At 55.6% G+C, this 113676-nt stretch carries 104 protein-coding genes, 4 tRNA genes, 1 pseudogene and 1 other annotated feature (2 of these 110 cut by a window edge); of the genes and pseudogenes, 61 read left to right on the forward strand and 48 right to left on the reverse strand.

Features of this window, described 5'->3' with window-relative positions; all coding sequences use genetic code 11:
* Nucleotides 1–423, forward strand: the final stretch of a protein-coding gene (gene lptG / locus D7S44_RS13030) for an LPS export ABC transporter permease LptG (RefSeq protein WP_120455467.1). Its footprint begins 654 nt before the window's first position; 423 of the gene's 1077 nt are visible here — the last part of the coding sequence; the start codon falls outside the window, past its left edge; the stop codon is at nucleotides 421–423.
* Between the two features lie 126 nt (nucleotides 424–549).
* Here lptG and D7S44_RS13035 read toward each other — a convergent pair whose 3' ends face one another.
* From D7S44_RS13035 to D7S44_RS13045, 3 genes are all read right to left on the reverse strand, one after another.
* Nucleotides 550–1830 carry a DUF445 domain-containing protein gene (locus tag D7S44_RS13035; RefSeq protein WP_120455469.1) on the reverse strand — a complete coding sequence of 427 codons (1281 nt, stop codon included), beginning with the start codon at nucleotides 1828–1830 and terminating at the stop codon, nucleotides 550–552.
* A gap of 41 nt (nucleotides 1831–1871) precedes the next feature.
* Nucleotides 1872–3374 (reverse strand): helicase HerA-like C-terminal domain-containing protein, encoded by a 1503-nt coding sequence (locus D7S44_RS13040; protein ID WP_120455471.1) that lies wholly within the window; start codon nucleotides 3372–3374, stop codon nucleotides 1872–1874.
* A 137-nt stretch (nucleotides 3375–3511) separates the two neighbouring features.
* Nucleotides 3512–5083, reverse strand: coding sequence for an ABC transporter substrate-binding protein (locus tag D7S44_RS13045; protein ID WP_120455473.1), 1572 nt, complete (start codon nucleotides 5081–5083; stop codon nucleotides 3512–3514).
* A 583-nt stretch (nucleotides 5084–5666) separates the two neighbouring features.
* On the opposite strand from D7S44_RS13045, the gene D7S44_RS13050 reads away from it, so the two are divergent.
* Genes D7S44_RS13050 through D7S44_RS13060 form a run of 3 tightly spaced genes read left to right on the forward strand, consistent with a single transcriptional unit; the run spans nucleotide 5667 to nucleotide 9460 of the window.
* Nucleotides 5667–6395 carry a gluconate 2-dehydrogenase subunit 3 family protein gene (locus tag D7S44_RS13050; RefSeq protein ID WP_120455475.1) on the forward strand — a complete coding sequence of 243 codons (729 nt, stop codon included), beginning with the start codon at nucleotides 5667–5669 and terminating at the stop codon, nucleotides 6393–6395.
* 34 nt (nucleotides 6396–6429) lie between these two features.
* Nucleotides 6430–8199 carry a GMC family oxidoreductase gene (locus D7S44_RS13055; RefSeq protein ID WP_120455477.1) on the forward strand — a complete coding sequence of 590 codons (1770 nt, stop codon included), beginning with the start codon at nucleotides 6430–6432 and terminating at the stop codon, nucleotides 8197–8199.
* Nucleotides 8200–8203: 4 nt separating this feature from the next.
* The gene (locus D7S44_RS13060) at nucleotides 8204–9460 is read left to right on the forward strand and encodes a c-type cytochrome (protein WP_120455479.1); all 1257 of its coding nucleotides are present in this window, start codon (nucleotides 8204–8206) and stop codon (nucleotides 9458–9460) included.
* Between the two features lie 103 nt (nucleotides 9461–9563).
* Here D7S44_RS13060 and D7S44_RS13065 read toward each other — a convergent pair whose 3' ends face one another.
* From D7S44_RS13065 to D7S44_RS13085, 5 genes are all read right to left on the reverse strand, one after another.
* Nucleotides 9564–10241, reverse strand: a complete 678-nt coding sequence (locus D7S44_RS13065) for a MarC family NAAT transporter (protein WP_120455481.1) — start codon at nucleotides 10239–10241, stop codon at nucleotides 9564–9566.
* 33 nt (nucleotides 10242–10274) lie between these two features.
* Nucleotides 10275–10910 carry a hypothetical protein gene (locus D7S44_RS13070; RefSeq protein WP_120455483.1) on the reverse strand — a complete coding sequence of 212 codons (636 nt, stop codon included), beginning with the start codon at nucleotides 10908–10910 and terminating at the stop codon, nucleotides 10275–10277.
* 95 nt (nucleotides 10911–11005) lie between these two features.
* On the reverse strand, nucleotides 11006–11485 hold the full coding sequence (locus D7S44_RS13075; protein WP_120455485.1) for a carboxymuconolactone decarboxylase family protein: 480 nt from the start codon (nucleotides 11483–11485) through the stop codon (nucleotides 11006–11008).
* A gap of 14 nt (nucleotides 11486–11499) precedes the next feature.
* A complete protein-coding gene (locus D7S44_RS13080) occupies nucleotides 11500–12105 on the reverse strand; it encodes an FMN-dependent NADH-azoreductase (RefSeq protein ID WP_120455487.1) in 606 nt (201 codons plus the stop codon).
* Nucleotides 12106–12116: 11 nt separating this feature from the next.
* A complete protein-coding gene (locus tag D7S44_RS13085) occupies nucleotides 12117–12542 on the reverse strand; it encodes a GNAT family N-acetyltransferase (RefSeq protein ID WP_120455489.1) in 426 nt (141 codons plus the stop codon).
* A gap of 95 nt (nucleotides 12543–12637) precedes the next feature.
* Here D7S44_RS13085 and pdxR (D7S44_RS13090) point away from each other — a divergent pair, with 95 nt between their 5' ends.
* Nucleotides 12638–14038: a MocR-like pyridoxine biosynthesis transcription factor PdxR gene (gene pdxR / locus D7S44_RS13090; protein ID WP_179256421.1), complete on the forward strand. Its 1401-nt coding sequence runs from the start codon at nucleotides 12638–12640 to the stop codon at nucleotides 14036–14038.
* Nucleotides 14039–14101: 63 nt separating this feature from the next.
* Here pdxR (D7S44_RS13090) and D7S44_RS13095 read toward each other — a convergent pair whose 3' ends face one another.
* The 3 genes from D7S44_RS13095 to D7S44_RS13115 all read right to left on the reverse strand — a co-directional run bounded on the left by D7S44_RS13095 (nucleotide 14102) and on the right by D7S44_RS13115 (nucleotide 16783).
* A complete protein-coding gene (locus D7S44_RS13095) occupies nucleotides 14102–14623 on the reverse strand; it encodes a YjjA family protein (protein ID WP_120455493.1) in 522 nt (173 codons plus the stop codon).
* Between the two features lie 660 nt (nucleotides 14624–15283).
* Complete coding sequence (locus D7S44_RS13105; RefSeq protein WP_120455497.1) at nucleotides 15284–15763, reverse strand: Hcp family type VI secretion system effector; 480 nt, start codon at nucleotides 15761–15763, stop codon at nucleotides 15284–15286.
* Nucleotides 15764–16081: 318 nt separating this feature from the next.
* A complete protein-coding gene (locus D7S44_RS13115; protein WP_120455501.1) occupies nucleotides 16082–16783 on the reverse strand; it encodes a hypothetical protein in 702 nt (233 codons plus the stop codon).
* Nucleotides 16784–17431: 648 nt separating this feature from the next.
* Between D7S44_RS13115 and D7S44_RS13120 the strand changes: the two genes are divergently transcribed.
* The 6 genes and pseudogenes from D7S44_RS13120 to D7S44_RS13145 all read left to right on the forward strand — a co-directional run.
* Nucleotides 17432–17516 (forward strand) — tRNA-Leu (locus D7S44_RS13120).
* 163 nt (nucleotides 17517–17679) lie between these two features.
* Nucleotides 17680–18936: a tyrosine-type recombinase/integrase gene (locus D7S44_RS13125; protein ID WP_120455503.1), complete on the forward strand. Its 1257-nt coding sequence runs from the start codon at nucleotides 17680–17682 to the stop codon at nucleotides 18934–18936.
* A gap of 127 nt (nucleotides 18937–19063) precedes the next feature.
* Nucleotides 19064–19966: a hypothetical protein gene (locus D7S44_RS13130; RefSeq protein WP_147402103.1), complete on the forward strand. Its 903-nt coding sequence runs from the start codon at nucleotides 19064–19066 to the stop codon at nucleotides 19964–19966.
* 2 nt (nucleotides 19967–19968) lie between these two features.
* A complete protein-coding gene (locus D7S44_RS13135) occupies nucleotides 19969–20433 on the forward strand; it encodes a hypothetical protein (protein WP_120455507.1) in 465 nt (154 codons plus the stop codon).
* Nucleotides 20430–22475 carry an ATP-binding protein gene (locus D7S44_RS13140; RefSeq protein WP_120455509.1) on the forward strand — a complete coding sequence of 682 codons (2046 nt, stop codon included), beginning with the start codon at nucleotides 20430–20432 and terminating at the stop codon, nucleotides 22473–22475. The genes D7S44_RS13135 and D7S44_RS13140 overlap by 4 nt, the downstream gene beginning before the upstream one ends.
* Before the next feature lie 215 nt (nucleotides 22476–22690).
* Nucleotides 22691–23397, forward strand: a pseudogene (locus tag D7S44_RS13145) (primase-like DNA-binding domain-containing protein); the annotation flags it as partial.
* 1420 nt (nucleotides 23398–24817) lie between these two features.
* On the opposite strand, the gene D7S44_RS13165 reads toward D7S44_RS13145, so the two are convergent.
* From D7S44_RS13165 to tssD, 3 genes are read right to left on the reverse strand one after another with little or no spacing between them, the layout of a single operon-like run.
* Entirely contained in the window at nucleotides 24818–25252 is a 435-nt protein-coding gene (locus tag D7S44_RS13165) for a Shiga toxin A subunit (RefSeq protein ID WP_120455513.1), read from the reverse strand.
* Nucleotides 25249–25617 (reverse strand): tlde1 domain-containing protein, encoded by a 369-nt coding sequence (locus D7S44_RS13170; protein ID WP_120455515.1) that lies wholly within the window; start codon nucleotides 25615–25617, stop codon nucleotides 25249–25251. Before D7S44_RS13170 ends, D7S44_RS13165 begins: the two co-directional genes overlap by 4 nt.
* Nucleotides 25618–25627: 10 nt before the next feature.
* Nucleotides 25628–26119, reverse strand: coding sequence for a type VI secretion system tube protein TssD (gene tssD / locus D7S44_RS13175; RefSeq protein ID WP_120455517.1), 492 nt, complete (start codon nucleotides 26117–26119; stop codon nucleotides 25628–25630).
* Between the two features lie 475 nt (nucleotides 26120–26594).
* Between tssD and symE the strand changes: the two genes are divergently transcribed.
* Nucleotides 26595–26927, forward strand: coding sequence for an endoribonuclease SymE (symE, locus tag D7S44_RS13180; RefSeq protein ID WP_120455519.1), 333 nt, complete (start codon nucleotides 26595–26597; stop codon nucleotides 26925–26927).
* Nucleotides 26928–26980: 53 nt separating this feature from the next.
* Here the strand turns inward: symE and D7S44_RS13185 are convergent, their stop codons facing one another.
* The 3 genes from D7S44_RS13185 to D7S44_RS23330 form a co-directional block, all read right to left on the reverse strand.
* Entirely contained in the window at nucleotides 26981–27571 is a 591-nt protein-coding gene (locus tag D7S44_RS13185; protein WP_240629461.1) for a class I SAM-dependent methyltransferase, read from the reverse strand.
* Nucleotides 27568–28581, reverse strand: a complete 1014-nt coding sequence (locus D7S44_RS13190) for an HNH endonuclease (protein WP_120455521.1) — start codon at nucleotides 28579–28581, stop codon at nucleotides 27568–27570. Before D7S44_RS13190 ends, D7S44_RS13185 begins: the two co-directional genes overlap by 4 nt.
* 359 nt (nucleotides 28582–28940) lie before the next feature.
* Nucleotides 28941–29210: a hypothetical protein gene (locus D7S44_RS23330; RefSeq protein WP_147402105.1), complete on the reverse strand. Its 270-nt coding sequence runs from the start codon at nucleotides 29208–29210 to the stop codon at nucleotides 28941–28943.
* Between the two features lie 214 nt (nucleotides 29211–29424).
* Between D7S44_RS23330 and D7S44_RS13195 the strand changes: the two genes are divergently transcribed.
* Nucleotides 29425–30216: a CDP-diacylglycerol diphosphatase gene (locus D7S44_RS13195; RefSeq protein WP_120455894.1), complete on the forward strand. Its 792-nt coding sequence runs from the start codon at nucleotides 29425–29427 to the stop codon at nucleotides 30214–30216.
* Between the two features lie 99 nt (nucleotides 30217–30315).
* Here D7S44_RS13195 and D7S44_RS13200 read toward each other — a convergent pair whose 3' ends face one another.
* Genes D7S44_RS13200 through D7S44_RS13210 form a run of 3 tightly spaced genes read right to left on the reverse strand, consistent with a single transcriptional unit; the run spans nucleotide 30316 to nucleotide 31662 of the window.
* Nucleotides 30316–30765: a hypothetical protein gene (locus D7S44_RS13200; protein WP_120455523.1), complete on the reverse strand. Its 450-nt coding sequence runs from the start codon at nucleotides 30763–30765 to the stop codon at nucleotides 30316–30318.
* Nucleotides 30762–31130 carry a tlde1 domain-containing protein gene (locus tag D7S44_RS13205; protein WP_120455525.1) on the reverse strand — a complete coding sequence of 123 codons (369 nt, stop codon included), beginning with the start codon at nucleotides 31128–31130 and terminating at the stop codon, nucleotides 30762–30764. Before D7S44_RS13205 ends, D7S44_RS13200 begins: the two co-directional genes overlap by 4 nt.
* Nucleotides 31131–31182: 52 nt before the next feature.
* Nucleotides 31183–31662 carry an Hcp family type VI secretion system effector gene (locus tag D7S44_RS13210; RefSeq protein WP_120455527.1) on the reverse strand — a complete coding sequence of 160 codons (480 nt, stop codon included), beginning with the start codon at nucleotides 31660–31662 and terminating at the stop codon, nucleotides 31183–31185.
* Between the two features lie 492 nt (nucleotides 31663–32154).
* On the opposite strand from D7S44_RS13210, the gene D7S44_RS13215 reads away from it, so the two are divergent.
* Nucleotides 32155–32661 carry an RcnB family protein gene (locus D7S44_RS13215; protein WP_120455529.1) on the forward strand — a complete coding sequence of 169 codons (507 nt, stop codon included), beginning with the start codon at nucleotides 32155–32157 and terminating at the stop codon, nucleotides 32659–32661.
* 140 nt (nucleotides 32662–32801) lie between these two features.
* Here the strand turns inward: D7S44_RS13215 and D7S44_RS13220 are convergent, their stop codons facing one another.
* The 4 genes from D7S44_RS13220 to D7S44_RS13235 form a co-directional block, all read right to left on the reverse strand.
* Entirely contained in the window at nucleotides 32802–33914 is a 1113-nt protein-coding gene (locus D7S44_RS13220; protein WP_120455531.1) for an NAD(P)/FAD-dependent oxidoreductase, read from the reverse strand.
* A gap of 36 nt (nucleotides 33915–33950) precedes the next feature.
* On the reverse strand, nucleotides 33951–34712 hold the full coding sequence (locus tag D7S44_RS13225; protein ID WP_158591253.1) for an amino acid ABC transporter ATP-binding protein: 762 nt from the start codon (nucleotides 34710–34712) through the stop codon (nucleotides 33951–33953).
* 11 nt (nucleotides 34713–34723) lie between these two features.
* Entirely contained in the window at nucleotides 34724–35533 is an 810-nt protein-coding gene (locus D7S44_RS13230; protein WP_120455535.1) for an amino acid ABC transporter permease, read from the reverse strand.
* A gap of 73 nt (nucleotides 35534–35606) precedes the next feature.
* Complete coding sequence (locus D7S44_RS13235; protein ID WP_120455537.1) at nucleotides 35607–36419, reverse strand: ABC transporter substrate-binding protein; 813 nt, start codon at nucleotides 36417–36419, stop codon at nucleotides 35607–35609.
* 195 nt (nucleotides 36420–36614) lie between these two features.
* Between D7S44_RS13235 and D7S44_RS13240 the strand changes: the two genes are divergently transcribed.
* A complete protein-coding gene (locus D7S44_RS13240; RefSeq protein ID WP_120455539.1) occupies nucleotides 36615–37685 on the forward strand; it encodes a LacI family DNA-binding transcriptional regulator in 1071 nt (356 codons plus the stop codon).
* Here the strand turns inward: D7S44_RS13240 and pdxR (D7S44_RS13245) are convergent.
* Nucleotides 37648–39147, reverse strand: coding sequence for a MocR-like pyridoxine biosynthesis transcription factor PdxR (gene pdxR / locus D7S44_RS13245; RefSeq protein WP_240629462.1), 1500 nt, complete (start codon nucleotides 39145–39147; stop codon nucleotides 37648–37650). The two genes, D7S44_RS13240 and pdxR (D7S44_RS13245), sit on opposite strands and share 38 nt — an antisense overlap.
* 84 nt (nucleotides 39148–39231) lie before the next feature.
* On the opposite strand from pdxR (D7S44_RS13245), the gene D7S44_RS13250 reads away from it, so the two are divergent.
* From D7S44_RS13250 to D7S44_RS13285, 8 genes are all read left to right on the forward strand, one after another.
* Complete coding sequence (locus D7S44_RS13250) at nucleotides 39232–39945, forward strand: GNAT family N-acetyltransferase (RefSeq protein ID WP_120455541.1); 714 nt, start codon at nucleotides 39232–39234, stop codon at nucleotides 39943–39945.
* A gap of 607 nt (nucleotides 39946–40552) precedes the next feature.
* The gene (locus D7S44_RS13255) at nucleotides 40553–41128 is read left to right on the forward strand and encodes a transcriptional regulator (RefSeq protein WP_120455543.1); all 576 of its coding nucleotides are present in this window, start codon (nucleotides 40553–40555) and stop codon (nucleotides 41126–41128) included.
* A gap of 531 nt (nucleotides 41129–41659) precedes the next feature.
* A complete protein-coding gene (gene fimA, locus D7S44_RS13260) occupies nucleotides 41660–42205 on the forward strand; it encodes a type 1 fimbrial major subunit FimA (RefSeq protein WP_120455544.1) in 546 nt (181 codons plus the stop codon).
* A gap of 48 nt (nucleotides 42206–42253) precedes the next feature.
* Entirely contained in the window at nucleotides 42254–42838 is a 585-nt protein-coding gene (locus tag D7S44_RS13265) for a fimbrial protein (protein WP_120455546.1), read from the forward strand.
* A gap of 51 nt (nucleotides 42839–42889) precedes the next feature.
* Nucleotides 42890–43570: a fimbria/pilus periplasmic chaperone gene (locus tag D7S44_RS13270; RefSeq protein ID WP_120455548.1), complete on the forward strand. Its 681-nt coding sequence runs from the start codon at nucleotides 42890–42892 to the stop codon at nucleotides 43568–43570.
* Nucleotides 43571–43699: 129 nt separating this feature from the next.
* Nucleotides 43700–46198: an outer membrane usher protein FimD gene (gene fimD, locus D7S44_RS13275; RefSeq protein WP_158591255.1), complete on the forward strand. Its 2499-nt coding sequence runs from the start codon at nucleotides 43700–43702 to the stop codon at nucleotides 46196–46198.
* 16 nt (nucleotides 46199–46214) lie between these two features.
* On the forward strand, nucleotides 46215–47258 hold the full coding sequence (locus D7S44_RS13280; protein WP_120455552.1) for a fimbrial protein: 1044 nt from the start codon (nucleotides 46215–46217) through the stop codon (nucleotides 47256–47258).
* Between the two features lie 17 nt (nucleotides 47259–47275).
* A complete protein-coding gene (locus D7S44_RS13285; RefSeq protein WP_120455554.1) occupies nucleotides 47276–47800 on the forward strand; it encodes a fimbrial protein in 525 nt (174 codons plus the stop codon).
* Nucleotide 47801: 1 nt separating this feature from the next.
* On the opposite strand, the gene opgB is transcribed toward D7S44_RS13285, so the two are convergent.
* The gene (opgB, locus tag D7S44_RS13290; RefSeq protein ID WP_120455556.1) at nucleotides 47802–50096 is read right to left on the reverse strand and encodes a phosphatidylglycerol--membrane-oligosaccharide glycerophosphotransferase; all 2295 of its coding nucleotides are present in this window, start codon (nucleotides 50094–50096) and stop codon (nucleotides 47802–47804) included.
* Nucleotides 50097–50295: 199 nt separating this feature from the next.
* Entirely contained in the window at nucleotides 50296–50685 is a 390-nt protein-coding gene (locus D7S44_RS13295) for a tautomerase family protein (RefSeq protein ID WP_120455558.1), read from the reverse strand.
* A gap of 120 nt (nucleotides 50686–50805) precedes the next feature.
* On the opposite strand from D7S44_RS13295, the gene D7S44_RS13300 reads away from it, so the two are divergent.
* Nucleotides 50806–51726 (forward strand): LysR family transcriptional regulator, encoded by a 921-nt coding sequence (locus tag D7S44_RS13300; protein WP_120455560.1) that lies wholly within the window; start codon nucleotides 50806–50808, stop codon nucleotides 51724–51726.
* Here the strand turns inward: D7S44_RS13300 and D7S44_RS13305 are convergent.
* Entirely contained in the window at nucleotides 51700–52719 is a 1020-nt protein-coding gene (locus D7S44_RS13305; protein ID WP_120455562.1) for a glycosyltransferase family 32 protein, read from the reverse strand. The two genes, D7S44_RS13300 and D7S44_RS13305, sit on opposite strands and share 27 nt — an antisense overlap.
* Before the next feature lie 125 nt (nucleotides 52720–52844).
* Here D7S44_RS13305 and D7S44_RS23335 point away from each other — a divergent pair, with 125 nt between their 5' ends.
* Nucleotides 52845–53090 carry a hypothetical protein gene (locus D7S44_RS23335; protein WP_126689059.1) on the forward strand — a complete coding sequence of 82 codons (246 nt, stop codon included), beginning with the start codon at nucleotides 52845–52847 and terminating at the stop codon, nucleotides 53088–53090.
* 55 nt (nucleotides 53091–53145) lie between these two features.
* Complete coding sequence (locus D7S44_RS13310; RefSeq protein WP_120455564.1) at nucleotides 53146–54099, forward strand: beta-propeller fold lactonase family protein; 954 nt, start codon at nucleotides 53146–53148, stop codon at nucleotides 54097–54099.
* Here the strand turns inward: D7S44_RS13310 and D7S44_RS13315 are convergent.
* Nucleotides 54092–54646, reverse strand: a complete 555-nt coding sequence (locus D7S44_RS13315) for a histidine phosphatase family protein (protein WP_120455566.1) — start codon at nucleotides 54644–54646, stop codon at nucleotides 54092–54094. The genes D7S44_RS13310 and D7S44_RS13315 overlap by 8 nt on opposite strands.
* 574 nt (nucleotides 54647–55220) lie before the next feature.
* Here D7S44_RS13315 and D7S44_RS13320 point away from each other — a divergent pair.
* The 4 genes from D7S44_RS13320 to D7S44_RS13335 all read left to right on the forward strand — a co-directional run bounded on the left by D7S44_RS13320 (nucleotide 55221) and on the right by D7S44_RS13335 (nucleotide 60213).
* A complete protein-coding gene (locus tag D7S44_RS13320) occupies nucleotides 55221–56609 on the forward strand; it encodes an MFS transporter (RefSeq protein WP_120455568.1) in 1389 nt (462 codons plus the stop codon).
* A gap of 79 nt (nucleotides 56610–56688) precedes the next feature.
* Nucleotides 56689–57723 (forward strand): LacI family DNA-binding transcriptional regulator, encoded by a 1035-nt coding sequence (locus D7S44_RS13325; protein WP_120455569.1) that lies wholly within the window; start codon nucleotides 56689–56691, stop codon nucleotides 57721–57723.
* Nucleotides 57720–58706, forward strand: coding sequence for a nucleoside hydrolase (locus D7S44_RS13330; RefSeq protein ID WP_120455572.1), 987 nt, complete (start codon nucleotides 57720–57722; stop codon nucleotides 58704–58706). The genes D7S44_RS13325 and D7S44_RS13330 overlap by 4 nt, the downstream gene beginning before the upstream one ends.
* 286 nt (nucleotides 58707–58992) lie before the next feature.
* On the forward strand, nucleotides 58993–60213 hold the full coding sequence (locus D7S44_RS13335; RefSeq protein ID WP_120455574.1) for an MFS transporter: 1221 nt from the start codon (nucleotides 58993–58995) through the stop codon (nucleotides 60211–60213).
* On the opposite strand, the gene D7S44_RS13340 is transcribed toward D7S44_RS13335, so the two are convergent.
* From D7S44_RS13340 to D7S44_RS13350, 3 genes are all read right to left on the reverse strand, one after another.
* Nucleotides 60210–60674 carry a YbaK/EbsC family protein gene (locus D7S44_RS13340; RefSeq protein ID WP_120455576.1) on the reverse strand — a complete coding sequence of 155 codons (465 nt, stop codon included), beginning with the start codon at nucleotides 60672–60674 and terminating at the stop codon, nucleotides 60210–60212. The genes D7S44_RS13335 and D7S44_RS13340 overlap by 4 nt on opposite strands.
* Nucleotides 60675–60767: 93 nt before the next feature.
* Nucleotides 60768–61559 carry a siderophore-iron reductase FhuF gene (gene fhuF, locus D7S44_RS13345; RefSeq protein ID WP_120455578.1) on the reverse strand — a complete coding sequence of 264 codons (792 nt, stop codon included), beginning with the start codon at nucleotides 61557–61559 and terminating at the stop codon, nucleotides 60768–60770.
* 193 nt (nucleotides 61560–61752) lie between these two features.
* Nucleotides 61753–62847, reverse strand: a complete 1095-nt coding sequence (locus D7S44_RS13350; RefSeq protein ID WP_120455580.1) for a GGDEF domain-containing protein — start codon at nucleotides 62845–62847, stop codon at nucleotides 61753–61755.
* A 227-nt stretch (nucleotides 62848–63074) separates the two neighbouring features.
* On the opposite strand from D7S44_RS13350, the gene D7S44_RS13355 reads away from it, so the two are divergent.
* On the forward strand, nucleotides 63075–63359 hold the full coding sequence (locus D7S44_RS13355) for a DUF1435 domain-containing protein (RefSeq protein ID WP_120455582.1): 285 nt from the start codon (nucleotides 63075–63077) through the stop codon (nucleotides 63357–63359).
* A gap of 44 nt (nucleotides 63360–63403) precedes the next feature.
* Here D7S44_RS13355 and D7S44_RS13360 read toward each other — a convergent pair.
* From D7S44_RS13360 to rsmC, 4 genes are all read right to left on the reverse strand, one after another.
* Nucleotides 63404–63490: transfer RNA gene (locus D7S44_RS13360), tRNA-Leu, on the reverse strand.
* Nucleotides 63491–63522: 32 nt separating this feature from the next.
* Nucleotides 63523–63609 (reverse strand) — tRNA-Leu (locus D7S44_RS13365).
* 32 nt (nucleotides 63610–63641) lie between these two features.
* A tRNA-Leu gene (locus D7S44_RS13370) sits at nucleotides 63642–63728 on the reverse strand.
* Nucleotides 63729–63858: 130 nt separating this feature from the next.
* Nucleotides 63859–64890, reverse strand: a complete 1032-nt coding sequence (gene rsmC / locus D7S44_RS13375) for a 16S rRNA (guanine(1207)-N(2))-methyltransferase RsmC (protein WP_120455584.1) — start codon at nucleotides 64888–64890, stop codon at nucleotides 63859–63861.
* Between the two features lie 107 nt (nucleotides 64891–64997).
* On the opposite strand from rsmC, the gene D7S44_RS13380 reads away from it, so the two are divergent.
* The 3 genes from D7S44_RS13380 to yjjG are packed head-to-tail and all read left to right on the forward strand — an operon-like array spanning nucleotide 64998 to nucleotide 66517.
* Nucleotides 64998–65408 carry a DNA polymerase III subunit psi gene (locus D7S44_RS13380; protein WP_120455586.1) on the forward strand — a complete coding sequence of 137 codons (411 nt, stop codon included), beginning with the start codon at nucleotides 64998–65000 and terminating at the stop codon, nucleotides 65406–65408.
* Complete coding sequence (gene rimI / locus D7S44_RS13385; RefSeq protein ID WP_120455588.1) at nucleotides 65380–65820, forward strand: ribosomal protein S18-alanine N-acetyltransferase; 441 nt, start codon at nucleotides 65380–65382, stop codon at nucleotides 65818–65820. The genes D7S44_RS13380 and rimI overlap by 29 nt, the downstream gene beginning before the upstream one ends.
* Before the next feature lie 16 nt (nucleotides 65821–65836).
* Nucleotides 65837–66517, forward strand: coding sequence for a pyrimidine 5'-nucleotidase (gene yjjG, locus D7S44_RS13390; protein ID WP_120455589.1), 681 nt, complete (start codon nucleotides 65837–65839; stop codon nucleotides 66515–66517).
* A 287-nt stretch (nucleotides 66518–66804) separates the two neighbouring features.
* Here yjjG and D7S44_RS13395 read toward each other — a convergent pair whose 3' ends face one another.
* Nucleotides 66805–67464 carry a YtjB family periplasmic protein gene (locus D7S44_RS13395; RefSeq protein ID WP_120455591.1) on the reverse strand — a complete coding sequence of 220 codons (660 nt, stop codon included), beginning with the start codon at nucleotides 67462–67464 and terminating at the stop codon, nucleotides 66805–66807.
* A gap of 108 nt (nucleotides 67465–67572) precedes the next feature.
* Here D7S44_RS13395 and serB point away from each other — a divergent pair, with 108 nt between their 5' ends.
* From serB to nadR, 3 genes are read left to right on the forward strand one after another with little or no spacing between them, the layout of a single operon-like run.
* Nucleotides 67573–68550, forward strand: coding sequence for a phosphoserine phosphatase (gene serB, locus D7S44_RS13400; protein ID WP_120455593.1), 978 nt, complete (start codon nucleotides 67573–67575; stop codon nucleotides 68548–68550).
* A gap of 10 nt (nucleotides 68551–68560) precedes the next feature.
* Nucleotides 68561–69943, forward strand: coding sequence for a DNA repair protein RadA (radA, locus tag D7S44_RS13405; protein ID WP_120455595.1), 1383 nt, complete (start codon nucleotides 68561–68563; stop codon nucleotides 69941–69943).
* Between the two features lie 50 nt (nucleotides 69944–69993).
* The gene (gene nadR, locus D7S44_RS13410) at nucleotides 69994–71229 is read left to right on the forward strand and encodes a multifunctional transcriptional regulator/nicotinamide-nucleotide adenylyltransferase/ribosylnicotinamide kinase NadR (RefSeq protein WP_120455597.1); all 1236 of its coding nucleotides are present in this window, start codon (nucleotides 69994–69996) and stop codon (nucleotides 71227–71229) included.
* 84 nt (nucleotides 71230–71313) lie between these two features.
* On the opposite strand, the gene D7S44_RS13415 is transcribed toward nadR, so the two are convergent.
* The 3 genes from D7S44_RS13415 to deoR all read right to left on the reverse strand — a co-directional run bounded on the left by D7S44_RS13415 (nucleotide 71314) and on the right by deoR (nucleotide 75343).
* On the reverse strand, nucleotides 71314–72369 hold the full coding sequence (locus D7S44_RS13415; protein WP_120455598.1) for an acyltransferase family protein: 1056 nt from the start codon (nucleotides 72367–72369) through the stop codon (nucleotides 71314–71316).
* Nucleotides 72370–72768: 399 nt separating this feature from the next.
* On the reverse strand, nucleotides 72769–74436 hold the full coding sequence (gene ettA / locus D7S44_RS13420; protein ID WP_120455600.1) for an energy-dependent translational throttle protein EttA: 1668 nt from the start codon (nucleotides 74434–74436) through the stop codon (nucleotides 72769–72771).
* 133 nt (nucleotides 74437–74569) lie between these two features.
* Complete coding sequence (deoR, locus tag D7S44_RS13425) at nucleotides 74570–75343, reverse strand: DNA-binding transcriptional repressor DeoR (RefSeq protein WP_120455602.1); 774 nt, start codon at nucleotides 75341–75343, stop codon at nucleotides 74570–74572.
* Nucleotides 75344–75646: 303 nt separating this feature from the next.
* Here deoR and D7S44_RS13430 point away from each other — a divergent pair, with 303 nt between their 5' ends.
* From D7S44_RS13430 to trpR, 3 genes are all read left to right on the forward strand, one after another.
* Complete coding sequence (locus tag D7S44_RS13430; protein ID WP_120455604.1) at nucleotides 75647–77239, forward strand: methyl-accepting chemotaxis protein; 1593 nt, start codon at nucleotides 75647–75649, stop codon at nucleotides 77237–77239.
* 123 nt (nucleotides 77240–77362) lie between these two features.
* Entirely contained in the window at nucleotides 77363–79333 is a 1971-nt protein-coding gene (gene sltY, locus D7S44_RS13435) for a murein transglycosylase (RefSeq protein ID WP_179256433.1), read from the forward strand.
* 45 nt (nucleotides 79334–79378) lie between these two features.
* Nucleotides 79379–79726 carry a trp operon repressor gene (trpR, locus tag D7S44_RS13440; protein WP_120455606.1) on the forward strand — a complete coding sequence of 116 codons (348 nt, stop codon included), beginning with the start codon at nucleotides 79379–79381 and terminating at the stop codon, nucleotides 79724–79726.
* Here trpR and yjjX read toward each other — a convergent pair.
* On the reverse strand, nucleotides 79701–80219 hold the full coding sequence (gene yjjX / locus D7S44_RS13445; protein WP_120455608.1) for an inosine/xanthosine triphosphatase: 519 nt from the start codon (nucleotides 80217–80219) through the stop codon (nucleotides 79701–79703). The genes trpR and yjjX overlap by 26 nt on opposite strands.
* A 51-nt stretch (nucleotides 80220–80270) precedes the next feature.
* On the opposite strand from yjjX, the gene gpmB reads away from it, so the two are divergent.
* Nucleotides 80271–80918, forward strand: a complete 648-nt coding sequence (gene gpmB, locus D7S44_RS13450; RefSeq protein WP_120455610.1) for a 2,3-diphosphoglycerate-dependent phosphoglycerate mutase GpmB — start codon at nucleotides 80271–80273, stop codon at nucleotides 80916–80918.
* Between the two features lie 31 nt (nucleotides 80919–80949).
* On the opposite strand, the gene robA is transcribed toward gpmB, so the two are convergent.
* Nucleotides 80950–81828, reverse strand: coding sequence for an MDR efflux pump AcrAB transcriptional activator RobA (gene robA, locus D7S44_RS13455; protein ID WP_120455612.1), 879 nt, complete (start codon nucleotides 81826–81828; stop codon nucleotides 80950–80952).
* A 193-nt stretch (nucleotides 81829–82021) separates the two neighbouring features.
* Here robA and creA point away from each other — a divergent pair, with 193 nt between their 5' ends.
* Entirely contained in the window at nucleotides 82022–82498 is a 477-nt protein-coding gene (gene creA / locus D7S44_RS13460) for a protein CreA (RefSeq protein WP_120455614.1), read from the forward strand.
* A gap of 212 nt (nucleotides 82499–82710) precedes the next feature.
* Here creA and arcA read toward each other — a convergent pair whose 3' ends face one another.
* A complete protein-coding gene (arcA, locus tag D7S44_RS13465) occupies nucleotides 82711–83427 on the reverse strand; it encodes a two-component system response regulator ArcA (protein ID WP_120455616.1) in 717 nt (238 codons plus the stop codon).
* A gap of 609 nt (nucleotides 83428–84036) precedes the next feature.
* Here arcA and D7S44_RS13470 point away from each other — a divergent pair.
* From D7S44_RS13470 to thrC, 5 genes are all read left to right on the forward strand, one after another.
* Nucleotides 84037–84732, forward strand: coding sequence for a tRNA/rRNA methyltransferase (locus tag D7S44_RS13470; RefSeq protein WP_120455618.1), 696 nt, complete (start codon nucleotides 84037–84039; stop codon nucleotides 84730–84732).
* Between the two features lie 195 nt (nucleotides 84733–84927).
* A complete protein-coding gene (thrL, locus tag D7S44_RS24110) occupies nucleotides 84928–84999 on the forward strand; it encodes a thr operon leader peptide (protein WP_120455900.1) in 72 nt (23 codons plus the stop codon).
* Nucleotides 84938–85055: a sequence feature (Thr leader region), on the forward strand. Its footprint overlaps the gene before it by 62 nt.
* A 25-nt stretch (nucleotides 85056–85080) precedes the next feature.
* Entirely contained in the window at nucleotides 85081–87543 is a 2463-nt protein-coding gene (gene thrA / locus D7S44_RS13480) for a bifunctional aspartate kinase/homoserine dehydrogenase I (RefSeq protein WP_120455620.1), read from the forward strand.
* Nucleotides 87544–87545: 2 nt separating this feature from the next.
* On the forward strand, nucleotides 87546–88475 hold the full coding sequence (thrB, locus tag D7S44_RS13485) for a homoserine kinase (protein ID WP_120455902.1): 930 nt from the start codon (nucleotides 87546–87548) through the stop codon (nucleotides 88473–88475).
* Between the two features lie 3 nt (nucleotides 88476–88478).
* Nucleotides 88479–89765, forward strand: coding sequence for a threonine synthase (gene thrC, locus D7S44_RS13490; RefSeq protein ID WP_120455622.1), 1287 nt, complete (start codon nucleotides 88479–88481; stop codon nucleotides 89763–89765).
* Nucleotides 89766–90025: 260 nt separating this feature from the next.
* On the opposite strand, the gene yaaA is transcribed toward thrC, so the two are convergent.
* Complete coding sequence (gene yaaA, locus D7S44_RS13495) at nucleotides 90026–90802, reverse strand: peroxide stress protein YaaA (RefSeq protein WP_120455624.1); 777 nt, start codon at nucleotides 90800–90802, stop codon at nucleotides 90026–90028.
* A 208-nt stretch (nucleotides 90803–91010) separates the two neighbouring features.
* On the opposite strand from yaaA, the gene tal reads away from it, so the two are divergent.
* The 3 genes from tal (at nucleotide 91011) to D7S44_RS13510 (ending at nucleotide 94077) form a co-directional block, all read left to right on the forward strand.
* Nucleotides 91011–91964, forward strand: coding sequence for a transaldolase (gene tal, locus D7S44_RS13500; protein WP_120455626.1), 954 nt, complete (start codon nucleotides 91011–91013; stop codon nucleotides 91962–91964).
* Nucleotides 91965–92077: 113 nt separating this feature from the next.
* Nucleotides 92078–92665, forward strand: a complete 588-nt coding sequence (gene mog, locus D7S44_RS13505) for a molybdopterin adenylyltransferase (RefSeq protein WP_120455629.1) — start codon at nucleotides 92078–92080, stop codon at nucleotides 92663–92665.
* 110 nt (nucleotides 92666–92775) lie between these two features.
* Complete coding sequence (locus D7S44_RS13510; protein WP_120455631.1) at nucleotides 92776–94077, forward strand: MFS transporter; 1302 nt, start codon at nucleotides 92776–92778, stop codon at nucleotides 94075–94077.
* An 81-nt stretch (nucleotides 94078–94158) separates the two neighbouring features.
* On the opposite strand, the gene D7S44_RS13515 is transcribed toward D7S44_RS13510, so the two are convergent.
* Genes D7S44_RS13515 through D7S44_RS13525 form a run of 3 tightly spaced genes read right to left on the reverse strand, consistent with a single transcriptional unit; the run spans nucleotide 94159 to nucleotide 96602 of the window.
* Complete coding sequence (locus D7S44_RS13515) at nucleotides 94159–95457, reverse strand: cytosine permease (protein ID WP_120455633.1); 1299 nt, start codon at nucleotides 95455–95457, stop codon at nucleotides 94159–94161.
* Between the two features lie 20 nt (nucleotides 95458–95477).
* Nucleotides 95478–96167 (reverse strand): helix-turn-helix transcriptional regulator, encoded by a 690-nt coding sequence (locus D7S44_RS13520; RefSeq protein WP_120455635.1) that lies wholly within the window; start codon nucleotides 96165–96167, stop codon nucleotides 95478–95480.
* A gap of 24 nt (nucleotides 96168–96191) precedes the next feature.
* Complete coding sequence (locus D7S44_RS13525) at nucleotides 96192–96602, reverse strand: GNAT family N-acetyltransferase (protein ID WP_120455637.1); 411 nt, start codon at nucleotides 96600–96602, stop codon at nucleotides 96192–96194.
* A gap of 545 nt (nucleotides 96603–97147) precedes the next feature.
* On the opposite strand from D7S44_RS13525, the gene dnaK reads away from it, so the two are divergent.
* The 3 genes from dnaK (at nucleotide 97148) to nhaA (ending at nucleotide 101628) form a co-directional block, all read left to right on the forward strand.
* Complete coding sequence (dnaK, locus tag D7S44_RS13530) at nucleotides 97148–99061, forward strand: molecular chaperone DnaK (protein WP_120455639.1); 1914 nt, start codon at nucleotides 97148–97150, stop codon at nucleotides 99059–99061.
* Nucleotides 99062–99161: 100 nt separating this feature from the next.
* On the forward strand, nucleotides 99162–100304 hold the full coding sequence (gene dnaJ, locus D7S44_RS13535; protein ID WP_120455641.1) for a molecular chaperone DnaJ: 1143 nt from the start codon (nucleotides 99162–99164) through the stop codon (nucleotides 100302–100304).
* A 151-nt stretch (nucleotides 100305–100455) separates the two neighbouring features.
* Nucleotides 100456–101628, forward strand: coding sequence for a Na+/H+ antiporter NhaA (nhaA, locus tag D7S44_RS13540; RefSeq protein ID WP_120455643.1), 1173 nt, complete (start codon nucleotides 100456–100458; stop codon nucleotides 101626–101628).
* A gap of 59 nt (nucleotides 101629–101687) precedes the next feature.
* On the opposite strand, the gene rpsT is transcribed toward nhaA, so the two are convergent.
* Nucleotides 101688–101951, reverse strand: coding sequence for a 30S ribosomal protein S20 (gene rpsT / locus D7S44_RS13545; RefSeq protein ID WP_033749434.1), 264 nt, complete (start codon nucleotides 101949–101951; stop codon nucleotides 101688–101690).
* 318 nt (nucleotides 101952–102269) lie between these two features.
* Here rpsT and ribF point away from each other — a divergent pair, with 318 nt between their 5' ends.
* From ribF to carB, 8 genes are all read left to right on the forward strand, one after another.
* Nucleotides 102270–103193: a bifunctional riboflavin kinase/FAD synthetase gene (gene ribF / locus D7S44_RS13555; protein ID WP_120455645.1), complete on the forward strand. Its 924-nt coding sequence runs from the start codon at nucleotides 102270–102272 to the stop codon at nucleotides 103191–103193.
* A gap of 28 nt (nucleotides 103194–103221) precedes the next feature.
* A complete protein-coding gene (gene ileS, locus D7S44_RS13560; protein WP_120455904.1) occupies nucleotides 103222–106041 on the forward strand; it encodes an isoleucine--tRNA ligase in 2820 nt (939 codons plus the stop codon).
* Nucleotides 106041–106544: a signal peptidase II gene (lspA, locus tag D7S44_RS13565; RefSeq protein WP_120455647.1), complete on the forward strand. Its 504-nt coding sequence runs from the start codon at nucleotides 106041–106043 to the stop codon at nucleotides 106542–106544. Before ileS ends, lspA begins: the two co-directional genes overlap by 1 nt.
* Nucleotides 106545–106547: 3 nt before the next feature.
* A complete protein-coding gene (gene fkpB, locus D7S44_RS13570) occupies nucleotides 106548–107018 on the forward strand; it encodes an FKBP-type peptidyl-prolyl cis-trans isomerase (protein WP_120455649.1) in 471 nt (156 codons plus the stop codon).
* On the forward strand, nucleotides 106999–107952 hold the full coding sequence (ispH, locus tag D7S44_RS13575) for a 4-hydroxy-3-methylbut-2-enyl diphosphate reductase (protein ID WP_120455651.1): 954 nt from the start codon (nucleotides 106999–107001) through the stop codon (nucleotides 107950–107952). The genes fkpB and ispH overlap by 20 nt, the downstream gene beginning before the upstream one ends.
* A 213-nt stretch (nucleotides 107953–108165) precedes the next feature.
* Complete coding sequence (dapB, locus tag D7S44_RS13580) at nucleotides 108166–108981, forward strand: 4-hydroxy-tetrahydrodipicolinate reductase (RefSeq protein WP_120455653.1); 816 nt, start codon at nucleotides 108166–108168, stop codon at nucleotides 108979–108981.
* A 469-nt stretch (nucleotides 108982–109450) separates the two neighbouring features.
* Nucleotides 109451–110599 carry a glutamine-hydrolyzing carbamoyl-phosphate synthase small subunit gene (gene carA, locus D7S44_RS13585; protein ID WP_120455655.1) on the forward strand — a complete coding sequence of 383 codons (1149 nt, stop codon included), beginning with the start codon at nucleotides 109451–109453 and terminating at the stop codon, nucleotides 110597–110599.
* Nucleotides 110600–110613: 14 nt separating this feature from the next.
* Nucleotides 110614–113676: the 5' portion of a carbamoyl-phosphate synthase large subunit gene (gene carB / locus D7S44_RS13590; protein ID WP_120455656.1), read on the forward strand. 162 nt of this gene lie beyond the right edge of the window; only the first 3063 of its 3225 coding nucleotides appear in the window; its start codon is at nucleotides 110614–110616; its stop codon lies beyond the right edge, outside the window.

Genomic DNA, 113676 nt, shown 5'->3' on the forward strand with positions numbered 1-113676 from the left:
AGCGGCTCGCAGAGCCTGAGCGGCGAATGGAAAACCAACCTGACGCCGGACAAGCTCGGCGTGGTGGCGCTCGATCCCGACGCGCTGTCGATTCGCGGGCTCTATAACTACAGCAAATACCTGAAGCAGAGCGGCCAGGAGTCGGGTCGTTACCGGCTCAATATGTGGAGCAAAATCTTCCAGCCGCTGTCGGTGGCGGTGATGATGCTGATGGCGCTGTCGTTTATCTTTGGCCCGCTGCGCAGCGTGTCGATGGGCGTGCGCGTGGTGACCGGCATTAGCTTCGGCTTCCTGTTCTACGTGCTGGATCAGATTTTTGGTCCGCTGAGCCTGGTTTACGGCCTGCCGCCGGTGCTGGGCGCTATCCTTCCCAGCGCCGCGTTCTTCGCGATTAGTCTGTTCTTACTGATTAAGCGACGTTAACCGTCTCAGCATAAAAAGGCCGCATAAGCGGCCTTTTTTATTGGTGGTGTCGCGCCCGCTGAAACCGGCAGCATATAAGCTGAGACGCGGCCACCGATTTTGCCTTGCTCCTCTTTACCTTGCGCCTTAGCGCATCACCAGCGGCCAGAGCGCCGGAAGTTGCGACAGCAGATAGAGAATCAACCCAATGGTGCCCCCCACCAGCGTGCCGTTGATGCGGATAAACTGCAGATCCCTGCCGATATTCAGCTCAATCTGCTGCGACATCTCGTGCGCGTCCCAGCTCTTCACCGTATCGCTGATATGACGCGTCAGAAAGGCGGCGAACTCCGGCGCAACGCTGCGCGCGGCGTCCTCCAGGTGACGGTTCATCGAGGCGCGCAGCGCGTCGTCGCGCGCCAGGTTCTCGCCCAGCCACAGCGCCGCCTGACGCACCTTCTCCTGCACGCGTGAGTCGTCACTGTTGAGATCGCTCTTCAGCCAGGTGCGCAGGTCATTCCATAGCTCGCCGATATAGCGGTTCAGCGAGGCGTCCTCTTTTATCCAGTGTTTAATCTCTTCAGCGCGCGCCGCCATCTCCGGGTCGTGCTTCAGCTTCTCAATCAGCCGATCCACCGCGCGGTTAAAGCCGAGGCGCAGCTCGTGTCCCTGATCGGCCGCTACGTCATCGAGCACGGAATCCACCGCGTTGGCGACCAGCTCCGCGCTGTGCTCGCCCAGCCACTCGGTCGGCAACATTTTGGCCTTAATAGGATGTTCGCGCTTCAGCCAGCGAACGATCTGCATAGCGATAAAATCGCGCGTGGCGGGCTTATGCAGCAGACGCAGCAGCTGCTCTATCGCCGCGTCGAGCAATTCCTGATGACGGTTGTTTTTGGTAAGGCTCTCCAGCAGCACCGCGCTGGTCTGCGACAGGTCTACCTTGTCGATGGCGCGATGCACCGCGCGGCGCATAAAGGCCTGGATGCGCGCGTCGTCGGTAAGATCGAGGAAGCCGCGCATCACCTGCAGCAGATGATGGCCGATGCGATCGGCATTGCCCGGCGCGTTGAGCCACTGCGCCAGCATCTGCGCCGGATCGTGACGGCGGATCAGCGCCAGCAGCGAGTCGGTATCGAGAAATTTCTCCTGCACGAAGCGGCCAAGGTTGTCGCCGATACGCTCCTTATTACGGGGAATAATCGCCGTATGGCGCGAAATAAAAGGCACCGGCACGCGGCGAAACAGCGCCACTATGGCGAACCAGTCCGCCAGCGCGCCGACCATCGCCGCTTCAGCGATCGCCTTGATGCCGCTCACCCAGAAGTTGGGCGGCAGAAAAAGCGTGGTGATAAAGATGGCGGCGGCCAGTAGCAGCAGACCGAGCGCCAGACGTTTTGTCCGTTTGAGTTCGCGTAATTTATCCATGCTCACAGCTTAGCAGAGGCCAAACCGCTGCGGAAACCGTCTCAGCGGCGACGACCACCCAGCAGGTTGCCGAGCACGCCGCGAATAATCTGGTTGGCGATCTGCCGCGTAGCACTCTTCGCCACGCTCTGCACGATGCCGTCCCGCTTGCCGCCGCGCGGGCCGGTCGAACCGAACAGCACCTCTTTTAGCCCGCCCAGAACACCTTCATCAACCGCGACCTTATTGCCCTTCGCCTGCGGCGCACTGGCCCGCTCGCTGGCGCTTGCAACGTCCTGATGCAGCTTCTCAAACGCGGACTCGCGGTCGACAGCCTCATCATATTTGCCCGCCAGCGGCGAGTGGTTAATCAGGCCGTTGCGCTCGTCGAGGCTGACCGGACCCATGCGCGAACCGGGCGCAATCACCATGGCGCGCTCGACGACCGACGGGCTGCCTTTTTCATCCAGAAAAGAGATCAGCGCTTCGCCGGTGCCCAGCGACTGAATCGCCTCGACGGTATTTATCGCAGGGTTGGCGCGCAGGGTATCGGCGGCGCTCTTCACCGCCTTCTGATCCTTCGGCGTGAAGGCGCGCAGCGCGTGCTGTACGCGGTTGCCGAGCTGGCCGAGCACGCTGTCGGGCACATCGGCGGGATTCTGGGTGACGAACCAGACGCCGACCCCTTTCGAGCGGATCAGGCGCATGACCTGTTCCACTTTCTCCAGCAATACCGGCGGCGCATCGTTGAACAGCAGATGCGCCTCGTCAAAGAAGAAGACCATCTTCGGCTTTTCCTGGTCGCCCGCTTCCGGCAGATTCTCATAAAGCTCCGACAGCAGCCACAGCAGGCTGGTGGCATAGAGCTTCGGCTGCTGACAGAGCTTGTCCGCCGCCAGAATATTGATAAAGCCTTTGCCGTCGGCGTCGACGCGCATCCAGTCGCGGATATCGAGCATCGGCTCACCAAAGAAGTGCTCCGCGCCTTGCTGCTCCAGCGCCAGCAGCCCGCGCTGAATGGCGCCCACTGATGCGCTGTTGATATTGCCGTACTGCGTCTGGAAGCTTTTGGCGTTGTCGCCGATATACTGCGTCATGGCGCGCAGATCTTTAAAGTCGAGCAGCAACAATCCCTGATCGTCGGCGACGCGGAAGATAATCTGCAGCACGCCGCTCTGGACCTCGTTGAGGTTAAGCAGGCGCGCCAGCAGCAGCGGACCGAGGTCGGAAACGGTAGCGCGCACCGGATGGCCCTGTTCGCCGAAGATATCCCACAGCATCACTGGATTGCGCTGCGGCTGCCAGTCGGTGACGCCGATTGCCGCCAGCCGCGCCAGCAGTTTCTCGCTCGCTGCGCCTTCCGCTGCGATGCCGGTCAGATCGCCTTTCACGTCCGCCATAAAAACCGGCACGCCGATAGCGGAGAAAGATTCAGCCAGTTTCTGCAGCGTGACGGTTTTGCCGGTGCCGGTCGCGCCGGTGATCAAACCGTGGCGATTCGCCATGGCGGGCAGAAGATGCAGTTTCACATCGGGCGTCTGGGCAATAAGCAGCGGGGCAGCCATAGTTTTATTCTCTTGCAAGGGACAGTGTCTGAAGGATAGCAAGCGGGGCGGGGGAAAGAGAGAAGATTGCACTGAAACGGCTGGACGCTCTGCATGCCGCTTAAAGCGCGCGGCAGGCTGGCCGCGCGCGGCGTTGATTATTTCCGCACCGCATCCATCCGCAGCATGCTGACGCCGATGCCCTGTTTGACGTTGCTGAGGTTCTTCCGCACCGCCACCTGCTGCGCGCCCTGCAGAATAGTGACGAACGGCGAGTTCTGCTGCACCTCGGTCTGCAAATGGGTGTAGAGCGCGCGCCGCTGCGTCGCATCGCTTTCGCCCGCCGCCTTACGCGTCTCGGCGCTCAGTTCAGGGATCTCCCAGCCTACGCGCCAGGCCAGCGTTTTAGCACCGCCCGGCACGTTATAAGCGAAGGTGCTGGCGTTGGTGTTCGGATCGATATAGTCCGCGCCCCAGTAGATAAAGATTGACTGGAAATCGCGCGCGCGCATCTTGCTCCACAGCTCCGACTCCGCCACCGGCTGAATATCCAGGTTGACGTCCGCCTTCGCGAAGCTCGCCTGCAGGGCCTGCGCCACATCGATATAGGGCGGCTGATTGACCACCGTCAGGGCGATATGCGCGCCCGGCGCGATGCCGCCGCGCGTTAAAATCTCTTTGGCTTTGTCGACGTCGTAGTAGAAGGGCGTGCTGTTCAGCGCGCCGTCAAAGCCGTCCGGCAGAAAGCTCTGGTGGATGCGGTACTGACCTTTCAGCAGCTGGCTGGCGATGCTGTCGTAGTCCACCAGCCAGCGCGCCGCCTGCCACAATGCCGGATTGCCGAGTGCAGGCTGCTTCGCGTTTTTGGTATTAAAGCCGAGGTAGTAAACCAGGCTCGACGGGAAGGCGTCGATACGCACATTCGCGTCGCTCTTCAGCGCCGCAATCTGATCGGGGCCGAGCTGGTAGGCGACATCCGCATCGCCCTGCTGTACCAGCAGGCGACGCGTACTGGCATCAGCGACGCCCTTCAGCAGCACGCGCTTCAGGTGCGGCTGCGGCGCGGCGTAGGGGCTGGCCTCCAGCACCAGCGCCTGCAAAGGGACAAACTGCTTAATGGAGAAGGCGCCGCTGCCCGCCGAGTGGGTTTTCAGCCAGCCGTTGCCGGTGTCGTTATTGCTGGCGTGCTGCAGCGCGGTTTTGCTGTCGACCACCGAACTGACCGGCGCAGTCAGCAGGCGCAGCGCCAGATCCTGGCCGATCTGCGCGGGCCAGTGGATTGTCAGCTGGTGGTCGTTGGCTACCGTAAACTGGCTGTCGATATTGTCAGGCGTCCAGCCGAACTCGCCGAGAATAAACGAGGGCGCTTTGTTCAGCTTTACCGCGCGCGTCAGGGAGAAGACCACATCCTGCGCGGTCACCGGATTGCCGCTGACGAAGCGGGCGTCGGGATTAAGGTTGAAGACCAGGCTGTGCGGCGTCGCGCCCTGTTGCCAGCTGCGCGCCAGCAGCGGCGAGAGCTTCTGCGGGTCATCCTGATCCGGCTCCGCCAGCGTCTGGTAAACATTACGCAGGCTGCTGTTGCTGACCGTTTCAAAGCTCTCTGCCGGATCGAAACTGATAATGCCGTCGAGCGGCACGGCGATAATCAGCGTATCTTTCGGCGTGCTGGCCTGTACCTGAAGCGCCAGCAACAGCGCGCCTGAGATTAAAAGCAATATGCGTCGCATAGAGGACTATCCTGAGTGGTTGATAAACCTACTTTATCCGTCGCAGGGCAGAGTCAAAATGCCGCTTTGTTATGAGCTTTGCAGAAAAAAATCGTCTGCGATTGCCGCATTATTCGCCAACGGCCTGCTGCTGTTTTCGAAATAAATCGGAGAAATAGTGTGCGGGTGCGAAACAGGGGTGAGATTCAATAGCGATCACATTTTCAGCTATATTTCATTGCTGCTGTAAACAGGTGAATATATTGTTGCTAATAAGAATGACTCTCTTGTATGGAAGTATGATTTTTTTTGATTGATTATTTTCGGCAACTGTCACTTACCGTAAATAAAACTGGTGCTGCGCACAAAATATCTGGCTAAATAACCAACGATTGTGCGGTTTTAAACAAAATTTCCGCCTGTAAAGCCTGTTACCCGCCCGTAACCCTTCAGTAACACAATGATAATTTTTCACTAAAAAACATTTCAAATTGCATTTTTACATTTAGAAATATCTATATCCCTAATATTGCCGCGTAATTAACCGATAAGATTTGTGTTTAACAAATATATTACTTTTACAGCAAGTGAGAGTCGTGCCGCTATGCTTCTTGAAAAACCCACCACCAGACGAAAGTTTTTGCTCGGGTCTTTACTGGCGTTGCCGCTAAGTGACCTGGTATTAAAAGGGCTGACTGCAGCGCAGGCTGCAGAAATGGCCGCGCCGGAGCTGGCTGATTATAAACCGGGCTTTTTTAGCGCGGACGAATGGCAGTTTATTCTGGCGGCGACCGATCGCCTGATCCCGGCAGGCGGCAAAGGCAAAGCGCCAGGCGCGCTGGAAACCAACGTGCCGATCTTTATCGACCAGCAGCTGCAAACCAGCGAGTTCGGCGACGAGATCTATCTGCAGGGCCCGTTCAACGTCCATGCCGACCCAACCTTCGGCTACCAGATCCCGTTTACCCCGCAGCAGATGTACCACACCGCTATCAAGCTGGTGACGCAGTGGGTACAGACCACCTACAACAAGCCGTTCCAGCAGCTCACGCTGGAAGAGAAAGATGACGTGTTGACCAAACTCAACAAGAACGGCATCGACTTCGCCGCGCTGGGCGAACCCAATATGAAAGCGTCGCAGTTCTTCAGCCAGCTGCTCTCTGATACCAAACATGGCTATCTCGCGGATCCGATGTACGGCGGCAACAAAGGCATGAAAGCCTGGATCGCCATCGGCTTCCCCGGCGCGCGCGCCAGCTTTACCGAATGGGTGAAGCAGCACAACGTGCCTTATCCGCTGGGACCGGTCAGCCTTTTGGGTGAACGCGCTTAACGGCGTTGAATCAGGTATTTGAGACAGGATTATCATGGCACAGATTACTAAAAAAGAAGTCGACGTCGTTGTTTGCGGCCTCGGCTGGGCCGGCTCGCTGATGAGTATCGAACTGGCGCTGGCGGGCCTCGAAGTGCGCGCCTTAGAGCGCGGCGGCGAGCGCGACTACCCCGATTTCGCCTACCCGAAACCGGCTGACGAATACGCCTATAACGTACGCAACAAAGTGTTCGCCACGCCGAAAGAAGTGGCGGTCACCGTACGTTACGACACCACCCAGACCGCATTGCCGACTCGTAAATGGGGCGCGTTCGCGCCGGGCACCGGCGTGGGTGGCGCAGGCATGCACTGGACGGCGGTACTGATCCGTCCGACGCCGACCGACATCAAGCTGAAAACCTACGTGGACGAGGCCTACAAGCCGGGTATCCTGCAGGAAGATATGCGCGTGATGGACTTCCCGTTCACCTGGGATGAGATCGAGCCCTATTACTACAAGTTCGAATTGATCTGCGGCCAGTCGGGCAACACCGGCAACCTGCGCGGTCAGATTCTGGAAGGCGGCGACCCGTTTGAAGGCCCGCGCTCCGAGCCTTATCCGCTGCCGGCGCTGGAAGACACGCTGAACAACGTGATGTTTAAAGAAGCGGCGACGAAGCTGGGCTACCATCCGTTCCCGAACCCGTCGGCGTGCGTCTCCCGCGCGTGGAAAAACCCGTACGGCAACCAGATCGCGCCCTGCAACTACTGCGGCTATTGCTCCAAATATCCGTGCCTGAACTACTCCAAAGCGTCGCCGCAGACCGCGGTGATGGATGCGCTGAAGCGCATGCCGAACTTCTCCTACGAAGTGCACGCGGAAGTGGTGAAAGTGGTGCTGCACGACGACAAGAAGACCGCCAAAGGCGTGATCTACTACGACGTGGACGGCAACGAAGTGTTCCAGCCGGCGAAGATCGTCGTGCTCTCCAGCTTCCAGCTCTATAACGTGCGCCTGATGCTGCTCTCCGGCATCGGTAAGCCTTATAACCCGATTACCGAAGAGGGTGTGGTAGGGCGTAACTACGCCTTCCTGTCGAACGGCGGCGCGACCCTGTTCTTCAAAGACAAAAACTTCAACCCGTACGCCACCGCAGGCGCCACCGGCCAGATGTTCAACGACATCTCTCCGGGCAACTTCGACGGTCCTGGACTCGGCTTCCTTGGCGGTGCGAAGATCCACAGCTCGCAGGCCACCGGTACGCCAATCGCCACCTCGCTGCCGAAAGGCACGCCGAGCTGGGGCATGGGCTACAAAGAGGGGCTGGAAGAGTGGTATGGCCACTCCATGAAGATCAGCATCACCACGACCTGCCAGTCGTACCGCGATGTCTACCTGGATCTCGATCCGAACTACACCGACCACCGCGGCCAGCCGCTACTGCGCATGACCTTTAACTGGAAACAGAACGAGCTCAAGCTGCAGCAGTACCTGAAAGGCATCGTCGGCAATATCGGCAAAGAGCTGAACCCGGACAGCATGAGCATGAGCTTCCTGCCGATGGATGCCAACTTCGACCTGACCAAGTACGTCTCTACCCACAACGTGGGCGGCGCGGTAATGGGCGACAACCCGAAAACCTCTGCGCTGAACAAGTATCTGCAGAGCTGGGACGTGCATAACGTGTTTGTACCGGGCGGCAACGCTTTCCCGCAGAACTTCCAGGCGAACCCGACCGATACCATCGGCGCGATTACCCTGATGGCGGCGCAGGCGATCAAGGAACAGTATCTGAAAAACCCCGGTCCACTGGTACAGGCATAAGCATATGAAACTGAAATCATTGTTACTCGCCAACGCCGTGCTGCTGGGATGCATGGCTGCTCCTGCGCACGCGGAAGATGAGGCCCAGCTGATTAAGAAAGGCGAATACCTGTCGCGCCTCGGCGACTGTATGGCCTGTCACTCGCTCGCGGGCAAGCCGGACTATTCCGGCGGCCTGGCGATTGATTCCAACCTCGGCACCATCTATTCGACCAATATTACGCCGGACAAAGCGCACGGCATCGGCAACTACAGCGAACAACAGTTCTCTGACGCGGTGCGCAAAGGGGTGCTGCCGGACGGCTCGCGCCTCTATCCGGCGATGCCTTACCCGGACTACGCCAAAATCAGCGATGAAGATATGCACGCGCTGTATGTCTACTTTATGAAGGGCGTGAAGCCGAGCGCCGAGCAGCCGCCGGAAACCCGCCTCAGCTTCCCGTTCAGCCAGCGCTGGGGCATGCGCTTCTGGAACTGGGCCTTTACCAGCGACAAGCCGTTCCAGCCGATCGGCGGCGCCTCTGAAGAGATCAACCGCGGCGCCTATATCGTCGAGAGCCTGGGCCACTGCGGCAGCTGCCATACGCCGCGCGGCATCGGCATGAACGAGAAGGCGCTGGACAGCGGCGATGCGAAGTTCCTCGCGGGCGGTAGCCTGAACGACTGGGACGTGCCGTCGCTGCGCGGTCTGCCGCGCTGGAGCGAGCAGGAGATCGTCGATTACCTGCAGACCGGCCGCAACGATAAAGCGGCGGTAGGCGGCGAGATGAAGTCGGTGATTGAGCACAGCAGCTCGCACATGACCGACGCCGATCTCAAGGCGGTCGCGGCGTATCTGAAGTTCCTTGGCGGCAACCCGCCGCTGCAGGCTTACAACGTCCAGGCGCAGCAGAAGACTGAAGCGAAGCTGACGGCGGCGAAGAACCTGACCGAGGGCGAGCGTCTTTATATCGACAACTGCGGCGCCTGCCACTTTGTGACCGGCAAGGGCGCGCCAGGCGTCTTCCCGGAGCTGGATCAGGCGACGATTGTTAACGCCAAAGATCCGACCGGGCTGATCCACACCATTCTGGAAGGCGCGCAGCAGCCATCGACGGAGAAAGCGCCGTCAACGCTGGCGATGCCGGGCTTCGGCAAGCGCCTGAGCGACGACGAAGTAGCGCAGCTCGCGACCTTTATTCGTCAGGGCTGGAGCAACAACGCGCCAGCGGTGAGCAAGGATCAGGTTGCGGACGTGCGGAAGTCGCTGAAGCACGACTAAAGGGCACTGCGTCTTCTTTCAGACGGCTGAATAGTCTGCAAGCGGGCCTTCTTACCCGCGTTAGCACCTTACCTGCCATTTTAAGGGCGCCTCGGCGCCCTTTTTAATGAAAGTTATGCACCACTTCCAGCACGCCGTTAATCACGAACTGCACGCCCATACAGACCAGTAAAAAGCCCATCAGGCGCGAGATCGCCTCGATCCCGCCTTTCCCCACCAGCTTCATAATGCTTCCTGAACTGCGCAGCGCGATCCACAGGATCAGGCCGACCAGCAGAAAGGTGATCGGCGGCGCGGTGGCGATCACCCACGCGGGAAAATTGACGCCGCTTTTCACTGTCGAGGCGGAGCTGATGATCATCGCGATAGTGCCGGGACCGGCGGTGCTCGGCATCGCGAGCGGCACAAAGGCGATATTGACCGGCTCCTGATGCGCGTCGCTTTTCTCCAGCTCATCCTGCTTGTGCTGCGCCTCGACCGAGTGGCCAACCGGCTGCGCCGGAAACAGCATGCGAAAGCCGATAAAGGCGACAATCAGGCCGCCCGCAATACGCAGGCCGGGAATGGAGATGCCGAAGGTATTGAGCACTGCGTTGCCCGCGTACCAGGCGACCATCATAATGGCGAAAACATAGATGGAAGCCTGCAACGCCTGACGGTTGCGCTCGCTGAAGTTCATCTCGCCCGCCAGCCCGAGGAACAGCGCGACGGTAGTAAGCGGGTTGGCGAGCGGCAGCAGCACGATCAGCCCTAACCCCACAGCTTCTAATAACGCCTGCATATGCGTCCTCTTGGGTGGCGCGGTCGGGAAGGGTTAATGTTTCTGGCGCTCCATCGCTTCCAGCAGCTCCGGGAAAAAATCTTCCAGCAGCTCTGGCGTCATCAGCTCAGGATAGCGCATCAGATGTTCGCGGATGCGTTCGTTCAGCTCCGGGATCAGGCTTTGCGCGGCGGCGAGGGCGGTGATCTTTTTCTTCTTCACCAGGCGCAGCACGTCATCCGGCAGGCTGTCCTCGTCATCCTCTTCTTCCACCTCTTCCAGCGCATCCAGGTCGTCGAACATATCGAGCAGCGCCTCGATCTGCGGCGTGCGCGACACATACTCGTCTGGCTTCTCTTCCTCCAGATAGCGCAGCAGCGCGCGCACCGGCGTACCATCCGGCGTGGCGGGGGGCGAAGAGGTGAACCACTCCAGCAGCAGATGAGTGCTGACGCGATGGACGTGATAGCCGTTATCCACCAGTTCGTCGGCAAGGATATCGGCGGTGTCATGCTCAAGCAGGCAGATATGGGTGCGATTCGGCGTGAACTGTTCCAGCCACTGATAGATCTCTTCAATCACCGCATCGTCGTACTGAAAATTTTTGCTCAGATAACTGCCGTCCGGCTGATGCACGGTGGCGAAAATGAGATCGGGATCGAAGTAAATCGCAATGTTGATGCCTTTCATGCGTGCTGTCCTTTGTAGTGCAAAATCTCACTATAGCCTCAGGGCGCGCAGAAAAACATGGGGAGGCCAGCAGCCTGTGCTGCTGGCGATAAAAATTAATGCAGTTCAGCGCGATCCAGCCCGTAAGCGCTGTCGAGCGCGCCGGGCGCCATCTGCGACAGGATCTGCACGCGGTTCCAGCTGTTGATGACCGCGATGGCGAAGGTCAGCTCGCTGATCTCCACCTCTGAGAAGTGCTCGCGCAGCTCGCCGTACAGCGCCTCGCTTACGCCGTGCTCGTCGATACGCGTCAGCGCCTCGGTCAGCGCCAGCGCGGCTTTTTCACGGGCGGTAAACAGCGGTGACTCGCGCCAGATAGCGACATGATAGAGACGCAGTTCACGCTCGCCGTGCAACTTCGCCTCCTTCACGTGCATATCCAGACAGAAGGCGCAGTGGTTGAGCTGTGAGGCGCGGATATCCATCAGATGCTTCAGGGTGGTATCCAGCGACGTTTTGCGTAACGCCATTGAGATATCGCTCAGGCTTTTGGCCAGCGTCGGGACGGTTTTAAAATGATTAACGCGTGACGTCATGATCTTTTCCTTATTCACAATAAATGGTTGATGGTGTTTAACGCATTGGGCAGAGCGGTTGCGCGGCTGACGGGGTCGTGCGTGCCGTCAACGCGGATAAATTCCACATCCTCAATGCCGATGTAGGCGAGCGCGACGCGCACATAGGGCGTGAACTGGTCATCCTGCATAAAGGGGCCCTGGGCGAAGCGGCTGCCGCTGGCGACCACGCTGTAGACCTTCTTGCCCTGCACCAGCCCGACTTTGCTGCCGTCGGCGGTAAAGGCGAAGGTGCGGCCAGCGCGGGTAATATGATCGAACCAGGCTTTCAGCACCGAAGGCAGGCCGAGGTTCCACATGGGTGATGAGATAACCAGCGTGTCGCAGGCGAACAGCTGATCGACCAGCTCTTCTGAGGTTGCGATGGCGCTGCGCTGGGCGCTGGTGCGCGCTTCCGGCGGTGTAAAAAAGGCGTTGATGGTAAAAGCATCCAGATGCGGCAGCGGATGCTGTGCCAGATCCAGTACGCTCTCCTCCAGCTGCGGATGCCGGGCGCGCAGCCGCGCTACCAGATGTGCAGAGGCAGCGCGCGAGGCGGAGCCGCTGATGTCGGGGCTGACTTTTATATGCAATAGCTTCATTGATGGCTCCTTCAGACAAGCTGGCGGTAGTAGTGCAGGCCCAGAGCGAGATAGCCGACGCGGCTGTAGAACTTTTGCGCCTGGCGGTTGCTGACGGCGGTATCCAGCACCATCCGCACGCAGCCCTGTTCGCGCGCCAGCGTCGCCAGCTCGTTCAGCAGGCGTTCGCCCAGTCCCTGACTGCGCAGCGCTTCGGCGGTGACCAGATCATCCACGTAGCAAAAACGGCCGTGGATAAAGTTCTCCTGCAGGCGGTAGCCCGCCAGCGCCAGCGGCCTGCCTTCGCGGGCCAGGCCCGCCAGACGGTACCCTTGTGCCTGCTGGCGCTCTGCCTGCGCAATAAACTGCGCTTCATCTTCAAGCCTGTGGCGCAGTTCGCGCATCAGCGGGAAGCAGCGCAGCAGCTCTTCAGGCGAGGTGTAGTGTTCAATCTTCATGGCGTGTTCACGGTTGCCGGGTCGATGAAGTCATCATAGAGTGCTATGTCAGAGTAAAAAGGGTCATAAAACGTGAAAAAAGGTAGGACATAGCGGTGGGATACAGAGAGATTTACGCGCGCTATCGTCAGCAGATCCTGGCTGGCGTGCTGAAGCCAGGCGATCGCGTTCCGGCGATCCGCGTGCTTGCCAGCGAGCTGCGCGTCGCCCGCAAAACGGTCGAGGCCGCTTATGAGATCCTGACTGGCGAAGGCTACTTCGTCAGCCAGGGCGCGAAGGGCACGCGCGTTAATCCTGCGCTTACGCCTGCCGCGATCGTTAAGCAAGAGCCATTATGGCAGCCTGAGGAGAGCGATCTGCCGCAGCGCATCGCCCAGCGGGAGAGCAAAGGGGAGATGCGGCTCGGCATTCCGTCGCTGGACGCCTTCCCGCTGAAGAAGTGGCTGCTGATCGCCGGTAAAGCGGCGCGCAGCCTGCGCCCGGACGAGATGCTGATACCGCCGGTGATGGGCTATCTGCCGCTGCGCGAGGCCATTGCCAGCTACCTCAACATCTCACGCGGGCTCGACTGCCAGCCGGAGCAGATTTTTATTACCAGCGGCTATCGCGCCAACCTGCGGCTGATCCTGGCGGTGCTGGCGCAGGCGGGCGACAAGGTGCTGTTTGAAGATCCCGGCTACTTCTTCGGGCAGAAGCTGCTGAAGCGGATCGCGCCGAACCTGCACTACGTGCCGGTCGATCGCGACGGGATCAACGTCGATCATCTGCTGCGCTATCACGCCGATGCGCGCTTTGCGGTGGTGACGCCGACCCATCAGAGCCCGCTGGCGGTCACGCTGTCGCTGCCGCGCAAGCATCAGCTGCTGGCGTGGGCGCAGGAGAACAACAGCTGGATCATTGAGGATGACTATGACGGGGAGTTTCACTACACGCGCAAGGTGATCCCGGCGTTAAAAAGCCTCGATACGCACGATCGGGTGATCTATACCGGCACCTTCAGTAAAACCATTATGCCTGCGATGCGCATCGGTTATCTGGTAATGCCCAAAGCGACGCTTGCGCGCTTTCGCGAGCTGGGCGAGATTCTGGAGAACGGGCTGCCGCTGCTGCCGCAGAAAATCCTCGCGCAGTTTCTCAGCGAAGGGCACTTTTATCGCCATATTAAAAAGATGCGCATTCTCTACCAGCAGCGGCGACGCATGATGTTCGACGCATTGCAGGCCTGCTTTCCGGATCTGTTTGAGTATGAGCTGACCGACGGCGGCATGCATATCGTCGCCTTTCTGCGGCGCGGCACCCAGGATGCGGCGCTGGCGGAGGTGTGGCAGCAACATCAGCTGCGCGTGCTGCCGCTCTCCGGCTGGTATATGCAGACGCAGAAGCGCTACGGCCTGGTGATTGGCTACACCAATATTCAGTCGTATGAGCAGGCGATGGGGCTGCTGCAAAGGGTGGAAGAGGAGACGAGGGCGCTTTGGGCGCGACCTACGGGTTAGAAGGCCGTTGCGCAGGCGGTGAAGAGAGGCGCGAGGGACAGCTCGCGCCTGAACAGCGGCGGATTACATGCCGATGTATTTTTTGCCCTGCTTCAGTACGACGTCGCAGGCTTTGGTTTTCAGCTTCTCGCCCATCGGCGAGTTGCTCAGGCTTTGCAGGTTAAGCTGCTGGCCGTTGCCGGTATTGAGCAGGCCGGCGATGCCCTGCTGGTAGTCGGTGTTTTGCGTCTGCGCCGTCTGGCTGCTCAGACCGAGCTTGTCCAGCACTTGCTCTTTCACCGACTTCACATTGTTATCCACGACGTTGTGCTGCACGCAGTACTGCATTACGCCTGCGGCGTTAGTCATACTGTTAGCGCTGACCGCTTTGTCGCCGCCGTTCAGCAGGCCCGTCAGCGAGCCGAGCGAGAGTCCGCCGTTCTGCGCGGTGCTGTTGGTCGCGCTGCTGTTGCTGTTGTTCTGCTGGCTCAGTTGCGACGCCGCGCTGCTCAGCTGATCCTGCCAGCTTGCCGCCGATGCGCTGCCTGCCAGCAGCAGCGCGCTGAACCCCATCCCCAAAATAGTGCGTTGTGTGGCTTTATTCATCTCAACCTCGTTTATGTTCGGCCTGCGCGCGATGCGTTGCTGCGCCAGTTTTGCTAAGAGGAATCTGAGGTGGGAAAGTTCCGGGGAAGGGAAGAGTGTCGGGAGGAATAGGAGGATTCTGTAGGGGGAAGGGGAGCGCGCAGGTAAGACGGATTAAGGCGCCTGAGGCCAGCAAAGGCTCGATGCACGCCTGTAAGCAATGGCGCTTAGAGCTTTATCCAGCCCCGAAGATGGATATCTGTTTACCGCAGATCCTATAGGCGGGTGCTATCACAGAGGCTTTTCAGGCGTGAATGGAATGTTTTTAAAGCCAACAAGGAGAAGCCTGGCTATAGCTTTTCATGATTTGCGATAAATAATAGTGGGCAAAACGCTTTCATCTGTTAATCATATACAAGCTGGGTTAGTCATATAATCTTATTCAAAAAATCATTTATCGTATTTATCAAATCTCCCTGTGATTTTAGGTAATACAATAAAAACTACTATTATTGACACAACTGTTAAGACTAACCAGTAATCCGGGACGAATTCGAGGTAAAAGAAACCGAAAGCGACAAGGCAGGCCAGAATAATCCCTTCGTTGAAGATAAGTGACAGGAAAGTCTTAAACATAATATTGTTCTTCATGATGCCATAAAGTTTATTAAACCAGTGAGGCTAAGCGGTGGCCATATTGTTCCATGAGTCACGGTAAATGATATTTCCTTCGGTATATTTCCAGATGATCGACTCGTAGCGCAATTCTATATTTTCTAAATGTGTACTTGCCAGCCCGCCCGGACGCAGGACAGGTGAAATAGCAGAGATCTTCACGTTATCAAGGATGATATTAAAATACTCACTTTCAACGCCAGCATCGAGAGTGCGATACATTTTAATTGTGGCTTTTTTTAGGATACGGCCTTCACAGAGGGCACGAAAGAGAATGGGTGTCGTCTGGTCAAATTCCTTTTGCATAACAATGGGTGAATGTACGCGGGTGCCTGTAAGCTTTCCCCAGTGAGGATCGACAGGAATGGTGACGTTGTGAGAGAGTGATTTCAGTTCGATGGATCCGATACGGGAGGGCATCAGGCAGCTACCGACTACAGGTGAACCATTTTCATCAGTGAGCCAGAGGTGAGCAGGTGTAGACATAGTGAACTCCTTTTATTTGTTTAAGATACAAGTAAGACAATAAATTCAGTATTGAAACGAAGGATAATTTCAACGAAACTCAGCTTTAATTTTTCTAAAACAAAGGAATTACAGTTGAGTGAAAGGCTCACTTTCCTGGTGGCCACAGGAAGTAAGCTAAAAAGACCATGGCAATCCAAAAAAGCAACGTCAGCAAGATCATATAGTCAGGAAAGAAGCGGGCCGCAATAAAAAAGAATATGATTGTTGTGATGTTAGGAAACCATGACCAGAATGTAAGCTGCGCTTCAAATTTTAACATCCGTTTTAAAAATTTAATCACGATAGTCTCACTAGCTTATAGATAATATCTGCAACTTGATCATCGGCTAACCATCTATTTTGCAAGGCTCCAGCTCTTAAAAGCTTATCCTCAATCAGGAAAAACATCATTTCCAGTTCAACGATATAGAGAGCCTGATAATAATCTGGATGTATTACTTTTAAGTGATTTGCACTGTCCGCTGCTTGCTGAACGATGCCGTAAACGCCTAAAATAGATGCAGCTGCCCCAATAGTGGTTCCAGTTAAGCGGCTGAATGGAAGACTGGCATTTAATGACATAGATACAGCCATTGCTACGCCGAGTGCGAAGGTCCTGCTGGTTAGTGTACTCGCTGCGATGTGAATATTTAACTGCATCAGCATTCGCTTGATATTTTGCAATTGCCGAATATCTCTGCCTTTAAATACAACTTCAAAATATACCTCAAGCATTTCTGTAAAAATGGCTTTGTTCTTAAGGAGGTGATAGATACCTGCAATAAACCGTTGGTCTTCGGATTTTTGTTCTGTGCATTTCTCGTAAAATTCGGTCGTGAAGCAAGAACCGTAGTTTATGAGTCGCGTTTTTCCCGCGTCGATTTTCCCAACCTGATCTCTTACAGCATCGCGTACACCAGCAACAGCCCGGTCTAATGCGTTAGCCGCCAGGATGTTGTTATCCTGTAGTTGCTTTATTATTCCTTCACTATGATACATTACTTTTTCTCTTAAATAATGTGCAGTTGCTTCAGGTGAACATGAGAGCGATTTCTGTCTGACATTAAGGTTACGTAAAAATCCTTTTAGTGAAATATAAGGGAAAAAATAAAATTATTGTGAAAAAAGAAGGTTTGTGAAGGTTTGGTTATTATTTGGTTGGGTGTGATATTTTTTGCGGTTCGGTATTGTTTTGGTGGTAGATGTAAAAGATACAAGTAATGATTTTAAGCAAAAGCTTGGGAGCGGTTATCTTATTTAATTAGGATTATCGGTATAAAAGGCTTGAATGGAGCTTTAGCCGATTATGACGACTCTGTTCAGGGATTATTAGAAGGAAGAAGGTTTTCCGTGAAACGTTAAGCAACTAATGTAAAAATTTAGTCTATGTCATCAACCTTATGTCTGAACATGAGATAACCATTGAGTATCTCTTTGATAGGTCTTGTAATTCCGCATTTTGCTTTTTAGAGAAGGCCTAAAAGCAACAGTTCTAAACGCTCCTTGACCAGAAGAGGCCGTAATCATTTGAGCATTGCTCTGGCAAATGGTGCTTTTTTCAGCGCTTAGCGTGAGGGGAGGGTGATTCCTGTTGCGCCTCTGTCCTGTGCCGGTATAATCATCGACGTTTTCCGCATACCCTTCCGTGCCGGAGTGGCGAAATCGGTAGACGCAGTTGATTCAAAATCAACCGTAGAAATACGTGCCGGTTCGAGTCCGGCCTTCGGCACCAAGTACTCTTCCAAGACCATCCGAGAAATTCCAGTTATCCCTTTAAAATCAAGGTTTATAGCGATTTTTACGTCCTAAGCCGTCCGAGGTGGTCCGTTGAAATCCGGATGCTATTGGGGGCATAATTGGGGGCATCTTAACTTCGATTAGAAATGTGCCCCCAAATGAAGCTCAACGCCAGACAGGTAGAGACCGCAAAGCCAAAAGACAAAACCTATAAAATGGCCGATGGCGGTGGTTTGTATCTCGAGGTTTCGGCCAAGGGTTCTAAATACTGGCGCATGAAATACAGACGCCCCTCTGACAAAAAAGAGGATCGCCTCGCTTTTGGTGTTTGGCCTACAGTGACGCTTGCTCAGGCAAGAGCAAAGCGTGATGAAGCTAAAAAGCTGTTAGTGCAGGGTATAGATCCCAAGGCAGAGCAGAAAGAAGCAAAGGCAGAAGTCTCCGCCGCTTACTCCTTTGAAAAGATCGCCCGCGAATGGCATGCCAACAATAAACGCTGGAGTGACGATCACCGCTCACGCGTACTCCGTTATCTTGAACTCTATATTTTCCCTTACATCGGAACGGCTGACATTCGGCAGCTCAAAACCAGCCATCTTCTAGCACCAATCAAGAAAGTAGATACGGCTGGCAAACATGATGTGGCTCAGCGTCTGCAACAACGCGTAACTGCAATCATGCGCTATGCCGTGCAGAACGATTACATCGAATCTAACCCAGCCATAGACATGGCAGGAGCACTATCTACTACTAAAGCACGTCACTATCCCGCCTTACCATTTAGCCGGTTTCCTGAATTTCTTGAACGCTTGGCCGCATATCGTGGGCGTGCTATGACGCGTATTGCAGTTGAGCTTTCATTGCTAACCTTTGTCCGTTCCAGTGAGTTGCGCTTTGCCAGATGGGATGAGTTTGATTTTGAAAGAGCCCTGTGGCGTATACCTGCAAAGCGTGAAGAAATAGAAGGCGTGCGTTACTCGCATCGCGGTATGAAGATGAAAGAAGAGCACATCGTTCCGTTAAGCCGTCAGGCTCTGGTTTTACTTGACAAGTTAAAACAGCTTAGCGGTGATAACCCACGTTTGTTTCCCGGTGACCATGACCCTAAAAAAGTGATGAGCGAAAACACGGTCAATAACGCATTGCGTGCGATGGGATATGACACTAAAACTGAGATTTGTGGCCATGGCTTTAGAACCATGGCGCGTGGTGCTCTCGGCGAATCTGGATTGTGGAGTGATGATGCTATTGAAAGGCAACTCAGCCATTCCGAAAGGAATAACGTGCGTGCAGCCTACATTCATACGTCTGAGCATCTAGAAGAGCGACTGCTTATGATTCAGTGGTGGGCTGATTTTTTGGATGCAAACAAAATTGAATTTATCATGCCCTATGACTTCGCCAAAGTAATGTAACTATATGGTTTTTTTGTTTTTTTATATGAAACTTTCTTTTTGAATAAGATTAATCTTGAATGATGTCCGATAAAATGATATTGATTAAAAAAAATTATTAATTTTTATCTTGCTAATTGGCGAAATTATGGAAATTTCAAGAAACAAAGTCTGGGAAAGCAAGGAATGGGAAGCCCATGTCAATGATTTATTGAGAAATAGATATGGAGAAGATAATTATATTCCTATCCCCGATATTCATAACGGGGATGCTGGTATCGAAGGTTATTGCACTAAAGGAAATGCATTCCAATCTTATTGCCCAGATGAAGCTTGCCCAACTGATAAGCTCTATGAAAAGCAAAGAGATAAAATGACTACTGATATTGCTAAGTTCATAGAAGATAAGAACGGGTATTTAAAGAAAATTCTACAGAATACAAAAATTAGACGCTGGGTGTTAGTAGTTCCTAGACATGTATCTAAGCATCTTGTTGTACATGCTGCTAATAAAGAAAGCGAAGTCATCGCCGCAGGATTACCATATGTAGATAATGAAGATTTTAAAGTATTAATCTGGGACCGTGAAACGCTTAAAAATGAAGAGAGCGACTTAATAAATCGTGGAATGCGAATCCTGAAGATCGATATACCGGAAGTTTCTTCAGAAGAAATCGAATCATTAAAACAAAGTGAGAGTGAGTTTGTTAATAATATTTCTCGGAAGCTTAGAAAGCTAAGAGATAATGATACTCAAGTTACCAATGCGGCAAGCCAACTGCTTAATAACATAGTTAGTTATAAAAATACAATGACGGATTTAAAGGAAAATTATCCTTCATTACATGAAGAAATTACTAAAGGCATCTTTAATCGAGAGCAAGAGCTGGACTTAGATGTTTTTAGCACAGATATAACACCTCCACTGAAGCAAATAGAGCTATTAAAAAATAACCTTTCAGAAACTAGCAACCTTCATAAAGATAATTTAAAATGTATAGCTACAGGTGTCGTCGGTGACTGGCTCATGCGTTGCAATTTGGATTTCTAATAATGGATATTCTTAATGAAACTCCTATAAAAATGAGCTTTAAATCTTCAGGTACACCCGTAGAGCCTGAGTTAAGGCCCATTTGGCGGATTTCGATATTAGTTATAATTTTGAGTAAGCTTTGTCGAGGATCAACGGCAAGCTTAAAGAAATTACAAGTCATTTATGCAATCATATCCTCCCACGATAAAAGAGAGAGTTATCTTTTCAAAAGGCTGAATGCGGAAATTAATGTAAGGTTCGATCCGTTGCTAGATAGAGCAATCTCAATCGGGATTGGTGAGGGCCTTTTCGAGTTTAACTCTGCTAAAAGTGTAACTCTTACAAAAAAAGGGCAGAGCTTTTCATCATATATATATAAATGTGCAGAGCTTTTTGTTGATGAAAAAAAATTCTTAGATAACTTCAATAAGACTGAATTTTCTGATGAAAAAATTGATATGCTTTTATATAAAGGTCTAATATGAGCAAGCTTAATATTAACCGTTTGGTTATAAAAACTGATACTTATTCAGGTTTATTTGGTGCTGATTTGAAATTTTCTTCAGGACTAAATGTCATCAGTGCTGAGAACTCTTTTGGAAAGTCTACATGTATCCAGTCAATCATCTTTGCCTTAGGGTTGGAAGGAGTGCTTGGTCCTTCAAGAAATAACCCGCTAAAGTCTGCTCTTACCACTAAACTTAGAGATGAGAGTGATAAAGAGGTATTTGTTAAAAAAACGGAAGTTTATCTAGAGATATCAAATCAGCATGGGGATGTTATCACTCTCCTTAGAAAAAGTGATACTGAAGCTTCTAAAATTATAACTGTTTTCAATTCTGAGTTTGACAGTATTCAGAAAAATAAATTTACTGATTTTTTTCTGAAAGATCCAGGCTCCGCACAGCGTGAAAGAGGCTTTCATCTTTTTTTAAGTGAGTTTCTGGGTATAAAACAACCACAAGTTATGAAATACGATGGCTCTAAAAGTATTCTTTATCTGGAATCGATTTTTACTGTCAACTATGTAGAGCAAACTCGAGGTTGGGGCGGTATCCTCAATGTAATACCAACCTATTTAGGGATAAAAGATCTTTCGCAAAATATTTTAGAATATACTCTTGATTTAGATGTCCGCGAAATCAGAAGAAAAAGAGAATCATATCTCGAGTCCAAAAAAAGGCACGAGGCAAAATGGACTGCGACTCTAGGTGATTTAATCGCTACTGCAAAAACTCATGGTTTTTTTGTTTCTAACCGCTTGCCTGAAAATATTGGAAATAAAATAGAGGTGATGCAGGATAGTGATTTATATACTTTTAATGATAGCCAGATGGAGGTTTCCCTTGCTAATGATATAGTTTTAAAACAAGATGCGCTAATCTCATTGCAGAATAACCGCATTAGTGCTTTAGATAAAGATAGCAAAGATATAAGTGATTCATTAGATGCTATCAAGTTGGCATTAAAAAATCATGAAAACGCATTAGGGGTTTTAGTTTCCGATCTCGATATAAATTATGACTATCTCAAGTCGATAACAAAGAGTTTAACTAATACAAAGGAAAGTCTTAGGAAGTATAAAGATATTGAAAAACTACAACAGTTAGGATCACAAGAGCAGTTTAATTTCTCTGAAGATAATTGCCCAACCTGTGGCCAGCCTCTTCAGGGAACCTTACTTCCTAACACAATAGAAAGGCAGGCGCTTTCAATCGAAGAGAATATTAAGTATTTAGAAAAAACGCAAGCCGTATTTGAAAGCCTGTCTAAAAGTGAAAGGAAAAAGATAGAAGATAAAGAATTACTAATAAAAATATCCAACTCTAAAGTAAGAGAGCTCCGTTCTGAATTGGGAGCAATTCAACGTAGCTTAATGTCACCTGGCGATGCTAGTGTGAGAGAACAGATTCGCCAAGAAGTAATATTGGAAAAAAATATTGAGACATTATATTCATTATTGGATTTTGAGAAAAACATTAAAACAACTCTTAGTGCTGTACTGATTGAATGGCGGAAAATTAACAATGAACTAAGCAAGTTACCATATGATGGATTTACTTATGAGGACAAAAGGAAATTAAATAAATTAAAGATCTCCTTTAAGGAGAATCTGAAGGACTTTGGCTATAAAAGTACAGAGATAGAAGACTTTGATCTATCCATGAATACATATAAGCCTTCTTTAGATGATGTCGATATAGGTTCAGAGGCGTCAGCTAGTGATAATATTAGGGTGATTTGGTCATATCTTTATTCTTTATTAATGCTGGATACTGTTTTGGATGGTTTAACCACCAATCATCTCGGATTATTAATAATGGATGAGCCTCGGCAGCAAGAAACTAAAGATATAAGCTTTAAAAAATTTATTAAGAAGGCTTCTGAGGCTGAATCTTTTAATAAGCAAATTATTTTTGGGACAAGTGAAAAGTTTGAAGACCTCATTAAGATGATAGAAGGTATCAAAGTTAACATGATTCATTTTGAACACAACATTATTAAAAAAATTGAAATGGATGTTTGACTTTTTTGAAATGCAATGGTTATTAATTGCAAGCAACAAAAAGATTTGCGTTGTGTTGAACTGTGTTGCGCGGTTGCGCGCGCTCGTACCCCCGCCACGCCTGCCCGCTTCATGGAATGGTTTTCATGCACATGCATGAAGGGGCTTATACCGCGCCACGACTGGGCCGAAATGCCGTTCCTGAGTGCCTGGGACTCATGCGTTTTCATGCAGCGTATTCGCTTATCCGCCTGCCCGACCAGGAGAAGTGGAGCGGCGACGGCGCGGGCATCAAGGCGATTACCGGCGGCGACGCGGTGTCGGTGGACCCGAAGTATAAGGACGCCTACTCAACCCACATCCCGGCGGTGATTCTGGCCGTCAACAACAACCCGATGCGCTTCACCGACCGCAGCGGTGGCGTGTCCCGTCGCCGGGTGATCCTGCACTCCCGGAAATCATTCCGGCGAACGAGCGCGACCCGCAGCTGAAGGAAAAGATACAGGCGGAGCTGGCCGTTATCGTGCGCCAGCTGATGCAGCGGTTCAGCCAGCCGCAGGACGCCCGCGCGCTGCTTCAGTCGCAGCAGAACTCCGGGGAGGCCATGCGCATCAAGCGCGACGCCGACCCGATGGTGGACTTCTGCGGCTACCTGTTTGCCACCGCTGAGCCGACCGGCCTGCACATGGGCAACGCCAGCATCCGGCCGCTGCAGCCGAAGCGCTACCTGTATCACGCCTATCTGGCCTACATGGAGGCGAACGGCTACCGCAACCCGCTCAGCATGAAGTCGTTCAGCCAGGCGCTGGAGAGCATCCTGCGCGAGTACGGGCTGAACTACCTGAAGCGCCGCACGAAGTCAGGCATCCAGACCAACCTCGACCTGACCGATGAAAGCAGCGCCGACTGGCTGCCAAAATGCGACGACCCGGCAGCAGCCTGACTGACCCGAACCGGCGAAAGCCGGTTTTTTTACGCCCATGCTTCATCGCCGGTGAAGGATATGCATCACCATTCACCCACTCATCACCACTTAAGATACTGTTTAATAAGAATAAAAATGAAAGGTGTAGAGTGTGAAGGATTATTTATAAAATCTTTTTTATTTGGCTATTCCGGTTAGGTTCCGTTTTACGGAACCTAACCGGAATAGATTTCCAATGGAAGTTACATAAGACGATTGGCAGCGATTCGGGCGAAATATGAAAAATAATTTGGGGGCACAAAAAGGGGCACTTAAAGGTTTTGCTTTTATTTTTGTGTTGTTATACAGGTGGTTGTATTGCCTTTCGAGTCCGGCCTTCGCACCACGGAAAAGGAAAAAGTCGCTTCTGGGCGACTTTTTTTGTGTCTGGAATTTAGTATCCGCAAGGTTTTCGCAGCCATAATTTAAAGAATGATTGATTGTTGTGAAGTTCCATATAAAACTTATATAAGATCCTTAGTCTTCAATAGGTGAGTATTTTCCCTTTTCAACTTTAAAGAGTGGTTTTTTATTATAGCAGGTTGACAGTGCGTAGGATAAAGCATTTCGTAAGTCAGAACGATCTAATTGTTCAAGATGAATATAGCGTTTGCGTAGTGCATCTGTGATTTCATCTAATACCAGTGTTTTTCCAGGAGGTATTAATGCGATCCAGGCCTGTACAAAAGCTAATGCGCTTCTGTATAGAAGTTTTCCGCCAAGTAATGATTCGCTTGTTTCAGGCGGAGAATACAGTTTTCACTTCGCGCTCCAGCAACCTTTCTCTACCAATGAGCGTTACTGACCTTGATCAAGATCGCGCCGCCGTGAGAGGTTTGAGTATGTCGCTCGTTATTTTGAAAACTCATTAGACAAACTCAAAAGCGCCATGTTGGGTTAGATGTAGGCTTCCATCTTCTTAATGCAGATTCTTTCACTTGTGCCGTGTATTACAACGGTAGCAATATAGGGCAATGTGGCGTCTGGCGTGGCAATGAACATCATGGGATAGGAGATATCTGTTATAGCAAGGATAATGTTGTTCGAAATAGCTTTAATGAAAGCCTGAACCTTGCTGATAATGCTCAAAATCTTGGTTTTCGTCCTTTGATGGGGAGATTACGTAGTGGAAACACACGAGAAGAACTGCTAACGAATGATGGGATGTCAAAACACCTCTGGGAAATGTTCTTGGGGGTAATCAAACAACGTATGTCTCGATGATTAACATCGCTCAAATCGAGTATCTGATCCGATTTGAGCGCTACCGCTCTAATGAAAGAAAATAAGGGTTTTGAAATTTTATACCTTATGCTTACCAAGGTATTGCTACTTGGTAAGAATAGCAAGGGGTATGTCGGTTATAAAATATTCTCAAAGGAAGGAGAAAGTCCATGTTTCAGAATTCCCGAGATAGTGTTATATAGCCGTTGTATTTTACCGAGCATTCATCATCGTTTACGAATGCCGAAGAGATAAATTCGTCACGTTTATTATTCCTGTCAGTAAATATGTATTTGGCCGTTACGGTTAGTACATGACCATTCCGGTATATGTCGTAGTAATCTTTCTCAGCAAGCTCTGGATTCTCCTTGCTGTCGGCAATAGCAAGCTTCCTGGCAAACAGCTCAGATACTGGTTTGATACTTAATATTTCAAAAGAAGTTTTATTATAGTCAATTGTGGTCAGGTCAATACCCAGGTCGTTTTTAATGCTTGCAAGAAGCATTCCTTCAACATAATGCCCCGGAGCTGCGCATTCACTGCCTGGCAGATCCACCGCATGGCTTAACGATGGCGCAAACGCTAAAGCCAGGAATACTGTTTTAATCATCGCACAACCTCCAACGTTGCCCCGATATCTTTGCTTACAAGTAACCGTGTAGCATGACCCATAATGATACAGCCCTCTGATGCGAAACCAGGGACGCCATGAACTCTTTCCCCGTGCATGCGAAAGGTATTCATATCACGCCTGTAGGTATTACCGCTCACATGGATCAGGGTGATAGTCAGCGGACCTTTGCTGCTAGTATGTCGGCCAATCCGCCACTTTCCACGAGGAATAGGGCCCATTCCTCTGACCTGTTCACGATCGGGATTATTTTTGTTAGTTAAGACGCCAGAATAACCTTTCTCGATAAGCTTACCGTCTTTGAAGAGTTCGCCTGTGCTTTGCTTATAAGTCCAGTGTGCCATAGTGATTTCCTTATGCGGTTCTACGCTCTTTCCAGCTGTCGGTGTGCTGGATGTTGCCGTCTACATAGTTCCATGTAATTTTTTCGTAGCGCAGGCCAACGTGCTCAATATGTCCATGCTTTTCGAAGTCTGCATCCTTGATATCAAACATGATGGGCACAACGTGGCATATTTTTACGTTCTCGAGTACAACATTGAAATATTCTTCTTCGATGCCGTTATAGTTGATGCAGTAATACCTGAAGATAGCTTTTTTCAGCGATCTGCCCATTGTTAGGGCGCGGTAAAGCAGAGGCGAAGAGCGGTCAATTTCTTTTTCGAATGTATATGCCTCATGCTGGCGCATTGCAGTCGTTGCCGCCGTCAAATCGTCAGTGGGTATAAACACCTCATGCTGCATGCCTACAAGTTCAATGCTGCCCTCACGCCCATTAACGTCTACGCCACTTCTGACCAACTTATCTTCCTCATCGTAAAGCCACAGATAAACGGGTATTGCCATAACCTGAACTCCCTGTCTGGTGAATAAACCTTCTAAATGTACACGTCAGTCGGCTGTCAGAATTGATCAGAATCAAGTGATGGCGATTATATGTACAGTAAATGAGTAACCGATAAGAACGGCATTACGTAGAGATATGTTGAAAGCCAGGATGAATAGATCGATGAGCCTACGCGACAAGGCCGTCAGCAGCCAAGTAAGGGTTTTATTTAATATGAGGTTTTAGTATGGATAGCTTGAAATAAAAAATAATGACTTTTTGGCGAAATTTCACGAGCGATTTTTTATTCTTTAAGTCTAGAGGAATTGCTCGTTTATATATTAAAATCGTTTCAGGCATACCATATTTTAACCTGTTTCAATCTGGACTTATTTTCCTTTTCTGATGATATATACAGGTATTTAGCGCGGCGCGGATGTGCTGCAACACCTCCGCGCCGCTAATCACAACTACTATTAAGAGAGAATAGTAATCATGACTGACACGCATTCTATTGCACAACCGTCTGAACCAGAAGTCTTCGCGTCAAACAATCGCCAAATAACTGTTGGCTATGCGAGTCGCTATCCGGATTACCACCGAACTCCCGCTATTACCATGAAAGGACAGTGGCTGGAGGCTGCAGGTTTTACCACTGGCACGACGGTTGAGGTGAAAGTAATGAAAGGCTGCATTGTGCTCACAGCCCAACAGCAAGAGAACGAGCTAATGCAGTCGCTACGCCAGGCATGCAAGCTGTCGGCGCGGAAACAAAAGCAGGTACTGGAGTTTATTAAAGTCATTGCCGGTAAACAAAAAGCCGCATGAATAGAAAACCGCTCCTGATACAGCATCGGGGGCGGTTAAATATCGGAAACCCGCTATCCCATTTTCCCCACTAACACATTCACCCACCGATCGCTTCTTTCCCTACGCCTATCCTCACTCATCCACTCTTGCATCACTGTCAACCCAGCAACGCCATTCTCCCTCAAAATCTCCGCAATCTCCCCCTCACGCATATCCGTAAACACCCGCCCATTATCCTCCCGCTTGCCCTTACCATATTTAAAGGACGCATACAGTACGCCGCCAGCCTTTAACGCTTTCGCCAGCCGCCTGAACACCTCCGGCAGCTCCGCCCGCGACACATGCAGCAGCGATGCGCAGCACCAGATCCCGTCATAGCGCGCAGATACTTCCAGCTCCTGAAACCGCATCACCTTAACCGGCAAGCCGCTATGCTGACTCGCCAGCTCAGCCAGTTCAGGCGAGGCGTCAAACGCCTCTACCTGAAATCTCTGTTCAGCAAAGGCCTTAGCATCACGTCCAGAACCACAACCCGCATCCAGAACAGAGCCATGCGCAGGCAGTAGGGCAGTGAACCGATCGCGGATCTCTGCCATATCAACTGCGACCGTGCTCTCGAAGAACTGCTGTGCATTGTGCTGATAATAGTGTTGTGTGCTCAAAATAAGGCATCTCCACAGGCCTGAGGTTGCCAGATATGGAACAGCATACTGCGCGCCGCCTGCCAGCCTGATGCCAAAAAGCTGCGACGCATGGCTTCACTACTGCCAGTCTGTTGAATCAGCGTCTCGCGCAGCGGCAGATGGCTGTTAATAAAATACTCGTTGCGCTTATGCAACCGTTCCAGCAACTGTTGCGACGGGATATGGGCGAACTTACCTTCCTTGCCGCGATTGCAGCTCTGACACGCCAGCACCAGATTCCATACGCCGTTGAGGTTCGGCACCTGGTCACGCGCCGCCCAGGGAATAAAGTGATCGACGTCGGTGAGATCTGCGTGACCCCGCTCAAGACTGACCGGCCGATAGCAGTAGAAGCAGCGGCCTTTCTGGTAACCGTTCAGGCTGTTGCGACAGCTGGTGATATCGACGCGCCGCTCACGCTGGCGCGTAAACAGAATCTGCTGCTCACTGTCATACTCCACCGCCACCAGATTACGTGATACGCCCATCGACCAGGCCTGTTCGACCAGCCGCCAGCGCGCATCGGTTTCATGGATGAGGTTCTGAAACTGCTGGGTCTCGGTCAGCCGGAAGAACGCTTCGGTGAGCCGGATACCCTTATGCGTTTTACGTTCATCGAGAAAAAAACGCACGTCAATCTCAGCGCGGTTCACGTTGTGAAAGGCATCAATCACGTTAGCGAAGCCACGCTTAACGGTTAACGCCAGCAGTGTTTCTTCACTGATGTCGCCATGATTGAACTGCGTACAGGCGTCGAGGAACTGACTGCTTTTGGTGGTGATCTGCTTTGGGGCCTGCTCTAGATGGCGGCACAAATGCTGGCTGAAAGGACGCGCCAGCGCTTCCAGAGAGATGAGATCGTTGCCCTGTGTATGCAGATCGTAAAGCGCATGCGCCAGGGCGAATTTGTAGGATGCGACGTTGTTGCCAAACAGAATGACGCCGCGCCAGTAGTTTTCCAGCGTGGGATCGGCCTGGTAAAAAAGCATGTTGCCTTGTCCTGAACGGAGCCGATTTGCGAACTGGCTTCCAGATTAACGAAACAAGTAACAGCTTTGCATAACAGGTAAAGAAATGCATCTCGCCCCTTTTTCTAATTCCAACCCTGTATAACTTTTCCCAACTTCCTCTAAAAACCCTTTGTGATAACAAACAGTCTTTACCTGTTTCCCGACGCGTTTTATTAGCACAAAGGCAGCCCCCGACATCCCTTCTTAAAAACACGCCACGCTCTGCTTACCAATGCAGGATCTGCCGCAGCGCGTCATCAGCGAAACCAAACATCACCCTTACAAAACGAACGCTCACCGACCACACCTCATTCAGCTGGCGTCACAGCGTAAATTTCCTACATGCGTCGAGGGAAATGTGTTGGCTGAATCTCTGTCCAGTCGGGACGTTCACCCGACATTATTGCTCGTTGCTGAGAAGGGGAGACCGACTGGTAAATATCCGGCATGGTGCGTCCTGCTTTTTCCGGCGATCTGCTCGTCCCGCTGTTATCGTAACTACAGGCTGATAAGCCGCAGGTAATCAGCGCCGATACGAGAAGTTTTTTCATAAATCCTTTTCTCCCGAGTAAGTGAAACAGGGAACAGTCGGGCAGCGCGTTCGTCATCGCTGCTCCGTTCTGTGCTTCGTCCTGAATATGTCAGCTGTATGGCGCTATGCGCAGCACGCGCTTGAGGTAACGAGAAAGAATGACCCAACCCGCTATGCCTGAGTTAAAATCCATTGAAAGATAACACTATGCTGTCAGACAGCATAATCAGGCTGCCCGTCTTACCTTGTATGAGCCTGACTGCGTTAATGGCAACTACCGGCTGACTTTTATGCGATTAAGGATCTATCGAGGGTTATTACTCTCTGCTATTACGCTCCTGCTAACCGGATGCGCGCGCTCTGACGCGCTGTGGATGGTCACACAGGATCTCTGCATGACCAACTACCACTACCGGCACGATCCCGCGCCATGTCAGCAAATCTATCAGCCGCAGAATAAAGAGCAGGGCTTCAGCATCCTGCAAAATCCCCGCTACAAATACCATTTTATCCTGGTGCCAAACCTGGCGATGTCCGGTATCGAGAGCATCTCGCTATCGCGCGCGGGCCGCACCGACTACTTTGGCTATGCCTGGCTGATGCGTTATCGCTTAATGTCGGCCTATGGCGCAGATGTTCCCGACGATATGCTGGGGCTGGCGATTAACTCCGCCTGGGGACGCAGCCAGAACCAGCTGCATATTCATCTCACCTGTCTGCGGGAAGATGTGCGTCGTCAGCTTCAGGCTGAGCGACCCTTCATAGATGAGCAGTGGCGTCCTTTGCCTGACCGGCTGCTGAACCATACTTATTATGCCCGCCGCGTAATGCAGCCGACGGCGATGGGCATCTATCCCATCGCCTTAGTGGCGCGCGACTTCCGCTTATCGTCGCCTGAACTGGCTGACTATGGCATAGCGTTGATACCAGCCACCTTCTCGGGAGAAAAAGGGTTTATCCTGCTGACCACCCGCCGTGGCTGGGATAGGGGCAACCGCGCCTCGGTGGAATCTTTATTAGATAAGCGCTGCGAGATACTTACGGCTCCGTTGGCTGTTCATGCAGTCGACAGAGAAGGTTGATGTTGCGTGTTCAATGCTGGCTATCGCCTAAAAATTAAAGGCAGATTGCGTTACACGGGATCGTTAATACTGTCACAGGAAGTTTTTAACTAACAGCTATTAAAACTCTCGCTTCACCACCACGTATCCATTCCAGCGCACCGCGCAGTCGGTATCACTGACGAATGCAGAGATAATTAAAATATTCTCCTTTCCCTGATGATTATAAAAATTATATTTCACTATTATATTTTTAGCGTTGTTCCGCATAAATCCTTCTGCGTATTGCTCTGCGGTGGTTTTGTCATCACTCATTTCTCCGCCACTAAGGATTCTCTCTTTTTTACCATAGAGCATGGCAAGCTCATGATTTACAGGCTCTGTATAGAGTATCTCTGTTTTGGTTTTGCTCCGGTCTACTTGAGCAATTGGGATATCAAAATCCTCTACCATAGTAAAAAGCGTAGCTATGCCTACATGGTTTTTAACTGGTATGCATTGTTCAGGTTTTACAGAGGAGACAACGCTAAAACTAATGAAGAATATTGTTAAAATAAAAATTTTTTTCATATGACGATAACCTCACGATCTCGCGATTCAAAAATTTGTTGTCTGTATCGAGGCGCTAAAATAATGCAACCATTTGATGCCGCTCCGGGGTTTTTTCTACTGTCTCCGTGGATAAGAAAACCGGCTCTGCCGCACATGTTATTTTCTGCATAAGGTTCAAGTCTCAATGTAAAAGCACCTGCGATCTCATGGGTGAAAGGAATTCCTACGATTCGATACTTACCTCTTGGCAGCGGCCCTTTATTTTTCAAACACTCATAATCAGGATTGTCTTTATAGCCCGGCGCGCCCGCATAGCGTGCGCTAAACTGATACACACCGTTATGCGTGAATGTCTTTTTTCTGACATCATAAACCCATGTCATCACTCTTCTCCTTGTGATGGATGGCGCAAACCTGCGCCATGCAAACTCAACCTTATGCTCGCTCTTTCCAGCTGTCGGAATGCTGAATATTACCATCGCAATATTTCCAGGTGATTCGCTCGTAGCGCAGCGTGACAGACTCGAGATGGTTCATGTTTTCGATGGTTTTAATATTATGCATCAGAGGGTTAACAGAGACGACCTTTACGCCTTCAAGCAACATGTTGAAGTACTCCTCTTCCTGGCCAGCGTAATTGATGCAATACCACTTTATTTCAGCACTTTTTAGCGTCTGGCCGGAGGCTACAGCCTTATAAAGATAAGGGCTGGATGAATCAAATTCTTTTTCAAACTCAAGCGCACTGTGGATACGTGTACCCGTTAGCTTTCCGGTATGAGGATCGGTAGGAATACTCAAACCATGCATAAAGCTAAGGATCTCAATGCTGCCTTCCCGATCTTGTACATCTACCGAACCTTTAATATCTGCGCCGCCGTCATCTTTTAGCCATAAATAAGCAGGGATAGCCATGATAAAAAATCCTTTTCATTAAAAGAGCATTGACGCTACCCCTCCAGTTGAGAATGATTATTGATCGGCATCAAAACTATATAGCCTGTTGCTTCTGAGATTCTCAAATTACTATAAATTCCGCAATTTAATTGCCTAAACCATTAATGCCTTTATGTAAGAGAGATGTGTTTAAAATAAATGATGAGCGGGCTGACGGTTATTTTGTTTATGGATTTCTAATTACAGAAAACTTTAAGATACCGCCAGATTAGCGATACAGATAATGCCGCGCAGCAAGTAATGTGCTGGAGCAGTCGTGCATAGCCCGGCATGGCGACGGATTTCCCCGTCGGGGAGGTGATAAAGATTTGTTCCCGACGGCTAGGCGGATCGGGAGCGGCGCGACGCGTTTCTTTACATTTACCTGCCTCGCATGCGGAACTGAGAGGCTGTACAGATTGTCTTTATCCTGGTCTACTGTTAACAAAATCAATCAACGTGGAAAACACTATGCGCAGGACTCAGAACGCACTCTTTTTAGCGGGTTTACTGTTTGGCTCGCTGAGCCTTGTTCCCGCCGCACAGGCGGAAGGCGACGCCACCGATACCGTTCCGCCGCCGCCGCAGGTGCAGCAGCAGGCACCTGCCGATGCGCAGCCGCAGGGCGATAGCACCGACAGCAACGGCCAGCCGCCGCTGGGACCAAACGCGGAAGAGCCGGAAGCGGGCAGCACCCCCTCGCCAGCGCCAGACGCTAACGCCGGCACTTCGCAGCCGCAGTCAAAATACGATCTCGACCGCATCATCATCGACTACAAAGAGTACAAGGTCGGCGACAGCGTGCCGCAGCAGTATCTGGATAAAACCTACACCATCGTTGAGTGGCAGAAGCGTAACCTGCCTGCGCCGGAAACCGGCAGCCACTGGACCTATATCGGCGGCAACTATCTGTTGATCACCAATGACGTCGGCAAAATCCTCAAGGCAGAAACAGGCGATATCTACTATCGCGGCTAAGTGCGAACGCGGCTAAGAAGGCAGCGCTAACCACGCGTATACGTACCTCATCCCTGAGGTGCGCCTGTCGCCGGGCCAGCGCGCCCGCGTGCCATATACGGGCACCAGCAGTTTACAGCCGGTCAGCGTGACCGGCTTTTTTATGCGAAACGGGCAGGCCGGAAGCTCTCCAGCATCGGCTGCTTCTCGCCCGTCAGGATCTCCTCCGCCAGCAGCTCGCCCGCAATCAGCGCCAGGGTCGCGCCAGAATGGGTAAAGGCGACAAAGCAGCCCGGCACGCTCTCCAGCTCGCCCAGCACCGGTTCGCCGTCGCCGGGGATCGGTTTTAACCCCAGCTTCCAGCTCGCGGCGCGCAGCGGCTCGCCTTTCATTAACTTGCTCGCCTCGGCGGCGAGCTGCGCCACCACGCGCTCATCAATGGAATAGCTGCCGTCAGCCTGTTGCTGAATATCCTCTTCGTACCAGTCGTGATCCAGCGCGAAGGTATTGCCCGGATTGGGGCGTACCGCCGCGCGTGGCGTATTCAGCACCGCCTTCAGCCCGTGCGCGCTGGGTGCTGTGATCACCAGCATAGAAACGGGCGAACCGTTGGGGATAGTGACGCCGAGCGGCGCGACCACATCCGGCGTGGCGGGGCCGCAGGCGACCAGCACCGCGTCGGCGTGCAGGATATCCCCGCTCGCCAGCCTGATGCCGCTGGCGCGCTGCCCGCTGCGCACGACTTCACATTTCCCGGCGTGCTCGACGATCTCGCCGCCCAGCGCGCGCAGCTGATGCGCCAGATGCGCCACCAGGTGCGGCAGGCTGACCCAGCCTTCGCCAGGGTTGAAGATCGCCTCCTGCGCCAGCGCCTCGCCCTCTACCTGCGCATCCGCCTGCGCCAGGCTGTCGCGCGTGACCAGCCGTGAGTCGTAGCCGTGTGCCTTCTCATAGGTATGGCGCGCGCGCGTACCGCTCAGGTCGTCCGCCGCCCAGTACAGGCCGCCGTCGAAACGCAGCCAGTCGCGCGAGGGATCGTCGGCGAACAGCGTGCGGTAGCGATCGATGCCCGCCATGCGCAGCGCGTGATAGGGTGTGGAGCGTTCGCCCGCGGAGTTCAGCCACGAGAGCGAACGGCCAGAGGCGCCGGAACAGAGTTCTGCCTCAGTCACCAGCGTGACCGCCGCGCCGCGTTTCGCCAGCTGCAGCGCGCTGGAGACGCCAAGCGCGCCGCCGCCCAGTACCACTACGCGAGAGAGTTGTTCAAAAGCCATGATTCGGTTCCTTGTTCATTACGAAAGAGAGAAGGCTTACAGCACTTCCGACAGAAAACGTTGCAGGCGCGGCGACTGGGGCGCATCGAACAGTGCGGCGGGCGGGCCCGCTTCAACGATCTCCCCTTCGTCCATAAACACCACCTGATCGGCGACCTTGCGGGCGAAGCCCATCTCATGGGTGACCACCACCATGGTCATGCCGCGCCGGCAGAGATCGGCCATCAGCGTCAGCACTCCTTTTACCAGCTCGGGATCGAGCGCCGAGGTCGCCTCGTCAAACAGCATTACCTCGGGGTCCATCGCCAGCGCGCGGGCAATCGCCACGCGCTGCTGTTGGCCGCCGGAGAGATCGCGCGGGCGGTGATCGGCGCGCTGGCCTAAGCCCACCTCCTCAAGCCGCTGGCGTGCAATCGCCATCGCCTGCGCCTTCGGCAGGCCTTTTACCTTCCAGGGTGCCAGCGCCACGTTCTCCAGCGCGCTGTGGTCGGGAAACAGGTTGAAGTGCTGGAACACCATACCAATACGCAGCCGCAGCGCGTCGGGCTTGTCTTTCAGCACCGAGCGTCCCGCCAGCAGCACGTCGCCCGATTTAGGTTCATGCAGGCGGTTGATGCCGCGCAGCAGGGTCGATTTGCCGGAGCCGGAAGGCCCGATAATGCAGGTGGTGGTGCCGGGTGCGATGCGCAGCGACACGCGACGCAGCACCTCGATCGGTCCGTAGGCCAGCGAGAGATCGCGCAGCTCCAGGCTCGATCCTTTCCAGCTCGCCGCAGCGGGCGGTTCACTCAGTTTCATTGCAACGCTCATTATTGCCCCCGATTGCTGGTTAAGGATGGTGTGGTCAGCGCGCCCTCGGGGCGCTTTAGCACTTCTTCGACCTCTTTCAGGCCGCTCTGCGGCGCGGTGAGGCGACGACGACCGGTGCGGTAGCGCACGTCGATATAGTTCACCGCATGGGTCAGCGGCACGGTAATCACCAGGTAGAAAAGCCCTGCCAGCATCAGCGGCGACAGGTTGCCGGTAAGCACCGCCGCGTCCTGTCCGACGCGGAACAGCTCGCGCTGGCCGGTCATCAGGCCGAGCAGGTAGACCAGCGACGAGTCTTTAATAATGGCGATAAACTGGTTCACGATAGCGGGCAGCACGCGGCGGATGCCCTGCGGGATCACCACCTGGCGCATCGCGCGGCCGTAGCTCATGCCCAGCGCGCGGCACGCCTCCATCTGCCCGCGCTCCACGCTCTGAATACCGGCGCGGAAAATCTCGCCCATATAGGCGCTGGCGATCAGGCTGAGGGCGAAAATGCCGAGCGGGTAGGGCGTCGGCCCGAACAATTGATAGCTGAAGCGCGCCAGGCCCTGCCCAATCAGCAGAATGGTCAGAATCGACGGCAGGCCGCGAAACAGGTCGGTATAAAGACGCGCGGGCAGCCGCAGCCAGCGCGACGGCGAAATGCCCATCAGCGCCAGCAACAGGCCGAACAGCGTGCCGAGCAGCGTGGCGGCGACTGAGATGATCAGAGTGTTGACCAGCCCGGTCGCCAACAGCTGCGGCAGCACTTCCTTCATTGAGTCGAAATCGAAGAAGGTGCGGGAAAGCATTGTCAGAAGATCCATCGCCGTACTCCATCAGTACGCGTGACGGACGATGCCGTCACTGGTGAAAAGCCGAACGCTCAGCGCTCACGCATTACTGGCCGCCGGGCAGATACTGCTCAGGCATCGGCGAGCCGGGAAACCACTTCTGATAAAGCTGTTTCCAGGTGCCGTCCTGCATGGCGGCTTTGATCGCCTTGTCGAGCGCGGCCTTAAACGCCGGTTTATTTTTGGCGATGGCGACGCCCGCCGGCGCATCGAACGACGGAATATCGGCGGCGGAGATCAGCTTGAAGCGTTCGGCGTAGCTTTTGGCCGCTTCATAGTCGAGGAATACCGCGTCCAGCGTGCCGTTGTTCAGCGCGGAGACCGCAGCGTTATTGTCAGGAAAGCGCACCACGTCGCTCTGAGTGAAGTGCTGGACGGCGTAGTTCTCCTGCAGCGTGCCCTGAACCACCCCGAGCCGATGCTTCGCCAGCGTCTCAACGTTTTTCACGCCGCTGTCGCTGCGCGTCAGCACCGTGAGGTAGCCCGCCAGATAGCCGGTAGAGAAGTCCACCGTCTTCTCGCGCGCCGGGGTGATGCCGATAGCGGCGACCGCGGCGTCAAACTGACCGTTGGCAACGGCGGGCAGGATGGCGGAGAAATCCTGTCCGACGAAATCCACCTGATCGATGCCCATGCGGTGCGCCACATTTTTAAAGAACTCCACGTCGAAGCCGGTGAACTGGCCGCTGGCGTCGGTAAAGGTATAGGGTTTAGAGTCGCCCACGCTGGCGATGCGCAGGTGGCCCGGCTCCAGCAGCCCGTAGGGGTTATCGCTGCTGGCCGCCAGCGTGCTGAACGAGAGTGAACAGAGTGCGATTGCGGCGCCGCACAGGGCGCTCAGGTGAATTGGCGATTTCATAGCTCATCCGTTTTTGCAGGTTAAACATCAGAGACAGTCGAGCCGGTAGTAATAGAGTTATGAGACCGGTCTCAACGCAGGTGACGACAAGAGCACAGTTGTTGTGAGACCGGTCTCAAGGCGTTACAATGAGTTTAAGCACAGCCTTTTTTCGACGTCAATCTTCCTGTCATCAACCTGTGATTCGAATTAATTATGACCATTCAAAAAATGCGATCCAAAGCGCCTACCGTTGCTGACGTCGCCCGGGCGGCCAGCGTTTCAAAAGCGCAGGCGGCCAGGGCGCTCGGCGGCTACGGCGCCGTCAGTGAAGAGGTACAGACGCGAGTCAACCGCGCGGCGGCATCGCTGGGCTACCGGCCTAACGAGGTGGCGCGCACCATGAACACCGGGCGATCTAACACGATCGGCGTGATTGTCGGCGATATCGAGAACCCGCATTTTGGTCTGGCGCTGCGCGGCATGGCCGACGTGGCGCGCCAGGCGGGCTTTCATCTGCTGCTGGGCAACAGCGATGAGAAAGGGCAGGCCGAGCAGGATGCGGTGCGGGTAATGCTGGAGAAGCGGGTCGACGGCATTATCGTCGCTCCCAGCCACTCGTCGCGGGAGAAAAACGGCCATCTGCTACAGGTTCTGGAAGAGGGACGCGCGCTCAGGTTGTTCGATCGTGCAGTAATTGATCTGGATGTCGAAGCGATCTGCTGCGATTTTACCGCCGTGGCGCGCGAGGCGACGCAGCAACTGCTGGAGGCGGGTCATGAACGCATCGCCTATATCACCAGCATGGAGCTGGAGGGGGAGTACCGCGAAGCGGCGGACTTTGGCCTGACGCCGGTGGCGCAGCGCGTAGGCGGCATGATGGCGGCTTTTGCCGCCGCCGGTCGTCGCTATGACACCTCGCTAATCCAGGCGAATGCCGGTAGCGACGCGCAGATCGCGCGCATCGTCGAGACGCTGTGGCAGCGCAGCGCGCCGCCGACCGCGCTGATCGCTTCCGACAGCCTGGTCGCCATGTCGCTGCTGCGCGCCGTGGCGCAGCGCGGGCTGCGTATCCCGCAGGATCTCTCGTTCATCATGTACGATAACTTTCCCTGGAGCGAAATCGTCGCGCCGCCGCTGACGGTGGTGGCGCAGCCGGTCTATGAGATGGGCCGCGAAGCGGCGCGTCGCCTGATTGCCGACATTCGCGGCGAGCCGGTCGGCCCGCTGCCCGCCTTCGGCGCCGAGCTTATTCTGCGGCACTCTGTCGCCGCGCCCGCTCCGTAGCGGACGGCGCAGCGTCCAGCAGCCGACGGATTTGTCGCGCCCCCGCCTTAAGCTGCGCGGTGCCGGTATTGCCGTAGCCCAGCACCAGCCCGCGCGGCGGCGCATCGCCAGTGCAGTAGCTGGAGAGCGCGCCAGGGGCGTAACCGGCCTGCCACAGCCGCGCCGCCAGCGCAACGTCGTCGATCTCGTCAGCCAGCCGCAGCACCAGATGCAGGCCGCATTCGCCGCCCAGCAGCCTGACGTTTTCGCCCAGCGTCTCGCGCAGTGCCTGTCGCAGCGTCTGCTGTCGCTGACGGTAAAGACGGCGCATCTTGCTCAGGTGACGCGTAAAGTCGCCGCTGGCGATAAAAGCGGCCAGCGCCTGCTGCTCAAGGCGGTTGCCGCCGCGCAGCAGCTCATGCAGCGCCGGACGCAGCGTCGTCGCCAGCGCGGCAGGCAGCACCATAAACCCCAGGCGCAGCGCGGGAAACAGCGTTTTGCTGAATGAACCGATATAGATAACCGGTGCGCCGGACGTCATGCCCTGCATGGCGCCGATCGGTTCGCCAACGTAGCGAAAATCGCCGTCGTAATCATCCTCGATAATCCACGCCTGATGCATCTGCGCCTGTGCAAGCAGCGCCAGCCTGCGCGCCGCGCTCATCACCGCGCCGGTTGGGTACTGATGGGTTGGCGAACAGTAGATCAGGCGCGGCGGAGCGCTCTGCCACAGCCGGGCGTCGGGCGCTAATCCCTGCTCATCCACCGCAACCGGCTGCACGCGCAGGCTACCGGCCAGCATGGCCGCTTTCGCGCCGCGATAGCCGGGTTCTTCCACCCAGCCGGTATCGCCGGGATTGCTGAGCAGCGTGACGCAGAGCGACAGTGCCTGCTGCGCGCCCTCGGTGATAACGATCTGCTGCGGCTGGCAGCGCACGCCGCGCGTCAGGCTGAGATGCTGAGCCAGCGCAACGCGCAGCGCCATTTCGCCCAGCGGATCGCCATAGCCCAGCAGGCGCTGTGGCGTGTCGCTCAGCACCCTGTTAAGCGCGCGACGCCAGGCGGCGAAAGGAAAGTGCGTCAGCGCCGGCACGCCGGGACGCAGCGGCATCTCTTCGCTGCTGTAGCGGTGGCCGGAACGCAGCAGCGCTACTCGGTCGGCCACCGGCGCTTCGCTGCCGACGGAGGGGGCAGGCGGGGCGGGCAGCGCAATCGGGCTGACGCGGCTGCCCTGACGATTGCTAATCAGATACCCTTCCGCCTGCAGCTGCATCCAGGCATTGATAACCGTGTTCCGCGAAATCCGCAGATCCTGCGCCAGCTGGCGCGTCGCGGGCAGGCGCGTGCCTGCCGGAAGCTGGCCCGTCAGGATCGCGCGCTTCACGCGCAGAAAAAGCTGCTGCTGAAGGGTTTCGCCGTCGCGCAAGGCGAGCGGGGCGGAGAGCAGCTGGCCGGTCGGGAAGGGGCGGGCATCAGGCATCATGGATCCATCATTCTCTCTGGCGGTGGCGCTTTTTAGCCTACCAGAAAAGCGGCAATCTCAGGATGACCACAACAAGGAGATGCTATGTCACACACCATCAATGAATATGGCCAGCCGGTGGGCCAGCCTTTGCCGGGCTGGCAGCCGCGCCCGCTTCCGCAGCGCGAGACGCTGGAGGGACGCTACTGTCGGCTGGAGCCGCTAAGCCTGGCGCAGCACAGCGACGATCTGTTTGCCGCCTGGGCGCTGGCGCAGGATGGCCGCGACTGGACCTATCTGTTCGCCGGGCCTTTTAACGACCGGGCTGAATGGCTCAGCTATATGCAGCAGATGGAGAACAGCCGCGATCCGCTGCATTTCGCCGTGGTTGATCGCGAAAGCGGGCGCGCAGTGGGCACGCTGGCGCTGATGCGCATCGTGCCGGAACATGGCGTGATCGAAGTCGGGCACGTCGCCTTTTCGCCGCTGTTGAAACAGACGCGGCAGGCGACCGAAGCCCATTATCTGCTGATGCGCTACGCCTTTGAGCAGCTCGGCTATCGTCGCTATGAGTGGAAATGCGACAGCCTGAACGCGCCTTCGCGCCGCGCCGCCGCACGGCTGGGCTTTCAGTATGAGGGCGAGTTCCGCCAGGCGATTGTGTATCGCGGGCGAACGCGCGACACCAGCTGGTTCTCGATTATCGACGGCGAGTGGCCGCAGGTGAAAAGGGGCTTTGAGCGCTGGCTGGCCGTGGAGAACTTTGATGCCGGGCAGAAGCAGCGGGAACGGCTGGAGACGCTGCGGCAGACCCTCTAGGTTTTAGACGTTACGTATATAAAATGGCTAAATGCTGACGTTTCATTCTGCTGATGCGTCAGCATAAATAGCGGGTTCTCTCTTTATGAAACCGGTCTTTGCTAAATTTCCGTTCTCATTTTGGAACGCATTTTAATTTTTTGATCGTTGTATTTTATTAGCGTAAAGATAAATGCGGCCACCTCTTGCCTGACAACAATATTCTTATTTGAGAATGAGCAGGGATATATTAAGGCTGCTAAAGGCTAATAAAGAAAACGCGCTTTCGCTAACGCATTGAATGCTATTGTTAAATTTATAACATTGTGTTTTTTGTAAGGTTAATGTAATGGAAAAGGTAATAAAATAGATCTTCAAATCAGGAAAATGAGAGTATATAGTGCCTGAGTGGTTAGCACAGGGAATCACTTAAAGATTATCGCCAGGTGAGGGCTGAATTAATGGAATGCGTTATAAGAACGATTCATTTCAGGCTGGGTGTTCCTATTCAAATCCTGAGCAATCAGTAAAATAAAACTCAACGTTAACCCGTCGCAGGGCGTAATGCCTGTTTAACGTGTGGCTAACGTAACGTTTCTCGTTAAATTGACTACTTAGACATCACCTTATGGAAAATTATTACCTTATTGACGGACGCCTCTGTTTTTATCCTGTGACGAACGTACTCAAGCCGCTCGATGACAGTATAGCTGAGGTTGTTTTAAGTAAACCCGCTTCGCGTTGCTTTTTATTACTGATTGAGCGGCAGGGCGAGGTGGTGAGTCATGATGATTTCATTAATGAGGTATGGGGTAAAAAGGGTATTGTTGTCACAAGAAATACCTATTACCAGAGCATATCTATTTTAAGGAAAAGGTTAAAAGCGCTGGGTTTTGACGACGATGTTATTGTTACCTTGCCGCGTAAAGGGCTTATGCTTTCAGAAGAGGTAGCGGTTATTAAGCAAAACAATCTCAACCCTGAGTCTGTTAGCGCTGAGGCAGAAGAAGCCAGCGCGCCCGATGGCGCCGCAATGACCGGCAGCAGTTTACCGGACGACAATCAGCAGACACTCCTTCATGCTAGCGAAACCGAAAAGAATAACAGTCAATCCTGGCTCTTAAAGGTGAAAGCCAGATATGGTGGTGTGATAATAGCAGCCATTGTTTGCGCGCTGGTCGTGGCGGTTTATCTGTCTTTGTGAAAGGCTCTGCTCTTTCATATAAAAAACTTGATCTACTTCTTCTTTTAACTGCATGCCTCCGGGCATGTTTCTCTGCCTCAAACTTATCTTCTCCTCAGAAGCAAATTTCCCTTTCTAAACGCAGAGCGTTGTCGCACCCTATGTAATAAAACAACGGATTTAAATCCCAGGCTTGTCTGAAGCTAGTGATGATATTTTCCGCGAATAACGATCTGTTTTTTACCTGCCGTTTTTATTTAACTTCCGTTCCGTTTTTATAATCCATGATGTATTTAAGTTAATATCGAACGTTTTTACACGCCTCTTTGATTAAGATGCTTTTTTGCTGCGTGCTAATAAGTAAATAAAGTCGTTTTCGTTTTGTGAATTTAGCGCGTAACTGTTTTATTTTCACTTTTTTTGTATCCCTTCATGACTAATTATAGCCCCCGTTGAAGAGAACGCGTCTTAACAGGCGTAATACACTCTGGTTCTGTTCTCTATCAGCCCTATGGAAACTCTTTGTGTAATTATAATCTGGAGAAAAGAAAAATGGGTAAAACGAAAGTTGCTCTGCTGGCGGCTTCTCTGTTACTGGCGAACGTCGGCGCTCAGGCAGCATCAAGCGTGACTGCTTCAGGCGGCACCATTCACTTTACGGGTAGTCTGGTAAATGCCGCTTGCGCGGTTGCCACCGAATCTGCGGATCAAACTGTAGCCCTGGGTGAATACCGTACCGGTGCTTTCTCGGCGGTTGGCGATAAAACGGCGCTGATTCCTTTCGAAATTGTGCTGAACGAATGTGACACCAGCGTATCTACTGCCGCTACCGTTACCTTCACCGGTCAGACTGACAATGAGAACTCCGGCCTCTTTGCGGTTAACTCCTCTTCTAACCAGACAACGGCAACTGGCGTAGGTATTCAGATCCTGGATACTGCAGATAAAGAAGTAACGCCGGGCACCGCAACGTCTTCTTTCACCCTGGCTGACGGCACCAACACGATGCACTACACCGCACGCTATGTTTCAACCAGCGCCACACCAACAGCCGGTGTTGCTAACGCCGACGTCACCTTTGTCGTTAACTACTCATAATATCGACGTTAACGTGAAGTGATTTGAATTAAAGAAGGAGACTAAAAAATGCTTAATCGGACTATCTCTTTATTCATTTTTTCTGGTCTCCTTCTTTATTGCTCGTGGTGTTCCGCTGATATTGGCATCTATAACCAGGGCAAGGTGAAAATGCGCGGTAACCTCATCAATGGCGCATGCGTTGTTACAGTCAATAACCATGCTTCAGATGATATTATTGTGGATATGGGGAGTTACAGAAGCGATCAGCTAAAAGAGGTTGGCTTCTATCCTGACAAAGAGTACGTCACGTTCCGGATCTACGTAGGGCAGTGCAATATCGATTCTAAAAGAAACATTGAAATAGTGTTTAACGGTGAAACGGCACCTGAAGACAGCACGCTGTTCAGGGTGTATACCGACAAAACGCCTTCGGCCCTGAAAGAAGAAAGGGGCAGTAAAGAGGTTGGCCTGGGGCTGGCTCTGTTCGACCAGGAATATAATGCGCTTATTCCCAACAGGGTACTCAGTAGTTCGAAATTTCGTGGAAGAGACGGGTTACTGACTTTTCTGGCAAAATATAAAGTATTAAAAAATGAAGTGCGTCCCGGAGAGCTTTTCTCCGAAGTGAATTTTAAGGTTTTTTATCCCTGATAACGCAGAGATTTTAACATGACACTATTCAGTTCTCCTCTGAGAAGAGGAATGGCTTCGCTTTTTGTTTTTTTTGCGCTTGTATTTGCTAACAGTTATTCAGCTGTAGCGGGTGGCGTGTTGCTTGGCGCCACGCGGGTGATTTATTCTCAGGGCGATAAACAGGCGTCTCTCGCCGTTAAAAATACGGATGATAAACTTCGCTACCTTATTCAGACGTGGGTTGAAGACAAAGGCGGAAAGAAATCATCTGATTTTATTATTACGCCGCCTTTATTTGTCAGTAATGCCAAGAGTGAAAATACGCTCAGAATCGTCTACGTTGGCGGCGCGCTGCCTACTGACAGAGAATCCGTGTACTACCTTAATTCCAAAGCGATCCCTGAGTTCGATAAAGATAAGCTTGAAAATAAAAACGTGCTAAAAATGGCGGTGCTGACGCGTATTAAGATATTCGTCAGGCCGAAAGATCTTGCTTTAATGTCAGAAAGCGCCCCCGAAGCGCTAAAGTTCCATTTTGACGGCAGCAAGCTGACAATTGATAACCCAACTCCTTATTATGTTTCGCTCGTTCAGTTTTATGTGGGCGGAAAAGAACAGCCTAACACCCTGGTTGCACCTAAAGGTAAAACAATAGTTAACACCGGGAACTCTATAAAAAGAGATATTACCTATAAAGCGGTGAATGATTACGGTGCAATAACGAAAAAATACAATGGTGTGCTTTTTTAACAGAGAGTCTGCCCGCCATTGTTCCAGTGAATACGGATTATTAAAATGAGAAAAGTGAACCGAAAGCTACTCTTTTGGAGCGCACCATTCATGACGATTTTTTCCGGTTCGTCAGGCGTTCAGGCAGGGATGTATTTTGATCCAGCATTCTTATCGGAAAATGGGAGTACCGTCGCCGATCTTTCGCGCTTTACCAGCGGCAAGCAGGCACCAGGGAAATACAGGGTCGATATCTATGTTAACGATCAGTTTATTACCGCCTCTGATATTGAGTTTCGTGACGCCGAAAAAGACGCTGCCGCGAAAAGCGATGATAACACCGGGCTGTACCCCTGCCTGAGCGCGAAGTGGCTGCGGCGGTTTGGCCTGGATTTTAAGCAGTTCCCGCAATTGCAAAGTCAGGATGGTAATCAGTGTCTCGTCCTGAAAAAACTGATTACCGAGGCAACGGTAAACTTCGATTTCGATAAGCTGAAGCTCAAAATTACCCTTCCCCAGGCGATGCTCAGCAATTCCGCCAAAGGTTATATTCCACCAGAGGAGTGGGACGAAGGCGTACCAGCCTCCTTACTCAGCTATACCCTGACGGGGGATCGCTCCAGCCATAGCGAGAGCATCTACCTTGGACTGAATGGCGGCGTGAACTGGGGGCCATGGCGATTAAGGCATAACGGAAGCTATACCCATTCCGAGAGCGACAGCTATACGCGAAACAGATGGAACAGCATCAGCACCTATGCTGAAAGGGCCATTATTCCGCTGAAATCGCAGCTGGTGTTGGGGGATACCTCAACAGACGGCAAAATATTCGACAGCCTCTCTTTCCGCGGTCTCAGACTCTACTCTTCAGAAAGTATGTATCCCAATAGTCAGCAAGGATACGCGCCGACGGTAAGAGGCATTGCGCAAAGCAAAGCCAAAGTGGTGATCAGGCAAAATGGTTACGTTATCTACACTACCTACGTTCAGCCTGGCCCCTTCGTTATTAACGATATTTCGCCTGCGTCGTCCAGCGGTGACCTGGTGGTGTCGGTTGAGGAAACCAGCGGAAAAACACAGACCTTTACCGTTGCCTACTCAACCGTGCCGTTCCTGCAGCGCGAGGGACGCGTGGTTTACAACATGAACGTGGGTGAGTATCGCAGCGGTTCATCCAACCGCAGGAAACCGATATTCGCTGAAAGCGCCGCCATGTATGGCATTACGAAAAGCAGTACGCTTTATGGCGGGATGCAATACGCTGAACGCTATAGATCGCTCGTCGGCGGCATTGCGCAAAATATCGGACATGTTGGCGCGGTTTCTTTAGATGTGACTCAGGCCTGGAGCAAGCTCGCAGATGATAAAGACTACTCAGGGCAATCCCTGCGCTTTTTATACGCGAAATCTCTGAACGAGTGGGGGACGACCTTCCAGCTGCTGGGATACCGTTACTCAACCAAAAACTTTTATACGCTGGAAGATACCACCTATAAGAACAGCTCAGGCTACGAGTACGACTACTATACGGATGAGAACGGCAATAAGCAGAAGGTATTATTAAACTACTACAACACCCGTAATGCCAAAAAAGGAAAGTTTCAGGCCAACGTCACTCAGCAGCTTGGCGATTATGGTTCCGTCTACTTTAGCGCAACGCAGCAGAGTTACTGGAATACCGATGAAACGGACTCAACATATCAGGCCGGTTATAATTCTAACTGGAATGCGCTGAGCTATAGCGTATCCTGGTCATACAATAAAAGCCGTGGTACCTCTGAATCAGATCAGGCTATCGCGCTGAGCTTCTCTTTACCGCTGGCGTTTTTAACGAATAATAATGCTTACCGGCAGAAGCTGAAAAATATCCACGCCACCTCGACATTTAGCAATAATTCAGACGGCAAAACCTCAATCCAGACAGGCGTGAGCGGCACTGCGCTCAGTGACGGTCGCCTGCAATACAGCGTTAATCAGGGATACAGCAACAGAAGTTATTATACCGGCAGCGCCAACCTTAACTATATGAGTGAATATGGCAACGCTGGCCTGGGTTACTCCTATAACCGCAGTTATAAAATGCTCGACTATCGGTTAACCGGCGGCCTCGTCGCGCATCACGACGGCATAACGCTAAGTCAGCCGCTGGGCGATACCAACGTATTAATTAAAGCGCCAGGTGCGCAAAGCGTTAAGGTGCAAAATACCACCGGAATTAAAACTGACCTGCGCGGTTATGCGGTAGTGCCTTATTCCACCAGCTACAGAAATAACCGTGTCGCGCTGGATACAAGAACCTTAGACGATCATACGGATCTGGATGACAGCGTGGTCAACGTGGTGCCAACCAAAGGCGCGCTGGCGCTGGCGAGTTTCAATGCCAGAGTCGGCTACCGGGCCATCTTTAATTTGCTGACGGCAGATAAAAAGCGCCTTCCTTTTGCCTCTACGGCGCTGGAGAAAGCGAGCAGCGCAACCGGCATTGTTGATGACAACAGCCATGTCTACCTGACCGGTATTGGCGAAAAAGGCACCATCGTGGTGAGCTGGGGCCCTGGCGAGCAGGATAAATGCACCGCCAGTTACACTTTTACCGCAGCCCAGTTAAAACAGCCGGTTATTCAAACCGACGCCGTTTGTCTCCAGTAGACAGGAAGAGTATTTAATGAATAACAAATATTTCCTCGCACTGCTTATTGTGCTGCTGAATATATGCATCGTTAGCAGGAGTTACGCCATAAATAACGGGGTTTGTCAGTTTTCATCAGGTAATACGCTTAAAGAACTGGATATCCCTACCGATATTATTAGTGATGCCACCGTAGGCACGGTGGTAACCAGCACCAGCAAGGATTACGTGGGCGTTAATGCCGTATGTCCTAATACAAGCTGGTACCTGGGGGCAGGAGATGACACTACATACCGTAGCTATCGCACTTCGCTTACCGCCGTTTCAACGGAAGACAGCTATCAGTTTCTGAAGGTGAATGATTATCTTGCTATCGCTGTCTCTATCGTTGACGACTACGCAAAACGTTTTTACCCGCCCGCTGAGTATGTGCATATGGGCTGGCACGGTAACGTTAATAAATCTCAAGAATTCCCTGTACGTGACAGCAACCTGATATATAAGTTTAAGGTGCTTAAAGCCTTTACCGGGACAATGACTATTCCTTATACCGAAATATTTAGCGTGTATGTCGGCGCGGATATAGGCTCCTATAACCCGCCAGAGATGAAAAGCGTGGTATATAAAATTGTTATCAATGGCGCGACGATCTCAGTGCCGCAAACCTGTACCGTTAATGCCGGAACAACCATAGATTTTGACTTTTCAGATATCAACGCCTCTTCTTTTAGCCGTGCGGGCGCAGGGGTTAAACCCAGCGATGTCTCAACGCTGTCTAAGTCATTTGATATTGCATGCACAGATGGCGAGGCGAACTCTACGTTAAAAATAACGCTGCAAACCTCAACCACCTCAGGCAATACCATTGTTTCTTCTAATCCGGATCTCGGTTTTATTATTACAGATGACCAGGACAATATTATTGTTCCGAATGATACCACCAGCGCAATTACCACGACCTTAGACAGCACCTCTCAGGCTACCGTGACGATCAAGGCCTATCCGGTCAGCGTAACGGGCAGTAAACCCGAAGAGGGCACCTTCTCTGCGACAGCCTATTTACTTGTTGAGTTTGCCTAGAATCGGAGAGAGAAAAGATGAAAACACTTTTTTGTTTCAGGGGAACGGCGTGGGCTCTCGCGCTTGCACTCTTTAGCCCCTCTTTGCTGGCTACCAACGCAGGTTCGGTTGAGATCACCCTACACGGTAATATCGTCGCCTCTTCCTGTACCCTAAGCGAAGGGGACGATAGTCAGACTATCGTGCTGGGTGACTGGGCAGTAAAAAATTTCACTGACAGCGGAGTACGTTCGCAACCAGTCTATTTTGGCATTGCGCTGACTGATTGCTCGGCATCTACCGCTGAGCTCACTTTTAGCGGCACGCAGGACAGCAGTTCGGCAGAATTACTGGCGTTAGACAGCGACAGCACGGCGGAAAATATCGCGATCGAGATCCTCGATGCGGATAAAAACCGCGTGCCGCTTAATCAGTCTGTCTCTGCGACCATCGATAGCGACGGCACTGCCGCCTATACCTTTTACGCCAACTATATCTCTACCGGCACCGTCAGCGCAGGCACGGCGAATGGAACCTTAACCTTCACCATCAACTATTCCTGACTTAACTCTGCGGCTGCACGATTTTAATCTCTACCATCCCGATACCCAGCCGGCGCGGGTCCTGGCCGGTAATATTGCCCAGATTGCTCTGCTGCGGCTGCGGCGGCGCAATCGTCAAGGTATGCGCCCCTGTCGGGTTGCTGAAGTGCAGGGTGGTGGTGGTGAGTTCCTCGCCCAGCGTCAGCTGCTGCTGCTGATCGCCGACGCGTACCGGAATCGGCTGGTGCGCGTTAGGCCCGAAAGCGCGCGCGGTGATCACCAGGTCGAAGTGCGCGGGCAGCGGATCGACATATTCAATGTTAACCGCCGGCGCCAGGTTGGCGTTAGACCAGCGGCCCCAGTTCTCCCAGCGCGAAATACCGCTAAAGCGCTTCACGCTGGCCGGCGCGCCCGGCACAGCGAAGAGAAAGCGATCAGCATCGTAGCGAATATCGTTATCCTCAACGCGGAGCAGCGCTTCATTCCGCTGATAGTTCGCCGCGCTCAGCGTCTCCTCAGGGAATTTCGCCTGGCCTTTCCACTGCGCTTTGTCGATACGCGTCACGCTCGGCTGGCCGCCGAGCCGCCCCATCGCCACGCAGAAATCGGTGGAGAGCGCCAGTTCAGGCTTCCACAGCCGCGCCATACGGAAGCAGCGATCGACCCAGACAAACTTTTCGCTGGCGGTGAAGTCCGCCAGCTGGTAGCGCAGCGGCGCGGAATATTCCCCTTCCGGCAGCGGCTCGACGTGGCTGCTGGCGACGCGAAACAGGATCGGCAGTTTGAACGTTGCGCCGGAGAAGCTGAAGCTGTTTTTCGTCTGGTCAATGACGAAGCGGTCGAGCTTTTTCGGGAAATTCCACAGCTGAATAATATCCGCCTTCCAGCGGCTGATATGGTTCTGGAAATCGGTAAAGCGGCCGGTCAGCGTCGCGCCCGCCAGGCTGCTGCGGCCAAGACCGATCGCTTTATCGCCGCCGAGGATGTCCAGCACCGTCGCACCGTTATCCAGCGTGCTGCGCGGCCGGTCGATCACCTCCGCCTGCGGCCGATCGCCGCGGATCACCATAAAAAGATCGCGCCGCGGCTGCTTGATCAAATAGGGGTGAGCGGTGTTATTCATCGCCAGATGATCTGAGGTTACGACGATAACGGTGTTTTTAAAGTACGGAGAGGCCTTGATGCGCTCAATCAGCCGCGCCACATGCTCCTGCGAGCAGGCCACCGCGCTGAAAGACTGGTTGGGCTTGCCTGCATAGCTGTAGCTTTTGCGCTGGCAGCTCCGTGAAATAAAGCCATCGGGATGGTGCGTGTCCACGGTAAGGGCGAACAGGGCGAAGCGTTTCTGCTGGCGCGACAGCGCCTCATATTGTTCATACACCTCATCCATTACCGTATCGTCGTAGTAGCCCCAGTTGTTGCGGTAGGCGGGATCGGCAACGCGATCTTTTAGCTCCTGCGATCCGTACATATGAGCGGGATCGAAGCCGTGCGATTTCAGGAAGAGGTCTTTACCGGCAAAGCGCAGATCCGCGCCCTGAATAAACCAGTTTTCATAGCCGGAATTTTTCAGAATATCGCCGAGGCAGATGTTTTGCGGATAGAAGCTGGAAAGCGCGGCGGAAGCGTTGCCGTCAAAGGGCGCGAACAGCGGAATGCCGCACTGTGAGGCCACCATACCGGCAATGGTGTAATCGGTGCCGGGCAACTGCACGGTCTCGCTGAAATCCAGGCTTTGTGCTTTTTCTCGTCCCAGCTCCGGCGCGAGATCGGGAAACGCCTGGTCGTTGAAGTAGGTGCGCTCCAGGCTTTCGCCGTAGATATAGACCAGGTTGAGATGAGGGTTGCTGATGACCTTCTGCGGCACTTTATAGTAGTCGTCGAAGTCGGAGTCCGCGGGGCGGGTATGCGAAGCGACCAGACTGGCGACCTGGCGAAACGCGGGCGTTGTCTGCACCGATCCGGCGGCGCAGGCGAACGCCAGCAGGCTCCAGCCGAGATGGTGCGGTCGCTCATGGCGGCGCAGCAGCCAGGTCAACAGGCAGATCAGCAAAAAGAGCAGCAGCAGCAGCGCGAGAGCGGGCACCACATATTTGCTGACGCCCGCGCCGGTCAGGCTGTTGGTCAGTGTATAAAGCACCGCATCATTGATGCCGTCCCCGGTGAAGTAGTTGCTGGCGAAAAGGGTGGCGTTGAGTAGCACAAACAGCACCAGCAGAAGCAGCACAAAGGAGAACCAGATTTTATTTCGTCCGGCTTTCCAGGAGTAAACGGCAATGGCGGCCAGAAACAGCGCCACTGAGACACATTCGGACAACGTCAAATCCTCTCTTGAAGTGAATTAGCGCTTCCTGCGCAGCCCGCGATGAGCATGAATAGATTTGCGTCAATCTATAATGGCTGTCATAGCGCTGCAACATATGCCGCCCGAATTGTGCAGTGGGTAATCTTTCAGAGAAAAAAGAGGACGACAGCCGCCTGGCTGCCGTCGATAACGGGGGGAAAACTGCGTGGAATCAAAGCCGACCGGTGAGGTATTGCGCTTCGCCGTCAGCGAAGCTCCAGTCGCCTTTGTCGTTAGTGATAAAGCTGATCATTAAATCGTTGCCCTGCACGCCGCTGCTTTCGCGCAGCTCGCGCGCCAGCTCCGCCATAAAGTGCTGCTTTTGCTCGGCGCTGCGCGGGCTGGTATAGACGCGCACCATCACCAGATTGTCGCTACGCTGGAAGCCGAGTCCGGTATCCTGGAAAACCATCTGGTAGCCTTTGTTTTCGTGAACAATCTGATAGCGGTCGCGCTCCGGCACCTTAAAGGCGGTCAGCACCGCGCGATGCGCCGCGTCCAGCAGCGTGCGCAGTTCTGACTCTGATCGGCCTTGTATCACATCGAATTGCAGTAATGGCATCGCTATTTCTCCTGTTGAACGCGTAATTTTTGTATGCTCTGGTGACTATCCTGGCGTTTCTGCGGGCAAAGAAAAAGCGCGCTCGCTAAACTGATTATTCAATATTGTGAACAATCCAACATGAAAGAGATGAAGACAGACGCGCTCTGGATGCATCTGCACTGGCTGCTGGTGCTGGCGGAGCAGGGCAGCTTTACCCGCGCGGCGGAGCGGCTCGACGTCAGCAAAGCGGCGATGAGCCAGAAGATCAAAGAGCTGGAGAAGGCGGCGGGAACAGCGCTGGTGCAGCGCACTACGCGCAGCGTTCGGCTGACGGCGGCCGGGGAAAAGCTGGTGGAAGAGCTGCGAGACCCCTTCGCGCGTATTGAGCAGAGCTTTTTCGGCGTGCGCGACGCCGCCGGGCCGGTGCGCGGTCTGGTCAGGGTTACCGCGCCGGTCGCCTTTGCCCGCCAGCAGCTGGTGCCAATCGTCGGGGATTTTCTGCGCGCTTACCCGCAGATTCGACTGCAGCTCGACGTGACGGACCGCATCGTCTCGCTCAGCAGCGAAGGGTTCGACCTGGCGATTCGCCACAGCAGCGCGCTGCCGGAAACGCACGTCGCGCTGCCGCTGTGCGAAACGCGCACCCTGCTGGTGGCCTCGCCGGACTATCTTGCGGCGCACGGCGCGCCGCAGACCCCGCACCAGCTGACGCAGCACAACTGCTTATACTACCCGCGCGGCGTGGAAACCCCGCGCTGGACCTTCGCCGACGCAGAGCAGGAAGAGCGGGTGCAGGTACGGGTGCAGGGCAGCTTCGCCACCAACAACAGCGAGTCGATACGCGACGCGGCGCTACAGGGGCTGGGCATCGCCATGCTGCCGGACTTTAGCGCCAGCGAGGCGCTCGCCTCCGGCGCGCTACAGCAGGTACTGCCGCGCTGGCGAGCCGTTGAGGCGTTTGCGGAGAAGCTGTGGATCGTCAGGCCTTACGCCGCGCAGGTGCCGCGCGCGGTAACGACCTTTACGCACTGGCTACGCGCGCGCTTTGTCGGCGCCTGAAGGCAACGCCAGCGTCGGGCGCGCGGGTGTCAGCATCATCTCGCCCAGCAGGCTGGCGCGGTTATAGAGGCCAATGCGCAGGTTAAAGTCGAGATGCAGCCGTTCGTCGCCGCTCAGCCTGATCACCGGCGGCGGCGTTTGCGGCCGCTGATGGAACAGCACCGAGCAGGCGAACGCATCGCTGTTGCCGGCGTGCAGCCGCTGATAAAACCAGGCGTTGGCCTCCGCTTTGCGTAAATGGAGATTCACGCGGCGGTACTCTTTGACCGCCACCTGCTGTGCCAGCGATAACAGCGCCTGCGCTGGATGAAGGATTTTCTGCACGATAAGAGGATAGTCGTCGCGCTTCTTCAGCTCGTTAATATAGTTTTGTGCGCCGAGGTTTTTAATCGGTGCCAGCTGCTTCAGCCATTCGCGAATAAAGGCGTTGCCTGGCGCGGCGGCGATAAACCAGCTTTCGATAACCGGCGACAGAAAATTAAGCGTGCAGCTTTCGCGATAATAGCCAATAACGTCCATCGGCTTATCCTGCTGCGTCTGATGGACCCAGTCGAGCTTCTCAAATAACAGCGTGCCGCAGTCGATGCCGATGCCGCCGAAGCGGTGAAGCAGCTCCAGCCGGATAATTTCGCTTTTATGCCTCGGCGTCAGGTCGGCGGAAATAAACTCCATATCCGGCAGCCACTGCGCCAGCGTGCTCTGCGTCACCAGATGCAGCGTATGGTCGGGATTATCCTGACGCAGCTGATTGATATTCAGGCGCAGAGAGAGCGGCAGCTGATCCTCATGCCAGTACATCCAGATGGTTTTCGGGATCTCCGCAGGGGCCTTCTCCGCCGACAGGATCACCAGGTTCTCCTCCTGGCTGGCGTCATATTCCGGCGCGGTAAGGGCGCTGTGCTTTTTCTTCTGCCACAGCATTTGACTGCTGAAAGAGACGCGTTTCCAGTTGCGCCAGAGCGTATGTGCAGGATGTCGACGGTGTTGATTCATGATGCACCTGTTATTGTGATGACTGTCGCGGATATTTCCCCGGTGAGGCGCAGCGCAGAACGCGCATTGGTTTCCTCACGGTTGTGTATAAAATCTCTTCACCGATTTAATAAAGCATTATTTATATGCGCGCTACGTCTTTTGCTGAATTTCAGATAAACCGGAAAGCGACAGAGGTATTTGTCGCTTACCGTTTCCCGTCTGCCTTATATTTAAATAACGCGCTTATTTTTATTTTTTACCGGGCGGCTAAAGAAATTCCTGGTTTTTACCTGTGCGCTCCAGCAACAGAAGGCGCTGGCCCATTATTTAAGCGCGCGTTGGGCTTATTCAGGTTGTTTAATCATGCTGATGTTTTTCTGCGGTCATGATGGCATAACAGCGGTTGTCTACGCTTAAGGAAGGCTTACTGAGAAAGGAGTGGCTATGTCTGAACCAACCCGTGGGTTGCTGGCGGTCGACAAGCAGGGCAACCGCGTGCTGTTTCTTAATCCTGAGACCTTCGCTGTCGAGCGCGAACTCAACGCTTTCCCGCCGCGCCCGCATGAGCTGCTGATGCTGACCGTCTTGAAAAAAGCCTATGTGCCCATCTACGGCGACGGTATCCACGGCGACAATCCGCATCCGGGTCATAAAGTGGCGGTGATCGATCTGGCGAAGCGCGAAATTAGCGGCTTTATCGATCTGTCGCCGCTGCGCGCGCCGCACAGCGGTCAGCTGGGGCGCGACGGCAAGGTATACCTCTGCTGCGAAAACAGCGCGGCGGTCGCGGTAATCGATCCGGTGAGCGATCGGGTAGAGAAAACCATTCCCCTGCCTTCGCATAACGCCCACCGCCTGACGCTGTCGCCCAGCGGGCGCAAGCTGTTTACCGAAAATGAGGAAGATGCCAGCATTACCGTAGTGGATCTGTGCGAAGCGGAAGGGCGGGTTATCGATACTATTCTGCTGCCCGGACCCATCGCCGGGATCGCGGCGTCGCCGAAGCATCCCTATCTGGTAGCCAGCGCGGCGGATGCGACTTATCTTTACGTTATCGATCGTCAGAGCCATCGCGTGCGCCAGCGTCTGGCGCTGCCGGGACATAAAAAGCCCTGTCAGGTGGTGCGGTTCAGCGCGGACGGCGAGCGGCTGGTGGCGATAGGCGATGAGGAGCCGGTGATTACCCTGTTCGACGATCTGCTCAATCCGCTGGGCGATATCACGGTAGGGAATAAACCGATGGATGGCTGCTTTAGCCCGGATAATCAGCAGCTGCTGATCGCTAACGAAGGCGACGGCACGCTGAGCGTGATCGATCTGGCGACGGCCCGCGTCATCGCCACGCCGCGCGTCGGCACCGGCTGCGAAGTGCTGAGCTTTTTCGATCTGGTCAGATAAAAGGGCGGTGATAGATCGCGGAACTCCAGTGGCGGCTGCTGGCATGCTTTTCCGCCTGCCAGCCGCGCTTACGCAGCTCCCGCGCAATCATTTTATTCATCAGGCCGTGGCCGAGCAGCAGCACCGTACCCTGTTCCGAGAGCGCGATCAGCCTGTCGGCGGCGCGTGCGGCGCGCTGGCGCGCCAGAAGCAGCGACTCGCTTTCGCCTGCGTAGCCGCACAGCCACAGCATACGCAGCAGCGCCAGCCAGAGCAGCGTGGGTAGTTCAAGGCGCTGCGCGGCAATCAGCGGAACGGAAACTTCGCTGAACAGCGCATCAACATGGACCGGCTGCAGGCCCAGACGCGCCAGCGAAGAGCGCGCGCGCGGCAGCGGGCTGCAGACGATCACCGACGCCTGACGCGCAATCGCAAGGCTGCGGTCGGGCGGCATATCGCACACCAGCGCCATGTCATACGCCTCGCACCAGTCCGCCAGGCCCTGGGCGCTGAGTCGGCCGCCTGCGCGATGGTCCGGTTTGCCGTGTCGCATCAAGATAATGGTCATAAGCCTCCTGCTTCGCTCTCTCTTAAGACTAATGCAAAGCGGCGCAATGTTAAAATTTGCGCTTTCCTGAAGAAATAAAACGCGCTGTCATCCTCCGGTCATGATTTCAGGCGATAACTCTGTCCGCTGCGGCTGACAGGTTGCCAATGGGTATTATTAAGAGAAAGTGTTACTTGTTTAGCGACAAGAGTTAACCTGCAGGCAGGCAGTAATGCTTAATTTATTGAAAAATAATAGAAATTTTCCTTTATGCTCTTGCGGTATACTGTGATTCCTGACGCCTATGGCTAAATTTACTTGATTTATCTACGCGCGTAGATAAACTGGTGCCCAGTGATTGCTCGCGGCGGACGATGCGAGAACGGCCCAGAAGGTTTAGTCCTTTGCCTGCTTAATGCGACCGGTGAATAACATCGGCAGAGCACGGCAAAGATAGAGATCCTGACACCAGGGAATCCTTTACTGACCGCGACAAGGGTTAGCCAACCAGTACATCGCCACCCGGGGATATCTGATTGCTATCAGGGCTCGTCCCACGGAAGGGCGTTCACAATCGCTGAAACAGGGAAATGGTATGACGGTACGACACTCCGTTGAGCGTGATTCAACACGTTCGCACTCCGCCGCCGACGAGCGGCTGACCACCTCTTCCGGGCGCAAAGATTTCTGGCGCGCCACCTTATCCTGCTGGCTGGGCACGGCGATGGAGTATGCGGATTTCGCGCTCTACGGCCTGGCGGCGGGCATTATCTTTGGTGACGTCTTTTTCCCGCAGGCGACTCCGGCGATGGCGCTGCTCTCCAGCTTCGCTACCTGGTCGGTCGGTTTTATCGCGCGCCCCATCGGCGCGGTGCTGTTCGGCTGGATTGGCGACCGGAAAGGACGAAAGACGGTGATGGTTATCACCATTATTCTGATGGGCGCTTCTACTACCTTAATCGGCTTAATCCCCAGCTATGCGTCTGTCGGCGTATGGGCGCCCGCCTGTCTGGTGCTGCTGCGTTTTACCCAGGGGCTGGGCGCGGGCGCGGAGCTTTCCGGCGGAACGGTAATGCTTGGCGAATATGCGCCGGTCGAACGGCGCGGGCTGGTCTCGTCGGTTATCGCCTTAGGCTCCAACAGCGGCACGCTGCTTGCCGCGCTGGTGTGGCTGGCGGTGGTGCAGATGGATCAGGAGAGTTTGCTGGCCTGGGGATGGCGTATTCCGTTTCTCAGCAGCGTGCTGATTGCGCTGGCGGCGCTGTGGATCCGTCGCCATTTGCGCGAAACGCCGGTTTTTGAACGCAGAAAGCAGGAGCTGGAAGCGGAACGCGCCGCCATGCGCGACGGGCAGCCTGCCGCGGATACGCGCGGATTCTGGACGCGCACCCGCGCCTTCTGGACGCTGGTGGGCCTGCGTATCGGCGAGAACGGCCCTTCCTATCTGGCGCAGGGATTTATGGTCGGCTATGTGGCGAAAGTGCTGATGGTCGATAAGTCGGTGCCGACGACGGCGGTCTTTATCGCCTCGGTGCTGGGATTCGCGGTGATCCCGCTGGCGGGCTGGCTGTCAGATCGCTTTGGCCGACGCATCACCTACCGCGGATTTTGTCTGCTGCTGATGTTTTATGCCTGGCCTGCGTTTTACCTGCTCGACAGCCGCGAGCCCGCGATTGTTATTCCGGTGATTGTCGTGGGTATGGCGCTGGCGTCGCTGGGCATCTACGGCGTGCAGGCTGCGTGGGGCGTTGAGCTGTTCGGCGTCAGACATCGCTACACTAAAATGGCGGTAGCAAAAGAGCTGGGCTCGATTCTCTCGGGCGGCACGGCGCCGCTGCTGGCGGCGGCGATGCTCTCCTGGAGCGGCCACTGGTGGCCGATCGCGGTCTACTTCTCTGCGATGGCGGCCATCGGTTTCTTTACCACCTTTGTCGCGCCGGAAACACGAGGGCGCGACCTTAATTTGCCGGAAGACGCCATCTAGTGCGGCGTTATCTCTGGCGCACTAACGAGCAGGCCGTGATGATTCACGGCCTTTCGTGTTTACATCGGGAGCGAAAAGCTTGAAACAGCCGTCAGGCAAAGTGACGCGCAGCGACGTCGCAAAACTGGCTGGCACATCGGTTGCGGTGGTCAGCTACGTCATCAATAACGGTCCGCGTCCGGTGGCGGAAAGTACGCGCCAGCGCGTCCTCGACGCCATCCGTCTGACCGGCTATCGCCCCAACGGCGTGGCGCGCGCGCTGGCGTCGGGCAGCACCAAAACCTATGGCCTGATCGTGCCGAATATCGGCAATACCTTCGTCGCCTCCATGGCGCACGTGCTGCTGCAGGCCTCGCTGGATCACGGCCACGTGATGCTGCTTGGCGACGCGGGCGACGACCGGCAGCGCGAGCTGGAGCTGATCCACAGCCTGCTGAACCGCCAGGTCGACGGCCTGTTTTATAACAGCGTCGATCGCCATCCCTATATCGACGTGATTAAGGCCAGCGGCACGCCATTTGTGATGCTGGATCGCGTCGAGCCGCAGCCCGGCGTCAGCATGCTGCGCGTCGATGAGCGACAGGCGGCGTTTCAGGTGACCTCCCACTTGCTCAGCCACGGCTATCAGCAGGTCGGCATCATCAGCGGTCCGCTGGATATGCTTAACGCGCAGGATCGGATTCAGGGCTGGCGCGAGGCGATGGTGGCGCACGCGGTGCCGGTCGATGAATCACTGATTTTTCCCGCCAGCTATACGCGACAGGGCGGTTACGCGGCGGCGCAGCGGATGCTGGCGGGTCCAGGCGCGCCGCGGGCGCTGTTCGCCAGTAACGAAGGCCAGGCGATCGGCGCGATTCGCGCTTTCTCCGAGCGCAATATTCGCGTGCCGCAGGATGTGGCGCTGGTCTGTTTTAACGGCACCGATCAGTCAGCCTTCCATGTCCCGACCTTAACCACCGTGCGCCAGCCGCTGCGTGATATGGCGCGCTGCGCCATCGCCATGCTGCAGAACTGGAACGGCGAAGCGCAGCTTCAGGAATTTCCGCACTACCTTGAAATCGGCGAATCCTGCGGCTGTATGCCGCATAAAGAAAATAACGCGACGACAATATGAAAAGAGTAATTATTGACTGCGATCCGGGCAACGGCATCGCTGGCGCCAATACCGATGATGGCCTGGCGATCGCGCTGGCCCTCGCTTCGCCAGCGCTGTGTGTGGAGCTGATCACTACCGTGGCAGGCAATACGCCGAGCGATATCGGCGCGCAGGTGGCGAAAGATCTGCTGGTGCGCCTTGGCTCGTCCATTCCGGTGGTGCAGGGCGCGGCGCAGGCGCTGGCAGAGGATCAGGCGCCCTGGCGAGCAGCGCTCGATAACCGCGTACAGCAGCTCGATATGGTTAAACTCTGGCAGGGCGTGCGCACGCCTGCGCCGGTGACGGTGGATGGCGACGATGCGGCTGAGGCTATCGGCAGGCTGATTTGCGACAATCCCGGCGAAATCACCCTAGTGGCGATCGGCCCGCTGACCAACGTGGCGCTCGCGATGCAGCGCTATCCGGCAATGGCGGAAGCGGTGGCGGAAATCGTTATCATGGGCGGGGTTTTCGCGCTGGATGACTATATCAAGGACACCAATTTCGGTCTCGATCCTGAAGCGGCGCATCAGGTACTGCACAGCGGCGCAGCCATTACGCTGGCGCCGATGGACGTCACCACCCAGACGCTGCTGACGCATCAGGATCTGGCGCGCATTACCGTCAGCGATCATCCCCTTTCTCACTTTGTACGCGATACGCTGCGTCCGTGGATTGATTACTCCGTCCGCACCCGCAATCTGCCGGGCAGCTGGATCCACGACGCGCTGGCAGTCGCCTGGCTACTGAATCAGCGCGTGGCGAACGGCACCGACTATCGGGTGGATATTGAGCTTCGTCCCGGCGCAACGCGCGGCAAAAGCTGGCGCTACCGCACGCCGCTGCGCGTTGACGTCGGTATTCCTGCTGACAGCGGCGCACTGGTGCATGTGTTGCACCACGTCGATAACAGCCTGCTGCTCACGATTATTGAACAGGCCCTCACGCAGCTCAGCCGCTAATCCGCATTAAAACAACCCTGCCCGCGCGGACAGGGTTGCCGCCTTTTCCTCTTTTCGAGCGGGCCATTTTATCTGCCTGCCCCCACGCTTTTTAAGCGCCTCTCCTCGACCAGCATGAAACCTGCCGACACCCTTAGTTACATCCTGACGTCAGGGATAACAGCTTTTGAACGCGCTAACGTTTAGCAAGGTGGTATAAACAAAATGTTAACAATGTCGTAACCGTTTCGGCGGCTGCGCCCCTCTTTTTCGGACGGTTGTCCGATTGGCACTGAAGGATACGTTTATGTTTAACTGGACCCCGACCCAGCGGAATGTGGCGTTTGCTAGCTTCGCCAGCTGGACGCTGGACGCGTTTGACTTCTTTATACTGGTGTTTGTTTTAAGCGACCTCGCGCAATACTTTCATACCTCCGTCTCCGACGTCTCAATCGCCATTATGCTGACGCTGGCGGTGCGCCCGATTGGCGCGCTACTGTTTGGCCGTCTGGCAGAGAAATTTGGCCGTCGGCCGATACTGATGCTCAATATCGTGATGTTTTCGCTGTTTGAGGTGCTCTCCGCCTGGTCGCCGAGCTTTGGTGCCTTTCTCGCGTTTCGCGTCATTTACGGCGTGGCGATGGGCGGTATCTGGGGCGTCGCCTCGTCGCTGGCGATGGAGACCATTCCCGACCGCTCGCGCGGGCTGATGTCCGGCATCTTCCAGGCGGGCTATCCGTGCGGCTATCTGCTGGCGTCTGTGGTCTTCGGGTTGTTTTTCGAAACGGTGGGCTGGCGCGGCATGTTCCTGATCGGCGCGCTGCCGATTTTGCTGCTGCCGTTTATTTACTTCAAGGTGCCGGAATCGCCGGTCTGGCTGGCGGCGCGCGAACGCCAGGAGAGCAGCGCGCTGCTGCCGATTATTCGCCAGCACTGGAAAATGTGTATCTATATGGTGCTGCTGATGGCCTGCTTTAACTTTTTCAGCCACGGCACCCAGGATCTTTATCCCACCTTCCTGAAAGTGCAGCACCAGTTTGATGCGCACACCGTCAGCATTATCGCCATTAGCTACAATATTGCGGCGATGCTGGGCGGCGTGTTCTTCGGCTCGCTGTCGGAGCGCATTGGCCGTAAAAAAGCGATTATTCTGGCGTCGCTGCTGGCGCTGCCGGTGCTGCCGCTCTGGGCCTTCTCCAGCGGCTCCTGGGCGATTGGACTGGGGGCGTTTCTGATGCAGTTTATGGTGCAGGGCGCGTGGGGCGTGGTGCCAACCTATCTTACCGAGCTGGTGCCCGCAAACGCGCGCGCGGTGCTGCCGGGTTTTGTTTATCAGCTGGGTAATCTTATCGCCTCGGTCAACGCCACGCTGCAGTCGCGTATCGCCGAGGCGCATAACGGCAACTACGGTCTGGGGATGGCCATTGTCGCAGGTACGGTAGCGGTGCTGATCTCGCTGTTTGTCGCCTTCGGCCGCGAAACGCGCGGCATTGAAATCTCAGGCGCGGTGTCGAAGCCGCCTCATTAAACCGCTTCGCACACGTCTACCCACTGCGCATGCGTCAGTTCGGCCATGCGCTGTGGCGTAATACGCACGGCGCTATGGATGGCGCCGGCTGCGGGCAACACTTCCTCGAAGTGGCGCAGCGACTCATCGCAGTAAACCTTCAGCGGATTCTCCAGCCCGAACGGGCAGACGCCGCCGACCGGATGGCCGGTCCAGTTCACGACCTCATCGACGCTCAGCATGCGCGCCTTCGCGCCCAGCGTCGCTTTTAGCTTGCGGTTATCGAGCCGCGCATCGCCGCGCGTGACAATCAGCACCACTTCATCTTTGACTTTCAGCGACAGGGTTTTCGCTATCTGACCCGGCGTAACGCCGTGAACGCGCGCGGCCATCTCAACGGTGGCAGTGCTTTGCGCCATCTCGATAATTTCAATCTCAGGTGCGTGTTCGGCGAAAAATTGCCGTACCGACTCCAGACTCATCTTTTTCTCCATGCAGGTCGAAGGCGTAAAAACTGCCACAAGGCGGAAAAAGTGTAAACGAGAGAAAGAGAGAAATTGCGTCGGGATGCGTATTTATACGCTGAGCGTGCAGTTGCCGCAGCGTTCGACGTCCGGGATGCGGTAGCGCTGACAGCAGCTGCGTCTCACCATCTCGCCGCTGCGCGGCAGCATGGTGCGGTAGAGCGGGTTATCGCTGCCGTCCTGCAGGCGGCTGGTGAAAAAAAGCGTCTGCTCAAGCTGCAAAATGGTTGCCTCATCCAGCAGCGTTTTCAGTTCACCGAGGAACCAGTAGAAGGAGAAACCCATATTGTTCCAGATCAGCCGGGCATTAATGCCGCCGTGCTGGGCGATAGCATTTACCACCGGGATGAGATGCTGCTGGATCAGGCGATCGATACGCTGCGGCGCATTAAGGTAGCGCGCCTCTTCATCTTCATGCGTTGCAATCCAGAAGGCGCAGGGGTGGCCATTCTCGTGGAACTGGACGTGAATATGCTGTGGCGAGCAGTCAAGGGCGCGCGATTCCGCCAGCAGCGCCAGCATCAGTGGCGGCAGCAGCAGGCCGAAATACCACTGCGCCCAGAGCGACTGAACCGGCTTCGCCTCCTGAACGGCGTCGGGATGCTGGCGATAAAGGTAATCGCTGTAGCGCTGCGCCAGCGTGGGGAAATGGTCAGGGCGAGCCCAGTCGGCCAGCGTCAGGGCGTCGAAAGGGGCGGCTTCATCAAGGTGAATGCTGTCCAGCATATAGCTGTGCTGCTCATGCATCAGATCGCGCAGGGCGCGCGCCAGCGTGCGATCGCGCTGCATAAAGACTGGCTGAGCGTGCTGAAAGCGTTGTGAGTGCTGCCTGATGATCGCCATGCTGAGTAACGCGTCCTGGAAGCAGAGAAGAAAGAATGATAATCGTTCTTAGTCCTATTCACAAGATAGCTGTTTTGATTGCGCGTCAGGAAAAAGCAGGGCGGGTGAAGGGGAAAACCGGCACGGCGGAAAGCGCAGGATAAGCGGCGAGGCTCAGCGACTACCGGGCATCGCCGCTAAGATTGAGCGAAGATTAAAGCGCTTCGCCGCTGACAGTCAGCGTTTTAGGCAACTCTTCCCAGGCGAGAATCGTATTGCGGCCCTGATTTTTAGCGACGTAAAGCGCGCGGTCAGCGTTCGCGACCGCCTGATCGAATTCATCGTCAAATATCGGCGCGATACCGGCGCTGACGGTGACATGCGTGGAGACCTTTTCGTTGAAGCGATGAGGGATCTCCAGATCCAGCACGTACTGACGGATACGCTCCGCCAGCTTCATGGCGATAGACGCGTTAACGTTGGTCATCAACACCAGAAACTCTTCACCACCGTAACGCACCACCACATCGCGTGAACGGACGGCGTCGCGGATCGCCACCGATACGCGCGCCAGCGCCTGATCGCCCATCGCGTGGCCGTAATTGTCGTTGTACGCCTTGAAGTGGTCGATATCCAGCAGCAGGACGAAGTGGCTGCCCGCGTGGTTTTCCAGAATATTGTCCAGCCGGTTTTTCAGGCCGCGCCGGTTATAGAGGCCGGTGAGCGGGTCCAGCATGCTGAGATCGCTGAACGTCTCTTTCTCTTCGTAAAGCTGGCGCATCAGGCGGCGGGTAAAATGGTCGACGCGACGGCGCATCAGATGTTGCAGAGAAAAGCCGATCAGCGGCAGGGAGATCGTCAGCAGCAGCATCGCCAGATGTTCGCCATTATCCAGCAGCAGCACCGTTATCACCGGCGGGCAGATATGCAGACAAAATGCCAGCAGGTAATCACTCAGGGCGATGGCGCTGATAAAAAAAACGCTGAGCAGGCTGATAATCAGAAAATTGCCGTCAAAAAAGAATACCTGATGGTATTTCAGGTAAATATGCCAGGCCCAAAGCGCGCCAAGCAGCAAAGCGACAGGATTTAATAAAGGTAATTTTAGTTTTGGCCTGATTAAACAACAAATTAATGTCGTTGCGCTAAAAAGAGCGACAGTAATAACCGGAAAAGGCCATTCCCCTGTCGGGCTGCCGGTAAAAGGGATCAGGCAAAAAAGCGATACGGCGACATTTAAAAACAGGAAAAGCATCAGCGACAGCCGATATTTACTGTGTTTCAACTCATCGTAAGATTGTAATTTCATTATTAATACTCGAAACGGCCCTGAAATATCAAAGCGCATTCCGGCGAGAATAAATTCTTTTGCCGGAAAATGAGCAAATTTGCTGTGTTATGAAAAGTGTTATCGGCCGCAATCTAGCATTTTCCAACTGGTCTGTCATCTTCGGCCAGAGGGCGAAAAAAACAGGCTGCAAGATAAGAATTATTACATTATGATAATGGTAATTATTATCATCTGAGGTCAGCGCGATGTTAATGGCAGTGTTCGCCGCCTGCGGCTTGTGGGGAGTTAGCTGGATGATGGGGAAGAGACTCGACAGCGCCTGGGGCGTGCTGTTGCCCTGCGCGGCGATGCCATGCTTTGCTCTCTGGGAGCCGAGCTTTAGCCAGTGGCGTATTGTGATGATCGTGGCGCTGCTGCTGACGGTGGTTATGCTGTTTCATAGTCGGCTGCGTCACTATCTGCTGCTGCCTTCGTGCCTGGCGTTAGCGGGCGGACTCGCGGCTGTCGCAGTGAATTTTCATGGGGTTTGAAAAGAAGAGGCAAAACAGGGAGGTGAAGCAGAGAAGGACAACTCTGGTGCGAAGAGAGGGACTTGAACCCTCACGTCCGTTAAGACACTAACACCTGAAGCTAGCGCGTCTACCAATTCCGCCACCTTCGCATTTGAGTCATCTTGTTTTCATATCGCCGCATTGGTGCGAAGAGAGGGACTTGAACCCTCACGTCCGTTAAGACACTAACACCTGAAGCTAGCGCGTCTACCAATTCCGCCACCTTCGCGCAGTGCGATGCGAGATGAAAATCGTGGTTGTTGGTGCGAAGAGAGGGACTTGAACCCTCACGTCCGTTAAGACACTAACACCTGAAGCTAGCGCGTCTACCAATTCCGCCACCTTCGCGTACCAGCAATACATGACAGTATTGCAACCACGGAGGCGCATTCTAGAGATTTTACACCCGGCGTCAACAGATATTTCGCGACGGCGAATCGACTGCTGTAAAAAGCAACGTTTTCACCGTCGCCTCTCTTTAGCGCGCTCGGGCGCCGCGGCCGTAAACGGCGCGGTAGACCTTAAAGCGACCGTTTTGCGCCAGCACTTCATGGCTGCCGAAGGTCTCATCCAGCACCTGCGGGTAGGGCAGGAAGGCGTTGGCAACAATACGCAGTTCGCCGCCGGTGTTGAGGTGCTTCACCGCGCCGCGGATCAGGGTCTGCGCCGCATCCAGGCTGGTCTCGCGTCCTTCGTGGAACGGCGGGTTAGAGAGGATCAGATCGAAGCGGCCGGTCACGTCGGAGAAGACGTTGCTGGGGAAAACGTCACCCTCGAAGCCGTTGATCGCCAGCGTCGCCTTGCTTGATTCAATCGCCGCAGCGTGCACGTCGCACAGGGTCAGGCGCACCTTCGGCGAATGGTTCGCCAGCACCGCTGAGAGCACGCCCGCGCCGCAGCCGATATCCAGCACCTTGCCTTTGGTGTGCGGCTTCAGGGTAGTGAGCAGCAGCGCGCTGCCGATATCGAGGTCGTCGCGGCTAAAGACGCCAGGCAGCGTGCAGATGGTCAGCGGATCGAGATCGTAGCTGTCGCGGAAGCTCTCGGCGTCAAACGTCGGCTGGCTTTCCAGACGACCGTGATAGAATCCGCAGCGGCGCGCGCTGTCGATTTTTTCCAGCGTCGCCCACTCCTCAACCATGCCTTCGGCGCTGCGCACGCCGCTGCGGTTTTCGCCCACGACGAAAATGTCGCAGCCCAGCGGCAGCAGCGATAACAGGTTCATCAGCTGGAACAGCGCTTCTGGCTTGTTTTTCGGCCAGTAGTAGACCAGCGTGTCGCAGCCTTCAACGTCTTCCTGCGTTGCCACCAGACCGTAACGCGCCCGTTCGCCCAGCAGGCGACTCAGGTTTTGCCAGTGATGATACTGCTGGGTATGCACGCGCGACGAGGCGGTCTCCAGCTGAGCGGGCAGGTCATCCTGCATATCGCCAGCGAACAAGACATGGCGGGCGGTAAATTCATCACTGTGGCGCAGTATGACTTCGCTGGCCGGGGTAAAAGCAGACATGAAAGGCTCCTGTTAGATCAGAGCGGCGATTATAGTGGTTTGTTGGCGCATGTTCGATGGGTTTGCTAGCATAGCGTCGCATTCCGGCAGCACATCAAGGGTAAAACATGACGTCCAGGCGCGACTGGCTGTTACAGCAAATGGGAATTACGCAGTATCAACTGCGACGCCCGCGCGTGCTTCAGGGCGAAATCGCGGTACGGCTGACGCCTGGCACCAGGCTGATTATCGTCGCCGACGTCGTACCCAGCCTCCACGAGCCGCTGGTGCGCGACGTTTTGCACGCGCTCGGCCTGCAGCCCGCTCAGGTGATGACGCTGACGCCCGATCAGCTGCAGATGCTGCCCGAATCGCTCGACTGCGCGGGCTGGCTGATCGGCATCGACGGGCCGCATCCCTTTAGCGGCGTCGCGCTCCGCTCAGCCTCTTTAAATGAACTCTCCAGCAGCGGCGCGGCGAAACGCGCGCTCTGGCAACAGATGTGTAACCATGACAGCGATCTCTTTCCTCACCCCTGAGGACAACGCCCAGGCTTTTGCTATTGAGTGCCGCAGCCACGCTTTTCCGTGGCGCGAACAGACTTTCGCCAGCAATCAGGGCGAGCGTTTTCTTAACTATCGCCTCGATGTCGATGGCGTTATGGCTGCCTTTGCCATCACTCAGGTGGTGCTGGATGAGGCGTCGCTGTTCAATATCGCCGTCGATCCCGCTTTCCAGCGCCGCGGCTACGGTCGCCAGCTGCTGCAGCATCTTATCGCCGAGCTGGAGAAGCGCGAGGTGATGACGCTGTGGCTGGAAGTGCGCGCCTCTAACCATCCTGCTATCGCCCTGTACGAGCAGCTCGACTTTCATCAGGTGAGCCGCCGTCCCAACTACTATCCCACCGCCAGCGGACGTGAAGACGCCATTATTATGGCGCTGACGCTGTAGGCTTTAAGGAGCTGTAATGTTAAAAGACTGGGATTGCATCCTGTTTGATGCCGATGACACCCTTTTCCATTTTGACGCCTTTGCCGGTTTGCAGCGTCTCTTCGCCGGTTACGACGTTCAGTTCACCGATCAGGATTACGCCGACTACCAGGCGATCAACAAGCCGCTGTGGGTCGATTACCAGAACGGCGCGATCTCCGCGCTGCAGCTGCAGACGCGTCGCTTTAACGGCTGGGCGGAAAAGCTGAGCGTGGCGCCTGATGTGCTCAACAGCGGCTTTCTGAGCGCCATGTCGGAGATCTGTATGCCGCTGGAGGGCGCGGTCAGCCTGATGCACGCGCTGCACAATAAGGTGCCAATGGGCATTATCACCAACGGCTTTACCGCGCTGCAGCAGGCGCGTCTTGAGCGCACCGGTTTTCACGACTACTTCTCAGCGCTGGTGATCTCTGAACAGGTTGGGGTGCCCAAGCCGGACGCCGCTATTTTCGACTACGCGCTGGAGAAGATGGGCAACCCGGATCGCAGCCGCGTGCTGATGGTAGGCGATACGCCGGAGTCAGATATTCTCGGCGGTATGAATGCCGGCGTGAAAACCTGCTGGATCGATCACGGCACGCGCCCGCTGCCTGCGCATATCCATCCGACCTGGACGGTGACGTCGCTGGGCGAACTGAAGGCGCTGCTGCTCGCCTGAGTATCTATTCATAAATCGATCAGCTTTATCGCTAAGAAGCCCGTATAACGGGCTTTTTTTCATTCAGAATCGATTCATGATAAGCGAGAGTCGGTATGGACGGGCAAAGCAGTGGCGGGATATCGCCTTCATGAACTTACCAACGCAAATGTGCGATTGCATCTTGAAAGCATACTATTTGACCGCATGTAGGTTGCACCAGGCGGTAAATAGCGTGACGGGAGAGGCGAAGCGGGCGTTTCCGTCTACAGAAAGCATTCCGCAGGCGTAGGGCGCATCTTACTTACTTAAGGCGCAGGATCTTTTTTCTCGCCCTCGTCGTCGCGATCCTCTTTAACCGGCGTGCTGGCGGTCAACAGAAACGGCGACTGTTGCCAGCGGGTGCGGCGATCGCGCAGCAGGGTACGGGTCAGAATAATGCCGATCGCCAGCGCCAGCAGCATCATCAGACGCAGAATATTGGTGGTGTTGTCGACCTGACGCGATTCGGTAACCAGCACGTGGGTATCCAGCGTGACGCGCAGAAAGCCGAGCGGGCCGTCGCTGTTGCCGAGCGGCTCCACCAGCTGGTGATTGAAGTAGCTGCCAGCGCGCTTGCCATCGAGCGCCAGGCGGTCGCGGACGTTGATGTTTTCGCCGCTGTGCGCCACCAGGCTGCCGTCGTCGGCATAGACAGAGGCGTCGAGAATACGGCTGTTGGTGGTCATCTGGTTGAGGATGGCTTCGATCTGACCGCGGTTATCGTCGCTGTTGTCCATCAGCGGCGACAGGCTAAAGGCGACCTGCTTCGTCAGGGTCTGCGCCAGCTCTTCGACCTGCTCGGAACGCGCCATCTGATGGCCGAGGCTGAACCATGAGGCGCCCTGCATCAGGACGACCAACAGCGCCAGCGAGATCAGCACAATCACCGTGCGATGTAAGCGAAATTTCAGTGCCCTTTTAGCCATCAATAACCTGTGTCACGTCACAACAGAAACCAGGAGATTATGTTGCCAGAAGCGGCGCAGACAAGGTAGCCTCTTGCGTGGTTTTGTTGTCCCCCTACAGGAGCTCTGATGCCGAACCGTCTTACCTGGTGCGATTTGCCCGCCGAACTCTCCGAATGGCCGGGTTTACCTCTTTCCCTTAGCGGCGATGAAGTGATGCCGCTGGACTACCGTGCCGGTCGGACCGGCTGGCTGCTGTATGGTCGCGAACTGAATAAACAGCAGCTCACCGACTATCAGCACCAGTTAGGCGCGGCGATGGTGATCGTCAGCGCCTGGCGCGTCGATGAGTATCAGGTGGTGCGACTGGCGGGCTCCCTGACGCCGCGCGCCACGAAGCTGGCGCATGACAACGGCCTCGACGTCGCGCCGCTCGGCAAGATCCCGCATCTGAAAACGCCAGGCCTGCTGGTAATGGATATGGACTCCACCGCGATTCAGATCGAGTGCATCGACGAGATCGCCAAACTGGCGGGCAGCGGCGAGCTGGTGGCGGAAGTGACCGAACGCGCGATGCGCGGCGAACTGGACTTCGCCGCCAGCCTGCGCCAGCGCGTAGCGACGCTGAAAGGCGCCGACGCCAATATCCTGAAGCAGGTGCGCGACGCGCTGCCGCTGATGCCTGGCCTGACCGAGCTGGTGCAGAAGCTGCAGGCGCTGGGATGGCAGGTCGCCATCGCCTCCGGCGGTTTTACCTATTTTGCGGAATACCTGCGCGACACGCTGCATCTGGCGCACGTCGCCGCCAATGAACTGGAGATGCGCGACGGCAAGCTGACCGGCGAGGTGCTGGGACAGATTGTCGATGCGCAATACAAAGCCGACACCCTGAAGAAACTGGCGCAGCGTTTTGATATCGCGCCGGAGCAAACCGTCGCTATCGGCGACGGCGCCAACGACCTGCCGATGATAAAGGCCGCGGCGCTGGGTATCGCTTATCATGCTAAACCAAAAGTGAATGAGCAGACGCAAGTGACTATCCGTCACGCCGATCTGATGGGCGTATTTTGCATCCTCAGCGGCAGCCTGATTCACGAAGAGCGTTAGAGGTACTGATTTGGCCAAAGCGGCAAAACGCGCCTTCGTTTGTAACGAATGCGGCGCAGATTATCCGCGCTGGCAGGGGCAATGCAGCGCCTGTCACGCCTGGAACACCATCACCGAAGTGCGCGTTGCAGCGTCGCCAGCGGCGGCGCGCAACGAGCGCCTGAGCGGCTACGCCGGCAGCGCGGGCGTCAGCCGGGTGCAGAAGCTGTCGGAAATCAGCCTGGAGGCGCTGCCGCGCTTCTCTACCGGCTTTAAAGAGTTCGACCGCGTGCTGGGCGGCGGCGTGGTGCCGGGCAGCGCCATCCTGATCGGCGGCAGCCCCGGTGCGGGGAAATCGACGCTGCTGCTGCAGGTAATGTGTCGTCTGGCGCAGGAGATGAAAACGCTCTATGTGACCGGTGAAGAGTCGCTGCAGCAGGTAGCAATGCGCGCGCATCGTCTCGGTCTGCCGAGCGAAAATCTCAATATGCTGTCGGAAACCAGCATCGAGCAGATCTGCCAGATCGCCGAGCAAGAGCAGCCGAAGCTGATGGTGATCGACTCCATTCAGGTCATGCATATGGCGGATATTCAGTCGTCGCCAGGCAGCGTGGCGCAGGTGCGCGAAACCGCCGCCTATCTGACGCGCTTCGCGAAAACACGCGGCGTGGCGATAGTCATGGTCGGCCACGTCACCAAAGATGGCTCGCTGGCGGGCCCGAAAGTGCTGGAGCACTGTATCGACTGTTCGGTACTGCTGGACGGCGACGCCGACTCGCGCTTCCGCACGCTGCGCAGCCATAAAAACCGCTTTGGCGCGGTCAATGAACTGGGCGTTTTCGCCATGACCGAGCAGGGGATGCGTGAAGTCAGCAACCCTTCGGCGATCTTTCTGTCGCGCGGCGACGAGATTACCTCCGGCAGCTCCGTAATGGTGGTGTGGGAAGGCACGCGCCCGCTGCTGGTCGAGATCCAGGCGCTGGTGGATCACTCGATGATGGGCAATCCGCGCCGCGTCGCGGTGGGGCTGGAGCAGAACCGTCTGGCGATTCTGCTGGCGGTGCTGCACCGTCACGGCGGCCTGCAGATGGCCGATCAGGATGTCTTCGTTAACGTGGTTGGCGGCGTAAAGGTGACCGAGACCAGCGCCGATCTGGCGCTGCTGCTGGCGATGGTGTCGAGCCTGCGCGACCGACCGCTGCCGCAGGATCTGGTCATCTTCGGCGAAGTGGGGCTGGCGGGCGAGATCCGTCCGGTGCCGAGCGGCCAGGAGCGCATCTCCGAAGCGGCCAAACACGGCTTTAAGCGCGCCATCGTTCCGGCCGGCAACGCGCCGAAGAAAACTATCGACGGCATGAAAGTTTACAGCGCGAAAAAACTGGCGGACGCGCTGGCGATACTGGATGAGCTTTAAAGACTGAGCGGGTACACTCGCAGGCAACTTCAATCCACGCAGGAGGCAGCATGACGTCGTTCGACTATCTGAAAACCGCCATTCGCCAGCAGGGGCATACCCTGCAGCAGGTGGCCGACGCCAGCGGGATGACCAAGGGCTATCTGAGCCAGCTGCTCAACGCCAAAATCAAAAGTCCGAGCGCGCAAAAACTGGAAGCGCTGCATCGCTTTTTGGGTCTGGAGTTTCCGCGCCGCGATAAAACCGTCGGCGTGGTGTTCGGCAAGTTTTATCCGCTGCATACCGGCCATATTTACCTGATCCAGCGCGCCTGCAGCCAGGTCGACGAGCTGCATATCATTATGGGGCACGACGAGCCGCGCGATCGCGAGCTGTTCGAGAACAGCGCCATGTCGCAGCAGCCGACCGTCAGCGATCGGCTGCGCTGGCTGCTGCAGACCTTCAAGTACCAGAAGAACATCCGGATTCACTCTTTCAATGAAGAGGGCATCGAGCCTTATCCACACGGCTGGGACGTCTGGAGCAAGGGCGTAAAAGCCTTTCTCAGCGATCAGGGCGTCGCGCCCGACTGCATCTACACCAGCGAAACCGCGGACGCGGAGATGTATCAGCAGCACCTGGGCGTGCGCACCGTGCTGGTCGATCCGGCGCGATCCTTTATGAATATCAGCGGTGCGCAGATCCGTCAGGATCCCTTTCGCTACTGGGAATATATTCCGACCGAGGTTAAGCCCTTTTTCGTGCGCACCGTCGCCGTGCTCGGCGGCGAATCAAGCGGCAAGTCCACGCTGGTCAACAAGCTGGCAAATATCTTCAACACCACCAGCGCCTGGGAGTACGGCCGCGACTACGTCTTCTCGCACCTGGGCGGCGACGAGATGGCGCTGCAATATTCCGACTACGACAAGATCGCTCTCGGCCAGGCGCAGTACATCGACTTCGCGGTGAAGTACGCCAATAAAGTCGCCTTTATCGATACTGATTTCATCACTACGCAGGCGTTCTGCCTGAAGTATGAAGGGCGCGAGCATCCCTTTGTGCAGGCACTGATCGACGAATACCGTTTCGACCTGGTGATCCTGCTGGAGAATAACGTGCCCTGGGTGGCGGACGGCCTGCGCAGCCTGGGCAGCTCAGTGGATCGCCGCGAGTTTCAGTCGATGCTGGTGACGATGCTGCGCGAGAATAACGTCTCGTTCGTGCATGTGCGCGAGGATGATTACGACACGCGCTTCCTGCGCTGTATTGAGCTGGTGAAAGAGATGATGGACGGCAAAACGACATAACCCTTCGTCTGCTGTCCATCAGTAGCGTCGTCCGCGCCTGACAGTCGGCCTTGCTCAGGCGCAGTGATTAACTGCGCCTGAGCTTTACGCCTGCCGTACCGGCTGACGCTTGCCTTTCAGCATGTTACGCACCGCCGGTTCGGCATATTTTGTGATAGCCAAAGCGATAAAATAGAGCGCGACGGCAATAATAACCGGCATCAGCAGCATTAGCGTCTCGCTCTTAATATACCTGTTCGTCTTAATAAGCGTCGCCACCAGCAGATTCTCGTGGATTAAGTAGAAGGCGTAACTGACGAAGCCAACGGCCGTAAAAAAGCGGAGCGAAAGAAAGCGCTCTATCTGCTTTGAGTAAAAGCTTGCGATAAAAAACAGCATAACGATGAGCAGCGGCACAAGGCTAATGACGCCGCTATTTTTTACGTAGTAACTGAAGTTAATCAGCAGCGCCAGTACCACCAGCGCATAATGATAGCCCTTGTCGCGCTCATGAAATCTTTCGTAAACCAGGCAGCCCACCATAAACCAGGCGTAATGAATAAAGCCGAATTTAGACACAACATCAATTAACAGTGGATGTCCCAGCGATTTTAATACCGATGAGGCTGACAGCAGCAGCATTGGTACGATAAGCGCAGGCAGGCAATATTTTCTCCCGGCGGTAAAGTAAACCACCCCGATAATCAGATAAAACATTGCCTCCACATACAGCGACCAGAAAGAACCTGCCATTGAATGGAGTTCCACACCGCTAATCTGCGTCAGGGTCTCTGGGTTAAAGAATAACAGCCCCGGCAGAAGGTTCTTTGCGTAGGGCGTCATCGCTGACCATTCGGGAAAAAAGCCGTCCGTAAAATAAAGTAGCACGCTAACAGTTAGCATTGCAGGGAACAGGCGCAGCCAGCGTTTTTTCAGGAAGCTAATGTAGCTCTCTGACTTATCCAGCGACATAAATATAACAAAGCCCGAGATCATGAAAAAAAGCTGTACGCCCACCCAGCCAAAAGAAAACAGGGGAATATGCTGCGTCGCCTGGACAAAAGGTAATAAATCGGGCCAGCGAGCGTAGGCGTGGTAGCCCATGACCAGCAGGATGGCTAAGCCGCGCATCCCGTCCAGATGCGTAATACGTGCGCGCATAATTCCCTCAGTAATCGTGGTCTTAAATGTAAACGCGAATTTACATTAACGAAAAACTGTGATCAATCAGACGAATTCTTAATAACAAATATAAGAAACTAAAGTTATTTATCTCAATCAGGAAAGTAAGAGCGCTATTTTTCGCTTTTATAATGCTGGAAATTCTGGCGGGAAATTAAATATTATTATTGATATACAGGCGATTATCGAAAAACTGGAAAGCAAGGTTCCATAAATTTTAAGTCCACTATTTGGCAGGGGGCGAACATTTTATTCTTATATTAACGAACGCTAATTATAAATAACGGAATAATCTTAACTTAAGAGGGTTGCACAGGCTAAGAAAAAGGGCTCATGCATGAGCATGAACCCTTTTTACAGCAGCAGGCGGCCTGATGCTTACTTGGTAATACGCTTGTACTTGATACGTTTTGGCTCCAGCGCATCCGCGCCGAGCGTGCGTTTCTTGTACTCTTCGTATTCGCTGAAGTTGCCTTCGAAGAACTCCACCTTGCCCTCATCCTGATAGTCGAGGATATGGGTGGCGATACGGTCGAGGAACCAGCGGTCGTGCGAGATCACCATGGCGCAGCCCGGGAACTCAAGCAGGGCGTTTTCCAGCGCGCGCAGGGTTTCTACGTCCAGGTCGTTGGTTGGTTCGTCAAGCAGTAACAGGTTGCCGCCGACCTGCAGCAGCTTCGCCAGATGCAGACGACCGCGCTCGCCGCCGGAGAGTTCGCCGACGCGTTTGCCCTGATCGGTGCCTTTGAAGTTAAAGCGGCCGACATAGGCGCGGCTCGGCATTTCGAAGCTGCCGATGCGCATAATATCGAGACCGCCGGAAACCTCTTCCCAGACGGTTTTGCTGTTATCCATCGAGTCGCGGAACTGATCGACCGACGCCAGCTTCACGGTTTCGCCCAGCTCGATGCTGCCGGAATCAGGCTGTTCCTGACCGGTCATCATGCGGAACAGGGTCGATTTACCTGCGCCGTTAGGGCCGATAATCCCGACGATAGCGCCTTTCGGCACGGAGAAGGAGAGATCGTCGATCAGCACGCGGTCGCCGTAGGATTTGGTCAGGTTTTTCACCTCAACCACTTTATCGCCCAGACGCGGACCTGGCGGAATAAAGAGTTCGCTGGTCTCGTTACGTTTCTGATATTCGGTGCTGTTCAGCTCTTCAAAACGGGCCAGACGCGCTTTGCCTTTAGACTGACGGCCTTTAGCGCCCTGACGCACCCACTCCAGCTCTTTCTCGATCGACTTACGACGCGCAGCTTCGGCAGAAGCTTCCTGTGCCAGACGCTGATCTTTTTGCTCCAGCCAGGAGGAGTAGTTGCCTTCCCACGGAATGCCTTCACCGCGGTCCAGCTCAAGGATCCAGCCCGCTACGTTGTCGAGGAAGTAACGGTCGTGGGTAATTGCCACAACGGTGCCTTCAAACTCGTGCAGGAAGCGCTCCAGCCAGGCCACAGACTCGGCGTCCAGGTGGTTGGTCGGTTCGTCCAGCAGCAGCATATCCGGCTTTTCCAGCAGCAGGCGGCACATCGCCACGCGACGACGTTCGCCCCCGGAGAGGTTGCCGATTTTGGCATCCCAGTCCGGCAGACGCATCGCATCGGCGGCGCGCTCCAGCTGAGTTTCCAGGTTATGGCCGTCGTGCGCCTGGATAACCTCTTCGAGACGACCCTGTTCGGCCGCCAGCTTGTCGAAATCGGCGTCCGGCTCGGCGTAGAGCGCGTAAACCTCATCCAGACGCTTCAGCGCGCCGACCACTTCGGAGACGGCTTCTTCAATAGATTCGCGTACTGTCTGTTCCGGGTTGAGCTGCGGCTCCTGCGGCAGATAACCCACTTTGATGCCCGGCTGCGGACGCGCTTCCCCTTCGATATCTTTGTCGATGCCCGCCATGATACGCAGCAGCGTTGATTTACCCGCGCCGTTCAGGCCAAGCACGCCGATTTTCGCGCCCGGGAAAAAGCTGAGGGAGATGTTCTTCAGAATATGACGCTTCGGCGGTACCACTTTACCGACGCGATGCATGCTATAGACGAATTGAGCCACGTTGTAATGAGCCTCTGATTCTGGTGGGTGAATTAGTGACGAAGTTTAGCCTTTTTGACTGGTTAATCCCAGCCGCGCGCCGGGATTATTCCGGGCGCGCCAGCTTGTTACGCGTAAAGAGAAAAAGGCGAGCTCAGGCTGAATCGGGCAGACGCAGCGGCAGCGGCTGCTGCGCCAGCCACTCCGCCAGCGCTTTGTCCGGCGCGCTGTCGCTCACCAGCAGGTCGAAGCGGTGCAGCTCGCCGATGCGAGCGGGCAGCACCTTGCCGAATTTGCTGCTGTCCGCCACCAGGATTCGCTGACGCGCGCGCAGCATCGCATGGTGCTTCATCGCCAGCTCGTTGAGGTTGTAACAGGTCGCGCCCTGATCTTTGTCGATGCCCGCCGCCGAGATAAACGCCAGCGACGGGCAAAGATCGTCAAGGATCGTGTGCGCCCCGATCGGCGTGAACAGGGCGTTATCGACGTGAAACTCGCCGCCGCTCAGAATAACGTTGCAGGCCGGTTTCTCTTTTAAGGCCAGAAAGGTATTCATGGCGCAGCAGACAGCGGTGAAGGGCAGATCGTCAGGCAGGGCGTCAATGATATAGGGAATGGTGGTACCGCAGTCGAAAAAGACCGTATCGTTCTCGCCAATCAGGCTGGCGGCAGTCTGCGCCAGACGCTGCTTTTTCGCCGCGTTCTGGCCATGCTGGTCAGAGACAAAATAGTGCCCGACATGATTTTTCGGATCGCTGACGATGTAGCCGCCCAGCAGCACCACGGCCGATGCCGGTTCGCTCAGATCGCGTCGAATGGTCATCTCTGAGACGCCCAGCAGCTGCGCAGCATCTTTCAGATGTAGCTTGTCGGTACGTTTTAACGCCAGGGTCAGTTTCTGGATGCGTTCGTCGCGCCGGGTTTCCATAGACGTCTCTGTTGTGGTTGATGGCCGAAAGGGATGCGATGCAGGCGATCGGGCCGCTTCGCCGATAAACAGCGATAATTCTCGCAATTTTAATAAGTTGCGTGTTTAGTCTACTAAGCGATCAATCTTACCTGTAATAAGATCGCCTCGCAAACGCCGCCGTGCTCGCTCCCGCTTCGGGCTACTGTCATAAAAGTGTCATGTAAAACATTGGTTTATAGCGTAAAGCCTGCGCCCGCCGGGACGATAACCAGGGGGGATGCCGTCCGGCGTCTCACTTAATTATCTGCGGGTATCGGCTTTATGAAGCTTAATCATTTCAAAATCGGTCAGCGACTGGGATTTCTCGCCACGCTGTTGTTGCTCGCCACCCTGCTGATGGGGCTGCGCGCCCTGCAGATCAACCTGCAGGCGTTGCATAATAATGAGGCGATAATGGCGCGTGAGATGCTCATCGCCGAGAGTATCGATACGGCGCGCAGCGCCCAGGTTCAGTTCAAAATTCAGGTCCAGGAGTGGAAAAACACGCTGCTGCGCGGGACGCAGGGCGAGGAAGTCTTCAATAAATATAAAAACGCCTTTCTGCAAGAGAGCCGCCAGACCCAGACGCTGCTTACCAGGCTGAGCCACATCCAGGCGGCGCTTGGCATCGACGGCGCCAGCGTCGCGAAGACGCGCGAGGTGCATGCCGGGCTGGAACAGCGCTATCTGAGCGCGCTCAGCGACTATAACGTTCAGGACGTCAACAGTGCAGGACGTGTCGATAAGCTGGTCACCGGCATCGACCGTGCGCCGACGCAGATGATCGATGGACTGGTTAACGACACGCTGCAGCGCGCACAGGTGATGCATAAAGAGATTGAGAGCGATAACCTGGCGCACTATCACCAGACCCGGCTGCTGCTGCTGGCGGTTATGCTCTGCATTTTGCTGACGGGCGGCCTGGTGACGCTGTGGCTGATCAAAAGCATTACGCGACCGTTAAATCAGGCGATCGACATTGCCAAAACCGTGGCGTCGGGCGATCTGCGCGCCCATATCGAGGTGTCGGGCCGTGACGAAACTGCGCAGCTGATGACGGCGCTGCGCGATATGAACCATAGCCTGACGCGGATTGTGACCGGCGTGCGTACCGGCACCGACGCTATCGCGCAGACCACCGAACAGGTCGCGCACGGCAGCCGCGAACTTTCATCGCGCAATGAGGCGCAGGCGAGCGCACTGGAGCAGACGGCGGCATCAATGGAGCAGCTTACCTCCGTGGTGAAAAACAACGCCGGCAATGCACAGCACGCCAGCGATATCGCCCGTGAGGCGCGGCAGCGCGCCGGGGAGGGCGGCGAAGTGGTGGAAAAAGTGGTGGTAGCGATGGATGAGATCCATCAGTTCTCACGCGAAATCAACGAAATCGTCAGCGTTATCGACGGCATCGCCTTCCAGACCAATATCCTGGCGCTCAACGCGGCGGTAGAAGCGGCGCGCGCCGGTAATGACGGTCGCGGCTTTGCGGTGGTGGCCTCGGAAGTGCGCGCGCTGGCGCAGCGTTCGGCCTCGGCGGCGCGTGATATCCGCACCCTGACCGATCGCTCCGTCAGCCTGATCTCGCAGGGCAATGCGCTGGTGAAAGGCGCTGGCGTCTCTATTCAGGAGATTATCGCCAGCGTCAAAGCGCTGGCCGCGCTGATGGAGGATATCTCGTCAGCCAGCGCCGAACAGAGCACCGGCATCGAGCAGGTCAACCTCGCCGTTACGCATATGGATGCCGCCACGCAGCAGAACGCCACGCTGTCGCAACAGTCGGCACAGGCGGCGCGCGCGCTCAATCAGCAGGTCGGCGCGCTCATGGAGAACGTAAGCCTGTTCCAGCTTAACCTCAGCGAAACGCCGGTCGCTTAAGCGATGGCTCCCGCGTCCAGCGGGAGCCAGCACCATCCTTACGACGCCTCTTTAGCCTGCATTGCGCTTCGCGCTGCGTAAATTTTGTGAAGAACATGGCAAGAGCCGGTTCCCCTGGTTAGCATGAAGAATGCCTGGCACGCAGCCGGAGAGCAGCAACATGAGGAGATTTTCGTGGAGAAGTGGCGTAACTGGATGATAGGGATCTGTCTGGCCGGAGCGGCCAGCAGCGCGTGGGCAGACTCGCTGGATCAGCAGCGACAGCGTTATCAGGAGATCAAACAGGCGTGGGACAGCAACCAGATGGCGACGGTGGAGCAGTTGCTGCCGACGCTGCAGGATTATCCTTTATACCCTTATTTGCAGTACCGCCTGCTGGCACAGGACCTCGACCAGGAAACGCCGCTCGCCGTTAAAAACTTTATTCAGCAATACCCGACGCTGCCACCGGCGCGCTCGCTGAAAACCCGCTTCGTCAACGTGCTGGCGCACCGCCAGGACTGGCAGGGCATTCTGAGCTTTAGCCCGGAAGCGCCAGGCCCGGTACAGGCGCGCTGCAACTGGCTCTACGCCAAATGGGCGACGGGCGCGCAGCAGCAGGCGTTTGAGGGCGCGAAGGAGATCTGGCTGCGCGGCACCTCCTTGCCCAACGATTGCGATCGTCTCTTCTCCGTCTGGCAATCTTCCGGCCAGATGTCGCCGATTACCGTACTGGAGCGCATACGCCTGGCGATGAAGGCGGGCAACGACAGCCTGGTGAGCTTCCTGGCAAAAACCCTGCCGGAGGATTACCAGACCATCGCTAACGGCGTGCTTGCTCTGCAGAACGATCCGCAGACGGTGGTGACGTTCGCGCAGTCCGTCGGCCCGACCGATTTTACCCGCCAGGCGACGATTTACGCCTTTACCCGCGTCGCGCGCGCCGATATGGAGAACGCGCGCAGCATGATCCCGCTGCTGGTGCGCGGGCAGAAGATGGAGGCAGACGACGAGCAGGCGCTGAAAGAGATTGTGGTCTGGCGCATGATGGGCTCCGATTTAACCTCGGAGCAGGCGCGCTGGCGTGATGCGGTGATCATGAACAGCCAGTCGACGTCGCTGGTTGAACGGCGCGTGCGTCTGGCACTGTCGCAAAACGATCGCCGCGGCCTGAATACCTGGATCGCGCGACTGCCACTCGAGGCGAAAGAGAAAGATGAGTGGCAATACTGGCAGGCCGATCTGCTCTACGCTCAGGGGCGTAAAGAGGAGGCCGACGAGATCCTGCATAAACTGATGCAGGCGCGCGGCTTCTATCCCATGGTGGCGGCGCAGCGGCTGGGCGTGAAATATCCGATGCAGATCGACGAAGCGCCGAAGCCGGACAGCGCGACGGTGCAGGGACCGGAGCTGGCGCGCGTGCGTGAGCTGATGTTCTGGGGGCTGGATAACCTGGCGCGCAGCGAGTGGGCCAATCTGATCGCCAGCAAGAGCCGCACGCAGCAGCAGATGCTGGCGCGCTACGCCAACGAGCAGGACTGGTGGGATCTCAGCGTGCAGGCGACGATTACGGCGAAGATGTGGGACAGCCTGAAAGAGCGCTTCCCGCTGGCGTGGGAGAGCTTCTATAAGAGCAACACTCGCGACAAAGGCATTGCGCCGAGCTACGCCATGGCGATCTCGCGCCAGGAGAGCGCCTGGAATCCGAAAGCGCGTTCCCCGGTCGGTGCCAGCGGTCTGATGCAGGTGATGCCGGCGACGGCGGCGCATACCGTGAAGATGTACAATATTCCCGGCTATATGAACAGCAATCAGCTGCTGGATCCGCAGACCAATATCCAGATAGGCACGCAATATCTGGAGTATGTCTATCAGCAGTTCGGGCAGAACCGCATTTTCGCCTCCGCGGCTTACAATGCGGGACCGGGACGCGTGCGCAGCTGGCAGAACGTCAGCGCGGGTAATCTCGATGCGGTCGCCTTTATCGAAACCATTCCCTTCTCAGAAACGCGCGGCTACGTGAAGAACGTGCTGGCCTACGACGCCTACTATCGCCATTTTATGGGCGAGCCGGATAAGGTGCTGTCGGACAGCGAGTGGAACCGCCGCTACTAGCGTGTTATGCTTCCGTACTCGCTAGTGAGTACGGAAGCCTGTTTTATGACGCAATCTCCCGCCCGGTCGGCGCAACATTCCCTTTCTGAAGATAACTGGCGGCGTTTTATCGCGCTGATGCAGCAGGCTTACGCCGATGACGTGGCGTTGCCTTTGCTGCAGCTGATGCTGACGGCCGATGAGCGCGAAGCGCTCGGTACACGCCTGCGCATCGTGGAAGAGTTAATGAACGGCACCATGAGCCAGCGAGAGCTGAAAAATGAACTGGGCGTCGGTATCGCGACGATCACGCGCGGCTCGAACAGTCTGAAAGAGGCGCCGCCTGAACTGCGGCGCTGGCTGGAGGCGCATCTGGGACGCGCCGGGATCAACGCAGATAAAGCGGATGAGTAAAAGGGCAGAGCGCCAGGATTAACGCCTGGTGATAAACGCTGGAGCGCGTCAGCAGGCCCTGCGTAAAGGCACCGATGGCGCCGCCTTTGTGTTTGATATTTTCCACGCCGGTCAGCCGCGCCATCTCATCGCCCAGCTCGCGCCCGGCGCGTAAGCCGGTCAGCACCACCTGCGGCAGCGTAAAGCTGGCGGAGCGCGACTCGCCGCGCCGTTCGGCATTTTCCACCACCATCCAGGCGAAAGCGCACTCCTCTTCAATCCCGGCCTCAATCGCCACCCAGAAATCAGCCTCTGGTTCTGCCAGGCGCGCATTGGCGACGCGCTGACGTGCGCCGGTTCGCGTTTCCGCATCGCTCAGGGGCTGCGCCGCGACGCCGCTATCGACCTCGACCCCGCGAATATGGCAGGATCCTTCGCCGAAAACGTCGTTGAACGCCTGAGAGATTGCGCGAATTTTTGCCGGATTGATGGTGGCTGCGATAACCTGGTACATAATCTATTGAACCCTTTAGGCAAATTTGTCGCAGTATAACGGAAACTCAGCATGCTACAGGTCTATCTTGTTCGTCACGGTGAAACGGTATGGAATGCGGAGCGCCGCATTCAGGGACAATCCGACAGTCCGCTGACGGAGAAAGGAGAGCAACAGGCCCATCAGGTGGGCGAGCGCGTTAAACATCTTGGCATTACCCATGTTATCGCCAGCGATCTGGGGCGCACGCAGCGCACCGCCGAGATCATCGCCGACGCCTGCGGCTGCGCGGTGACGCTGGAGCCGCGCCTGCGCGAGCTGAATATGGGCGTGCTGGAGAAGCGTCCGCTGGACGGGTTAACCGAAGAAGAGGAGCGCTGGCGCCGCACGCTGGTGGACGGCACCGAAAATGGCCGTATTCCGCAGGGCGAATCGATGGCGGAGATGGCGGCGCGCATGCACGAGGCGCTGAACGCCTGTCTGGCGCTCCCTGCTGGCAGCCGACCGCTGCTGGTGAGCCACGGTATGGCGCTTGGCGTGCTGATCAGCACTATCCTCGGCCTGCCGGCCCATGCGGAGCGTCGTCTGCGCCTGCGCAACTGCTCAATCTCGCGCGTCGATCATCAGCACAGCGCCTGGCTGGCGGAAGGCTGGGTGGTAGAGACGGCGGGTGATATATCGCATCTTGACGCGCCTGCGCTGGATGAGCTGCAGCGCTAAAGAAAAAGCCGTCGTGGCGACGGCTTAATGGTCAGTTCGCCTGCTGATGGCGAATCGGGATCAGGTATTCGCAGCGGATCTCTTTTGGTGGCTCGCTGCGCTTCTTGCCGCCGTGGGTAATGAAGCGTTCGATATCCTGACCCTGACGACGCGTCAGGCCGAGCGTCGGCATACAGGTGCCGTAGAGCAGCAGGATAAAGTCCTGTAGCTCGTTGCGCGGGCCGTTATAGGTGAACTGCACATAGTCGCCCGCTTCCAGCAGCACGCTCTGGCCGGAGTGCAGGTTAACCGCCTGGTCGGACGGCACGGCGGTGGTGTAGAGGATCTCCTGCTCGTCATCCTTCTCCTGGCTGGCGCGTACCTGATGCAGGCCATACAGCACCGGCGGAATGGTGTCGGTTTCCAGTAAAAACTGCTTCCAGAAATGGATACGCATTTCGTCGCGATAGCGTGAGATCTGCTCCAGAGTGCAGTTATAGCTTTGCGTTTGCCCCACCAGCACGGTTTCTGGCAGCGTGACGAAGGTCGACTCCGGCATGCTGTTGTCGTCGAGACGAATCGGCGGGCGAATGCCGAATGAATTCCATTCCGATGAACGGCGATACCACGCGGGCGTCTGGTTAAACTGCTTTTTAAAGGCGCGGGTAAAGGTTTGTTGTGAATCGAAACGGTATTGCAGAGCGATGTCCAGGATCGGGCGGCTGGTCAGGCGTAGCGCCACGGCCGCTTTAGACAGGCGACGGGCACGGATATAGGCACCGATTGCATGGCCTGTTACGTCTTTGAACATCCTCTGTAAATGCCATTTAGAATAACCCGCCTTCAGGGCAACATTGTCCAGTGAAAGGGGCTGATCCAAATGGCTCTCCAGCCAGACAAGCAAATCGCGAATGATACCGGCTTGGTCCATAAAACATCCTCATACTCTCTGGGTGCGACTAACGCAGTCGCCGAATAATAGCACTAATTGCACATCTGGCGTGGGCAGTTTTGTTGGGAGATTGTGCCATGTCAATGTGGGATAAAACCGGTTCTGGTTTGGTCAACGCGGACAATTGCCAGTACATTACATGCTCGTCTATTAGGTTTGCAATGGTAACGCTATGACAATATCTCGCTTTTTCGCTGCTTCATTCGCTACGCTGCTGCTGGCGTCCCCGGTTCTGGCCGAAGAGATCGGCTCGGTAGATACGGTGTTCAAGATGTTTGGCCCCGATCATAAGATCGTGGTGGAGGCGTTCGACGATCCCGACGTAAAAAATGTAACCTGTTATATCAGCCGGGCAAAAACCGGCGGAATCAAAGGCGGCTTAGGACTGGCAGAGGATACCGCCGATGCGGCGATCTCCTGTCAGCAGGTGGGGCCGGTGGAGCTGAGCGACGCTATTGCTAACGGTAAGGCGCAGGGCGAAGTGGTGTTCAAGAAACGCACCTCGCTGGTGTTCAAAAAGCTGCAGGTGGTGCGCTTCTTCGATCAAAAACGCCATGCGCTGATCTACCTGAGCTATTCCGACAGGGTCGTTGAGGGGTCGCCGAAAAACGCGCTGAGCGCAGTGCCGATTATGCCGTGGCGGGAATAAAAAACGCCCGTAAGGGCGTTTAATTCCGAGCCTGCGTGAGACAGCTCGAGAAGCAACGCAGCGCGTCGGCCCGTTCAGGGGCGCACCTCAGGGATGAGGTGCGTAGCCGCGCGGACCAAACCGGCATGGATGCCGCTTTTTGCGTCTTTGCGATCGGGCCGTCTCACCCGCATTAGCGCGGTGTTCAACCAGCCCTGACTTCCGTTAAGGAATTACTCTTCCAGGTCGCCGCAGAAGCGGTAGCCTTCGCCGTGAATGGTGGCGATGATCTCCGGCGTATCCGGCGTGGACTCAAAGTGTTTACGAATACGGCGAATAGTGACGTCGACGGTGCGATCGTGTGGCTTCAGCTCGCGGCCGGTCATCTTCTTCAGCAGATCGGCGCGGGTCTGGATTTTGCCAGGGTTCTCGCAGAAGTGCAGCATGGCGCGGAATTCGCTACGCGGCAGCTTATACTGTTCGCCGTTAGGGCTGATCAGCGAGCGGCTGTTGATGTCCAGCTCCCAGCCGTTGAACTTGTAGCTTTCTACCTGACGGCGCTCTTCATTCGGCATCGCCAGATTCATGGTGCGCGACAGCAGGTTACGTGCGCGAATGGTCAGCTCACGCGGGTTAAACGGTTTGGTGATGTAATCATCCGCGCCGATCTCCAGACCCAGGATCTTGTCCACTTCATTATCACGACCGGTCAGGAACATTAGCGCCACGTTTGCCTGCTCGCGCAGTTCGCGCGCCAGCAACAGGCCGTTTTTACCGGGCAGATTGATATCCATGATCACCAGGTTGACGTCGTTTTCGGTGAGCACCTGGTGCATTTCAGCGCCGTCGGTTGCCTCATACACGACATAACCTTCCGCCTCGAAAATGCTTTTGAGGGTATTACGCGTGACCAGTTCGTCTTCAACGATAAGAATGTGTGGGGTCTGCATGTTTCGCTACCTAAAATTTGCCAACAAATCGAAAACAGGGCGTACGCGGGTATTCAGGCTCGCTAAAAAGCGCGTTATGTGGCGCTTAACCGTTGTACGAAATTATGTTCTTGATAAACCATCTATCAACGTCAACAACAGTGTTAGCTCAGCCAGTCAGAATGAATATTGCCTGCCCCAGGAGAGAATCTTTTGGCGCATATCCTAACCGCATTAACAGCAACCTAACAGCACCGACAACAACCGATAAGCATAAAAACAACGCTTCGTTGACTTATATCAAATGCAATTGTAGCACGTTAACACTTATGTGAAAAACTTCTCTTGTAATGCAAGCTTAGCTCACAAAAAATATCAATTTCGCTACATATTTACGCGATGTATACGTAAAACAAAATTGTAGTTACGCTTTTTCTATTAGCCTGTTTAAAAAGCTATTTCGCCTGTTAATTTGATTTATTGCCCGTTCGTAACGCAATAGGGTTCTGCAGGGTTTTTTATTAAATTTTAACATACTTAACAAATTATTTTCTCAGCCTGCTGCATTCCGGCTTTAACAGCGGCGCGTGCTACTATACGGCGCGATTTCTAAACACAAATGGAATAATCATGCGTTTCCCCCTTATTCTGGTTTCGCCCGCCCGGGCGGAAAATATTGGCGCAGCGGCGCGTGCGATGAAAACAATGGGCTTCAGCGAACTGCGCATCGTCGCCAGCGACGCCTGGCAGGATCCCGCCGCGCGGCGAGTCGCGCACGGCGCCGGGGATATCCTGGATAACCTGCGCACCTTCGACAGCCTGAACGACGCGCTGGCCGATATCGACTTCTCCGTAGCCACGACGGCGCGCAGCCGCGCGAAGTTCCGCTACTACGCCACGCCGCAGCAGGTTGAGGCGCAGCTGCTGGAGAAGCGTCAGTGGGTAAACAGCATGGCGCTGGTCTTTGGCCGGGAAGATAGCGGGCTGACTAACGAAGAGCTGGATCAGGTCGATCTGCTGACCGGCATCCCCATGGCGCAGGATTATCCCTCGCTTAACCTCGGTCAGGCAGTGATGGTTTATTGCTATCAGCTCTCCGCGCTTAATCGCGTGGCGCCGCCTGCCGCGCCGCAGGCCGACGCGCAGCAGCTGGACGCGCTGCGTCAACGCTTTGAACGCCTGTTGCAGACGCTGGAGGTCAGTGACGATCGCAAGATGGCTGACTGGATCGATCAGCGTATCGGCCTGCTGGAGCAGCGCGACAGCGCAATGCTGCACCGACTGCTGCATGATGTAGAAAAAAAACTTATAGATAAATCTTCCTGAAAAATCGCCTTTCGTAGCGGCTGATCGTAAAAAGCGCGTGGCGAGCAAACGATTCTGCAAGCGTTTTTGCCGACAGCGCGCAGCAGTGCGCAGCGGCGATAAAATGTCCGCCGGACAAATTCATTGACTTGACCGGCGCTTTGCTTTACTTCTGGAAGGCAGACAGACTTTAAAAGACAGACAGAAAAAATCTCAATGCGTAACTCAACCAGCCTGAACACCATCATTATTACCACCACCATTACCACAGGTAACGGTGCGGGCTGACGCATACAGGAAAATCAAAAATAAGCCCGCACCTCAACAGTGCGGGCTTTTTTTTCGGCATAAATTCAGGAGAGTTTTAATATGCGAGTGCTGAAATTCGGTGGGACCTCGGTAGCGAATGCGGAACGTTTTCTTCGCGTCGCTGACATTCTGGAAAGTAATGCGCAGCAGGGACAGGTTGCCACCGTACTCTCTGCACCTGCAAAGATCACCAACCATCTGGTGGCAATGATTGAAAAGACCATCAGCGGTCAGGATGCGTTGCCAAACATCACCGACGCCGAGCGCATTTTCGACGAGCTGCTGCAGGGGCTGGCGGCGGCGCAGCCGGGTTTCGACTATGACGGACAGAAAACCCGCGTCGATCTGGAGTTCGCCCAGCTAAAACAGGTGCTGCACGGCATCAGCCTGCTGGGGCAGTGTCCTGACAGCGTCAATGCCGCCATTATCTGCCGCGGCGAAAAGCTCTCTATTGCTATTATGGAGGCACTGCTGCTGGCGCGCGGACACGGCGTCACGGTCATCGATCCGGTAGAAAAGCTGCTGGCCGTCGGCCACTATCTTGAATCCACCGTTGATATTGCCGAATCGACTCGCCGCATCGCCGCCAGTCAGATCCCGCCGCAAAATATGATCCTGATGGCCGGCTTTACCGCAGGCAACGAAAAGGGCGAGCTGGTGGTGCTGGGGCGCAACGGTTCTGACTACTCCGCCGCGGTGCTGGCCGCCTGTCTGCGCGCCGACTGCTGCGAAATCTGGACCGATGTAGACGGCGTTTATACCTGCGATCCGCGTCAGGTGCCCGACGCGCGCCTGCTGAAGTCGATGTCTTATCAGGAGGCGATGGAGCTCTCCTATTTCGGCGCGAAAGTGCTGCATCCGCGCACCATTGCGCCTATCGCGCAGTTCCAGATCCCGTGCCTGATCAAAAATACCGCCAACCCGCAGGCGCCCGGCACCCTGATTGGCGGCGAAGGCGACCAGGACGAAAACCCGGTGAAGGGCATCACCAACCTGAACAACATGGCGATGTTCAACGTCTCCGGGCCGGGCATGAAGGGCATGGTGGGGATGGCGGCGCGCGTTTTCGCCGCGATGTCGCGCACCGGCATTTCGGTGGTGCTGATTACGCAATCCTCCTCTGAGTACAGCATCAGCTTCTGCGTGCCGCAGAACGAGCAGGCGCGGGCGCGTCGCGTGCTGGAAGAGGAGTTCTATCTGGAGCTGAAAGACGGGCTGCTCGATCCGCTGGGCGTGATGGAACAGCTGGCGGTGATCTCCGTGGTCGGCGATGGTATGCGCACGCTGCGCGGCATCTCCGCCAAATTTTTCTCCGCGCTGGCGCGCGCCAATATCAATATCGTCGCCATCGCGCAGGGCTCGTCAGAGCGTTCTATCTCGGTCGTGGTCAGCAACGATGACGCCACGACCGGCGTGCGCGTGGTGCATCAGATGCTGTTCGCCACCGATCAGGTGATTGAAGTCTTTGTGGTCGGCGTCGGCGGCGTCGGCGGGGCGCTGCTGGATCAGCTTTATCGCCAGCAGGCGTGGCTGAAACAGAAGCATATCGATCTGCGCGTCTGCGGCATCGCCAATTCGCGCGCGCTGCTGACCAACGTGCACGGCATCGACCTGAGCGACTGGAAGGGCGCGCTGAGCGAGGCCAAAGAGCCGTTTAACCTTGATCGCCTCAATCGACTGGTAAAAGAATACCATCTGCTGAACCCGGTGATTGTCGACTGCACCTCCAGCCAGGCGGTGGCCGATCAGTACGCCGATTTCCTCGCGGACGGTTTTCACGTCGTGACGCCGAACAAAAAGGCCAACACCTCGTCATGGAACTACTACCAGCAGATGCGCGCCGCCGCCGCGAAATCGCGTCGCAAATTCCTCTACGACACCAACGTCGGCGCGGGCCTGCCGGTCATTGAAAACCTGCAGAATCTGTTAAACGCCGGTGACGAGCTGATCAAATTCACCGGTATTCTTTCCGGCTCGCTCTCTTTTATTTTCGGCAAGCTGGATGAAGGCGTTTCGCTCTCGGAAGCGACGAAGATGGCGCGCGAGATGGGCTTTACCGAGCCCGATCCGCGCGACGATCTCTCCGGCATGGATGTGGCGCGCAAGCTGCTGATCCTGGCGCGTGAAGCAGGCCATAAGCTGGAGCTAAGCGATATCGAGATTGAGCCGCTGCTGCCCGCCAGCCTGAATGAGATCGCTGACGTCGAAGAGTTTATGCAGCGTCTGCCGGAGCTGGATAACGCCTTCGCCGCGCGCGTCGTCAAAGCGCGTGATGAAGGAAAAGTGTTACGCTTCGTCGGCGCGATTGAAGAGGGCGGCGTCTGCAAAGTGAAGATCGACGCGGTCGACAGCAACGATCCGCTCTATAAAGTGAAAAGCGGCGAGAACGCCCTGGCGTTCTACAGCCGTTATTATCAGCCGATTCCGCTGGTGCTGCGCGGATACGGCGCGGGAAATGATGTGACGGCGGCGGGCGTATTCGCCGATCTGCTGCGCACACTGTCGTGGAAGTTGGGAGTTTGATGATGGTAAAAATTTACGCACCGGCCTCGATTGGCAACGTCAGCGTCGGCTTCGATGTGCTGGGCGCGGCGGTGTCGCCGGTGGATGGGTCGCTGCTGGGCGACTGCGTCACGGTGGAAGCCGCGCAGCGCTTTTCGTTGCAGAACAGCGGACGCTTCGTCAGCAAACTGCCGGACGATCCCAAAGAGAATATCGTCTATCAGTGCTGGCAGCGTTTCTGCGAGGCGATCGGCGACGAGGTGCCGGTGGCGATGACGCTGGAGAAAAATATGCCGATCGGCTCTGGCCTCGGCTCCAGCGCCTGTTCGGTAGTGGCCGGTCTGATGGCAATGAACGAGTTTTGCGGCAAACCGCTCAGCGACACCCAGCTGCTGGCGCTGATGGGCGAGCTGGAAGGGCGGATTTCCGGCAGCGTGCACTATGACAACGTGGCGCCATGCTTCCTCGGCGGCATTCAGCTGATGCTGGAAGAGAATGGCATCATCAGCCAGTCTGTGCCGGGATTCGACGACTGGCTGTGGGTGATGGCCTATCCGGGCATTAAGGTCTCTACTGCCGAAGCGCGCGCGATTCTGCCCGCGCAGTATCGCAAAGAGGATGTGATTAAACATGGCCGCCTGCTGGCCGGCTTTATTCATGCCTGCCATAGCGGTCAGCCGCTGCTGGCCGCTAAACTGATGCAGGATGTGATCGCTGAACCTTACCGCACGAAGCTGCTGCCGGGCTTTGCCGAGGCGCGGCTGGCTGCCGCCGATATCGGCGCGCTGGCCTGCGGCATCTCCGGTTCCGGCCCCACGCTTTTCGCCGTTTGCAATCAGATGGAAACGGCGCAGCGGATGGCAGACTGGCTGCGCCAGCACTATCTGCAGAATGATGAAGGCTTCGTCCATATTTGCCGTCTTGATACGGCTGGCGCACGTAAACTGGGATAACGCATGAAACTCTACAACCTTAAGGATCATAACGAGCAGGTGAGCTTTTCGCAGGCGGTGAAACAGGGCCTGGGCTCACAGCAGGGGCTGTTCTTCCCGCTTGAGCTGCCGGAATTCGAGCTGACCGATATCGACGCGATGCTGGAAATGGATTTTGTCAGCCGCAGCAGCAAGATTCTCTCCGCCTATATCGGCGATGAAATCGCGCCGCATCAGCTGGCCGAACGTGTAAAAACCGCTTTTGCGTTTCCCGCGCCGGTGGCGAAAGTCAGCGAAGATATCTCCTGCCTTGAGTTGTTCCACGGCCCGACGCTGGCGTTTAAAGATTTCGGCGGCCGTTTTATGGCGCAGATGCTCTCTTACGTGTCAGGCGCGGACGAGCAAATTACCATCCTGACCGCGACCTCCGGCGACACCGGCGCGGCAGTGGCGCACGCCTTTTACGGTATGGAAAACGTGCGCGTGGTGATCCTCTACCCGCAGGGCAAAATCAGCCCGCTGCAGGAAAAACTGTTCTGCACGCTGGGCGGCAATATCGAAACCATCGCCATCGACGGCGATTTCGACGCCTGCCAGGCGCTGGTTAAGCAGGCGTTCGACGATGAAGAGCTGAAAAAAGCGATTGGCCTGAACTCCGCTAACTCCATTAACATCAGCCGCCTGCTGGCGCAGATCTGCTACTACTTCGAAGCGGTCGCGCAGCTGCCGCAGGAAAAACGCAATCAGCTGGTGGTGTCGGTGCCGAGCGGCAACTTCGGCGATCTTACCGCAGGCCTGCTGGCGAAATCGCTGGGTCTGCCGATTAAGCGTTTTATCGCCGCCACCAACGCTAACGACACCGTGCCGCGCTTTCTACAGGGCGGCAGCTGGACGCCGAACGCGACGGTCGCCACCCTGTCAAACGCCATGGATGTCAGCCAGCCGAATAACTGGCCGCGCGTGGAGGAGCTGTTCCGCCGTAAGACCTGGCGTCTGACCGATCTCGCCTACGGCGCGGTGAGCGACGAAACGACCGAAGCGACGATGCGCGAGCTGGCGGAGATCGGTTATATCTCCGAGCCGCATGCGGCTATCGCCTATCGCCTGCTGCGCGATCAGCTGCAGGAAGGGGAGTTTGGTCTGTTCCTCGGTACGGCGCATCCGGCGAAATTTAAGGAGAGCGTAGAGGCGATTCTGGGCCAGGCGCTGCCGCTGCCGCAGGAGCTGGCGGATCGCGCCGGGCTGCCGCTGCTGTCGCACAGTATGCAGGCTGATTTCGCGCCGCTGCGGGCGTTCCTTCTGAAGGCGTAACGGCTGACGGCGCGCCTGCTGTTAAGCGCGCCGGTTTACCCGGCTTTTGCAGGCATAAACCGGCGCGCTGCATTCCTGCTTAGTTATAAACAAGGTTAAAGGTCGCGCTGCTGTTGGCTTTTCCTGCCTCGATCCGCTCACTTGTCTGAATAGACTGCGCGCTGAACGCCAGCCACTGAACCTGGTACGCCCTATAGAGAGTGGCTAACACCGGCAATTCTGACTGTTAATTATTCTGGCTGAAGCGCAGCCAGAACACTTTACTTTTGCTCGTAGCGTTTAAAGACCAGTTCGTTCTCGCTGCTGCTGGCTTCATCGAAAAAATAGCCATCTACATCGAACGCTTTCAGCGCGTCGGGTGTGGTTAAGCGATGCTGGATCACATAGCGGCTCATCAGCCCGCGCGCCTTTTTAGCGTAAAAGCTGATCACCTTAAACGCGCCATTCTTTTCGTCGAGGAAGACCGGCTTCACCAGACGGCCTTTTAGCTGCTTCGGCTTAATCGCCCGGAAATATTCATCTGACGCCAGGTTAATCAGCACGTCGTCACCCTGTTGCTGCAGCGCGGCGTTGAGATTTTCCGTCAGCAGATCGCCCCAGAAGCTGTAGAGATCTTTGCCTGCCGGACTGGCCAGCTTAATGCCCATCTCCAGGCGGTAGGGCTGCATAAGATCGAGCGGGCGCAGCACGCCATATAAGCCAGACAGCATGCGCAGATGCTGCTGAGCAAAGTCGAAATCCGCTTCGCTGAAGCTCTCCGCCTGCAGACCGGTATAGACGTCGCCTTTAAACGCCAGAATGGCCTGGCGCGCATTTTCCGGCGTGAAATCAGGCTGCCAGCTGTTGAAACGTTCAGCGTTCAGATGCGCCAGCTTGTCGCTGATGCCCATAAGCGAAGCGATCTGCGCCGGTGAGAGATCGCGCGCCACCTCAATCAGCTGTTGTGATTTTTCTAACAGCGCAGGCTGGGTAAAACGCTGGGTCGCCAGCGGGCTGGTAAAATCGAGCGTTTTGGCGGGTGAGATCACCATTAACATAGTCGCTTCCTCGGTTATCCCTTGTCATGACAGGGAAACTGTTAATTATCAGGCTGCCGAGTGTAACAAAAAAGCCGCAGCGACAGGCAAATCACAGCCATTCGTTAGCGCTATCGTAAACGGCATCTGGCGACCTTGCGCCTCGGTTGCCGCATGATATTATCGCAACAGCCTTTTTCACCCTGACATTACACAAGAGACAAGAGACATGACGGACAAACTGACCTCCTTGCGTCAACTCACCACCGTTGTCGCTGACACCGGCGATATCGCAGCAATGAAGCTCTACCAGCCGCAAGACGCCACTACTAACCCTTCTTTGATCCTTAACGCCGCGCAAATTCCGGAATACCGCAAGCTGATTGACGAAGCGATTAGCTGGGCGCGCGAGCAGAACGGCAGCAAAGATGAGCTGATTTCGCTGGTGTCGGATAAGCTGGCCGTCAACATTGGTCTGGAAATCCTCAAGCTGATCCCCGGCCGTATCTCGACTGAAGTCGATGCGCGTCTCTCTTACGACACCGAAGGCAGCATCGCCAAAGCGCGCAGCCTGATTAAACTCTACAACGATGCGGGCATCAGCAACGACCGTATCCTGATCAAACTGGCGTCGACCTGGCAGGGTATCCGCGCAGCGGAGCTGCTGGAAAAAGAGGGCATCAACTGTAACCTGACGCTGCTCTTCTCCTTCGCTCAGGCGCGCGCCTGTGCGGAAGCGGGCGTCTTCCTGATTTCGCCGTTCGTCGGCCGTATTCTCGACTGGTACAAAAATAACACCGACAAGAAAGAGTACGCGCCGCATGAAGATCCAGGCGTGGTGTCAGTGTCTGAAATCTACAGCTACTACAAGCAGCACGGTTATGAAACCGTGGTGATGGGCGCGAGCTTCCGTAACACAGGCGAGATCCTGGAACTGGCGGGCTGTGATCGTCTGACCATCTCCCCGGCGCTGCTGAAAGAGCTGGCGGAGAGCGAAGGTACGGTCGAGCGTAAACTGAGCTATAGCGGCGAAGTCAAAGCGCGTCCGGCGAGAATGACCGAATCTGAGTTCCTGTGGCAGCATAACCAGGACCCGATGGCAGTTGCGAAGCTGGCGGAAGGTATCCGTAATTTCGCCGTCGATCAGGGCAAGCTTGAGAAAATGATCGCCGACCTGCTGTAATCTTTTGCCGTGGCGGCCAGGCCGCCACGGTTTTCTCTTTGCGCCACTTTCTATTATTCTTCCTGCTATTCCTCTCTTTTCACCGCTTTGCGGTCAACCCGGGTAACACATTCATGGATACTTTACGCATTGGCCTGATCTCCGTTTCCGATCGCGCCGCGAATGGCATTTATCAGGATCAGGGCATTCCCGCGCTGGAAGCCTGGCTCAGCAGCGCGCTGGCGACCCCTTTTACCACCGAAACCCGGCTGGTGCCGGATGAGCAGCCGCTGATTGAGCAGGCGATCTGCGAGCTGGTGGATGAGCGTTTCTGTCATCTGGTGCTGACCACCGGCGGTACCGGTCCGGCGCGCCGCGATGTGACGCCCGACGCGACGCTGGCGGTCGCCGATCGCGAGATGCCCGGCTTCGGCGAACAGATGCGCCAGATTAGCCTGCAGTTCGTGCCTACCGCGATTTTGTCGCGTCAGGTCGGCGTGATCCGTAAACAGTCGCTGGTGCTTAACCTGCCGGGACAGCCGAAGTCGATTAAAGAGACGCTGGAAGGGGTGAAGGATGCCGACGGCAAGGTAAAAGTGCCGGGTATTTTTGCTGCTGTACCTTATTGTTTACAGCTGCTGGAAGGTCCCTACGTTGATACGCATCGCGATGTGGTAGCAGCTTTTCGCCCTAAAAGCGCGATACGAGAGATAAATAACTAAATATTCGTCATTTCAGGCATAGCCTCTGGCGGCGCTGGTGTGGTGAAAGATGAACGGTATAGTAAGCCTGGATTTACAATTCCTCTTTTACCTCTGGAACCGGTACGCTTATGGATTCACAAGCTGCTCATCGCCTGAACGCTCAGGATTACAAAACGTTGTCGCTGGCCGCGCTCGGTGGCGCGCTGGAGTTCTACGACTTTATTATTTTTGTCTTTTTCGCCGCGGTTATCGGCGAACTCTTCTTTCCGCCTGACATTCCTGACTGGCTGCGCCAGCTGCAAACCTTTGCGATCTTCGCTGCTGGCTATCTGGCGCGTCCGCTGGGCGGTCTGATCATGGCGCATTTCGGCGACAAGGTCGGGCGCAAGAAAATGTTCAGCCTGAGCATCCTGCTGATGGCGCTGCCCACGCTGGCGATGGGCGTGCTGCCTACCTATGACTCGGCGGGCATTATCGCGCCGCTGCTGATGTTGCTGCTGCGCCTGTTGCAGGGAGCGGCTATTGGCGGCGAAGTGCCGGGCGCCTGGGTGTTTGTGGCGGAGCACGTGCCGGAAAAACGCATCGGTTTCGCCTGTGGCACGCTGACCGCCGGGCTGACAATGGGCATCCTGCTGGGATCGCTGGTCGCGACCGCTATCAACAGCAGCATGACGCCACAGATGGTCGCCAGTATCGGCTGGCGCATTCCTTTTTTTCTTGGCGGTCTGTTTGGGCTGCTGGCGATGTATCTGCGCCGCTGGCTGCATGAGACGCCGGTCTTTCAGCAGATGCAGCAACGCAAAATGCTGGCTGATACGCTGCCGCTGAAAACCGTGCTGACCCGCCATAAAGGTAGCGTTCTGCTCTCTATGCTGCTCACCTGGATGCTCTCCGCCTGTATTGTGGTGGTGATCCTGATGGCGCCTGCGCTGATGCAGAAACAGCACGGCATCAGCGCCGCGCTGAGTCTGCAGGCTAACTGCCTGGCGACGGTGATGCTGCTGGTGGGCTGCATAATCGCCGGATGGCTGGTGGACTGGATAGGCGCGGCGAAAACCCTGACAGGCGGCTCGCTGCTGCTGGCGGTCTGTAGCTGGCACTTCTTTGCCAGCCAGACGCCGGATGCCAACGGCCTCTTCTTTAACTATGGGCTGGCGGGGCTGAGCGTCGGCGTAGTGGGCGTGGTGCCCTTTTTGATGGTGCGCGCCTTTCCTGCGGCGGTGCGCTTCACCGGTATCTCATTCTCCTATAACGTCGCCTACGCCATCTTTGGCGGTCTGACGCCGATCTTCGTGACGCTGATCCTGCGGCTGACGCCGCTGGCGCCTGCCTGGTATGTGCTGGCGCTGGCGCTGACCGGGCTGATTATCGGGCTGTGGCTGCACAGTGCCGGACGGCAGGGCGCGCTGGCGAGTGAAACGCATCTGTAGTCAGTAATAGCCGCAGTATGCGACCCGCAGCTAATGCCTTAGCGATAAATTAACGCGCCTGTTTCCAGGCGCGTTACGCGCTTATTCGGCGGCTCTCTCTTTCGGCGTAACCGCCGCGCGCTTCATCAGCGGCGCGGTCAGCAGATAAACGAGGCAGGCAACGATAATCGAATTGAAAACCGGCACGCCGCGCTCAACCAGCAGCCCGGCGGCGCTGCCTGCGACGCTGGCGATCAGCGCAGGCCAGCCGATGAGCCGAGAAGTCGGCGGCAGCGCATTGCTGTCGCGGCTCTGCGCCAGCGTCTGGCGATCGGTTTTCAGCAGATAGTAATCGACAATCATTACGCCCAGCACCGGCGGGAAGACCACGCCCAGCAGCTCAAGAAAATCCACGAAGCGATCGAGAATACCCAGCACGGAGCAGAGCGTGCCAAGGAAACCCAGCAGCAGCGTAATCACGCTGTAGCGCGGTTTAAAGCCGGTCAGCCCTTCCGTGGCGTTGGCGATGCCCAGCGCCGAGGAGTAGAGGTTAAGGTCGTTGATGCGCAGGGTCGAGAAGACCACCGCGAACAGCCCCAGCGTGCTGGTGGTCTGGGTAATAATGGCAATAATGTCGGAGGTATGCAGCTCTTTCGCTATCAGGATAGCCAGCCCGTTAACGCCATACTCGCCTGCGAGGATGGTCAACAGCGTGATGGCGAAAACGTCTTTGCCGCTGCGTGAGAAACGCGTCAGATCCGGGGTCATCAGGCTGGCGAGAATGGCGCCGCCAATCACCATGGTAATGGCGGCGCTCACCGTAATGGTCTCCGTCGCGGCGACCGGCGGTATGCCGCTTCCCGTTTCACCGTGGAACGCGTGCCAGAAAATCCAGCCGACCAGCGCGATAAACAGCGGCACCGCCACGCGCGCGGTAAAGCGCAACGCCTTAAAGCCAAAGGCGACCAGCAGGGTCAGTACTGCGCCTGACAAGGAGGCGGACTGCGCGAAGCTCAGTTTGTCCCCGAGGGCGTAGCTTAGCGAGCGGGCGAAAACCGCATTCTGGATGCCAAACCAGCCCAGCAGGCTGACGGCGACCAGTAGTCCGATCAGAACCGAGCCGTGGCGGCCGAAGCCGCACCAGCGTGCCAGCAGAGTGCCTGATAAGCCTTCGCGCATCCCGGCATAGCCGAGCGCGAAAGTCAGAAAGCCAAACAGCAGGCTTGCCAGAGTGATGGCGGTAAAGGCTTCGCCGAGCGTCATGCTGTTGCCCAGCACGGCGCCGAGCATAAACTGATCGAGCGCGGTCAGCATGCCCATATGCACAATGGCGACGCTAAGCAGCGAGAGCCTTTCGCCCGCAGGCACCCGGCTCAACGGGTAGTCATCAAATTTACTCACAACAGGTTTTCCTTGCCGGTTTAAATAAAAGAGACGCCTTTACTGAGCAGTTTCTCTGGCAGATAGTTCTCCAGCGACTCAGCGCGGCAGTACTGCTCGAACTGTTGCAGCGAGTGCACGCCCGCCTTTTGGTAAAGGGTGGCGATGCGATTGCCGATGGTCTTCACGCTGAGGTTGTAAATCCTGGCGATCTCTTTGGCACTGAATCGCCTGAGCAGCAGAAAGATCACATCCAGTTCGGCAGGGGTAAAAAGAGGGTGTTCGAGCTGCGTCGTCAGCACAGAGGCCTTTTGCGGATGAATAAACGTCAGCGCGGTGATGCTCTCCAGCGGTCGTGCATTCCAGATGCAGCCCAGGAAAACGTTGCGGCTATCGAATACCGGATATTTTTCGCTGATAAAAGGTGTGAGATAGTTTTTGCCATACCAGTAATGGGTTTCTATAACCGCAACGCCGGTGTTCAGCGCTCTGGCTTTTGCATCATGCTCACAAAATTCATCAGCGCAGTCGCTCCAGGGCGTGGGAAACTCATTATCTTTTTTGCCCTCTAATGAATAGTTTTTCGGCGTGGCGGTATATAACCTCGCCGCGCTATTCATATATAGATGCTGCGACGCTGCATCTTTAAACCCCCATGGCGTGGGTAATAGATCCATGGTAGTGGCAAAGGCGGCAAGAAAATCGTCGATACTGCGATATGGGCTGCCCATAGCGCCTCGCTGATTAAGTGCGGGTTATAATCTTTTTGCCAGATAATAACGGGCAAAGCGCTGCGCATAGCCATCCTGTTCGCCATAGACGCGATAGCCGAGCTTTTCATAAAATCCGCGCGCCTGAAAGCTTAAGGTATCCACCACTGCCATATGGCAGCCACGGCTGCGCGCCTCTTCTTCGGCTTTTTGCATCAGCTGACGCCCTGTGCCGTGCTGGCGATGAGCCTCATCTATCCATAAATAGTGAATATCCAGCGTGCCGAACCAGGTGTGAGCCAGCAGGCCGCCCTTAATATGTTGATCGTCATCGTACAATATAACGTTCAACGGCTTCATATTAACGTCGGCGAAGCGGCTATTATGCTGCCAGAGCTGCTGAATAATATATTCTTCGGTCTGACGGTCCTCAATATGGCCGATCTTTATTTCCATATAATAATGCCCATATGATAGAAATATGAATAGAGACAGGAGGGATGGAAAACTTCCGGAATTTTCATTATTACCATGTGGCTCAGTCGGACGCAAGGGCTAATATTACCCCTGCGGAATAAAAGGGCTGATATTATGATAGCGGCAGTTGTTTGATGGATATGGCATCCGCATATTCGCTGACATCAGGGAAATCGACAAGTAATTTAGTTTTGCGATAATAACGATAATATATTTTTGTCAGTCCTGTGCTGGCCTGACTGCTCCACACCGTACTTGCTCAACACTGCGTTCACAAGGCCGCGCTTTGCGCGGCCTTTTTCTTTGCGTCAGCAACGTACGGACTGCGCGCGGCTCAGAAAAGGCTGGTCTGAAAAAAAATTTTCTTTTAACCCTTGATGCGCTTCGAAGCGGCCCCATTTAGTTGTCATCGAGCGTTGTGAGCCCGGAAAAAAAGCGAGTCACGGCGGTTGAAAGCCAACAAAGCGACCGCATTAAGGGGTCACAACCCAAATTGACAAAGAATTTAAGTGGGAGACGTTTAGATGGGTAAGATTATTGGTATTGACCTGGGTACAACCAACTCTTGTGTTGCGATCATGGACGGCACGAAAGCGCGCGTACTGGAGAATGCCGAAGGCGATCGCACCACGCCTTCAATTATTGCTTATACGCAGGATGGCGAAACTCTGGTGGGCCAACCGGCTAAACGTCAGGCGGTGACCAACCCGCAGAACACGCTGTTCGCTATCAAGCGTCTGATCGGCCGTCGTTTCCAGGACGAAGAAGTGCAGCGTGATATCAAAATCATGCCGTACAAAATTACCTCTTCCGACAATGGCGATGCCTGGCTGGAAGTAAAAGGTCAGAAAATGGCGCCGCCGCAGATCTCTGCGGAAGTGCTGAAAAAAATGAAAAAGACCGCAGAAGATTATCTTGGCGAGCCGGTCACCGAAGCCGTTATTACCGTTCCGGCCTACTTTAACGATGCGCAGCGTCAGGCGACAAAAGACGCCGGCCGTATCGCCGGTCTGGAAGTAAAACGCATTATCAACGAACCGACCGCAGCGGCGCTGGCCTACGGCCTGGATAAAGGTCAGGGCAACCGCACCATCGCGGTATACGACCTGGGTGGCGGTACGTTCGATATCTCTATTATCGAAATCGACGAAGTCGACGGTGAAAAAACCTTCGAAGTGCTGGCGACCAACGGTGATACACACCTGGGTGGTGAAGACTTCGACAGCCGTCTGATCAACTATCTGGTAGCGGAATTCAAGAAAGATCAGGGCATCGATCTGCACAACGATCCGCTGGCAATGCAGCGTCTGAAAGAAGCCGCAGAGAAAGCGAAAATCGAGCTCTCTTCCGCGCAGCAGACCGACGTTAACCTGCCGTACATCACGGCGGACGCAACGGGTCCGAAACACCTGAACATCAAAGTGACCCGCGCTAAGCTGGAGTCGCTGGTAGAAGATCTGGTCAGCCGTTCTATCGAACCGCTGAAAGTGGCGCTGCAGGATGCGGGACTCTCTGTTTCCGACATCAACGACGTCATCCTGGTCGGTGGTCAGACGCGTATGCCGATGGTGCAGGCTAAAGTGGCGGAGTTCTTCGGTAAAGAGCCGCGTAAAGACGTTAACCCGGATGAAGCGGTCGCCGTAGGCGCTGCGGTACAGGGCGGCGTGCTGGCGGGCGACGTAAAAGACGTACTGCTGCTGGACGTAACCCCGCTGTCGCTGGGTATCGAAACCATGGGCGGCGTGATGACTTCGCTGATCAGCAAGAACACCACGATTCCGACCAAACACAGCCAGGTGTTCTCAACGGCTGAAGATAACCAGTCTGCCGTGACCATTCACGTGCTGCAGGGCGAGCGTAAGCGTTCAAGCGATAACAAATCGCTGGGCCAGTTCAACCTGGACGGCATTCAGCCGGCACCGCGTGGTATGCCGCAGATCGAAGTAACCTTCGATATCGATGCGGACGGCATCCTGCATGTCTCAGCCAAAGACAAGAACAGCGGTAAAGAGCAGAAGATCACCATCAAAGCCTCTTCCGGCCTGAACGAGGATGAGATCGAAAAAATGGTTCGCGATGCAGAAGCGAACGCTGAATCGGATCGTAAGTTCGAAGAGCTGGTACAGACCCGTAACCAGGGCGACCAGATTGCGCACAGCACGCGTAAGCAGCTGGAAGAAGCGGGCGATAAACTCTCCGCCGACGATAAAGCGCCAATCGAGTCCGCACTGAGCGAGCTGGAAACGGCACTGAAAGGCGAAGACAAAGAGGCGATCGACGCTAAGATGCAGGCGCTGATGCAGGTTTCCAGCAAGCTGATGGAAGCGGCGCAGCAGCAGGCACAGGCGGGCGGCGCGGATGCAGCCGACGCTTCTGCGAAGAAAGACGACGACGTGGTCGACGCTGAATTCGAAGAAGTGAAAGACAACAAAAAATAATTGCCCCTGACCGGGCGCGACGGTTGGCCTGACAGCCGTTGAAACCAGCACGGGCGTAGGAGTTCTCTCCACGCCCGTGCGAGCATGTTAAGGGCTAAAAATGGCGAAGAGTGACTACTACGAGATTTTAGGCGTCTCCAAATCCGCGGACGAACGTGAAATTAAAAAGGCGTACAAACGCCTGGCGATGAAGTTTCACCCCGATCGCAATCCGGGTGATAAAGAGGCTGAAGCCAAATTTAAAGAGGTCAAGGAAGCCTACGAAATCCTGACCGACGCGCAGAAGCGCGCGGCATACGATCAGTACGGCCATGCGGCGTTTGAACAGGGCGGTATGGGCGGCGGTGGATTCGGCGGCGGCGGCTTCGGCGGCGGCGCGGACTTCAGCGATATCTTTGGCGACGTCTTCGGCGACATCTTTGGCGGCGGTCGTCGTCAGCGCGCAGCGCGCGGCGCCGATTTACGCTACAACATGGAGCTGACGCTGGAAGAAGCGGTGCGCGGCGTGACCAAAGAGATCCGCATCCCGACGCTGCAGGAGTGTGACGTTTGCCACGGCAGCGGGGCCAAAGCGGGCTCTCAGCCACAAACCTGTCCGACCTGTCATGGCGCAGGCCAGGTGCAGATGCGTCAGGGCTTCTTTACCGTACAGCAGGCCTGTCCGACCTGTCACGGCCGCGGTTCGGTGATTAAAGATCCGTGCAACGCCTGTCATGGCCACGGCCGCGTCGAGAAGTCGAAAACCCTGTCGGTGAAAATCCCCGCAGGCGTCGATACCGGCGACCGCATTCGTCTGAGCGGCGAAGGCGAAGCAGGAGAGCAGGGCGCGCCAGCAGGCGATCTCTACGTTCAGGTTTCGGTGAAGAAACACCCGATCTTCGAGCGTGAAGATAATAACCTTTACTGCGAAGTGCCGATTAACTTTGCGATGGCGGCGCTGGGCGGCGAAATCGAAGTACCGACGCTGGATGGCCGCGTGAAGCTGAAAGTACCGGCTGAAACCCAGACCGGCAAGCTGTTCCGTATGCGCGGCAAAGGGGTGAAATCGGTACGCGGCGGCGCGGTCGGCGATCTGCTGTGTCGTGTCGTGGTGGAGACGCCGGTCAATCTGAATGAAAAACAGAAAAAGCTGCTGCGCGATCTGGAAGAGAGCTTCGGCGGCCCGACCGGCGAGAACAACAGCCCGCGTTCAAAAAGCTTTTTCGACGGCGTGAAGAAGTTTTTTGACGACCTGACCCGCTAAACCGCACTCAGTGAAAATGAAGCCAGCGCTCTGTCGCTGGCTTTTTTTTGCCCGTCGTTACGCGATTAACCCACGCCTGATAATAAACCGCGATTACAACCTGTTATTATTATGACTCTGTACGTTTTTTATTTTCTGGGAAGGATGATTTGTGAATATCGGGCTTAAAAAATTGCTTAATAATGACGCCACCAGCGGCGTCGTGCTGATCCTGGCGGCTGCGCTGGCGATGTTTCTGGCGAATAACGCCGCTACGCAGCAGGCTTATCAAAACCTGCTGGCCGTGCCGGTAGAGTTTCGCTTTGGCTCGCTCGATATCAGCAAGAACCTGCTGCTGTGGATCAATGACGCGCTGATGGCGCTCTTCTTTCTGATGGTCGGCTTAGAAGTGAAGCGCGAACTGGTGATGGGCGCGCTGGCGAAGCGCGAGCAGGCGGTTTTCCCGCTGATTGCCGCGCTGGGCGGCATGCTGGTGCCGGGCCTGCTGTTTCTGGCGTTTAACGGCGCGGATGAGGCCACGCGCAGCGGCTGGGCGATTCCTACCGCCACCGATATCGCTTTTGCGCTGGGCATCCTCGCGCTGCTGGGCAGCCGCGTGCCGCCAGCGCTGAAAATCTTCCTGATGGCGCTGGCGATTATCGACGATCTCGGCGCGATTGTGATTATTGCGCTCTTCTACACCAGCGATATGTCGATGACGGCGCTGGGCGTCGCAGCGCTGGCGATTGTGGTGCTGGCGGCGATGAATCTGCTCAACGTGCGCAATACCGGGCTCTATCTGCTGGTCGGTATGGTGCTGTGGACCGCCGTGCTGAAGTCGGGCGTGCATGCGACGCTGGCGGGCGTCGTGGTGGGCTTCCTGATTCCGCTGAAAAAGGAGGAGGGACACTCACCGGCTATTCATCTTGAGCATGCGCTGCATCCCTGGGTGCGCTGGCTGATCCTGCCGCTGTTCGCCTTCGCCAATGCGGGCGTGTCGCTGGATGGCGTTCACGCAGGGGATATCTTCTCGCTGCTGCCGTTGGGGATTATGGCGGGACTGCTGATTGGCAAACCCGCAGGCATTACGCTCTTCTGCTGGCTGGCGGTAAAATTCAGGCTGGCATCGCTGCCGAAAAACACCCATCTCGCGGATATCGCCGCGGTCGGCGTGCTGTGCGGCATCGGTTTTACTATGTCGATTTTTATCGCCTCGCTGGCCTATGGCGAGAGCAATCCGCAGCTGATCACGCTGGCGAAGCTGGGTATTTTGCTGGGGTCGATTCTGTCGGCGGTAGCGGGCTATCTGATTCTGAGGCTGCGTCTGGCGCAACGTGCCGCTTAATTGAGACGAAAAAAAACCGGCTAAGCGCCGGTTCTTTTTACAAAGCGATAAACAAAGGCTTACGCCATTTTGTTGATCTGAGCAGTCAGGTTAGCTTTATGACGTGCAGCTTTGTTTTTGTGGATCAGACCTTTAGCAGCCTGACGGTCCACGATCGGTTGCATTTCGTTAAATGCGTTCTGCGCAGCAGCTTTGTCGCCAGCTGCGATCGCCGCGTATACTTTCTTAACGAAAGTACGCATCATAGAACGACGGCTCGCGTTATGCTTGCGACGTTTTTCAGATGTTACGGCGCGTTTCTTAGCTGATTTGATATTAGCCAAGGTCCAACTCCCAAATGTGTTCTATATGGACAAATCAAAGGCCGAGGACTATGCCTTTTGAGCCTTCTTTTGTCAATGGATTTGTGCAAATAAGCGTCGTTTTACAAACCACGCCCGGTTACGTAATTGATGGCGCAAGATTCTACCAGCTTCCCCTCCCTGAATACAGCCTTTCCCAACAAAATTCTCTGAGGAGAGGGCGACGCGCGCCAGCCCCGGAGAAATGGCGCGTTCTGCCCAGGAAAGGTGGCGTTGACGGGTTAACCTTCGCCGGTTTCAAGGGTATAATCCGCCGATTTCCACCGGTTTGAGTCAGCCATGAAGTTTATCCGCGGTATTCATAATTTAAACGAGCAGCATCGCGGCTGCGTCCTGACCATTGGTAACTTCGACGGCGTGCATCGCGGCCATCAGGCGCTGATGGCGCGCCTGTGCGAAGAGGGACGAAAACGCCAGCTCCCGGTGATGGTGATGCTGTTTGAGCCGCAGCCGCTTGAACTGTTTGCCGGAGACAAAGCGCCGGCGCGTCTGACGCGCCTGCGGGAGAAGCTGAAATTCCTGGCGGAGGCGGGCGTCGATCGCGTGCTCTGCGTACGCTTTGACCGTCGCTTCGCCGCGCAGTCGGCGCAGTGTTTTATCACCGATCTGCTGGTGGATAAGCTGGGCGTCAGGTACCTGGCGGTGGGGGATGATTTCCGCTTTGGCGCTGGTCGTCAGGGCGATTTCCTGTTATTACAGAAGGCCGGTGCCGAATACGGCTTTGATGTCGTCAGCACCGAAACCTTCTGCGACGGCGGCAAGCGTATCAGCAGCACCGCCGTGCGTCAGGCGCTGGCCGATGACGATTTAGCGCTGGCGCAAACGCTGCTGGGCCATCCTTTCAGTATCTCTGGCCGCGTCGTGCACGGCGATGCACTGGGACGCACCATCGGTTTTCCCACCGCGAATATCCCGTTACGCCGCGTTGTCTCGCCGGTGAAAGGCGTTTATGCGGTGGAGGTGCTCGGCCTGGGCGCGCCCGTTCCCGGCGTCGCTAATATCGGCACGCGTCCAACGGTAAAAGGATTGCGTCAGCAGCTTGAAGTTCACCTGCTTGACATCAATATCAATCTGTACGGAAAGCACATTGATGTGGTGCTGAAGCATAAGATACGTAACGAGCAGCGCTTTGCCTCACTGGAGGCGTTGAAAGAACAAATTGCGAAAGATGTGGTAACCGCCCGGCGCTTCTTTGGGCTTTAACCCCGCAAAATACGGAAACGAGAATCTGATGAGTGACTATAAATCTACCCTGAATTTGCCCGAAACGGGGTTCCCGATGCGCGGCGATCTTGCCAAACGCGAGCCGGGAATGCTGCAACGCTGGTATGATGACAACCTGTACGGCATCATCCGCGAAGCCAAAAAAGGGAAAAAAACCTTTATCCTGCATGACGGCCCTCCCTATGCGAACGGCAGCATTCATATTGGTCACTCAGTTAACAAGATTCTGAAAGACATTATCGTTAAGTCGAAAGGCATGGCGGGCTTCGATTCGCCTTACGTGCCGGGCTGGGACTGCCACGGTCTGCCGATCGAACATAAGGTCGAGCAGATGATCGGCAAGCCGGGCGAGAAAGTGACGCCAGCCGAATTCCGCGAAGCGTGCCGCAAGTACGCCGCTGAGCAGGTAGAAGGGCAGAAAGCGGACTTTATCCGCCTTGGCGTGCTGGGTGACTGGGAGCGTCCTTACCTGACGATGAACTTCCAGACCGAAGCCAACATCATTCGCGCGCTGGGCAAGATCATCGGCAACGGCCATCTGCATAAAGGCGCCAAGCCGGTGCACTGGTGTCTGGACTGCCGTTCTGCGCTGGCGGAAGCGGAAGTCGAATACTATGACAAAACCTCGCCTTCTATCGATGTGATGTTCAACGCGGTGGATCGCGACGCGGTACGCGCTAAATTTGGCGACGCGCCGGTGAACGGCCCGATCTCGCTGGTGATCTGGACCACCACGCCCTGGACCATGCCGGCTAACCGCGCCATCTCGCTGCATCCGGAGTTCGATTATCAGCTGGTGCAGATCGACGGGCGCGCGCTGATCCTTGCGAAAGAGCTTACTGAGAGCGTGCTGAAGCGCGCAGGCGTTACCGAGTGGACCGTGCTGGGCGAATGCAAAGGCGCGGCGCTGGAGCGTCTCACCTTTCAGCATCCTTTCCTGGTGAATATTCAGTCGCCGGTGGTGCTGGGCGAGCACGTGACGCTCGACGCCGGTACCGGCGCCGTGCATACCGCACCGGGCCACGGTCCGGACGACTATGTCATCGGCCAGAAATATGGCATCGAGGTGGCGAATCCGGTGGGGCCGGACGGCACCTATCTGCCAGGCACCTATCCGACGCTCGACGGCCTGAATGTATTCAAGGCTAACGACGTCATCGTCGAGCTGCTGAAAGAGAAAGGCGCGCTGCTGCATGTGGAAAAGCTGCTGCACAGCTACCCGCACTGCTGGCGTCATAAAACGCCGATTATCTTCCGTGCGACGCCGCAGTGGTTTATCAGCATGGATCAGAAAGGGCTGCGCGCGCAGTCGCTGAAAGAGATCAAAGGCGTTCAGTGGATCCCGGACTGGGGTCAGGCGCGCATCGAAGCGATGGTAGCGAACCGTCCTGACTGGTGTATCTCTCGTCAGCGCACCTGGGGCGTGCCGATGGCGCTGTTCGTGCATAAAGAGACCGAGCAGCTGCATCCCGATACGCTGGCGCTGATGGAGAAAGTCGCGCAGCGCGTTGAGCAGGATGGCATTCAGGCGTGGTGGGATCTCGATCCGCGCGACCTGATGGGCGACGACGCCGACAACTATGTGAAGGTGCCGGATACGCTGGACGTCTGGTTCGACTCCGGCTCTACCAGCTATGCCGTCGTCGACGCGCGTCCGGAATTTGGCGGCCACTCTGCCGACATGTATCTGGAAGGCTCCGACCAGCATCGCGGCTGGTTTATGTCATCGCTGATGATCTCTACCGCGATGAAGGGCAAAGCGCCTTATCGTCAGGTACTGACCCACGGCTTTACCGTGGATGGTCAGGGCCGCAAGATGTCCAAGTCGATCGGCAACACCGTATCGCCGCAGGACGTGATGAACAAACTGGGCGCGGATATTCTGCGTCTGTGGGTCGCCTCTACCGACTATTCCGGCGAGATGGCGGTCTCCGACGAGATCCTGAAACGCTCCGCCGACGCCTATCGTCGTATCCGTAACACCGCGCGCTTCCTGCTGGCGAACCTTAACGGCTTCAACCCAGAGACCGATATGGTTAAACCGGAAGAGATGGTGGTGCTGGATCGCTGGGCGGTTGGTCGCGCGCAGGCTGCGCAGGCGGATATTGTCGCTTCTTACGAAAACTATGACTTCCATGAAGTTATCCAGCGCCTGATGCAGTTCTGCTCGGTAGAGATGGGTTCTTTCTATCTGGATATCATCAAGGATCGCCAGTACACCGCGAAAGGCGACAGCCTGGCGCGCCGCAGCTGTCAGACTGCGCTGTGGCACATCGTTGAGGCGCTGGTGCGCTGGATGGCGCCGATCATGTCCTTTACCGCTGATGAAATCTGGGGCTATCTGCCGGGCAAACGCGCGCAGTACGTCTTCACAGAGGAGTGGTATGACGGCCTGTTTGGTCTGTCGCAGGATGAAGCGCTGAACGATGCCTACTGGGCGGAGCTGCTGAAAGTGCGTGGTGAAGTCAACAAGGCGATCGAGCAGGCGCGCAGCGACAAGCGTATCGGCGGCGCGCTGGAAGCGACCGTCACGCTCTATGCCGATGCGGCGCTGGCGGCGAAGCTGCAGGCGCTGGGCGACGAGCTGCGCTTTGTGCTGCTGACGTCGGGCGCGACGGTGGCGGATTACGCGCTGGCCAGCGAAGAAGCGCAGCAAAGCGAACTGGTAAAAGGTCTGAAAATCGCGCTGCACAAAGCAGAAGGCGAGAAGTGCCCGCGCTGCTGGCATTACACTACGGACGTCGGCCAGAACGCGGAGCATCTTGCCGTGTGCGGTCGTTGTTATACCAACCTGGCCGGTAACGGCGAAGAGCGTAAATTTGCCTGATGCGTAAACCTATTCTCTCAACCGGCTTACGCTGGGTATGGCTGGTGCTGGCGGTAATCCTGGTCGATTTCGCCAGCAAACAGTGGGTGATGAACAACATGATGCTGCATGAAACGCAGCCGCTGATGCCGTTCCTCAACCTGTTCTACGCGCACAACTACGGTGCGGCGTTCAGCTTCCTGGCGGATAAAGGCGGCTGGCAGCGCTGGTTCTTCGCTGGCATCGCCATCGCTATCGTGGTGGCCTTGCTGGTGATGATGTACCGCAGCCGCGCCAGCCAGAAAATCGTTAATATCGCCTACGCGCTGATTATCGGCGGCGCGGCAGGCAACCTGTTCGATCGTGCTTATCACGGATTTGTCGTCGACTTTATCGACTTCTATATTGGTGACTGGCACTTCGCCACCTTTAATATCGCTGACTGCGGCATCTGTATCGGCGCCGCGTTAGTGGTGCTGGAGGGCTTTTTCAGCCCGTCCGGCAAACAGGCAAAACAAGGGTAAGCCATGACAGTCTCTGTACAGCGCGACAGCGCAGTGCTGCTGCATTTCACGCTGAAGCTGGAGGACGGCTCTGTTGCGGAGTCGACCTCCGCTTCCGGCAAACCGGCGCTGTTCCGTCTGGGCGACGGCAGCCTTTCCGCTGCGCTGGAGCAGGAGCTGCTGGGACTGAAGGCGGGAGACAAGCACGCCTTTACGCTGGAGCCGGAAGCGGCTTTCGGCACCGTCAGCCCCGATCTGATCCAGTACTTTTCGCGCCGCGATTTCATTAATGCGGGCGAGCCGGAAATCGGCGCCATTATGCTCTTTACCGGCATGGGCGGCAGTGAAATGCCTGGCGTGATCCGCGATATTTCCGGCGATTCCATTACGGTAGATTTCAATCATCCGCTGGCCGGTCATCAGGTTCATTTCGATATCGACGTGCTGGAAGTCGATCCGGTACTGGAGGCAAACGATGCAAATCCTGCTGGCTAACCCGCGCGGCTTCTGCGCTGGCGTCGATCGCGCCATCAGCATCGTCGAGCGTGCGCTGGAGATGTACGGCGCGCCGATTTATGTGCGTCATGAAGTGGTGCATAACCGCTACGTGGTAAACAGCCTGCGCGAGCGCGGCGCGATCTTTATTGAAGAGATCAGCGAAGTGCCGGATAACGCCATACTGATTTTTTCCGCGCACGGCGTCTCGCAGGCGGTTCGCGCGGAAGCGAAGGCGCGCAGCCTGACGATGCTGTTCGACGCCACCTGTCCGCTGGTGACCAAGGTTCATATGGAGGTCGCGCGCGCCAGCCGCAAAGGCGTGGAAGCGATCCTGATCGGCCATGCGGGCCACCCGGAAGTGGAAGGCACCATGGGCCAGTACAGCAACCCTAACGGCGGCATGTATCTGGTGGAGTCGCCGGAAGATGTGTTTAAGCTGCAGGTAAAGGATGAGAGTAATCTCTGCTTTATGACGCAGACCACACTGTCGGTTGATGACACCTCTGATGTGATCGATGCGCTGCGCACCCGTTTTCCGGCGATTATCGGCCCGCGCAAGGATGATATCTGCTACGCCACCACCAACCGTCAGGAAGCGGTGCGCGTGCTGGCACGCGATGCGGAGGTGGTGCTGGTGGTCGGATCGAAGAACTCCTCAAACTCTAATCGCCTGGCGGAACTGGCGCAGCGTGCCGGCAAGCTGGCGAAGCTCATCGATTCCGCGGACGATATTCAGGAAGAGTGGGTAAAAGGCGTAGAGTGCATCGGCGTGACGGCTGGGGCATCCGCGCCGGATGTTCTGGTGCAGCAGGTGATCCAGCGTCTGCGCGAGCTGGGCGGCGAGGCGGTGATCGAACTGATCGGACGCGAAGAGAACATCGTGTTTGAAGTACCCAAAGAGCTGCGCGTCGAAGTACGCAACGTGCAGTAACGCACGGGTATCCGCTTGCTGAAAGGCCGACTCTGTTCGGCCTTTTTTATTGGCTAAACGTCGCCGTCCCTTCAACGGAATTGCTTTTACTGATAATCGGTAAGCGCTACCCTGAAATTCTTATTATCCCCTGTTAATAGTGGCGTGTCTGTTAACTGACCGTTAACCTGATAACGCTTTGCATGCATAGATTTGTATCAGGAATGAATAAATATGAGTAATTACCGCATTGCCGTCGTAGGCGCGTCTGGCCGTATGGGGCGCAACCTGATTGAAGCGACGCACCAGACAGAAGGCGTCGAACTGGGCGCAGCGCTGGTACGCCCAGGCTCTTCGCTGGCAGGCAGCGACGCTGGCGAACTGGCCGGAGTGGGCAAAAACGGTGTCATCATCACGGATGATTTACGCAGCGTAATGGATGATTTCGACGTGCTGGTGGATTTCACTCGCCCTGAAGGCACGCTCCACTATCTGGCGCTGTGCCGCGAATACAACAAGGCGATGGTAATCGGCACAACCGGTTTTGACGAGGCGGGCAAAGCCGCCATCCAGGCGGCTTCCGCTGATATCGCTATCGTGTTTGCCGCCAACTTCAGCGTCGGCGTAAATCTGGTGCTTAAGCTGCTGGAGAAAGCGGCGAAGGTCATGGGCGACTACGCTGATATCGAAATCATCGAAGCGCACCATCGTCATAAAGTCGATGCCCCTTCCGGCACTGCGCTGGCGATGGGTGAAGCCATTGCTGATGCCATGAGCTGGAATTTGAAAGATCACGCCGTTTACGCGCGCGAAGGCCATACCGGCGAACGTAAACCGCAGACTATCGGCTTCGCCACAGTGCGCGCGGGCGATATCGTCGGTGAACATACCGCAATGTTTGCTGATACTGGCGAGCGCGTAGAGATAACCCACAAGGCTTCCAGCCGTATGACCTTTGCAAATGGGGCGGTTAAGGCGGCATTGTGGCTTAAAGAGCGCCAAAACGGGCTTTATGATATGCGAGATGTGCTGGATTTATCGATCTTGTAATTGATTTCTACCCTCGTGATGTGGTTATTTCAATCTGTAATCTGTTGATTGGAAAGGGCGATATTTTTATCGCCCTTAATTTTGTTATAAAATAAGCTTTACTATACTTTTTTTAATCCTATCTCTGTAAATTAAGATTTTTCCCCTCTCTTCAGTCTGTAAAAAGAACAATTTTGACCAAATGGTCAAAAAAAAGAGGCTTCAGACACCCGGTTTATCTTTTTTTGGTCAGGCAACCGATTATTCCGCCTGTTAATCTCTCTTTTTCACGCCTTATGTCGCGTTTTAACATTCAGTGACCCGAAAAGGGTAAAAAAATCGCTGTTCAGGGTAGACAATCAGCAGGGCGATCATTAGAATGCGCGCAATTTGCCAAAAATCGACCATTCAGGCGGTTTTTGCCTTGATTCAGGGCCAAATTTTGAATTAATATGCAAATATTGTGACTGTTTATTCCCTGGAGGATGTTTTGATTAAGTCAGCGCTCTTGGTTCTGGAAGACGGAACCCAATTCCACGGTCGGGCCATAGGGGCAACGGGATCGGCAGTGGGGGAGGTCGTTTTCAATACGTCAATGACCGGTTATCAAGAAATACTCACTGATCCCTCCTATTCCCGCCAGATCGTCACCCTCACTTATCCCCATATCGGCAATGTTGGCGTTAACGCCGCCGACGCAGAGTCCACCCAAATTCACGCACAAGGCCTGGTTATTCGCGACCTGCCGCTGCTTGTCAGCAACTTCCGCAGTGAAGAGAGCCTGTCAGCTTACCTGCAGCGCAATAACATCGTCGCTATTGCCGATATCGACACTCGCAAGCTGACGCGCCTGCTGCGCGAAAAAGGGGCGCAAAACGGCTGCATTATCGCGGGCGATAACCCGGACGCCGCGCTGGCGCTGCAGAAAGCCCAGGCGTTCCCGGGTCTGAAAGGGATGGATCTGGCGAAAGAGGTCACAACGGCGGAAACTTACAGCTGGCAGCAGGGTTCATGGACGCTGGAATATGGGCTGCCGCAACCGCAGAGCGCAGAGGCGCTGCCGTATCATGTCGTCGCTTACGATTACGGCGTTAAATTCAATATCTTTCGCATGCTGGTGGATCGCGGCTGCCGCCTGACGGTTGTGCCGGCGCAGACGCCAGCCGATGAAGTGCTGAAGCTTAATCCAGACGGCATTTTCCTCTCTAACGGACCGGGCGATCCGGAGCCGTGCGATTACGCCATCAGCGCGATTAAAACTTTCCTTGAAACCGAAGTCCCGGTGTTCGGCATCTGCCTTGGCCATCAGCTGCTGGCGCTGGCGAGCGGTGCGAAAACCGTGAAAATGAAGCTCGGCCACCACGGCGGCAACCATCCGGTGCAGGATCTCGACAACAACAGCGTCATGATCACCGCGCAAAACCATGGCTTCGCCGTCGATGACGCCAGCCTGCCTGCGAATCTGCGCGTGACGCATATTTCGCTGTTCGACAAAACGGTGCAGGGCATTCACCGCACTGACAAACCGGCGTTCAGCTTCCAGGGGCACCCGGAAGCGAGCCCGGGCCCGCATGATGCAGCGCCGTTGTTTGACCACTTTATTGAACTGATCGAAGCCTACCGTTCGAAAGCCAGGTAATCAGGAGCCCGAAGATGCCAAAACGTACTGATATAAAATCCATCCTGATCCTTGGCGCTGGCCCAATCGTTATCGGCCAGGCCTGTGAATTTGACTACTCTGGCGCGCAGGCGTGTAAGGCGCTGCGTGAAGAGGGCTACCGCGTTATTCTGGTGAACTCCAACCCGGCGACCATTATGACCGACCCGGAAATGGCCGATGCGACCTATATCGAGCCGATTCACTGGGAAGTCGTGCGCAAAATTATTGAAAAAGAGCGCCCGGACGCGGTGCTGCCGACCATGGGCGGCCAGACCGCGCTGAACTGCGCACTTGAGCTGGAGCGTCAGGGCGTGCTGGAAGAGTTCGGCGTGACCATGATTGGTGCGACGGCGGACGCAATCGACAAGGCGGAAGATCGGCAGCGCTTCGATAAGGCGATGAAAGCAATCGGCCTGGAAACCGCGCGGTCAGGTATCGCCCATACCATGGAAGAGGCGCTGAAGGTCGCTGAAGATGTTGGCTTCCCGTGTATTATCCGTCCCTCGTTCACCATGGGCGGCACCGGCGGCGGCATCGCCTACAACCGCGAAGAGTTTGAAGAGATTTGCGAGCGCGGTCTGGATCTCTCGCCCACTAATGAGCTGCTGATCGATGAGTCGCTGATTGGCTGGAAAGAGTATGAGATGGAAGTGGTGCGCGACAAAAACGACAACTGCATCATTGTCTGCTCTATCGAAAACTTCGACGCCATGGGCATTCACACCGGCGACTCCATTACCGTCGCGCCAGCGCAGACGCTGACCGATAAAGAGTACCAGATCATGCGTAACGCCTCGCTGGCGGTACTGCGTGAAATCGGCGTAGAGACCGGCGGCTCCAACGTGCAGTTCTCGGTTAACCCGAAGAATGGCCGTCTGATCGTTATCGAAATGAACCCGCGCGTCTCGCGCTCCTCGGCGCTCGCCTCTAAAGCGACCGGCTTCCCGATTGCCAAAGTAGCGGCCAAGCTGGCGGTCGGCTTCACGCTTGACGAGCTGATGAACGATATTACCGGCGGCCTGACGCCAGCGTCGTTCGAACCCTCTATCGACTACGTCGTGACGAAGATTCCACGCTTTAACTTCGAGAAATTCGCTGGCGCTAATGACCGTCTGACTACGCAGATGAAGTCAGTGGGCGAGGTGATGGCGATTGGTCGTACCTTCCAGGAGTCGATGCAGAAAGCGCTGCGCGGTCTGGAAGTGGGCGTAAACGGCTTTGATCCGAAAGTGCACCTTGATGACGCCGACGCGCTGACCCGCATTCGTCGCGAGCTCAAGGACGCTGGCGCCGAGCGTATCTGGTACATCGCCGATGCGTTCCGTGCCGGTATGTCGGTCGACGGCGTCTTTAATCTGACCAATATCGATCGCTGGTTCCTGGTGCAAATCGAGGAGCTGGTACGTCTGGAAGAGCAGGTGGCGCGCGAAGGCGTCAACAGCCTGAGCCAGCCGTTCCTGCGCGCGCTGAAGCGCAAAGGCTTTGCCGATGCGCGACTGGCGACGCTGGCGGGCGTCTCGGAAGGCGAGATCCGCAAGCTGCGTCAGCAGTTCAATCTGCACCCGGTCTATAAGCGTGTCGATACCTGCGCGGCGGAGTTCGCGACCGATACCGCCTATATGTACTCTACTTATGAAGAGGAGTGCGAGGCGAACCCCAACCAGGACCGTGACAAGATTATGGTGCTGGGCGGCGGTCCCAACCGTATCGGCCAGGGCATTGAGTTCGACTACTGCTGCGTGCACGCCGCGCTGGCGCTGCGCGAAGACGGGTTCGAAACCATTATGGTGAACTGCAACCCGGAAACGGTTTCAACTGACTATGACACCTCTGACCGTCTCTACTTTGAGCCGGTAACGCTGGAAGACGTGCTGGAAATCGTGCGCATCGAGCAGCCGAAAGGCGTGATCGTGCAGTACGGCGGCCAGACGCCGCTGAAGCTGGCGCGTGCGCTGGAAGCGGCGGGCGTGCCGGTTATCGGCACCAGTCCGGACGCTATCGACCGCGCCGAAGATCGCGAGCGCTTCCAGCAGGCAGTTGATCGCCTGAATCTGAAGCAGCCGGCCAACGCCACCGTCACTACGCTGGAGCAGGCCGTTGAGAAAGCGGCCAGCATTGGCTATCCGCTGGTGGTGCGTCCTTCATATGTGCTGGGCGGCCGCGCGATGGAAATTGTCTACGACGAGATCGACCTCAAACGCTACTTCCAGACCGCCGTCTCTGTTTCCAACGACGCGCCGGTACTGCTGGACCGCTTCCTGGATGATGCAGTGGAAGTCGACGTCGACGCCATCTGCGACGGTGAGCGCGTGCTGATCGGCGGCATCATGGAGCACATTGAGCAGGCGGGTGTGCACTCAGGCGACTCCGCCTGTTCGCTGCCAGCCTACACGCTGAGCGAGGAGATTCAGAACGTCATGCGCCAGCAGGTTGAGCGTCTGGCCTTTGAACTCAACGTGCGCGGCCTGATGAACGTGCAGTTCGCGGTGAAGGACAACGAGGTTTACCTGATTGAGGTCAACCCACGCGCCGCGCGTACCGTGCCGTTCGTCTCCAAAGCCACCGGCGTACCGCTGGCGAAAGTAGCGGCACGCGTGATGGCGGGCAAAACGCTGGCCGAGCAGGGCGTCACGAAAGAGGTGATCCCGCCCTACTACTCAGTGAAAGAGGTGGTGCTGCCTTTCAACAAATTCCAGGGCGTGGATCCGATTCTCGGCCCGGAAATGCGTTCCACCGGCGAGGTGATGGGCGTTGGACGTACCTTTGCCGAAGCCTTCTCTAAAGCAATGCTGGGTGCGCAGAGCAATATGAAGAAGAGCGGCCGTGCGCTGCTGTCGGTACGTGAAGGCGACAAGAAGCGCATCGTCGATCTGGCGGCCAAGCTGCTGAAGTTAGGGTTTGAACTGGACGCCACCCACGGCACCGCAGTGGTGCTGGGCGAAGCGGGCATTAATCCACGTCTGGTGAATAAGGTGCACGAAGGGCGACCGCATATTCAGGATCGCCTGAAGAACGGCGAATATACCTATATCGTTAACACGACCGCCGGCCGTCAG

This window comes from Pantoea piersonii (genome assembly GCF_003612015.1).
In the GTDB taxonomy this organism is placed as follows: Bacteria; Pseudomonadota; Gammaproteobacteria; order Enterobacterales; family Enterobacteriaceae; genus Pantoea; species Pantoea piersonii.

Excerpts from the sequence above, each read along its gene's own strand:
- D7S44_RS13430 (WP_120455604.1), top strand. The coding sequence starts at position 75,647 with ATGAAGCTTAATCATTTCAAAATCGGTCAGCGACTGGGATTTCTCGCC.
- rsmC (WP_120455584.1), bottom strand. The coding sequence starts at position 64,890 with ATGTCTGCTTTTACCCCGGCCAGCGAAGTCATACTGCGCCACAGTGAT.
- dnaK (WP_120455639.1), top strand. The coding sequence starts at position 97,148 with ATGGGTAAGATTATTGGTATTGACCTGGGTACAACCAACTCTTGTGTT.
- D7S44_RS13165 (WP_120455513.1), bottom strand. The coding sequence starts at position 25,252 with ATGATTAAAACAGTATTCCTGGCTTTAGCGTTTGCGCCATCGTTAAGC.
- creA (WP_120455614.1), top strand. The coding sequence starts at position 82,022 with ATGACAATATCTCGCTTTTTCGCTGCTTCATTCGCTACGCTGCTGCTG.
- dnaJ (WP_120455641.1), top strand. The coding sequence starts at position 99,162 with ATGGCGAAGAGTGACTACTACGAGATTTTAGGCGTCTCCAAATCCGCG.
- dapB (WP_120455653.1), top strand. The coding sequence starts at position 108,166 with ATGAGTAATTACCGCATTGCCGTCGTAGGCGCGTCTGGCCGTATGGGG.
- lspA (WP_120455647.1), top strand. The coding sequence starts at position 106,041 with ATGCGTAAACCTATTCTCTCAACCGGCTTACGCTGGGTATGGCTGGTG.
- D7S44_RS13520 (WP_120455635.1), bottom strand. The coding sequence starts at position 96,167 with ATGGGCAGCCCATATCGCAGTATCGACGATTTTCTTGCCGCCTTTGCC.
- arcA (WP_120455616.1), bottom strand. The coding sequence starts at position 83,427 with ATGCAGACCCCACACATTCTTATCGTTGAAGACGAACTGGTCACGCGT.
- rimI (WP_120455588.1), top strand. The coding sequence starts at position 65,380 with ATGACAGCGATCTCTTTCCTCACCCCTGAGGACAACGCCCAGGCTTTT.
- fimD (WP_158591255.1), top strand. The coding sequence starts at position 43,700 with ATGTATTTTGATCCAGCATTCTTATCGGAAAATGGGAGTACCGTCGCC.
- yjjG (WP_120455589.1), top strand. The coding sequence starts at position 65,837 with ATGTTAAAAGACTGGGATTGCATCCTGTTTGATGCCGATGACACCCTT.
- D7S44_RS13305 (WP_120455562.1), bottom strand. The coding sequence starts at position 52,719 with ATGAATCAACACCGTCGACATCCTGCACATACGCTCTGGCGCAACTGG.
- D7S44_RS13320 (WP_120455568.1), top strand. The coding sequence starts at position 55,221 with ATGACGGTACGACACTCCGTTGAGCGTGATTCAACACGTTCGCACTCC.
- tssD (WP_120455517.1), bottom strand. The coding sequence starts at position 26,119 with ATGGCAATACCCGTTTATCTGTGGCTTTACGATGAGGAAGATAAGTTG.
- D7S44_RS13330 (WP_120455572.1), top strand. The coding sequence starts at position 57,720 with ATGAAAAGAGTAATTATTGACTGCGATCCGGGCAACGGCATCGCTGGC.
- D7S44_RS13200 (WP_120455523.1), bottom strand. The coding sequence starts at position 30,765 with ATGAAAAAAATTTTTATTTTAACAATATTCTTCATTAGTTTTAGCGTT.
- D7S44_RS13235 (WP_120455537.1), bottom strand. The coding sequence starts at position 36,419 with ATGAAATCGCCAATTCACCTGAGCGCCCTGTGCGGCGCCGCAATCGCA.
- D7S44_RS13300 (WP_120455560.1), top strand. The coding sequence starts at position 50,806 with ATGAAAGAGATGAAGACAGACGCGCTCTGGATGCATCTGCACTGGCTG.
- thrA (WP_120455620.1), top strand. The coding sequence starts at position 85,081 with ATGCGAGTGCTGAAATTCGGTGGGACCTCGGTAGCGAATGCGGAACGT.
- D7S44_RS13130 (WP_147402103.1), top strand. The coding sequence starts at position 19,064 with ATGGAAATTTCAAGAAACAAAGTCTGGGAAAGCAAGGAATGGGAAGCC.
- D7S44_RS13265 (WP_120455546.1), top strand. The coding sequence starts at position 42,254 with ATGCTTAATCGGACTATCTCTTTATTCATTTTTTCTGGTCTCCTTCTT.
- robA (WP_120455612.1), bottom strand. The coding sequence starts at position 81,828 with ATGGACCAAGCCGGTATCATTCGCGATTTGCTTGTCTGGCTGGAGAGC.
- D7S44_RS23335 (WP_126689059.1), top strand. The coding sequence starts at position 52,845 with ATGCGCGCTACGTCTTTTGCTGAATTTCAGATAAACCGGAAAGCGACA.
- D7S44_RS13240 (WP_120455539.1), top strand. The coding sequence starts at position 36,615 with ATGACCATTCAAAAAATGCGATCCAAAGCGCCTACCGTTGCTGACGTC.
- D7S44_RS13095 (WP_120455493.1), bottom strand. The coding sequence starts at position 14,623 with ATGAATAAAGCCACACAACGCACTATTTTGGGGATGGGGTTCAGCGCG.
- D7S44_RS13510 (WP_120455631.1), top strand. The coding sequence starts at position 92,776 with ATGGATTCACAAGCTGCTCATCGCCTGAACGCTCAGGATTACAAAACG.
- D7S44_RS13295 (WP_120455558.1), bottom strand. The coding sequence starts at position 50,685 with ATGCCATTACTGCAATTCGATGTGATACAAGGCCGATCAGAGTCAGAA.
- D7S44_RS23330 (WP_147402105.1), bottom strand. The coding sequence starts at position 29,210 with ATGACGAACGCGCTGCCCGACTGTTCCCTGTTTCACTTACTCGGGAGA.
- D7S44_RS13230 (WP_120455535.1), bottom strand. The coding sequence starts at position 35,533 with ATGGATCTTCTGACAATGCTTTCCCGCACCTTCTTCGATTTCGACTCA.
- D7S44_RS13105 (WP_120455497.1), bottom strand. The coding sequence starts at position 15,763 with ATGTCTACACCTGCTCACCTCTGGCTCACTGATGAAAATGGTTCACCT.
- D7S44_RS13315 (WP_120455566.1), bottom strand. The coding sequence starts at position 54,646 with ATGACCATTATCTTGATGCGACACGGCAAACCGGACCATCGCGCAGGC.
- D7S44_RS13285 (WP_120455554.1), top strand. The coding sequence starts at position 47,276 with ATGAAAACACTTTTTTGTTTCAGGGGAACGGCGTGGGCTCTCGCGCTT.
- tal (WP_120455626.1), top strand. The coding sequence starts at position 91,011 with ATGACGGACAAACTGACCTCCTTGCGTCAACTCACCACCGTTGTCGCT.
- D7S44_RS13070 (WP_120455483.1), bottom strand. The coding sequence starts at position 10,910 with ATGAAAGGCATCAACATTGCGATTTACTTCGATCCCGATCTCATTTTC.
- ispH (WP_120455651.1), top strand. The coding sequence starts at position 106,999 with ATGCAAATCCTGCTGGCTAACCCGCGCGGCTTCTGCGCTGGCGTCGAT.
- D7S44_RS13395 (WP_120455591.1), bottom strand. The coding sequence starts at position 67,464 with ATGGCTAAAAGGGCACTGAAATTTCGCTTACATCGCACGGTGATTGTG.
- D7S44_RS13415 (WP_120455598.1), bottom strand. The coding sequence starts at position 72,369 with ATGCGCGCACGTATTACGCATCTGGACGGGATGCGCGGCTTAGCCATC.
- D7S44_RS13190 (WP_120455521.1), bottom strand. The coding sequence starts at position 28,581 with ATGCTTTTTTACCAGGCCGATCCCACGCTGGAAAACTACTGGCGCGGC.
- D7S44_RS13525 (WP_120455637.1), bottom strand. The coding sequence starts at position 96,602 with ATGGAAATAAAGATCGGCCATATTGAGGACCGTCAGACCGAAGAATAT.
- D7S44_RS13050 (WP_120455475.1), top strand. The coding sequence starts at position 5,667 with ATGCTTCTTGAAAAACCCACCACCAGACGAAAGTTTTTGCTCGGGTCT.
- mog (WP_120455629.1), top strand. The coding sequence starts at position 92,078 with ATGGATACTTTACGCATTGGCCTGATCTCCGTTTCCGATCGCGCCGCG.
- symE (WP_120455519.1), top strand. The coding sequence starts at position 26,595 with ATGACTGACACGCATTCTATTGCACAACCGTCTGAACCAGAAGTCTTC.
- D7S44_RS13225 (WP_158591253.1), bottom strand. The coding sequence starts at position 34,712 with ATGAAACTGAGTGAACCGCCCGCTGCGGCGAGCTGGAAAGGATCGAGC.
- trpR (WP_120455606.1), top strand. The coding sequence starts at position 79,379 with ATGACGCAATCTCCCGCCCGGTCGGCGCAACATTCCCTTTCTGAAGAT.
- D7S44_RS13250 (WP_120455541.1), top strand. The coding sequence starts at position 39,232 with ATGTCACACACCATCAATGAATATGGCCAGCCGGTGGGCCAGCCTTTG.
- D7S44_RS13125 (WP_120455503.1), top strand. The coding sequence starts at position 17,680 with ATGAAGCTCAACGCCAGACAGGTAGAGACCGCAAAGCCAAAAGACAAA.
- D7S44_RS13215 (WP_120455529.1), top strand. The coding sequence starts at position 32,155 with ATGCGCAGGACTCAGAACGCACTCTTTTTAGCGGGTTTACTGTTTGGC.
- D7S44_RS13350 (WP_120455580.1), bottom strand. The coding sequence starts at position 62,847 with ATGAAATTACAATCTTACGATGAGTTGAAACACAGTAAATATCGGCTG.
- ribF (WP_120455645.1), top strand. The coding sequence starts at position 102,270 with ATGAAGTTTATCCGCGGTATTCATAATTTAAACGAGCAGCATCGCGGC.
- D7S44_RS13075 (WP_120455485.1), bottom strand. The coding sequence starts at position 11,485 with ATGACGTCACGCGTTAATCATTTTAAAACCGTCCCGACGCTGGCCAAA.
- D7S44_RS13055 (WP_120455477.1), top strand. The coding sequence starts at position 6,430 with ATGGCACAGATTACTAAAAAAGAAGTCGACGTCGTTGTTTGCGGCCTC.
- pdxR (WP_240629462.1), bottom strand. The coding sequence starts at position 39,147 with ATGATGCCTGATGCCCGCCCCTTCCCGACCGGCCAGCTGCTCTCCGCC.
- D7S44_RS13255 (WP_120455543.1), top strand. The coding sequence starts at position 40,553 with ATGGAAAATTATTACCTTATTGACGGACGCCTCTGTTTTTATCCTGTG.
- D7S44_RS13080 (WP_120455487.1), bottom strand. The coding sequence starts at position 12,105 with ATGAAGCTATTGCATATAAAAGTCAGCCCCGACATCAGCGGCTCCGCC.
- D7S44_RS13195 (WP_120455894.1), top strand. The coding sequence starts at position 29,425 with ATGCGATTAAGGATCTATCGAGGGTTATTACTCTCTGCTATTACGCTC.
- fkpB (WP_120455649.1), top strand. The coding sequence starts at position 106,548 with ATGACAGTCTCTGTACAGCGCGACAGCGCAGTGCTGCTGCATTTCACG.
- D7S44_RS13060 (WP_120455479.1), top strand. The coding sequence starts at position 8,204 with ATGAAACTGAAATCATTGTTACTCGCCAACGCCGTGCTGCTGGGATGC.
- fimA (WP_120455544.1), top strand. The coding sequence starts at position 41,660 with ATGGGTAAAACGAAAGTTGCTCTGCTGGCGGCTTCTCTGTTACTGGCG.
- yaaA (WP_120455624.1), bottom strand. The coding sequence starts at position 90,802 with ATGTTAATGGTGATCTCACCCGCCAAAACGCTCGATTTTACCAGCCCG.
- D7S44_RS13355 (WP_120455582.1), top strand. The coding sequence starts at position 63,075 with ATGTTAATGGCAGTGTTCGCCGCCTGCGGCTTGTGGGGAGTTAGCTGG.
- D7S44_RS13470 (WP_120455618.1), top strand. The coding sequence starts at position 84,037 with ATGCGTTTCCCCCTTATTCTGGTTTCGCCCGCCCGGGCGGAAAATATT.
- D7S44_RS13040 (WP_120455471.1), bottom strand. The coding sequence starts at position 3,374 with ATGGCTGCCCCGCTGCTTATTGCCCAGACGCCCGATGTGAAACTGCAT.
- D7S44_RS13270 (WP_120455548.1), top strand. The coding sequence starts at position 42,890 with ATGGCTTCGCTTTTTGTTTTTTTTGCGCTTGTATTTGCTAACAGTTAT.
- D7S44_RS13140 (WP_120455509.1), top strand. The coding sequence starts at position 20,430 with ATGAGCAAGCTTAATATTAACCGTTTGGTTATAAAAACTGATACTTAT.
- serB (WP_120455593.1), top strand. The coding sequence starts at position 67,573 with ATGCCGAACCGTCTTACCTGGTGCGATTTGCCCGCCGAACTCTCCGAA.
- D7S44_RS13115 (WP_120455501.1), bottom strand. The coding sequence starts at position 16,783 with ATGTATCATAGTGAAGGAATAATAAAGCAACTACAGGATAACAACATC.
- D7S44_RS13220 (WP_120455531.1), bottom strand. The coding sequence starts at position 33,914 with ATGGCTTTTGAACAACTCTCTCGCGTAGTGGTACTGGGCGGCGGCGCG.
- deoR (WP_120455602.1), bottom strand. The coding sequence starts at position 75,343 with ATGGAAACCCGGCGCGACGAACGCATCCAGAAACTGACCCTGGCGTTA.
- D7S44_RS13335 (WP_120455574.1), top strand. The coding sequence starts at position 58,993 with ATGTTTAACTGGACCCCGACCCAGCGGAATGTGGCGTTTGCTAGCTTC.
- yjjX (WP_120455608.1), bottom strand. The coding sequence starts at position 80,219 with ATGTACCAGGTTATCGCAGCCACCATCAATCCGGCAAAAATTCGCGCA.
- D7S44_RS13065 (WP_120455481.1), bottom strand. The coding sequence starts at position 10,241 with ATGCAGGCGTTATTAGAAGCTGTGGGGTTAGGGCTGATCGTGCTGCTG.
- D7S44_RS13135 (WP_120455507.1), top strand. The coding sequence starts at position 19,969 with ATGGATATTCTTAATGAAACTCCTATAAAAATGAGCTTTAAATCTTCA.
- D7S44_RS13045 (WP_120455473.1), bottom strand. The coding sequence starts at position 5,083 with ATGCGACGCATATTGCTTTTAATCTCAGGCGCGCTGTTGCTGGCGCTT.
- D7S44_RS13380 (WP_120455586.1), top strand. The coding sequence starts at position 64,998 with ATGACGTCCAGGCGCGACTGGCTGTTACAGCAAATGGGAATTACGCAG.
- D7S44_RS13210 (WP_120455527.1), bottom strand. The coding sequence starts at position 31,662 with ATGGCTATCCCTGCTTATTTATGGCTAAAAGATGACGGCGGCGCAGAT.
- ileS (WP_120455904.1), top strand. The coding sequence starts at position 103,222 with ATGAGTGACTATAAATCTACCCTGAATTTGCCCGAAACGGGGTTCCCG.
- D7S44_RS13170 (WP_120455515.1), bottom strand. The coding sequence starts at position 25,617 with ATGGCACACTGGACTTATAAGCAAAGCACAGGCGAACTCTTCAAAGAC.
- fhuF (WP_120455578.1), bottom strand. The coding sequence starts at position 61,559 with ATGGCGATCATCAGGCAGCACTCACAACGCTTTCAGCACGCTCAGCCA.
- D7S44_RS13280 (WP_120455552.1), top strand. The coding sequence starts at position 46,215 with ATGAATAACAAATATTTCCTCGCACTGCTTATTGTGCTGCTGAATATA.
- D7S44_RS13205 (WP_120455525.1), bottom strand. The coding sequence starts at position 31,130 with ATGACATGGGTTTATGATGTCAGAAAAAAGACATTCACGCATAACGGT.
- thrB (WP_120455902.1), top strand. The coding sequence starts at position 87,546 with ATGGTAAAAATTTACGCACCGGCCTCGATTGGCAACGTCAGCGTCGGC.
- sltY (WP_179256433.1), top strand. The coding sequence starts at position 77,363 with ATGAAGAATGCCTGGCACGCAGCCGGAGAGCAGCAACATGAGGAGATT.
- D7S44_RS13035 (WP_120455469.1), bottom strand. The coding sequence starts at position 1,830 with ATGGATAAATTACGCGAACTCAAACGGACAAAACGTCTGGCGCTCGGT.
- D7S44_RS13085 (WP_120455489.1), bottom strand. The coding sequence starts at position 12,542 with ATGAAGATTGAACACTACACCTCGCCTGAAGAGCTGCTGCGCTGCTTC.
- nadR (WP_120455597.1), top strand. The coding sequence starts at position 69,994 with ATGACGTCGTTCGACTATCTGAAAACCGCCATTCGCCAGCAGGGGCAT.
- D7S44_RS13310 (WP_120455564.1), top strand. The coding sequence starts at position 53,146 with ATGTCTGAACCAACCCGTGGGTTGCTGGCGGTCGACAAGCAGGGCAAC.
- D7S44_RS13340 (WP_120455576.1), bottom strand. The coding sequence starts at position 60,674 with ATGAGTCTGGAGTCGGTACGGCAATTTTTCGCCGAACACGCACCTGAG.
- gpmB (WP_120455610.1), top strand. The coding sequence starts at position 80,271 with ATGCTACAGGTCTATCTTGTTCGTCACGGTGAAACGGTATGGAATGCG.
- thrC (WP_120455622.1), top strand. The coding sequence starts at position 88,479 with ATGAAACTCTACAACCTTAAGGATCATAACGAGCAGGTGAGCTTTTCG.